At 69.7% G+C, this 109,379-nt stretch carries 119 protein-coding genes and 2 tRNA genes (1 of these 121 running past the window's edge); 63 read left to right on the top strand and 58 right to left on the bottom strand.

Features of this window, described 5'->3' with window-relative positions:
- From BUE16_RS08910 to BUE16_RS08885, 5 genes are all read right to left on the bottom strand, one after another.
- On the bottom strand, positions 1-123 hold the beginning of the coding sequence (locus tag BUE16_RS08910; protein WP_073308733.1) for a DUF5783 family protein. Its footprint begins 213 nt before the window's first position; 123 of the gene's 336 nt are visible here — the first part of the coding sequence; its start codon is at positions 121-123; its stop codon lies off the left edge, out of view.
- 799 nt (positions 124-922) lie between these two features.
- On the bottom strand, positions 923-1,549 hold the full coding sequence (locus BUE16_RS08900) for an RAD55 family ATPase (protein ID WP_073308729.1): 627 nt from the start codon (positions 1,547-1,549) through the stop codon (positions 923-925).
- A gap of 207 nt (positions 1,550-1,756) precedes the next feature.
- Positions 1,757-2,227 (bottom strand): hypothetical protein, encoded by a 471-nt coding sequence (locus BUE16_RS08895; protein WP_073308726.1) that lies wholly within the window; start codon positions 2,225-2,227, stop codon positions 1,757-1,759.
- The gene (locus tag BUE16_RS08890) at positions 2,227-2,922 is read right to left on the bottom strand and encodes an RAD55 family ATPase (protein WP_073308724.1); all 696 of its coding nucleotides are present in this window, start codon (positions 2,920-2,922) and stop codon (positions 2,227-2,229) included. The genes BUE16_RS08895 and BUE16_RS08890 overlap by 1 nt, the downstream gene beginning before the upstream one ends.
- A gap of 192 nt (positions 2,923-3,114) precedes the next feature.
- Positions 3,115-3,567: a chemotaxis protein CheW gene (locus tag BUE16_RS08885; RefSeq protein ID WP_073308722.1), complete on the bottom strand. Its 453-nt coding sequence runs from the start codon at positions 3,565-3,567 to the stop codon at positions 3,115-3,117.
- A gap of 140 nt (positions 3,568-3,707) precedes the next feature.
- On the opposite strand from BUE16_RS08885, the gene cheB reads away from it, so the two are divergent.
- The 5 genes from cheB to BUE16_RS08860 are packed head-to-tail and all read left to right on the top strand — an operon-like array spanning position 3,708 to position 10,030.
- On the top strand, positions 3,708-4,820 hold the full coding sequence (gene cheB, locus BUE16_RS08880; RefSeq protein WP_073308720.1) for a chemotaxis-specific protein-glutamate methyltransferase CheB: 1,113 nt from the start codon (positions 3,708-3,710) through the stop codon (positions 4,818-4,820).
- Entirely contained in the window at positions 4,817-7,072 is a 2,256-nt protein-coding gene (locus BUE16_RS08875) for a chemotaxis protein CheA (protein ID WP_073308718.1), read from the top strand. The genes cheB and BUE16_RS08875 overlap by 4 nt, the downstream gene beginning before the upstream one ends.
- A complete protein-coding gene (locus BUE16_RS08870) occupies positions 7,069-7,896 on the top strand; it encodes a CheR family methyltransferase (protein ID WP_073308716.1) in 828 nt (275 codons plus the stop codon). The genes BUE16_RS08875 and BUE16_RS08870 overlap by 4 nt, the downstream gene beginning before the upstream one ends.
- Positions 7,896-9,122, top strand: a complete 1,227-nt coding sequence (locus BUE16_RS08865; protein WP_073308714.1) for a HEAT repeat domain-containing protein — start codon at positions 7,896-7,898, stop codon at positions 9,120-9,122. Before BUE16_RS08870 ends, BUE16_RS08865 begins: the two co-directional genes overlap by 1 nt.
- Positions 9,119-10,030, top strand: coding sequence for a CheF family chemotaxis protein (locus tag BUE16_RS08860; protein ID WP_268762488.1), 912 nt, complete (start codon positions 9,119-9,121; stop codon positions 10,028-10,030). The genes BUE16_RS08865 and BUE16_RS08860 overlap by 4 nt, the downstream gene beginning before the upstream one ends.
- Positions 10,031-10,069: 39 nt before the next feature.
- Here the strand turns inward: BUE16_RS08860 and BUE16_RS08855 are convergent, their stop codons facing one another.
- The 3 genes from BUE16_RS08855 to BUE16_RS08845 form a co-directional block, all read right to left on the bottom strand.
- Positions 10,070-10,936, bottom strand: a complete 867-nt coding sequence (locus BUE16_RS08855) for a CheF family chemotaxis protein (protein WP_073308712.1) — start codon at positions 10,934-10,936, stop codon at positions 10,070-10,072.
- Between the two features lie 119 nt (positions 10,937-11,055).
- Positions 11,056-12,261, bottom strand: a complete 1,206-nt coding sequence (locus BUE16_RS08850; protein ID WP_073308710.1) for a cation:proton antiporter — start codon at positions 12,259-12,261, stop codon at positions 11,056-11,058.
- Positions 12,261-12,812: a cation:proton antiporter regulatory subunit gene (locus BUE16_RS08845; protein ID WP_073308708.1), complete on the bottom strand. Its 552-nt coding sequence runs from the start codon at positions 12,810-12,812 to the stop codon at positions 12,261-12,263. The genes BUE16_RS08850 and BUE16_RS08845 overlap by 1 nt, the downstream gene beginning before the upstream one ends.
- Positions 12,813-12,954: 142 nt before the next feature.
- Between BUE16_RS08845 and hisA the strand changes: the two genes are divergently transcribed.
- Both hisA and hisB read left to right on the top strand, forming a co-directional pair.
- Positions 12,955-13,677: a 1-(5-phosphoribosyl)-5-[(5-phosphoribosylamino)methylideneamino]imidazole-4-carboxamide isomerase gene (gene hisA / locus BUE16_RS08840; RefSeq protein WP_073308706.1), complete on the top strand. Its 723-nt coding sequence runs from the start codon at positions 12,955-12,957 to the stop codon at positions 13,675-13,677.
- A gap of 300 nt (positions 13,678-13,977) precedes the next feature.
- Positions 13,978-14,568, top strand: coding sequence for an imidazoleglycerol-phosphate dehydratase HisB (gene hisB / locus BUE16_RS08835; RefSeq protein WP_073308704.1), 591 nt, complete (start codon positions 13,978-13,980; stop codon positions 14,566-14,568).
- A 51-nt stretch (positions 14,569-14,619) separates the two neighbouring features.
- Here hisB and BUE16_RS08830 read toward each other — a convergent pair whose 3' ends face one another.
- Complete coding sequence (locus BUE16_RS08830; RefSeq protein ID WP_073308702.1) at positions 14,620-15,261, bottom strand: hypothetical protein; 642 nt, start codon at positions 15,259-15,261, stop codon at positions 14,620-14,622.
- A gap of 476 nt (positions 15,262-15,737) precedes the next feature.
- Here BUE16_RS08830 and BUE16_RS08825 point away from each other — a divergent pair, with 476 nt between their 5' ends.
- The 4 genes from BUE16_RS08825 (at position 15,738) to BUE16_RS08810 (ending at position 19,601) form a co-directional block, all read left to right on the top strand.
- Positions 15,738-16,238 carry an amino acid-binding protein gene (locus tag BUE16_RS08825; RefSeq protein ID WP_073308700.1) on the top strand — a complete coding sequence of 167 codons (501 nt, stop codon included), beginning with the start codon at positions 15,738-15,740 and terminating at the stop codon, positions 16,236-16,238.
- A gap of 76 nt (positions 16,239-16,314) precedes the next feature.
- Positions 16,315-16,806 carry a hypothetical protein gene (locus BUE16_RS08820; RefSeq protein WP_073308698.1) on the top strand — a complete coding sequence of 164 codons (492 nt, stop codon included), beginning with the start codon at positions 16,315-16,317 and terminating at the stop codon, positions 16,804-16,806.
- Positions 16,807-16,836: 30 nt separating this feature from the next.
- The gene (locus BUE16_RS08815; protein ID WP_073308696.1) at positions 16,837-17,469 is read left to right on the top strand and encodes an IMPACT family protein; all 633 of its coding nucleotides are present in this window, start codon (positions 16,837-16,839) and stop codon (positions 17,467-17,469) included.
- 83 nt (positions 17,470-17,552) lie between these two features.
- The gene (locus BUE16_RS08810) at positions 17,553-19,601 is read left to right on the top strand and encodes a S9 family peptidase (RefSeq protein WP_073308694.1); all 2,049 of its coding nucleotides are present in this window, start codon (positions 17,553-17,555) and stop codon (positions 19,599-19,601) included.
- 270 nt (positions 19,602-19,871) lie between these two features.
- Here BUE16_RS08810 and BUE16_RS08805 read toward each other — a convergent pair whose 3' ends face one another.
- The 3 genes from BUE16_RS08805 to mdh form a co-directional block, all read right to left on the bottom strand.
- Positions 19,872-20,075, bottom strand: coding sequence for a DUF7569 family protein (locus tag BUE16_RS08805; RefSeq protein ID WP_073308692.1), 204 nt, complete (start codon positions 20,073-20,075; stop codon positions 19,872-19,874).
- A gap of 189 nt (positions 20,076-20,264) precedes the next feature.
- Positions 20,265-21,149 (bottom strand): NAD-dependent epimerase/dehydratase family protein, encoded by an 885-nt coding sequence (locus BUE16_RS08800; RefSeq protein ID WP_073308691.1) that lies wholly within the window; start codon positions 21,147-21,149, stop codon positions 20,265-20,267.
- A gap of 87 nt (positions 21,150-21,236) precedes the next feature.
- The gene (gene mdh, locus BUE16_RS08795) at positions 21,237-22,151 is read right to left on the bottom strand and encodes a malate dehydrogenase (protein WP_073308690.1); all 915 of its coding nucleotides are present in this window, start codon (positions 22,149-22,151) and stop codon (positions 21,237-21,239) included.
- A 188-nt stretch (positions 22,152-22,339) separates the two neighbouring features.
- On the opposite strand from mdh, the gene upp reads away from it, so the two are divergent.
- Positions 22,340-23,017, top strand: coding sequence for a uracil phosphoribosyltransferase (gene upp / locus BUE16_RS08790; RefSeq protein WP_073308689.1), 678 nt, complete (start codon positions 22,340-22,342; stop codon positions 23,015-23,017).
- Between the two features lie 177 nt (positions 23,018-23,194).
- Here upp and BUE16_RS08785 read toward each other — a convergent pair whose 3' ends face one another.
- Positions 23,195-24,928 (bottom strand): excinuclease ABC subunit C, encoded by a 1,734-nt coding sequence (locus BUE16_RS08785; protein WP_073308688.1) that lies wholly within the window; start codon positions 24,926-24,928, stop codon positions 23,195-23,197.
- Between the two features lie 138 nt (positions 24,929-25,066).
- Between BUE16_RS08785 and BUE16_RS08780 the strand changes: the two genes are divergently transcribed.
- Together BUE16_RS08780 and BUE16_RS08775 are read left to right on the top strand one after the other, a co-directional pair.
- Complete coding sequence (locus BUE16_RS08780) at positions 25,067-26,839, top strand: methyl-accepting chemotaxis protein (RefSeq protein WP_073308687.1); 1,773 nt, start codon at positions 25,067-25,069, stop codon at positions 26,837-26,839.
- A gap of 110 nt (positions 26,840-26,949) precedes the next feature.
- Positions 26,950-27,201, top strand: a complete 252-nt coding sequence (locus BUE16_RS08775; protein WP_073308686.1) for a hypothetical protein — start codon at positions 26,950-26,952, stop codon at positions 27,199-27,201.
- Positions 27,202-27,286: 85 nt separating this feature from the next.
- Here the strand turns inward: BUE16_RS08775 and BUE16_RS16935 are convergent, their stop codons facing one another.
- Positions 27,287-27,439, bottom strand: a complete 153-nt coding sequence (locus BUE16_RS16935) for a DUF7556 family protein (protein WP_200778412.1) — start codon at positions 27,437-27,439, stop codon at positions 27,287-27,289.
- 174 nt (positions 27,440-27,613) lie between these two features.
- Here BUE16_RS16935 and BUE16_RS08770 point away from each other — a divergent pair, with 174 nt between their 5' ends.
- From BUE16_RS08770 to BUE16_RS08760, 3 genes are read left to right on the top strand one after another with little or no spacing between them, the layout of a single operon-like run.
- Positions 27,614-28,468 (top strand): CBS domain-containing protein, encoded by an 855-nt coding sequence (locus tag BUE16_RS08770; protein ID WP_073308685.1) that lies wholly within the window; start codon positions 27,614-27,616, stop codon positions 28,466-28,468.
- Position 28,469: 1 nt separating this feature from the next.
- Entirely contained in the window at positions 28,470-30,320 is a 1,851-nt protein-coding gene (glyS, locus tag BUE16_RS08765; RefSeq protein WP_073308683.1) for a glycine--tRNA ligase, read from the top strand.
- Positions 30,321-30,327: 7 nt separating this feature from the next.
- The gene (locus BUE16_RS08760; protein ID WP_073308681.1) at positions 30,328-30,960 is read left to right on the top strand and encodes a dolichol kinase; all 633 of its coding nucleotides are present in this window, start codon (positions 30,328-30,330) and stop codon (positions 30,958-30,960) included.
- 81 nt (positions 30,961-31,041) lie between these two features.
- Here BUE16_RS08760 and BUE16_RS08755 read toward each other — a convergent pair whose 3' ends face one another.
- Positions 31,042-31,221 (bottom strand): hypothetical protein, encoded by a 180-nt coding sequence (locus tag BUE16_RS08755; protein WP_073308679.1) that lies wholly within the window; start codon positions 31,219-31,221, stop codon positions 31,042-31,044.
- 51 nt (positions 31,222-31,272) lie between these two features.
- Here BUE16_RS08755 and BUE16_RS08750 point away from each other — a divergent pair, with 51 nt between their 5' ends.
- The 3 genes from BUE16_RS08750 (at position 31,273) to BUE16_RS08740 (ending at position 32,404) form a co-directional block, all read left to right on the top strand.
- Positions 31,273-31,596, top strand: coding sequence for a hypothetical protein (locus BUE16_RS08750; protein WP_073308677.1), 324 nt, complete (start codon positions 31,273-31,275; stop codon positions 31,594-31,596).
- A 99-nt stretch (positions 31,597-31,695) separates the two neighbouring features.
- On the top strand, positions 31,696-32,100 hold the full coding sequence (locus BUE16_RS08745) for a polyketide cyclase (protein ID WP_073308675.1): 405 nt from the start codon (positions 31,696-31,698) through the stop codon (positions 32,098-32,100).
- A 79-nt stretch (positions 32,101-32,179) separates the two neighbouring features.
- Complete coding sequence (locus tag BUE16_RS08740) at positions 32,180-32,404, top strand: hypothetical protein (protein WP_073308673.1); 225 nt, start codon at positions 32,180-32,182, stop codon at positions 32,402-32,404.
- 3 nt (positions 32,405-32,407) lie between these two features.
- Here the strand turns inward: BUE16_RS08740 and BUE16_RS08735 are convergent, their stop codons facing one another.
- On the bottom strand, positions 32,408-33,733 hold the full coding sequence (locus BUE16_RS08735) for a CobW family GTP-binding protein (protein WP_073308671.1): 1,326 nt from the start codon (positions 33,731-33,733) through the stop codon (positions 32,408-32,410).
- Positions 33,734-33,886: 153 nt separating this feature from the next.
- Here BUE16_RS08735 and BUE16_RS08730 point away from each other — a divergent pair, with 153 nt between their 5' ends.
- The 3 genes from BUE16_RS08730 to BUE16_RS08720 all read left to right on the top strand — a co-directional run bounded on the left by BUE16_RS08730 (position 33,887) and on the right by BUE16_RS08720 (position 37,288).
- Entirely contained in the window at positions 33,887-34,210 is a 324-nt protein-coding gene (locus BUE16_RS08730; RefSeq protein WP_073308669.1) for a hypothetical protein, read from the top strand.
- 22 nt (positions 34,211-34,232) lie between these two features.
- Positions 34,233-35,216 (top strand): ArsA family ATPase, encoded by a 984-nt coding sequence (locus BUE16_RS08725; RefSeq protein ID WP_073308667.1) that lies wholly within the window; start codon positions 34,233-34,235, stop codon positions 35,214-35,216.
- A gap of 221 nt (positions 35,217-35,437) precedes the next feature.
- Positions 35,438-37,288, top strand: coding sequence for a carbon starvation CstA family protein (locus BUE16_RS08720; RefSeq protein ID WP_073308665.1), 1,851 nt, complete (start codon positions 35,438-35,440; stop codon positions 37,286-37,288).
- A 472-nt stretch (positions 37,289-37,760) separates the two neighbouring features.
- On the opposite strand, the gene flaJ is transcribed toward BUE16_RS08720, so the two are convergent.
- From flaJ to BUE16_RS08660, 12 genes are all read right to left on the bottom strand, one after another.
- Positions 37,761-39,509 (bottom strand): archaellar assembly protein FlaJ, encoded by a 1,749-nt coding sequence (flaJ, locus tag BUE16_RS08715; RefSeq protein WP_073308663.1) that lies wholly within the window; start codon positions 39,507-39,509, stop codon positions 37,761-37,763.
- Between the two features lie 9 nt (positions 39,510-39,518).
- Positions 39,519-41,186, bottom strand: coding sequence for a type II/IV secretion system ATPase subunit (locus BUE16_RS08710; RefSeq protein ID WP_073308661.1), 1,668 nt, complete (start codon positions 41,184-41,186; stop codon positions 39,519-39,521).
- 264 nt (positions 41,187-41,450) lie between these two features.
- Complete coding sequence (locus BUE16_RS08705) at positions 41,451-42,209, bottom strand: ATPase domain-containing protein (protein WP_073308659.1); 759 nt, start codon at positions 42,207-42,209, stop codon at positions 41,451-41,453.
- 72 nt (positions 42,210-42,281) lie between these two features.
- A complete protein-coding gene (locus BUE16_RS08700; protein WP_073308657.1) occupies positions 42,282-42,734 on the bottom strand; it encodes a flagellar protein G in 453 nt (150 codons plus the stop codon).
- Positions 42,735-43,169, bottom strand: a complete 435-nt coding sequence (locus tag BUE16_RS08695; RefSeq protein ID WP_073308655.1) for a hypothetical protein — start codon at positions 43,167-43,169, stop codon at positions 42,735-42,737.
- A complete protein-coding gene (locus BUE16_RS08690; protein WP_073308653.1) occupies positions 43,153-44,616 on the bottom strand; it encodes a FlaD/FlaE family flagellar protein in 1,464 nt (487 codons plus the stop codon). Before BUE16_RS08690 ends, BUE16_RS08695 begins: the two co-directional genes overlap by 17 nt.
- Positions 44,617-44,785: 169 nt before the next feature.
- A complete protein-coding gene (locus tag BUE16_RS08685) occupies positions 44,786-45,331 on the bottom strand; it encodes a chemotaxis protein CheD (RefSeq protein WP_073308651.1) in 546 nt (181 codons plus the stop codon).
- Between the two features lie 7 nt (positions 45,332-45,338).
- On the bottom strand, positions 45,339-46,538 hold the full coding sequence (locus tag BUE16_RS08680) for a chemotaxis protein CheC (RefSeq protein ID WP_073308649.1): 1,200 nt from the start codon (positions 46,536-46,538) through the stop codon (positions 45,339-45,341).
- Between the two features lie 2 nt (positions 46,539-46,540).
- Positions 46,541-46,903, bottom strand: coding sequence for a chemotaxis protein CheY (gene cheY, locus BUE16_RS08675; RefSeq protein WP_073308647.1), 363 nt, complete (start codon positions 46,901-46,903; stop codon positions 46,541-46,543).
- 102 nt (positions 46,904-47,005) lie between these two features.
- Positions 47,006-48,010: a DUF7500 family protein gene (locus tag BUE16_RS08670; protein ID WP_073308645.1), complete on the bottom strand. Its 1,005-nt coding sequence runs from the start codon at positions 48,008-48,010 to the stop codon at positions 47,006-47,008.
- Between the two features lie 56 nt (positions 48,011-48,066).
- The gene (locus BUE16_RS08665) at positions 48,067-48,666 is read right to left on the bottom strand and encodes an archaellin/type IV pilin N-terminal domain-containing protein (protein WP_073308643.1); all 600 of its coding nucleotides are present in this window, start codon (positions 48,664-48,666) and stop codon (positions 48,067-48,069) included.
- Positions 48,667-48,668: 2 nt separating this feature from the next.
- Positions 48,669-49,262 carry an archaellin/type IV pilin N-terminal domain-containing protein gene (locus BUE16_RS08660; protein ID WP_073308641.1) on the bottom strand — a complete coding sequence of 198 codons (594 nt, stop codon included), beginning with the start codon at positions 49,260-49,262 and terminating at the stop codon, positions 48,669-48,671.
- Positions 49,263-49,475: 213 nt separating this feature from the next.
- Here BUE16_RS08660 and BUE16_RS08655 point away from each other — a divergent pair, with 213 nt between their 5' ends.
- Entirely contained in the window at positions 49,476-49,817 is a 342-nt protein-coding gene (locus BUE16_RS08655; RefSeq protein ID WP_073308632.1) for a winged helix-turn-helix domain-containing protein, read from the top strand.
- A gap of 60 nt (positions 49,818-49,877) precedes the next feature.
- Here BUE16_RS08655 and BUE16_RS08650 read toward each other — a convergent pair whose 3' ends face one another.
- The gene (locus BUE16_RS08650; RefSeq protein WP_073308630.1) at positions 49,878-50,609 is read right to left on the bottom strand and encodes an RAD55 family ATPase; all 732 of its coding nucleotides are present in this window, start codon (positions 50,607-50,609) and stop codon (positions 49,878-49,880) included.
- Positions 50,610-50,840: 231 nt separating this feature from the next.
- Between BUE16_RS08650 and BUE16_RS08645 the strand changes: the two genes are divergently transcribed.
- Positions 50,841-51,419, top strand: coding sequence for a HalX domain-containing protein (locus tag BUE16_RS08645; protein ID WP_073308628.1), 579 nt, complete (start codon positions 50,841-50,843; stop codon positions 51,417-51,419).
- A gap of 32 nt (positions 51,420-51,451) precedes the next feature.
- Here the strand turns inward: BUE16_RS08645 and BUE16_RS08640 are convergent, their stop codons facing one another.
- The 3 genes from BUE16_RS08640 to BUE16_RS08630 form a co-directional block, all read right to left on the bottom strand.
- Positions 51,452-52,912, bottom strand: coding sequence for a single-stranded-DNA-specific exonuclease RecJ (locus tag BUE16_RS08640; protein ID WP_073308626.1), 1,461 nt, complete (start codon positions 52,910-52,912; stop codon positions 51,452-51,454).
- 76 nt (positions 52,913-52,988) lie between these two features.
- A complete protein-coding gene (gene engB / locus BUE16_RS08635; protein ID WP_073308624.1) occupies positions 52,989-53,621 on the bottom strand; it encodes a GTP-binding protein EngB in 633 nt (210 codons plus the stop codon).
- 73 nt (positions 53,622-53,694) lie between these two features.
- A complete protein-coding gene (locus BUE16_RS08630) occupies positions 53,695-54,456 on the bottom strand; it encodes a YIP1 family protein (protein ID WP_073308622.1) in 762 nt (253 codons plus the stop codon).
- A 161-nt stretch (positions 54,457-54,617) separates the two neighbouring features.
- Here BUE16_RS08630 and BUE16_RS08625 point away from each other — a divergent pair, with 161 nt between their 5' ends.
- The 4 genes from BUE16_RS08625 to BUE16_RS08610 all read left to right on the top strand — a co-directional run bounded on the left by BUE16_RS08625 (position 54,618) and on the right by BUE16_RS08610 (position 58,061).
- On the top strand, positions 54,618-55,340 hold the full coding sequence (locus tag BUE16_RS08625; protein ID WP_073309077.1) for a 5-formyltetrahydrofolate cyclo-ligase: 723 nt from the start codon (positions 54,618-54,620) through the stop codon (positions 55,338-55,340).
- A 72-nt stretch (positions 55,341-55,412) separates the two neighbouring features.
- Positions 55,413-56,741 (top strand): TIGR00341 family protein, encoded by a 1,329-nt coding sequence (locus tag BUE16_RS08620; RefSeq protein ID WP_200778407.1) that lies wholly within the window; start codon positions 55,413-55,415, stop codon positions 56,739-56,741.
- A 59-nt stretch (positions 56,742-56,800) separates the two neighbouring features.
- Positions 56,801-57,589, top strand: a complete 789-nt coding sequence (locus BUE16_RS08615) for an SIMPL domain-containing protein (protein WP_234972371.1) — start codon at positions 56,801-56,803, stop codon at positions 57,587-57,589.
- Positions 57,590-57,665: 76 nt separating this feature from the next.
- On the top strand, positions 57,666-58,061 hold the full coding sequence (locus BUE16_RS08610; protein WP_079991577.1) for an SHOCT domain-containing protein: 396 nt from the start codon (positions 57,666-57,668) through the stop codon (positions 58,059-58,061).
- 16 nt (positions 58,062-58,077) lie between these two features.
- Here BUE16_RS08610 and BUE16_RS08605 read toward each other — a convergent pair whose 3' ends face one another.
- On the bottom strand, positions 58,078-59,100 hold the full coding sequence (locus tag BUE16_RS08605; RefSeq protein WP_073308620.1) for an NOG1 family protein: 1,023 nt from the start codon (positions 59,098-59,100) through the stop codon (positions 58,078-58,080).
- Between the two features lie 324 nt (positions 59,101-59,424).
- On the opposite strand from BUE16_RS08605, the gene BUE16_RS08600 reads away from it, so the two are divergent.
- The 8 genes from BUE16_RS08600 (at position 59,425) to BUE16_RS08565 (ending at position 65,137) form a co-directional block, all read left to right on the top strand.
- On the top strand, positions 59,425-60,654 hold the full coding sequence (locus BUE16_RS08600; RefSeq protein ID WP_073308618.1) for a translation initiation factor IF-2 subunit gamma: 1,230 nt from the start codon (positions 59,425-59,427) through the stop codon (positions 60,652-60,654).
- Between the two features lie 14 nt (positions 60,655-60,668).
- Complete coding sequence (locus tag BUE16_RS08595; protein WP_073308616.1) at positions 60,669-61,079, top strand: PIN domain-containing protein; 411 nt, start codon at positions 60,669-60,671, stop codon at positions 61,077-61,079.
- Between the two features lies 1 nt (position 61,080).
- Complete coding sequence (locus tag BUE16_RS08590; protein ID WP_073308614.1) at positions 61,081-61,659, top strand: DNA-directed RNA polymerase; 579 nt, start codon at positions 61,081-61,083, stop codon at positions 61,657-61,659.
- Complete coding sequence (spt4, locus tag BUE16_RS08585; protein ID WP_073308612.1) at positions 61,659-61,856, top strand: transcription elongation factor subunit Spt4; 198 nt, start codon at positions 61,659-61,661, stop codon at positions 61,854-61,856. Before BUE16_RS08590 ends, spt4 begins: the two co-directional genes overlap by 1 nt.
- Positions 61,857-61,889: 33 nt before the next feature.
- A complete protein-coding gene (locus BUE16_RS08580; RefSeq protein WP_073309069.1) occupies positions 61,890-62,420 on the top strand; it encodes a GTP-dependent dephospho-CoA kinase family protein in 531 nt (176 codons plus the stop codon).
- Positions 62,421-62,553: 133 nt separating this feature from the next.
- A complete protein-coding gene (locus BUE16_RS08575) occupies positions 62,554-62,862 on the top strand; it encodes a 30S ribosomal protein S24e (RefSeq protein WP_073308610.1) in 309 nt (102 codons plus the stop codon).
- A 6-nt stretch (positions 62,863-62,868) separates the two neighbouring features.
- Positions 62,869-64,554: a bifunctional N(6)-L-threonylcarbamoyladenine synthase/serine/threonine protein kinase gene (locus BUE16_RS08570; RefSeq protein ID WP_073308608.1), complete on the top strand. Its 1,686-nt coding sequence runs from the start codon at positions 62,869-62,871 to the stop codon at positions 64,552-64,554.
- 307 nt (positions 64,555-64,861) lie between these two features.
- Positions 64,862-65,137, top strand: a complete 276-nt coding sequence (locus BUE16_RS08565) for a DUF5808 domain-containing protein (RefSeq protein ID WP_073308606.1) — start codon at positions 64,862-64,864, stop codon at positions 65,135-65,137.
- Positions 65,138-65,149: 12 nt separating this feature from the next.
- Here BUE16_RS08565 and BUE16_RS08560 read toward each other — a convergent pair whose 3' ends face one another.
- Entirely contained in the window at positions 65,150-65,569 is a 420-nt protein-coding gene (locus BUE16_RS08560; RefSeq protein WP_073308604.1) for a hypothetical protein, read from the bottom strand.
- A 75-nt stretch (positions 65,570-65,644) separates the two neighbouring features.
- Between BUE16_RS08560 and BUE16_RS08555 the strand changes: the two genes are divergently transcribed.
- Positions 65,645-65,884, top strand: a complete 240-nt coding sequence (locus tag BUE16_RS08555; RefSeq protein WP_073308602.1) for a hypothetical protein — start codon at positions 65,645-65,647, stop codon at positions 65,882-65,884.
- A complete protein-coding gene (gene corA / locus BUE16_RS08550) occupies positions 65,881-66,903 on the top strand; it encodes a magnesium/cobalt transporter CorA (protein WP_073308600.1) in 1,023 nt (340 codons plus the stop codon). Before BUE16_RS08555 ends, corA begins: the two co-directional genes overlap by 4 nt.
- A 45-nt stretch (positions 66,904-66,948) precedes the next feature.
- On the opposite strand, the gene BUE16_RS08545 is transcribed toward corA, so the two are convergent.
- The 4 genes from BUE16_RS08545 to BUE16_RS08530 all read right to left on the bottom strand — a co-directional run bounded on the left by BUE16_RS08545 (position 66,949) and on the right by BUE16_RS08530 (position 72,183).
- Positions 66,949-68,319: a PQQ-dependent sugar dehydrogenase gene (locus BUE16_RS08545; RefSeq protein WP_073308598.1), complete on the bottom strand. Its 1,371-nt coding sequence runs from the start codon at positions 68,317-68,319 to the stop codon at positions 66,949-66,951.
- A 63-nt stretch (positions 68,320-68,382) separates the two neighbouring features.
- Entirely contained in the window at positions 68,383-68,805 is a 423-nt protein-coding gene (locus BUE16_RS08540; protein WP_073308596.1) for a hypothetical protein, read from the bottom strand.
- 122 nt (positions 68,806-68,927) lie between these two features.
- Positions 68,928-70,208: an MBL fold metallo-hydrolase gene (locus tag BUE16_RS08535; RefSeq protein ID WP_073308594.1), complete on the bottom strand. Its 1,281-nt coding sequence runs from the start codon at positions 70,206-70,208 to the stop codon at positions 68,928-68,930.
- Between the two features lie 280 nt (positions 70,209-70,488).
- Complete coding sequence (locus tag BUE16_RS08530; protein WP_073308592.1) at positions 70,489-72,183, bottom strand: aldehyde ferredoxin oxidoreductase family protein; 1,695 nt, start codon at positions 72,181-72,183, stop codon at positions 70,489-70,491.
- Between the two features lie 200 nt (positions 72,184-72,383).
- Here BUE16_RS08530 and glmM point away from each other — a divergent pair, with 200 nt between their 5' ends.
- Both glmM and BUE16_RS08520 read left to right on the top strand, forming a co-directional pair.
- Complete coding sequence (glmM, locus tag BUE16_RS08525) at positions 72,384-73,760, top strand: phosphoglucosamine mutase (RefSeq protein ID WP_073309067.1); 1,377 nt, start codon at positions 72,384-72,386, stop codon at positions 73,758-73,760.
- Between the two features lie 67 nt (positions 73,761-73,827).
- Positions 73,828-74,352: a GNAT family N-acetyltransferase gene (locus BUE16_RS08520; protein ID WP_073308590.1), complete on the top strand. Its 525-nt coding sequence runs from the start codon at positions 73,828-73,830 to the stop codon at positions 74,350-74,352.
- A 21-nt stretch (positions 74,353-74,373) separates the two neighbouring features.
- Here BUE16_RS08520 and BUE16_RS08515 read toward each other — a convergent pair whose 3' ends face one another.
- The 5 genes from BUE16_RS08515 to BUE16_RS08495 all read right to left on the bottom strand — a co-directional run bounded on the left by BUE16_RS08515 (position 74,374) and on the right by BUE16_RS08495 (position 79,174).
- Entirely contained in the window at positions 74,374-75,603 is a 1,230-nt protein-coding gene (locus BUE16_RS08515; RefSeq protein ID WP_143165400.1) for a DUF7118 family protein, read from the bottom strand.
- Between the two features lie 3 nt (positions 75,604-75,606).
- Complete coding sequence (gene hisI / locus BUE16_RS08510; protein ID WP_073308588.1) at positions 75,607-75,999, bottom strand: phosphoribosyl-AMP cyclohydrolase; 393 nt, start codon at positions 75,997-75,999, stop codon at positions 75,607-75,609.
- Between the two features lie 112 nt (positions 76,000-76,111).
- Positions 76,112-77,233, bottom strand: a complete 1,122-nt coding sequence (locus tag BUE16_RS08505) for an A24 family peptidase (protein WP_073308586.1) — start codon at positions 77,231-77,233, stop codon at positions 76,112-76,114.
- A gap of 148 nt (positions 77,234-77,381) precedes the next feature.
- On the bottom strand, positions 77,382-77,771 hold the full coding sequence (gene fer / locus BUE16_RS08500) for a ferredoxin Fer (RefSeq protein WP_073308584.1): 390 nt from the start codon (positions 77,769-77,771) through the stop codon (positions 77,382-77,384).
- Positions 77,772-77,974: 203 nt separating this feature from the next.
- Positions 77,975-79,174 (bottom strand): inorganic phosphate transporter, encoded by a 1,200-nt coding sequence (locus tag BUE16_RS08495; RefSeq protein WP_073308582.1) that lies wholly within the window; start codon positions 79,172-79,174, stop codon positions 77,975-77,977.
- 135 nt (positions 79,175-79,309) lie between these two features.
- On the opposite strand from BUE16_RS08495, the gene htpX reads away from it, so the two are divergent.
- The 4 genes from htpX to radA all read left to right on the top strand — a co-directional run bounded on the left by htpX (position 79,310) and on the right by radA (position 82,839).
- Positions 79,310-80,188, top strand: a complete 879-nt coding sequence (htpX, locus tag BUE16_RS08490) for a zinc metalloprotease HtpX (protein ID WP_073308580.1) — start codon at positions 79,310-79,312, stop codon at positions 80,186-80,188.
- A 74-nt stretch (positions 80,189-80,262) separates the two neighbouring features.
- Positions 80,263-80,841, top strand: a complete 579-nt coding sequence (locus BUE16_RS08485) for an LURP-one-related/scramblase family protein (RefSeq protein ID WP_073308578.1) — start codon at positions 80,263-80,265, stop codon at positions 80,839-80,841.
- Positions 80,842-80,928: 87 nt separating this feature from the next.
- The gene (pspAB, locus tag BUE16_RS08480) at positions 80,929-81,609 is read left to right on the top strand and encodes a PspA-associated protein PspAB (protein ID WP_073308576.1); all 681 of its coding nucleotides are present in this window, start codon (positions 80,929-80,931) and stop codon (positions 81,607-81,609) included.
- A gap of 198 nt (positions 81,610-81,807) precedes the next feature.
- Complete coding sequence (gene radA, locus BUE16_RS08475; RefSeq protein WP_073308575.1) at positions 81,808-82,839, top strand: DNA repair and recombination protein RadA; 1,032 nt, start codon at positions 81,808-81,810, stop codon at positions 82,837-82,839.
- An 84-nt stretch (positions 82,840-82,923) separates the two neighbouring features.
- On the opposite strand, the gene sufU is transcribed toward radA, so the two are convergent.
- The 4 genes from sufU to BUE16_RS08455 form a co-directional block, all read right to left on the bottom strand.
- Positions 82,924-83,346 (bottom strand): Fe-S cluster assembly sulfur transfer protein SufU, encoded by a 423-nt coding sequence (gene sufU / locus BUE16_RS08470; RefSeq protein ID WP_073309063.1) that lies wholly within the window; start codon positions 83,344-83,346, stop codon positions 82,924-82,926.
- A 316-nt stretch (positions 83,347-83,662) separates the two neighbouring features.
- On the bottom strand, positions 83,663-84,946 hold the full coding sequence (locus BUE16_RS08465; RefSeq protein ID WP_073308573.1) for an aminotransferase class V-fold PLP-dependent enzyme: 1,284 nt from the start codon (positions 84,944-84,946) through the stop codon (positions 83,663-83,665).
- A gap of 164 nt (positions 84,947-85,110) precedes the next feature.
- Positions 85,111-85,473 (bottom strand): DUF424 domain-containing protein, encoded by a 363-nt coding sequence (locus BUE16_RS08460; RefSeq protein ID WP_079991576.1) that lies wholly within the window; start codon positions 85,471-85,473, stop codon positions 85,111-85,113.
- Positions 85,474-86,304, bottom strand: coding sequence for a tetratricopeptide repeat protein (locus BUE16_RS08455; protein ID WP_079991575.1), 831 nt, complete (start codon positions 86,302-86,304; stop codon positions 85,474-85,476).
- A 96-nt stretch (positions 86,305-86,400) separates the two neighbouring features.
- On the opposite strand from BUE16_RS08455, the gene thpR reads away from it, so the two are divergent.
- Together thpR and BUE16_RS08445 are read left to right on the top strand one after the other, a co-directional pair.
- Positions 86,401-86,961: an RNA 2',3'-cyclic phosphodiesterase gene (thpR, locus tag BUE16_RS08450; RefSeq protein WP_073308571.1), complete on the top strand. Its 561-nt coding sequence runs from the start codon at positions 86,401-86,403 to the stop codon at positions 86,959-86,961.
- A 73-nt stretch (positions 86,962-87,034) separates the two neighbouring features.
- A complete protein-coding gene (locus tag BUE16_RS08445) occupies positions 87,035-87,886 on the top strand; it encodes a formate/nitrite transporter family protein (protein ID WP_321166971.1) in 852 nt (283 codons plus the stop codon).
- Positions 87,887-87,925: 39 nt separating this feature from the next.
- Here BUE16_RS08445 and BUE16_RS08440 read toward each other — a convergent pair whose 3' ends face one another.
- From BUE16_RS08440 to BUE16_RS08430, 3 genes are all read right to left on the bottom strand, one after another.
- Positions 87,926-89,215 carry an adenosylhomocysteinase gene (locus BUE16_RS08440; RefSeq protein WP_073308568.1) on the bottom strand — a complete coding sequence of 430 codons (1,290 nt, stop codon included), beginning with the start codon at positions 89,213-89,215 and terminating at the stop codon, positions 87,926-87,928.
- A gap of 495 nt (positions 89,216-89,710) precedes the next feature.
- Positions 89,711-91,012, bottom strand: a complete 1,302-nt coding sequence (locus tag BUE16_RS08435; RefSeq protein WP_073308566.1) for an amidohydrolase — start codon at positions 91,010-91,012, stop codon at positions 89,711-89,713.
- Between the two features lie 95 nt (positions 91,013-91,107).
- Complete coding sequence (locus BUE16_RS08430) at positions 91,108-92,142, bottom strand: nucleoside recognition protein (RefSeq protein WP_073308564.1); 1,035 nt, start codon at positions 92,140-92,142, stop codon at positions 91,108-91,110.
- A gap of 178 nt (positions 92,143-92,320) precedes the next feature.
- Here BUE16_RS08430 and BUE16_RS08425 point away from each other — a divergent pair, with 178 nt between their 5' ends.
- The 7 genes from BUE16_RS08425 to ftsY all read left to right on the top strand — a co-directional run bounded on the left by BUE16_RS08425 (position 92,321) and on the right by ftsY (position 95,990).
- Entirely contained in the window at positions 92,321-92,809 is a 489-nt protein-coding gene (locus BUE16_RS08425) for a hypothetical protein (RefSeq protein ID WP_073308562.1), read from the top strand.
- A 157-nt stretch (positions 92,810-92,966) separates the two neighbouring features.
- On the top strand, positions 92,967-93,119 hold the full coding sequence (locus BUE16_RS08420) for a 50S ribosomal protein L39e (protein WP_073308560.1): 153 nt from the start codon (positions 92,967-92,969) through the stop codon (positions 93,117-93,119).
- On the top strand, positions 93,120-93,395 hold the full coding sequence (locus tag BUE16_RS08415) for a 50S ribosomal protein L31e (protein ID WP_073308558.1): 276 nt from the start codon (positions 93,120-93,122) through the stop codon (positions 93,393-93,395).
- Between the two features lie 3 nt (positions 93,396-93,398).
- Positions 93,399-94,064 (top strand): translation initiation factor IF-6, encoded by a 666-nt coding sequence (locus tag BUE16_RS08410; RefSeq protein WP_073308556.1) that lies wholly within the window; start codon positions 93,399-93,401, stop codon positions 94,062-94,064.
- Between the two features lie 130 nt (positions 94,065-94,194).
- On the top strand, positions 94,195-94,371 hold the full coding sequence (gene rpl18a, locus BUE16_RS08405) for a 50S ribosomal protein L18Ae (protein ID WP_073308555.1): 177 nt from the start codon (positions 94,195-94,197) through the stop codon (positions 94,369-94,371).
- Entirely contained in the window at positions 94,368-94,853 is a 486-nt protein-coding gene (pfdA, locus tag BUE16_RS08400) for a prefoldin subunit alpha (RefSeq protein ID WP_073308553.1), read from the top strand. Before rpl18a ends, pfdA begins: the two co-directional genes overlap by 4 nt.
- Before the next feature lie 3 nt (positions 94,854-94,856).
- Complete coding sequence (gene ftsY / locus BUE16_RS08395; RefSeq protein ID WP_073308551.1) at positions 94,857-95,990, top strand: signal recognition particle-docking protein FtsY; 1,134 nt, start codon at positions 94,857-94,859, stop codon at positions 95,988-95,990.
- Positions 95,991-96,080: 90 nt separating this feature from the next.
- Here the strand turns inward: ftsY and BUE16_RS08390 are convergent, their stop codons facing one another.
- Positions 96,081-97,052 (bottom strand): THUMP domain-containing protein, encoded by a 972-nt coding sequence (locus tag BUE16_RS08390; protein WP_079991587.1) that lies wholly within the window; start codon positions 97,050-97,052, stop codon positions 96,081-96,083.
- A 177-nt stretch (positions 97,053-97,229) separates the two neighbouring features.
- On the opposite strand from BUE16_RS08390, the gene BUE16_RS08385 reads away from it, so the two are divergent.
- Genes BUE16_RS08385 through BUE16_RS08375 form a run of 3 tightly spaced genes read left to right on the top strand, consistent with a single transcriptional unit; the run spans position 97,230 to position 99,140 of the window.
- Positions 97,230-97,790 (top strand): TATA-box-binding protein, encoded by a 561-nt coding sequence (locus BUE16_RS08385; RefSeq protein ID WP_073308546.1) that lies wholly within the window; start codon positions 97,230-97,232, stop codon positions 97,788-97,790.
- A gap of 1 nt (position 97,791) precedes the next feature.
- Positions 97,792-98,145, top strand: a complete 354-nt coding sequence (locus BUE16_RS08380) for a DUF7473 family protein (protein ID WP_073308544.1) — start codon at positions 97,792-97,794, stop codon at positions 98,143-98,145.
- Positions 98,142-99,140, top strand: a complete 999-nt coding sequence (locus BUE16_RS08375; protein WP_073308542.1) for a CPBP family intramembrane glutamic endopeptidase — start codon at positions 98,142-98,144, stop codon at positions 99,138-99,140. The genes BUE16_RS08380 and BUE16_RS08375 overlap by 4 nt, the downstream gene beginning before the upstream one ends.
- A gap of 111 nt (positions 99,141-99,251) precedes the next feature.
- On the opposite strand, the gene hisG is transcribed toward BUE16_RS08375, so the two are convergent.
- Entirely contained in the window at positions 99,252-100,103 is an 852-nt protein-coding gene (hisG, locus tag BUE16_RS08370) for an ATP phosphoribosyltransferase (protein WP_073308541.1), read from the bottom strand.
- A gap of 88 nt (positions 100,104-100,191) precedes the next feature.
- Here hisG and BUE16_RS08365 point away from each other — a divergent pair, with 88 nt between their 5' ends.
- Positions 100,192-101,373 carry a peptidase gene (locus BUE16_RS08365; RefSeq protein WP_234972370.1) on the top strand — a complete coding sequence of 394 codons (1,182 nt, stop codon included), beginning with the start codon at positions 100,192-100,194 and terminating at the stop codon, positions 101,371-101,373.
- 66 nt (positions 101,374-101,439) lie between these two features.
- On the opposite strand, the gene BUE16_RS08360 is transcribed toward BUE16_RS08365, so the two are convergent.
- Positions 101,440-101,871: a LysE family transporter gene (locus BUE16_RS08360; RefSeq protein ID WP_234972369.1), complete on the bottom strand. Its 432-nt coding sequence runs from the start codon at positions 101,869-101,871 to the stop codon at positions 101,440-101,442.
- Positions 101,872-102,411: 540 nt separating this feature from the next.
- Between BUE16_RS08360 and BUE16_RS08355 the strand changes: the two genes are divergently transcribed.
- Positions 102,412-103,800, top strand: a complete 1,389-nt coding sequence (locus BUE16_RS08355) for a signal recognition particle protein Srp54 (RefSeq protein ID WP_073308539.1) — start codon at positions 102,412-102,414, stop codon at positions 103,798-103,800.
- A gap of 93 nt (positions 103,801-103,893) precedes the next feature.
- Entirely contained in the window at positions 103,894-104,508 is a 615-nt protein-coding gene (locus BUE16_RS08350) for an MFS transporter (protein ID WP_073308537.1), read from the top strand.
- A gap of 51 nt (positions 104,509-104,559) precedes the next feature.
- Here BUE16_RS08350 and surE read toward each other — a convergent pair whose 3' ends face one another.
- Complete coding sequence (surE, locus tag BUE16_RS08345; RefSeq protein WP_073308535.1) at positions 104,560-105,501, bottom strand: 5'/3'-nucleotidase SurE; 942 nt, start codon at positions 105,499-105,501, stop codon at positions 104,560-104,562.
- A 120-nt stretch (positions 105,502-105,621) separates the two neighbouring features.
- Between surE and BUE16_RS08340 the strand changes: the two genes are divergently transcribed.
- Together BUE16_RS08340 and BUE16_RS08335 are read left to right on the top strand one after the other, a co-directional pair.
- The gene (locus BUE16_RS08340; protein WP_073308533.1) at positions 105,622-106,215 is read left to right on the top strand and encodes a magnesium transporter; all 594 of its coding nucleotides are present in this window, start codon (positions 105,622-105,624) and stop codon (positions 106,213-106,215) included.
- Positions 106,216-106,773 carry a magnesium transporter gene (locus BUE16_RS08335; protein ID WP_073308531.1) on the top strand — a complete coding sequence of 186 codons (558 nt, stop codon included), beginning with the start codon at positions 106,216-106,218 and terminating at the stop codon, positions 106,771-106,773.
- A 2-nt stretch (positions 106,774-106,775) separates the two neighbouring features.
- On the opposite strand, the gene BUE16_RS08330 is transcribed toward BUE16_RS08335, so the two are convergent.
- Positions 106,776-107,198 carry an RNA-binding domain-containing protein gene (locus BUE16_RS08330; protein WP_073308529.1) on the bottom strand — a complete coding sequence of 141 codons (423 nt, stop codon included), beginning with the start codon at positions 107,196-107,198 and terminating at the stop codon, positions 106,776-106,778.
- Positions 107,195-107,797 (bottom strand): AAA family ATPase, encoded by a 603-nt coding sequence (locus BUE16_RS08325; RefSeq protein WP_073308527.1) that lies wholly within the window; start codon positions 107,795-107,797, stop codon positions 107,195-107,197. Before BUE16_RS08325 ends, BUE16_RS08330 begins: the two co-directional genes overlap by 4 nt.
- A gap of 129 nt (positions 107,798-107,926) precedes the next feature.
- Here BUE16_RS08325 and BUE16_RS08320 point away from each other — a divergent pair.
- Positions 107,927-108,032: transfer RNA gene (locus tag BUE16_RS08320), tRNA-Arg, on the top strand.
- Between the two features lie 144 nt (positions 108,033-108,176).
- Here the strand turns inward: BUE16_RS08320 and BUE16_RS08315 are convergent.
- Together BUE16_RS08315 and BUE16_RS08310 are read right to left on the bottom strand one after the other, a co-directional pair.
- The gene (locus tag BUE16_RS08315; protein ID WP_073308525.1) at positions 108,177-109,046 is read right to left on the bottom strand and encodes a hypothetical protein; all 870 of its coding nucleotides are present in this window, start codon (positions 109,044-109,046) and stop codon (positions 108,177-108,179) included.
- 84 nt (positions 109,047-109,130) lie between these two features.
- Positions 109,131-109,206: transfer RNA gene (locus tag BUE16_RS08310), tRNA-Cys, on the bottom strand.
- Positions 109,207-109,379: the final 173 nt, after the last annotated feature.

Genomic DNA, 109,379 nt, shown 5'->3' with positions numbered 1-109,379 from the left:
GTGTATCAGCTCCGAGTCGAACTGGTCGTTCATCGTCTCGAACGCGTTCTTGTACGCCCGCTGAAGCTCCGGGAAGTAGTTCGCGTACTTGTCTTCGAACTGCTCGGGGTCGAACTCGGCCATTATCGGACGATTAGCGGGCGGAGGTGTAAGCCCGACGGTCGGTCGCTGTAAATCGAATAACGCGATATGGAATTGATGGAGCCGTCGCCCCACAACCTCGGAGGATGGCTTTGATGTGTGCCTTCTGTTCATATGAAGGACCTGTGAAACAGGAGCTGTCTTGCGGTTCCGTAATTTTATCACTCAGAAAACTTTTCTGAGCGACATACTCCGCGACTGCAGCCTAATCGCCGGACGAAAAACTATCCATTCACAGACCACGTGAAAATAAGGCACGCATCAAAATCCAAACTCCGAAACTCTGGTCGCCCCACTCGTCGGAGCACAGCCTGGCTTTTTATTGGCCTGTCGGCGGAGCGACCCGTGAAGACAGCCAACGCCGGGGGTGAGTCGTAGTGGAGTGCAGGGAACTGATCGTCGGTGGACTCCGTGGGTGTGTCCTCGCTGCTGGCTGTCTCGGACTCGGCGCGAAGCCGATTTCCATCTCGATATTCGATCGAACGGAGCGCTCACAGCAACTTGCGGTCACGGTGACGAACACACAGACTGGGAACACGCAACTGTCGGAGCAGCTCGAGATGGGCTCCGACACGGGCGAACACCTGGGGCTCGATCGATGACGCGGCGTCGCGTACGCCGCCGTATTCAACGTTGTGGGTGGTGAGCGTGTAGAGATCGGACTCAGCCCTCCGACGAGTGCCGTCGAAATCGACATCGAAGCGGGTGAGAGATAACGTATCAGGCGACGGTGTCGTAGGTACTGCGCAGAGAAACTGCGGTAGTCCCCGAACTGCCTCGGTCAGAACGTCGTCCACGCCGTCGCCGCCTGCGTGCGGTTGCGGACGCGGAGCTCGCGGGCGCCGTCCTCCTCGCGGGTGTTGACTACGGTGTCGAACGGCTCGTACATCGTGTGGAGCGTCTGCTCGTCGTGCATGGTGGAGTTGATCACGGCGATCGTCGTCCATCCCTCACTTTGCGCCTGCCGGGTGAGCACCCGCACGAACTGGTAGACATCTTGGGGGTCGAGGTACATCAGCAGCTCCGACAGCGAGTTGATGCCGACGGCGACGGTTGCGTCCGTGTCGCGGAACGCCTCGTACAAGTCGGTGAACTTCATCCCGATGTCGGTGATGTTCTTCGGTGAGGAGGCATACCTGACGAGTTCGTCGTCGAGGAGATCGCCGCCCCGCTGCTTGGAGACGCAGTCGACGACTCCCACGGACTCCGGGGCGACGCCGGCCGCGTCGGCGTAGTCCGCGCGCACCTGCTCGGCAGGGTCGCCGGTGGTGATGAGGACGCCGCGCTCGCCAGCCTCCGCCAGCAGACGGAGCATGAGCGCGTACTTGCCAGTCATGGGCGGACCGGCGATGAGGAGACTCTCGCCTCCGCCACCGCCGTCGAGTGACAGCGGTGCGTCCTCCAGCATACGCGTGAGGATGCGTCGGGCAGCTAAAACCTTTGTCCAAACCGACGGGAACGGGAGCTCGGATCGGTAGAGGCTCACAGGTCGTCACCGTCGCTGGCGGCTGCGGAGGCGCCGACTGCGGTCGGCGAAGCGTCCGCTGATCCGACAGCGTCGCAGTCGGTCGGGCGGTGGCGCCGAGCCGGTGCCGGCGGTGTCGCCGACACCACGCTACGGTCCCCCGTCGGTGTCGTCGTTCCCGGGCCCCGATCCGAGCAGCGACGGGAAGCCGGGCGCGCCGAAGCCGGTACCGCCCTCGAGCAGTCCCGCGCGTTCGAGCGCCGCCGGGAGCTCGACTGCCGTGATCGGCCGGTCGATCGGCGAACCGGAGACGATATCGTCGCCGTCGTCGAGCCCGGCGGCGCCTGCCGGGGCCGCCCCCTCGACGAGTTGGTCCCAGACGGCGTCGCCGTCCGTCGCGTCGCTGTCGGCGTGAACGACCGCTGCCTCGTGTTTCCCCTCCTGGTAGGCGAGGTCGATGATGCTGCGGTCGTAGGAGGTGTCGAGCGCCGCTCTGAGGCGGTCGAACTCGTCACGGTTCTCGTAGCCGAACGCGGCGGCGACGCCGAGCGCGTACGCCCGTCGGATCGCCTCGGTGCCGGAGATGTCCTCCCAGTCGGTCCCCAGTCGGTCGGCGTACATCAGTGGGTGGCCGCCGGACCGTCGCCGACGACGAGCCCGTCGTCGGTGAAGGCGAGCGCTTGGATGTCGGTGTCCACGTCGGCGCCGCGCATCTTCACGACCTGGAGCCCGCGGCGCATCCCGTCGTCTTCCATGTAGTTGTGGAAGAAGACGACGCCGTGGGCCAGGAAGTGCTCGTCCGCATACGCCGAGGGGTCGGTCATTTCGGAGATGAGGTACGTGGTCGCGCCGGTGCGCTTGAGCGCCGAGAGAAACCGCATCGTCGTGTTGTCGGTGTCGTCGAGGAGATACCGAAGCAGCATCGTCGAATCGATGACGACCCGGTCGATGTCCCGCGACTCGATGAACGAACTGATCCGGTTGGTGACGCTGTTGACATCGCGTCGGTCGCCCGGCATCCCGAAGAACCGTTTCCCCTCCGAAGAGAAGGCGTCGAGGAAGGTGACGGATCCGGAGTCGAGCGCCTCGGCGAACCCGAACTCGTAGGCTTCCATGTCCCGTTCGAGGTCCGCACGGCTCTCGTGCATGCTGATAAACAGGCAGCGGTCACCCGTCGCGGCCCCTTCCGCGATGAACTGTGCCGAGAACGTCGTCTTCCCGCTTCCCGGCGGGCCGCAGACGACGTAGAGCCGTTCGCTGGGGAGCCCCCCGTCGACGAGGTCGTCGAACCCCGAAACGCCGCTCGAAACGCGCATACCACACTACGGCACGAGGGGTCTGATAAGAACTGCTTCCCGATACTCAGCAATGATATCGCCGGGGCGCGCAGTACCGGTTGCGTCGATCGGGGGCGAGCGCACCGGTCTGGAGTCGCTCGGAAGCCGAGGTCCGGTTCGCCCGGGCTACCTTGTCTCCAGCCGTGAGTCACTCCGTTTTCCGGACGCGAGTCACTCGGTTCGCGGCTCGACCCAGACGACGAACCGATCGTCGCCTTTCACGATCCCCCGGACGGAGTCGTCGCCGGCGGTCGTCGCCTCGTCGACCTGGTCGGCGGCCACGTCGCGCACCTGGAACACCTCGTCGACGACCCAGCCGACGGTGCCGCCGTCGTCAACTTCCTCGGGATCGAAGACGATGATCCGCTCGCGAGCGCCGGTGCCGGTGACGCCCAACAGCGTCTTGGGGTCGATGATCGTCGTCGTCTTGCCGCGCAGGTCCATCACGCCCTCGACGTGTCGCGGCGAGTTCGGGATCGCCGTGAGGTCGCCCGCGTCGACGATTTCGTCGATGTAGGCGATGTCGAGACAGTACGTCTCGTCGCCGAGTCCGAACTCCAGCACCTGCGTCGTCTCCTCGGCGACGACGGTCTCCCCGTCGGCCGCGCGCTGACTGCTTGCCATACATCCGATCCCAGGATCCGCTCGCTTAACCGTAGCGCACGAGCTATCAGCCATGAAATTCGGGACGGTGAGTTCAATAACGGCGTATCGGTAAGCAAGGACATGATTCGAGACGCCGCACGGCCGGCTGGGGGTGCGCCGTGAGCGCGCGGGTGCCGCGGACGGTCGTGGTTGACGATTCGCGGTTCATGCGGGGACTCATCGCGGACATCCTGGAGTCCGGCGGCGTGGAGGTCGTCGGCGAGGCCGGGGACGGCCGCGAGGCGCTGTCGGTCGTCGCCGAGGTCGACCCCGACGTGGTGACGATGGACGTGGAGATGCCCGAGATGAACGGGATCGAAGCCGTCGAGCGGCTGATGGCCGAGAACCCCACGCCGACGCTGATGCTATCGGCGTACACCGCCGAGGGCGCCGAGGAGACGTTCGCGGCGCTGGACGCCGGCGCGGTCGACTTCTTCGCCAAGCCCGGCGGCGAGGTGTCGATGGGCGTCTCCCGGATGGAAGAGCAGCTCGTGGAGACCGTCCGGTCGGTCGCCGGGGCCGACCTCTCAACGGCGGGGCGTCGCCGCCGGAGCGACGCGGCCGCAGCGGCCGCGAGCGCCGGCGGCGCGACGCCGGCGTCGACGAGCGCGTCGGACCCGGCGAGCCCCTCCGGGGGCGCGACCGGGGCCGACATCGAGCCGAACACGACGCTCATCATCGGCTCCTCGACCGGCGGACCGGACGCGGTCGAGCGGGTCGTCTCCGCGCTCCCCGGCGAGGCCGACCTCCGCGGCGTCGTCGTCCAGCACATGCCCGAGGCGTTCACCGGGCGGTTCGCGACCCGCCTCGACGACGCCTGCGAGCTGTCGGTGCGGGAGGCCGAGGACGGAATGCGCCTGGGACGCGGCGAACTCGCGGTCGCGAAGGGCGGTCACCACCTGGAGATCACGAACGCGCGAAACGGCCGCCTCCGGCTGACGGTGATCGACGAGGAGCGCGGGGAGGGCGTGCGCCCGTCGGTGAACGTCACGATGCGGTCGGCCGCCGACGTGGTCGACGACCCGCTGATCGGCGTGATCCTCACCGGGATGGGGGGCGACGGGAGCGACGGCGTGCAGGCGCTCTCGCGGATCGGCGCCCGCGTGCTCGCGCAAGACGAGGAGTCCTGCGTGGTGTACGGGATGCCGAAGCGCGCCGCCGCGACCGGCGCGGTCGACTCGGTGCTCCCGCTGGGCGACATCGCCGCGGGCATCACGGGTGAGCATTCATGAGCGAGGCGCACATCCGCGCGTTCGTCCGCGAGTCCGAGGAGGGGATCACGGAGCTGAACAACTCCCTGCTCGCGCTGGAGTCGGACCCGGACGACCCGGAGGCGATGGACGCCATCTTCCGGACCGCCCACACCCTGAAGGGGAACGCCGCGGCGATGGGGTTCGGCGACTTCTCCGGGCTCGCGCACGCGATGGAGGACCTGCTCGATGAGGTCCGCGGCGGCGACATAGCCGTCTCGGGCGACCTGATGGACCGCCTGTTCGAGGCGGTCGACCTGCTCGACGCGATGCTCGGGGAGATAGACGACTCGGGCGACACGAGCATCGACCCGACCGGCGTCGAGGAGGACCTCCGGACGATGGCGGAGGAGGGCGTCGACTCGCTCGACACCGACGGCGTCTCAGGGACAGACGACGGGACGGACGCGAGCACCGGGACGGACTCGGCCGACGAAGGCCCCGACGCGAACGCGGAAGCCGATACTGCCACCGGCGGCGACACCGGGAGTGACGACGGCACGGAGCCCGTCGATCCGGCCCTCGACCACGGCCTCGCTCCCGGCGACGACGAGGGCGTCTACCGCGCTCGCGTCGACCTCGGCGACGCCGACATGCCCGGCATCGACGCGATGTTCGTGCTGGAGGCCGTCGAGGACGGCTTCGCTGGGATGGCCTGTGACCCCGACCGCGACGCGATCGAGGAGGGCGAGTTCGATGGCACCTTCGACCTGTACGTCGTCGCCGACGCCGGCGCAACGGTCGACGCCGGCGTCGGTGCGGTGAGCCAAGTCGACGCGGTCGACGTGGCCGCGGTCGAACCGGCGCCCGGCGACGACGCGAGCGGGACGATCGACGGCGCGGTCGACGCGGCCGACGCTTCGGAGGGCGGAGACAACGCGGGCGGCGACGCGGCCTCGGACGCCGCAGGAGACGACGATGACGGCGAACGCGACGACTCGTCCGGTTCCGCCGGGGGCGGCGGGTCCACCTCGTCCTCGTCGGACAACATCTCATCAGTCCGAGTCGACGTGGAGCAGTTGGACGACCTGTACGGGCTGGTCGAACAGCTCGTGACCAGTCGGATCAAGCTCCGCCGCGAGATGGAGGAGGCAGACATCGACTCCGACAACCTCGACGAACTGGACAAGATCTCGACGAGCCTCCAAGACACGGTGATGGACATGCGGCTCATCCCGCTGTCGGCGGTCGTCGACACGTTCCCGCGGCTCGTGCGCGACCTCGCGCGCGACCAAGAGAAGGACGTGAACTTCGACATCGACGGCCGCGACATCGAGTTGGACCGCACGATCCTCACCGAGATCCGCGACCCGCTGGTCCACATCCTCCGCAACGCCGTCGACCACGGCATCGAGCCGCCCGCGGAGCGCGAGGCGGCCGGGAAGGACCCGACCGGCACGATCGAGCTCCGGGCCGACCGCGAGCGCGACCACGTCACCATCGTCGTCGAGGACGACGGCGGCGGGATCGAGGCCGACGCCCTGCGCGAGAAGGCCGTCGAGAAGGGCGTCAAATCACGCGGGGAGGTAGAGGCGATGTCCGACGCGGAGGCGCGCGAACTCGTCTTCCACCCCGGCTTCTCCACCAACGACGAGGTGACGGACGTGTCCGGCCGCGGCGTCGGCATGGACGTGGTTCGGACGACGGTGAAAGATCTCGACGGGAGCGTCACGCTCGACTCGACGCCCGGCGAGGGGACGCGCTTCGAGATCAAACTCCCCGTCACGGTCGCCATCGTCCGCGTGATGTTCGTCGAGGTCGATGGCGTCGAGTACGGCGTCCCGATCAAGAACATCGCGGAGGTGAGCCGCGCCGACGGCGTCGACGTGGCCCACGGCGACGAGGTCGTCCGCCACGACGACGATATCTACCCGGTGATCCGACTGAGCGAGGTGCTCGGCACCACCGGGGCGGCCGGCGGTGGTGGAGTCGGAGGCGGCACCGGCGGCGCGCTCGCCGACGGCGGGGTCGACGACGCGGACGGTCGGAGCGCGGGCGCCGACGCGGTCGGCGCAGGCGACGCGAACGAGGGTGACGGCATGCTCCTGCGAATCCACGAGGAGAAGCGCCCCGTCGCGCTCCACTGCGACGACGTGCTCCACCAGGAGGAGGTCGTCGTGAAGCCGCTGGAGGGGATCCTCTCGGGGATCCCCGGTCTCTCCGGGACGGCCGTTCTCGGAGACGGCGACGTGGTGAGTATCCTCGACGTGGAGACGCTCGGGGGGCGGCGATGAGCCGCGCGCGCGGCGGCGACGCCGGCGACCTCCAGGGGGTCATCGACTTCGTCGAGGACCGCGTCCCGTTCGAGCCGGGGTACTACAACGAGGCGTACCTCGGGCGGCGGATCGCCGCGCGGATGCAGCGGCGCGACGCCGACGACCACGCCGAGTACCGCGCGATCCTCGAGGACGACGACGAGGAGCGCGAGGCGCTGCTGGACGCGCTCACAATCAACGTCACCGGCTTCTTCCGCGACCCCGACATGTGGGCGGACCTGCGCCCGGTGCTGCGGGATCTCGCCGAGGAGAACGGGCGCGCCGGCGTCGACGTGTGGAGCGCCCCCTGCGCGGACGGCCGCGAGCCGTACTCGCTGTCGATGCTCGCGGCCGACGACGACGAGGTCGACGAGCGCCGGCTCCGGATCACCGCCGTCGACATCAGCGAGGAGGCGCTCGACGCCGCCCGCGCGGGCGTCTACGAGACGACGCGAACGACGGATATCGAGGAGGAACTGTCGCCGCTGTCAGATCCGAAGACCTACGTCGAGCAGGAGGAGCGCGTCTTCCGCGTGCGCGAGTCGGTGCAGTCGCGGGTCACGTTCGAGCCGTACGACCTCATCCGCGACGGGCCGAAGGCCGACATGGACCTCGTCTTCTGTCGCAACCTCCTCATCTACATCGACAGCGAGTACAAGGGCCGGCTGTTCGAGACGCTGCGCGACTCGCTGCGGCGGGGCGGCTACCTCGTGCTCGGCAAGACCGAGACGGTGCCCCCGGAGCTGCGCGACGAGTTCGAGCCGGTGGCCAAACGCAGCCGCATCTACCGGTACACGGGATAATGTCACTGTACACGCTCGCCCGCGACGGGGACATGGAGCAGCTCACCGACACCGCGAAGAACAGCGACAGCGCCGCGGTGCGGCGCCGGGCCGCGGAGATGCTCGGCGACGTGGGTGACCCCGAGGACGACCGGACGGTCGACGTGCTCATCCACCTCGCGCGCGAAGACGAGGATGACGCCGTCCGGGCGTCGGCCATCGACGGGCTCGACGAACTCGGCGGGAACGGGCTCGAACGCCTCATCGCCAAGGAGACCGGCGTGGACCCGAACGCGGCCGACTGGGCGGCGATCCGGGCGTTCGCGAAGGTGCTCGACGGGGCGAGCATCCCGGAGTACCGGATGGCCGCGGCGAACGCGCTGGGGCGGATGGGCGACGAGGACGCCGTCGGTCCGCTGGCGAAGCGGCTCGACGATCCCGACGCCCGGGTTCGCGAGCGCGCCTGCCTCGCGCTCGGGCGCATCGGGAACCCGCGCGCCGTCGGCCGGCTGAAGCGGAAACTCGCCGACGACAATCCGGCGGTGAAGACCGCCGCCGCCGACGCGCTCGGGACCATCGCCAGCGGGGAGGCGCTCGCGGCGTTGCTCGACCTGCTGGACGACGAGAACGTCAGCCTGCGTCGGCTCGCGGCCTCGGCGCTGGGCAACGCGAGTTCGGCGAAGCCGGTGCCGGAGCTGGCCGGGGCGCTCGCCGACGAGCACGACACGGTGCGGCGGGCGGCGGTGTTCTCGATCATCGAGCTGCTCGCGAACGCGCCGACCAAGCAGAGCCACGCGGTCCGCGACGCCGTCGTCTCCGAACTCCAGGACGCCGACGACGAGACGGTGACCGGTCCGCTCGTGGAGATCCTCGAGGACGCGACGCAGGCGCGCCAGCGCCGCAACGCCGTCTGGTTCCTCGGGCGGGTGACGAGCGCGGAGCCCCCCGATCACGTGCTCGACGCGCTGGTCGACGCGCTCGACGACGACGACAAGATGACCGCACAGTTCGCGGCAACGAGCATCACCAACCTGGAGGGACTCGCCGTCGAGTCGACGCTCATCGACCTCGTGAAAGACGACGATGCGTCGGTCGACGCGCGCGCCAAAGCGGCGTACGCCCTCGGCGACGTGGGCGGCGACCGCGCAAAGGAGACGCTCGATGCGATCACCGACAGCGACGTGGACAAACAGATACGCAAGCGGGCGTTCGCGTCGCTGTCAAAACTCGGAGGTGTTAGACAGTGAGCGACAGCAGGCAGCAAGACGGCAGTGGTGGACAGCAGGCCGGCGGCGGCGAGGAGTACAAGGTCGCGGACGCCCGCGCCAAGTTCGCCCAGGCGATGAAGGGCGGCCGCAAGCTCAACGACGTGGGGTGGACCAACGGGCGGGTGATCCTCTCGAACAAGCGGGTCGTCCTCGTCGGCAACGGCGGCAAGCGGACGATCGCGCTGTCGTCGGTGGATGGGATCGGCGGCCGCTACGACGCCAACCAGGAGATCCAGCGCGTCTCGAACTACGTCAGCCTCCGCATCGGCGACGACGTGTTCCTCGTCGCCGCCGAGGAGCACGAGGAGTTCCGCACGGACCTGTACCGAGCGTTCCTCGACCGCAAGGTGATCACGGCGCGCCACCCCGCGATCAAGGGCGGGGTCGTGCAGGACACCGAGTGGGAGCAGGCGCGCGTGAAGGTGGAGGCCGACGGGATCTCCGTCGCCCAGCAAAGCGGCGCGTTCGTCCGGCTCGAGCTCGACGACATCGGTACCCTGGAGGAGACGGAGCGGACCGTGATGGACGAGAAGGCGCCGGTCATCGAGGCCGAACACACCGACGACGAGGAGACGAGCGTTCAGACGTACCTCTCGGGCGAGCCGTGGCTCGTCGCGGTGATCAAGTCGTATCTGGGGCAGGGCCACGACCGCAACCGCGGCGCCGTCGAACTGTCCGAGTCCGAGCGCGAGGTGCTGATGGCGCTGTACTCGGGCGTCTCCTCGTTCGAGGTGCCGAACTTCCTCGGCATGGACGTCGACCGGGTGGAGGAGATCTTCGAGCGCCTCATCGAGGTGGACGTGCTGGAGGAGGTGCGCACCCGCCGCGAGGTGGCGCTGGAGCCCCGCGGCCGCAACATCGCCAGCGAGGCGATGAACGAACAGTAGGCGTCGTGAGCGGTCGGCGCCGCACCGCGACCGCACCGCTCAGGTGTTCACGTTCTCGATCCGTTGCCCGACGACCACCCGACCCTTCGCGGTGAGCTTCGTCCCCTCGTCCGTGTCGACGAGCAGTCCCTCGTCGATGAGGCCGTTGAGCAGCATGGTGAGCCGCTGTGGCTCGATGTCGACCACCTTCGACAGCGAGACGCCCGGTCCCGCGGAGTACGCCGCGACGAGCACCTCCGTCTCCTCCTCGCCGAGTTCCACGTCGGCGAGCTCCTCCTGTACGTCGGCGTAACGGAGTCGGATGTAGCGACCGAGCACGTTTGTGAGTCGCCCGGACTCCAGTCCGACTTGCGAGGTGACGGCGGTACCGTCCTCGATGTGTCGAAACGAGATGACGGGGTGGTTGCCGTTGCCCAGGTCGCGGTCCGCGCGCTCGACGGAGACGACGTTTCGCAGGTCGACCGTGAACGGCTCGGGGCACCCCTCGAACGAGAGCGCGCCCTGCGTCACGTCGAGGCGGGCCCTGTGCGCCTCCGAGTCGACGACGCGCCCGCCGACCTTCGCCGGGTGGCGTGCGAGCGCCGGCGTCCCGTTGAGCAGTACCTTGAACAGCACTGTCGCGAAGCGGTCGATGTTGGTGTCGGTGCCCTCGATCGCGGCGACGCCGCGGCGGTCGTCCGTCCGGTAGGCGACGGTGACGGTGTCGTTAAAATAGCCCGCCATCTCGGGGGGAATCTGCCCGAGCTTCACGTCGAACACCGACGACAGCGGGATCGTCTCCTTGGAGCCGTCGGCCGCGAGCACGAGTCGCCGCTGACTCAGGATGATCCGGCCGGTCGGCGGCTCGCCCTCGACGCCGGGCGCGAAGAACCGACCGACGAAGTCGGCGACGACCGTCTCGCTCATACCAGTCGACAGCGAGGCGGTCAACTTGACCGTTTCGCACCGGTGTTCAGCGGTGAAAACGGGTGGAGCCCGCAGCACCCGGTGGGGGCCGGCTCGGACGCCGCCGAGGCGCCGACTACTCACCCGTCGGCGACGCCGAGCAGCCGTTCGATCCGGTCGGCCTCGCTCATCGCGAGCGTCCCCGCGAACGCCATCACAAGCACGTATCCGACCGCGAACGCGGGGATCACCCGGGCGATCGTCGGGTCCGGCGAGGTCGCCGCCAGCGCCGCGATGATGAGCGAGAACTCCCCGCGAGCCACCAGCGCGAGGCCGGTCCGCAGCGACCGCCGGGGCGAGAGGTCGTACAGCCGGCCGCCGACGGCGCCGCTGATCACCTTCGTCGGGCCCGACAGCGCCGCGGCCGCGAGGACGAACGCGGCGACGCCGGCGACGGCGACCGGGTCGGTGTTGAGTCCGACCCACGCGAAGAACACGACCGCGAAGGCGTCCCGCAGCGGAGCGATCCGGTCGGCGACGCGATCGTGCAGCGGGGTGGCGCCGACGCCGACGCCGACGAAGAAGCCCGCGACCGCCTCGCTGGCGCCGACCGCCAGCGCCAGCCCGGAGACGACGAGCGCGACCGCCAGCGTCCGGACGACCAGGTCCTCATCGCTGGTCCCGAGGTACGGCGCGAGCCGCGGCGCGAGCAGTTGGGCGGCGGCGGCGACCGCGATGAGAAAGCCGAGCGCGACGGCGATCCGCGGGAGCGCGTCGACGGGCGAGCCGCCGGCGACGAGCGCGACCGCCAACGCGAGGTAGACGGCGATGACGAGGTCCTCGGCGACGAGCGTTCCGAGCACCGGTTCGGCCTCCGGGTCGGCGATCCACCCCAGGTCGACCAGCGACTTGGTGATCACCGCCGACGAGGAGATGTAGACGATACCGCCGACGAGAAACGCGCCCAGGGGCCCGAGCCCGAACAGCAGGCCGAGCGCGACCCCGACGGGGAAGTTCACGAAGAGGTCGACGGCGGCGGCCGCCGAGAGCTTCCGCCGGGCGTCGATGAGCCGGTCGATGCTGAACTCCAGCCCGAGGAAGAACAGCAGGAGGACGACGCCCACCTCCGCGAGCGTGAGCACCTCCGCGGGCGCGATCGACGGGAGCCCGACCGCGCCGGCGACGTGCGGGCCAACGAGTACTCCGCCGAGGACGTACAGCGGCACCGTCGGGATCCCGACGCGCCGGCCGACCGCGGCGACGAGCGTCGCGGCCGCGATCAGGACGCCGAGCGCGAGCAGGCCGTGGAGGTCTCCCACCACGGCCGCGTCCGGTCCGACCGCCATCAGTCGCGGACGGTCCCGGCGCCGTCGTCGCCCCCGTCGTCGCGGTGACCCTCATCGCCGTCGCCGGCCGAGGCGATGAACGTCGCGTGGAAGGAATCGACCTCCTCGCGCGAGCCGATGACGACGACGGTGTCGCCGGCGTGCACGCCCGCCCCGGGATCGGGGTTGGGCGTCACCTCGTCGCCGTGTTCGACCGCGATGATCGACGCGCCGGTACGCTGGCGAACGTCCGCGGCCTCGATCGTCTCGCCCGCGAGTTCGGAGTCGTCGGGCACCTCGTACCACTCGATGAGCGCGTCGCCGCCGAGGACCGTGTCGATGTTCTCGGTGGCGATCGGCTGGAAGTACGCCCCCTCGAGCACCGTTCCCACGGTCCGCGCGAGACCGTCAGGCAGCTCGAACAGCTTCTCGGCGTCGCTGTCGGCGTCCGCCCGTCGGAACACCTCGCGCTTGCCGGTGTTGTGCGTGACGACGACGAGCCGCTCGTCGCCGTGGAGTTCGATCTCGTGTTTCTTCCCGACTCCCGGGAGGTCGGACTCGTAGACCGTCATGCGTGGGTGGTGTGGGCGGTCGGAGCATAAGTACGGCGACGGCGACGGGGTCGAACGCCGGCAACGGGAACGACACCGCCGACACCGGGCCGTCCAGATCGATCGCGAACCACTTACCCCGGATCCCGACCCACCACCGTCCATGAGCCACTTCCCGGAGTTCGAGGTCATCCCGGCCGTCGACATGCAGGAGGGCGAGGTCGTCCAGTTGGTGCAGGGCGAGCGCGGCACGGCCACCCGCTACGGCGACCCCGTCGAGGCGGCCCGACGCTGGATCGACGAGGGCGCCCGGACGCTCCACCTCGTCGACCTCGACGGCGCCTTCGAGGGCGAGCGCGTCAACGCCGCCGCCGTCGACGCCGTCCTCGACGCGGTGGACGTCCCCGTCCAGCTCGGCGGCGGGATCCGCACCGCCGACGACGCGCTCGATCTCCTCGGTCGCGGCGTCGACCGCGTCATCTTCGGCACCGCCGCCGTCGAGAACCCGGGCATCGTCGCGGAGATCTCCGAGGAACAGCCCGGAAGTGTGATGGTGAGCCTCGACGCGAAGGACGGGGAGGTCGTCGTCTCCGGGTGGACGGAGGGAACCGGCCTCGACCCGGCGGAGGCCGCCGGTCGTTACGAGGACCTCGGCGCGGGCGCGATCCTGTTCACCGACGTGGACGTGGAGGGACAACTGGAGGGGATCAACCGCGAGCAGGTCGAGCGCGTCGTCGACGCCGTCGACATCCCGGTCGTCGCCTCCGGCGGCGTGACGACGCTTGACGACGTGCGTGCGCTCCGCGAGGCCGGCGCCGCGGCGGTCGTCGTCGGCACCGCGCTGTACGAGGGGCGGTTCACCCTCGCCGAGGCGCAGTCGGTCTGAGGCCGGCGCCGAGCGACGCTCACGCGCACAGCCGCCGCGAGGCGTACGCGACCGCCAACCACCCCGAGCAGGAGTCCGCCCGCGGTCGCCGACGAGAGCGAAACCGAGCCGCCGGCGAACGCGAGGGCGGCCGGCAGTTCCCCCTTCATACGAGACACTGTCACGCTCGGATCGACTTGAAACCCGGTCGAACGGGCGTCGGACAGCCGGCGGACGAACACGCCGAGGAGAGGGATTCGCGCGGCCACCTCGACCGCCCGAGCCGGAACCGTCTTGCCCGGCGGCGCCGACGCCTCGGCCATGAGCGACCGCACGGTAGCCGTGAGTCGGGAGACGGCCGAGACTGATGTCGATCTCACGCTCGCGATCGACGGCGACGGCGACAGCGAGGTCGACACCGGCGTCGGCTTCTTCGACCACATGCTGACGGCGTTCGCCACGCACGGCCTGTTCGACCTGACGGTCCGCTGCGACGGCGACACGCACGTTGACGACCACCACACCGTCGAGGACGTGGGGATCGCGTTGGGCGAGGCGTTCGCGGAGGCGCTGGGCGACAAGCGCGGCATCCGCCGGTACGCCGACCGGCGCGTCCCGCTGGACGAGGCGGTCGCCGGGGTCGTCGTGGACGTGAGCGGCCGGCCCTACTTCGAGTTTGTCGGCGAGTTCTCCCAGGAGGAGGTCGGGGAGATGGCCAGCGACATGGCCCGGCACTTCGCGTACTCGCTGGCGATGAACGCCGGCCTGACGCTGCACGCCGAGGTCGAGCGCGGCGTCAACGCCCACCACGAGGTCGAGGCGCTGTTCAAGGCGCTCGCCCGGGCGCTCGACGACGCGACCCGCCTCGACGAGCGCCGCAGCGACACGCCCAGCACCAAGGGCGACCTCTGACGCGCCGGCTGGCCGCGGCCGCGGCTCGACCCGGCGCAGCTCACCCCTCCACTACCCCTTTATTAACTGGCCGTTCTCCTCGGCGAGGATCCCCCGCTCGATCGCGTAGTCGAAGATCTCGCGGACCTCCCGGTCCTCCAGGTCGTAGGCGCCAGCCGCGAACTCCGCCACCTCGGCGCGCTCGACGGGGAACTCGCGGTTGTTGAGGAACCGCATCACCGTCCGGAAGTTCGCCGGCTCCTCCCGCGGCGAGTCCGCCGCGGTCGGTTCCTCGGTCGCGTCGTCGTCGGCCGCGGTGACATCCGCCGCGGTGTCGCCTTCGGAGTCCGTCGCGCTCGGCTTGGGGTCGGGTCCCTCGGCGGTCGCCGCGCTCCCGGAGACATCGATCGCGATCCCCGAATCCTCGTCGGACTCGTCGGCGTGGTCGCCGTCGTCGACAGCGTCGGCGGACGGGTCCGCCGTCGGCGAGGAATGGCCGGCCGCGTCCGCGGCGAACGACGGGCCGGGAGCGGACGCCTCGCCGGAACCGAGGCGGTCGAGAAGCGGGGCCACCACGTCGTCGAGCGTCTCCCGACAGGAGTCACAGAGGACGACGCGCACCTGTTCGTCGAAGGAGGGGCCGAGTTCCGCGGGCAGGACCTCGTACGCGCCCGCCGCCGTCCCCCCGCAGAAGTCGCAGTCGAGTTCGCGCACGTCCGAAGATCGGGGGGGGGCGACATGGGCGTTGCGGGCGAGGTGCGAGCGCAGCGAGCACCTCGAAAGCGAACGGCGACCGGGGGGAGCCGTGAGCAGGGCGAGGTGCGAGCGCAGCGAGCACCTCGAAAGCGAACGGCGACCGGGGGGAGCCGTGAGCAGGGCGAGGTGCGAGCGCAGCGAGCACCTCGAAAGCGAACGGCGACCGGGGGGAGCCGTGAGCAGGGCGAGGTGCGAGCGCAGCGAGCACCTCGAAAGCGAACGGCGACCGGGGGGAGCCGTGAGCAGGGCGAGGTGCGAGCGCAGCGAGCACCTCGAAAGCGAACGGCGACCGGGGGGAGCCGTGAGCAGGGCGAGGTGCGAGCGCAGCGACCCGTGAGACGGGCGCGGTCAACCGGAGTGAGGCCGCGGCACGCGACGCATCGATCGGCCGACACCGAACAGTTATGCCCGTCGCTGGGCGACGATGGACAACGATGTTCGACGAGATCCTGGGGAAGTTCGAGGGATCGCCGGGGCAGCAGGCGGTGGTGAGGCTCCTGCTCGCGCGCGGCTTCTCCGTCAACGAGGAGGGCCGCGTCGTCTCCGGCGGCATCGAGATTCCCGACACCGGGATCGCCCGGGAGGCCGGCGTCGACCGCCGCGTCGTCGACGCGACGACGACGGCGATCCGCGAGGACGAGGAGCTCCGGCGGATCTTCGCCAACATCACCTCGGTGCCGAGCCTGATGGACCTGGCGCCGGTGCTCGGGCTCACCGTGCTCACTGTCGAGGTCGGCGACCCCGACGCCGCCGGCATCGTCGCCGAGATCACGGGGCTGCTCGCCGACGCCGGCCTCCCGCTGCGGCAGGTGCTCTCGGACGACCCGGAGTTCGCCGACGACCCGAAGCTGTACCTCATCACCGACGAGGAGCTACCCGGCGACCTGCTCGTGTCGATCCGCGAGCTGCCGTACGTCCGCAGCGTCGAGTTCTGATCCGCGGGGAGGCGGGCGCTGCGCCCCGCGACGGTCGAACCGACGGCGCTTTCAGCGCGACTCGCCCAGGGAGAGTATGGACGACCGACTCGCGAGCGTCCTGCGCGTGTTCGGCGTGCAGGCGGCGCTCGTTTCGGCGGCGATCCACCTGTTCGAGGGGCTTCCCCGACTGTTCGTCTACCTCCCGCGGCTGTCGTTTCGGGATCCCCGACCGTACCTGTTCGTTCCGTCGGCGCTGCTGGTGGTCGTGCTCGCGACGCTCGTCGTCCGCGGGTCCCACGACCGGCGCCTCTACTCGCTGAGCGCCGGGGTCCTGCTCACGTACTCCGTCGGGTACACCTGGTGGCACCTCACCGACCACGGCGGGCTCCTCCCGAGCCACGAGGTGACCGATCCGGTCGGCGAGGTGATCGCCCACCTGGCGGGCGACCCGATCGCGTTCGTTTCCTTCGCCGCGCAGGCCCTCGGCGCGGCCGCGTTCCTCGTGCTGTTCGTCGCCGACCCGCGGGCGTCCGGGGGCGATCCGAGCGATGGTGCGGCCCTGGCCGACCGCGCCGGCGAGGAGTAACCCTTTCACCCGCCGTCGACACGCACCGCCATGGCGACCCCCGATCCCTACCGCACCGTCGGCGAGCGCGCGTCCGCGGAGTTCACGGTGCAGGGGTCGCGGTTCATCGGTCACCTCGCGCCCGTCGACACCGTCGACGAGGCGGAGGCGTTCGTCGAGGAGGTGCGCACGGAGTACGACGACGCGACGCACAACGTCCCCACCTACCGCGTGCCCGCCGGCGACGGGGCGTCGAACTCGCCCGGCGGCGTGATGCTCAGGGAGTACTCGAGCGACGATGGCGAACCGACCGGCTCGGCGGGCAAGCCGGCGCTGAACGTCCTCGAACAGCAGGAGGTACGCAATGTCGTCGCCGTCGTCACGCGCTACTACGGGGGGACGAACCTCGGCGTCGGCGGCCTCGCCAGGGCCTACTCCCGCGCGGTGAAGGAAGGCCTCGACGCCGCGGGCGTCGTCGACGAGGAGCCCCACGAGCGGATCGCGCTCGCGGTCGCGTACGACGACTCCGGCACCGTACGCGGGATCCTCGAATCGACAGGCGTCGAGTTCGAGGCCGACTACGACGCCGAGGTATCCTTCGAGGCGCGCGTTCCCGTCGCCGACGCTCCCGACCTTCGCGACCGCCTCCGGTCGGCGATGAGCGGCCGCGTCGACATCGAGTGACCCGTGTCCCTCCTCGATCGACGGAACCGGTCACCTCGTTCCGGGTTCCGAACGTACTTTGCGCGCGACTCCGACGCCGCGATATGGACCACATTCAGGCGAGCGACTTCCACGACCTCGCCAAGCCGAGCGACCCGCGGGTCGCGCCGGACGGCGAACACGTCGCGTTCGTGCGGAGCGTGCCCGAGGACGACGACAGCTACGAGTCGACGGTGTACCTCGCCCCGACCGACGGCGACGGGGACGCCCGACGACTGACGCTGGAGGAGGGGACAGACGCCGAGCCGCGGTTCGCGCCGGATGGCGACCGCCTCGCGTTCACCTCGACGCGGGGGAAAGACGGCGACAGACAACAGCTGTGGCTGCTCCCGCTCGACGGCCCTGGCGGCGAGGCCGAGCAGATAACCGACGTGGTCGGCGGCGTCACCTCGATCGCGTGGAGCCCCGACGGGAGCCGGATCGCGTTCCTCCAGTCCGTCACCGAGGAGGACCGCGACGAGGAGCGCGACCTCGAGGTTCCTGAGGAGTACGAGCCCGAGGAGCCAGACCCGCAGGTCATCGACCGAACCGTCTACCGCACCGGTACGACGTACTTCGACGGGAAGCGCCTACAGGTGTACGTTCTCGACGTCGAGTCCGGCGGTCTCACACGCGTCACCGACGGCGACCACGACCACGCCGCGCCGACGTGGGGCGACGACGAGACGCTCTACTTTACCGCGCAGAAGGCCGGTGAGGACCCCGACGACAACTACGAGATCGACATCGTCGCCTACGACACCGAGTCGGACGAGACCGAGGACATCCACCGGACGACGGGGTGGGGCGCGTCGCTCGCGGTCACGGAGGACCACCGGATCGCCTACACCTACACCGAGGCCGAGCAGGCGAGCATTCAGCCGACGGAACTCCACGTGTACGACCGCGCGGCCGACGAGACGCACGACCTCACGGCCGACTTGGACCGGACGGTCGGGATGGGGGCCGCGCCGCAGTGGGGCCCCGACGAGGAGTGCGTGTACTTCGTCACGCCCGACGAGGGGGCGACGAGCCTCTGGTCGGCGTCCGGCGACGCGAGCGCGTCCCCCGAACGCGAGTACCGCGGCGGCGCTGTCAACGGCGGGCACGTCGCCGACGGCGTGACGGCGATCACGAAAAGCGAGTGGGACCACCCCGGCGACCTGTTCGTCCTCAACGGCAGCGAGGAGCGCCGGCTCGCCGATCTCAACGCCGAATACCTCGACTCCGTCGACGTGCGCGAGCCCGAGCCGCTCGCGTTCGAATCCGAGCAGGGACCCGTCGAGGGGTGGGTGCTGACGCCTCCCAATTTCAGCGAAGACGAGACCTATCCGCTCGCTGTAGAGGTCCACGGCGGCCCGCACGCGATGTGGACGACCAGCGGGACGATGTGGCACGAGTTCCAGACACTCGCGGCGCGCGGCTACGTCGTCTTCTGGTCGAATCCGCGCGGCTCGACCGGCTTCGGCGAGGAGTTCATGCAGGCCATCGAGCGCGACTGGGGCGACGTGACGCTCACCGACGTGCTGGCTGGGGTTGAGGCGGTCGCCGCGCGCGACTACGTCGACGAGACGAACGTGTTCCTCACCGGCGGCTCCTTCGGCGGGTACATGACCTCGTGGACCGTCGGGCAGACCGACTACTTCCGCGCGGCCGTCTCCCAGCGCGGCGTGTACGACTTCACCGGCTTCTACGGGTCGACCGACGGCGCGTACAAGCTGGTCGAAGGCGACTACGACGCGACGCCGTGGGAGGAGCCGGAGCTCCTCTGGGAGCACTCGCCGGTGGCGTACGCGCACGACGTGGACACGCCGACGCTCGTACTCCACTCCGATCAGGACTACCGGACGCCGGACAACACCGCGGAGCTGTACCACCGCATCCTGCGGAAAGCGGGCGTCGACACGCGGCTCGTGCGCTACCCGCGCGAGGGCCACGAGCTGTCGCGCTCGGGCGAGCCGGCGCACATCGTCGACCGCATCGAGCGCATCGTCCGCTGGTTCGACGGCTACTCCGAGCACCACGACGCGGAGCGCGCGCTCGACCGACCCGACGGCGACGGGCTGAGCGCGGGTGCAGACGAAGACGAGGAAGACGAGGACAACGGGGAGTAGCCCGAGTCGGCCGTCCACCGCGGACGAAGGTCCACGAGACGGGTTCGTTTTCACGCCGCCGGCCGCACCGCACCACTCGTGCATGGCCGACACGACCGACTGGGCTTGCTGCGACTGCGACGTGACTGTCCACGACCCGGTGTCCGTCCGCGAGGGGGTTCCGGCGCCGAGATGCCGTTTCGCGACTACGGATGGTACCGGAGTCTGGCCGCACACGTCGAAGAGGAGAGGCTCGCGGTCGGAGCGACCTGTTCGTTCGAACCGTGCGCGTCAGTCGACGATGATGTCGTTCTCCTCGTCGAGCGTCACGTCCGTATCGGACTGCATCTGCTGCTCGTAGCGGTCGATCCAGTCGGCGAAGCAGCCGGGGCACAGTCGCTGCTCGTCGACCGTCGATCGATCGACTGACAGGCGGATCGTCCGGGCGAGCGCGTCCTCCACCGACGATCCGCACGCGTCACAGGAGTCGGACATACCTTCGGCTGTGCGAGCCAACGATTTAGTCGTTGCCTCGATGTGTCGCCGGAGCGACGGCTGGCGTGGAGGCTGACAGGCGGCGCGGTCGAACCGTGACGGGGGCGCCGCACACCCGCGAACCCGCCACGGCCCTCGTCAGGTCACACGGGGACTGGTCTCGCTATCCGATATGAACTCTCGCGTCCGTTAGCTCCACAACTCGGGGTCGGAAACGTCCTCCTCGCGCGCGGTTCGCCACTCGTGTTCGGGGGTCCAGTCGAACAACTGGGCCGCCTTGGCCGTCGACAGCGCCGACCGCTCGCCGTCGAGGTCGCAGTCGGCGGGGAGCCGTCCGAAGTGCTCCTCGACGGCCTCGGCGGTCGGGCGACCCAGGTAGTTGGCGGCGGCGGCGGCGTGGACCGCCTCGTGGCCGGCGGGCGGGTCGTCGACCGCGCGGGCGACGAGGGCCGCCACGTCGCGCACGTCGACGTACGACCAGCAGTTGCCCGCGCCGTCGGCGAGGTCGTCGAGCCCGAGGCAGGTGTACTCCCCCGGGTACTGGATCCACGACGGGCGGACCGACGTGACGGGGACGCCGTCTCGACGGTGGACCATGTCGGCGACTTCCTCGGCGACGACTTTCCCCGTCCCGTAGGGGTCCTCGGGTCGCATCGGGTGGTCCTCGGTGATCGGGAGTTCGTCCGGAAGCGGCGTGTCCTCGGCGAACGCGAGCCCGTAGGCGCTCTCGCTCGACGCCTGAACGACGGTCGCGTCCGCGCGGCCGGCAGCGACGAGGACGTTGTACGCCCCGGCGACGTTGTCACCGAAGACGCGACTCCCCGCGTGGCGCGTCGGCGACGGATGCGAGCCCCAGTGGACGACCGCGTCCGGATCGATCTCGCCGACCAGGTCGAACGTCTCGCCGGCGTCGGTGAGGTCGACCGCGCGGAAGTCGACGTGCTGGCGCGGCGCTATCTCGTAGCCGGGGTGGTCGAGGTCGACGCAGACGACCGCGTGGTCGGCCGCGAGTCGATCGACGATCCAGCGCCCCGAGCGACCGAGGCCGCCGGTGACGATGACTGTGGAGTCCATACGATCGCGGTCGGACGGCGGCGTGAAAAACGAAGGTGGGTTTCGGGCGCGGTCGCGCGTCTGAAGCGGAGCCGGAACGCGGCCCGCCTACGCGATCTTGTCGTACTGCGTCGAGAGTTTCTCGGCCGCCTCGTCCATGAGGTCGGCCTCGTAGTCGTCAAGGTCCCACTCGACGACCTCTTCGAGGCCGTTCGAGCCGAGCTTCACGGGGACGCCGAAGGCGGTGTCCTCGTGGCCGAACTCGCCCTCCAGCGCGATGGACCCGGGGAGCACCTCACCGGTGTCGCGGATCACAGCCTCGACCATGTGGGCGACGCCGGTCGCCGGTCCCCACTCGGTCGCGCCCTTGCGGGAGATTACGTCCATCGCCGACTCCTGGAGGTCGCCGAGGATCTCCTCTTTCTCGTCGGCGGTGAACTCGGGGTCGGCGCCGTCGACGCGGACCTTCGAGAACACGGGCACCTGCGCGTCGCCGTGCTCGCCGAGGATCGTCGCCTCGACGTTTTTCACCGGCGCGTCGAACCGCTCGGAGAGCACGTAGCGGAACCGCGCGGAGTCGAGGCGACCGCCGAAGCCGAGCACCTTCTCGCGGGCGCGCTCGCCGCTCTCGTACAGGTGGCGGTTGAGCAGGTCGACCGGGTTCGACGTGGTGATCGACACGAAGTCGTCGTTGTACTCGCGCAGCGACTCGCCGATATCCTCCATGATCGGCGCGTTGTCGCCCGCCAGATCGATCCGGGTCTGGCCCTCCTTGCGCGGGATGCCGGCGGTGATGACGACCACATCCGAGCCTTCGGTGGCGGCGTAGTCGCCCTGCCGGATCCGGGTGTTGGAGTCGTACGCGACGCCGTGGTTGGTGTCGGCCGCCTGTCCGATCGTCGTCTCTTCCATGTCAGGGATGTCGACGAAGACGAGCTCGTCCGCGATGTCCCGAAGCGCGATGTTGTAGCCGGCCGCGGCGCCCACGGTTCCCGCCGCACCGATCACACTAACTTTCGTCATATCACGTACCTAGGCGAGTGAGTCGCCGGTAAACGTTTCGAAACCGACGATCTCGGGTGCTGAACGACGTAACTACGATCGACGATCGTCGACTTCGTTACCGGCCCGACGCCGGTCTCGCGGTGCACAGGTCAGTACGCGCGAGCCAACGGGATTATCACCGCCCGCACAGCTACCTTCGAGCAACGATGGCCATCGAGGAGCGAGGGGACGCACACCTCATCACGCACGCGCTGGCGAAGGACACGCTCTCCCGACTGCGCGACGTAGAGACCGAGCAGGTGGCGTTCCGCAAGGGGCTTGTGAAGCTCGGCCGCATCTGCGGCTACGAGATCATCGACGGCGCGATGGAAACCGAGTTCGTCTCGATCGAAACGCCGCTGGCCGAGACGACGGGCGAGCGCGTGAAGGGGCTCAACAACGTTGTCATCATCAACGTGCTGCGCGCCGCCACGCCGTTCGTCGAGGGGCTACTGAAGGCGTTCCCGCGCGCGAAGCAGGGCGTCATCTCCGCCGGCCGCAACGAGGAGGCCGGGATGGGCGACGACGGTACCTTCCCCATCGAGATCGACTACACGAAGCTCCCCGACATCACCGCCGAGGACACCGTCATCGTCGCCGACCCGATGCTCGCGACGGGATCGACGATGTGCGCCGTGCTCGATCACGTGCTCGCCGACAACCCCGAACCCGAAGACCTGTTCGTGCTCTCTGCCGTCTCCGCCCCGGAGGGGCTCACCCGCGTCGCTGAGGAGGCGCCGCAGGCCGATCTCCTCACCGTCGCTATCGATGACGAACTCAACGACGAGGGGTTCATTGTCCCCGGCCTCGGCGACGCCGGCGACCGCGCGTTCCGGACGCAGTAACCACGGCCCTGCGGAGCTCCCTCGCCGCGTGGGCGAACCTTCTTATCCGAAACCGGGACCATCCCGTCGCGTGACATAACGGCAGCCGGCGAGGGCCCGGGCGGGTGTGCGGTCCCCCTTCGCCGGTCGCGAGACGGTCGGACCACCTGTCAGCCACATCGGAGGGATCGGCCGCGCTTACAGCCGCGTCTTGAGCGCTCGCGCCGTCTTCTCGCCGACGCCAGGTACGTCCAGCAGATCGGACTCGCTGGCCGCGCGGACGTTCTCGACGGACCCGAACCGTCGGAGGAGTCGTCGACGGGTCTCGGAGCCGACGCCGGGGACCTCATCGAGGACCGTCGATACGTCGTCACGGAGCGTCTGGTGGTACTGCACCGCGAAGCGGTGCGCCTCGTCACGAACGCGCTGGAGCAGGTGGAGATGCGGCGCGTCGTCGTCCCAGCGGAGCACCCCGTCGGGAGTAATGATCAGTTCCTCCTCCTTGGCGAGCGCCACCGCCGGCACGTTCCAGCCAATCTCCGCGAGGGCGTCGTGTGCGGCCCCGAGTTGGCCGTCGCCGCCGTCGATGAGCAACAGGTTTGGGCCGGGGCGGTCGTCGCGCCCGTCAACGGCGCGCTCGGCGCGCCACTTCACCAACTCGCGCATGTTCGCGTAATCGTCGTTGCGGTCGGTGAGCTTCTTGCGACGGTAGTCCGCCGTCTCGGCGCTCCCGTCGACGAAGCAGACGTTCGAGCCGACGACGTGTTTGCCCTGCGCGTGGCTCACGTCGAACCCCTCGATGCGTTCGGGTCGAGCGATACCGAGGGCGTCCGCGAGCGCCGATAGCTCGTCGCGGCGGGTCGGACCGCTACGGGCGTTCTTCAGCGCGAGGTCGACGAGCTTCGCCTCCCGACCGGCACCGGAGACGCGGACGGCGACGCCCTCGGCCTCCAGCCACGCGAGCACGTCGCCGTCCGCCGGCCGTTCGGAGAGCAGTATCGCGTCTGGGAGCTCCCGCTCGGCGTAGTACTGCACCAGGAACGCCGACAAGACTTCCGCGACTCGGTCTTCGGTCTGCGGGGCGTCAAGCGAGTGGCGGGAGCGGTCGACGAGCTGGCCGCGCTCGCTGTGCAGGCGCGCGACCACCGCCGAGTCGCCCTCGACGGCCGCGCCGAGCACGTCGACGGCGCGCTCGTCGGAGCGGTCCGCGACGGCCTCCTCGCCCTCGCCGTGGAACGCCTCGACGGCGTCGAGGCGGTCGCGGAGATTCGCCGCGCGCTCGAACTCGCGCGCTTGGGCGGCCAAATCCATCTCCCGTCGCAGCGGGTCGGCGAGCGCCCCGGTTTCACCCTCGAAGAAGCGGACCGCAGACTCGACATCCTCGCGGTAGGATTCCTCGTCGATCTCGCCGGTGCAGGGGGCCGAGCACAGTCCCATCTCGTAGTCGAGGCAGGGACGCTCGCGCCCCTCGTACTTGTGGTCGGAGCAGCCGCGCAGCCCGTGCGTCTCGCGGATCGCCTTGATCACGGTGTCGACCCGGCCCTTGTCGGTGAACGGCCCGAAGACGGTCGCGGCCTCGTCCGGATCCCGCGTCGCCCCGATCCGCGGCACGGCGTGGTCGGTCAACTGGACCAGCGGGTACGACTTGTCGTCCTTGAGCCGGACGTTGAAGCGTGGGTTGAGCCGCTTGATCAGGTTCGCCTCCAGCAGAAGCGCCTGCGTCTCGGTGTCCGTGACCGCGAAGTCGATCGCGTCCGCGCGGTCGACCATCCGGGCGACCCGGGCCGACCGCGGGTCAGCGTACGACGGCACCCGGTCGCAGAGGTCGACCGCCTTCCCGACGTACAACACGGTGTCGCCGTCGAGGAACTGGTAGACTCCGGGATCGCGGGGGAGATCGGCCGCCCGCTTCCGAACGACGCTCGCGTCCATCGCGGGAGGATGAGGGCCCCGCGCGTTTGAGGGTGACGCGTCGAACGCGATACCGAACGAGGGTACGGGCAGTATCCAGCTATCGCTCGTGATTATCTGACAGCAATCGTTAAGCGTGATTCACGGTGCCGTAAAAACATGCCATTACTCGCCCGCCTCCGCGCGTGGGTCGCGGGGACGGAACGGAACGAGCCGCTGGCGGACGGCGGTGTCACCGTCCAATCGGGCGCCGCCCCGGCCGAGATGCCCGAGTCGGGCGCCACCGAAGACGACGACCTGAACGTCGACGACGATATGCTGCTCGACGGCGTCGGCGCCGCCGTGTTCATGCTGGACGCCGACGGCGAGATCGTCGCCTGGAACTCCGCGATCGAGGAGCTGACCGGCGCAACCGCCGAGGAGGCCGTCGGCCACGAACACGCCAGCGAGATGTTCTACCCGGACGGCCGGCGAGCACAGACGCTCGCGGACAAGGTGCTGGAGTACCCGAAATCCGTCCACGAGGAGTTCGACATCGAACTGAAAGACGAGTCGTCGTGGCTCTACTGTGACGAGAGCGTGATGACCGACCAACACGGCGACGACCGTCACATCTACTTCACCGCGATGCCGCTGTACGAGGAGGGCGAACTCGTCGCAGTCGTCGAGACCGTCCGCGATCGGACCGAGCAGGTCCGCCGACAGAAGGCGGTGGAAGGGCTCGTCGACGAGCTCGGTTCGACGATGGGGATGCTGATGGAAGGTGATCTCGACGCGCGGGCGTCGTTCGAGGACGAGGACGACTGCCTCGACGACCGGCTCCTGTCGGTCGTTGGCGATCTAAACCGGATGGCGGACGCATTCCAGGAGACTGCCGCCGGCGTCGACGAGGGGACCGTGCGGATAGAAGAGTCCGTCGAGGAGGCAGTCGACGCCGCCGAGGAGATCGCCGAGAACGTCGGCGAACAGAACGAGCTGCTCTCGGAGGGCGTCTCGGAGATGCAGACCTTCTCGGCGTCGATGGAGGAGGTCGCCGCGACCGCAGAGGAGGTCGACACAGCAGCCGAGCAGGCGCGCGACGCCGCGACCGACGGCCTCGACGCCAGCGAGGACGCCCGCGAGGCGACCGAGGAGGTGACCGACATCGGCGAGGAACTGGTCGATTCCGTCACCGATCTCGGCGACCGGATGGACGACATCGAGGCCGTCGTCGAGGTCATCTCCGACGTGGCCGAGCAGACGAACCTGCTGGCGCTCAACGCGAACATTGAGGCCGCGCGCGCGGGCAAGGACGGCGACGGGTTCGCCGTCGTCGCCGAGGAGGTGAAGACCCTCGCCGACGAGACCCGCCAGCACACCGAGCAGATCACCGGGAACATCGAGGAACTCCAGAGCCAGACCGACTCGACGGTCGTCGCCGCCGAGCAGAGTCACCAGCAGATCGACCACGCGGCCGACCAGATCGACGACGTGCTGGAGGCGTTCGAGGACATCGCCTCCTCCATCGATCAGGCGGCAGACGGCATCGCCGAGGTGTCGCGCGCGACCGACGATCAGGCGGCCACCGTCGAGGAGCTGACCGCCACCATCGAGGAAGTGCGGGAGCGCTCGACCGAGACCGAGCACGCCGCCGATCGGATCGTCGCCGCGACCGACGATCAGAGCGAGGCGATCGCCGAGCTCTCCCGGCGCGTCGCCGACCTCCGCGGCGAACACGCCGAGCGCACCGGGGTCCGCGGCGACGGCGGGCGGCCGGGTCGCTCCGGAAGCGAGGGACCGGAGTTCCGCACCGACGGCGGCATCACGATCGACGCGCCCGGGGACGACGGCCGCAGCGATGACGAGGAGGACGACGGCGTCACCATCGAGCCCAGCGAAGACGACGCGGAGGACGACGCCGACGACTACGGCGGCTTCGAGTTCGGGAACTGAGCCGAGCGCCGACGGCCCGGCGGGGACCGTCTACGACCGGAGCGGACCGCGTCGGCGGACGCCACCCGCGAACCCCACATCCTTTCTCGCGTGCGCTCGAACCGGGTGCCATGCGCCTCTGGCTCGTCTCCCGCGAGTACGACACCCGACAGACGGTGACGCTCAACTACGCGAGCGTTGACGGTCGCCGGTCGTACACCCGGCAGGCGTCGATCGAACTGCTCCAGCGCAAGCCAATCACCGCCGCCATCGACCGCGACGAGGACGACACCGACCGCGTCGACGACGACGAGCGCCGGGAGCGATACGCCGCCGAGGCCGAGCGGATGGCCGGCGACCACAACCCGGACGACGAGATCTGACGGCGCCGTCGCTCGAACCAGTCGAACCGCGATCAGCGGCGAACGTGCGCGGAAAACAGCACCGGAGCCTCCAGATCCCCCGGCTTCAACACCAGTTCTCGAGCACCGGGGCGTCGCCCTCGCCGACGGAGAGCCAGGCGTCGTCGCGTGCGAGGTCCGCGATGACGAACTCCGCGGAACTCTCGTCCACCGACGCCATCACCTCACCGGGCTCGCACCCCGTGTGCCTCGTTGTCATATGCATACTTCTCACATGCGAACTGATAAACTCGTCGGATTGTCACCGCGTGACAGGGGGTGACCCGAGGCCCGACGGGGACGGCTTCAGCTCCCGGTTCGTCGGGTGAGCGCTCGGGACAGCCGGCGGCACACCTTCGCATGATACAAGAGGCGTCGGGGCGCACTGCGGGGTATGAACGTAGCAGACGCGATGACGCCGCGGGCGGATCTCGTTACGGTATCGCTCCCTGGCGGTCGCGACGATGTCCTCACGTACCTGCAGGAGTACCGCTTCTCGTCGGTGCCCGTGATCAAAGGCGACGGCGACGGCGAAGTGTACCGCGGTCTCGTCTCGCGGGACGACCTCATCGAGCAGCCCGACGAGGACCAGCTCGCGCTGTTGATGCGCGACGTGCCGACGGTCACGCCCGAGACGAACCTCCGAGACGCCGCGCAGGTGATGGTCGGCGGCAGCCGGCGGCTCCCCGTCGTCGAGGCGCACGACGGCGACGCCCTGGCGGGGATCATCACCGTCACGGACATCGTCGATGCGATCGCCCGGGGCGAGGTCGACACTGACGCCGTCTGCGGCGACGTCGTCGGCGCCGACGTGAACACGGTGTACACCGGCACGCCGCTGACGGTCGCCGAGCGCCAACTGTTCTTCGCGAACGTTCCGTACGCGGTCGCGCTCGGCGACGACGGCGACATGGCCGGCATGCTGACCGAGGTCGACGTGCTCGAGGTCGCCCGCGTCGTCGAGGGCGAGGACGACACCGGCGACTCGATCGCCGACCAGGACGACGACTGGAAGTGGGAGGGCATCAAGGCCGTCGGCGCCGCGTACGTGCCGACTCGAAACGTCGAGATCCCCGCCGAGCCGGTCGAGGAGTTCATGACCGCGGACGTGAAGTCCGTCTCGCGCTCGCGCTCGGTCCGGGAGGCCGCCCAGGAGATGGTCACCGAGGACATCGAACAACTCCCGCTGTTGGGCGGCGGCGACCTCGTCGGCGTGGTGCGGGATGTCGACCTGCTGGAGGCGCTGTAGGATGGTCGCACAGGAGGACGTGATCGAACTGGCGAAGCGCCGGGGGTTCTTCTTCGGCGCGAACGGCGCCTACGGCGGCGTCGCCGGCTTCTACACCTACGGCCCGAACGGCGCGGCGGTGAAGGACAACCTCGAGTCCGCCTGGCGCGACCGCTTCACGGTGCGCCAGGGCAACATGGAGATCGAGGCGCCGACGATCATGCCCGAGGCCGTCTTCGAGGCGTCGGGCCACCTCGACGGCTTCGACGACATGCTCGTCGAGTGCCCCGAGTGCGGCGAGTCCCACCGCGCCGACCACCTCACCGAGGACAATACCGACATCGAGGAGGCCGAGTCGCTGCCGGTCCCGGAGGTCGAGGAACTCATCCGCGAGCACGACCTGCGCTGTCCGTCCTGCGACGCGGCGCTCTCGGGCGAGCCGGTCGAGGAGTTCAACCTCATGTTCGAGACGAGCATCGGCCCCGGCACGGGCCAGCCCGGCTACCTGCGCCCGGAGACGGCGCAGGGCATCTTTGTCGAGTTCCCCCGCCTGAAGGAGTACGCGCGCAACCGCCTTCCGTTCGGCGTCACCCAGATCGGTCCCGCCTACCGCAACGAGATCAGCCCACGAAAGGGCATCATCCGCGTTCGGGAGTTCACCCAGGCCGAGCTGGAGACGTTCATCGACCCCGAGGAGGACGAACCGCCGCTCCACGAGGTCGAGGACGTGGAGGTCACGCTGTACCCGGCCACCGAGCAGGAAGACGAAGAGGGCGAGGCGTACACCACGACCGTCGGCGAGGCCATCGAGAAGGGCGTCATTGGCTCCGACTGGGTCGGCTACTACCTCGGGGTCGCGCAGGGCTGGTACGAGCGTGTCGGCGTCGACATGGACCGGTTCCGCTTCCGTCAGCACCTCCCCGGCGAACTCGCCCATTACGCCGCGGACTGTTGGGACGCCGAATCAGAAGTGGGCGCGGCGGGAATCGCCGCGGGATCGAGCGGCGACGGCGAGGAGCCGCGAGACGGCGGCGACTGGATCGAGATCACCGGCTTCGCGTACCGCTCGGACTACGACCTCTCGAAGCACGCCGAGCACTCCGGCGAGTCGTTCACCGTGTTCAAGCAGTACGACGAGCCGAAGACGGTCGAGCGCGCGGCCGTCGATCCCGACATGGCGACGCTCGGCCCCGAGTTCGGCGGCGACGCCGGCGCGGTCGCAGACGCCCTGCAGACGCTCGCCGAGCGCGATCCCGACGCCTTCGACGCCAACGAGGTCGAGGTGGAGGTCGACGGCGACGAGATGACCGTCGACAGCGACGTGGCGAACTTTTCGGTCGAGACGGTGACCGAGAACGGGGAGCACATCACCCCACACGTCGTCGAGCCGTCGTTCGGTATCGACCGCATCGTCTACACGGTGATCGAGCACGCCTACCGGACCGACGAGGTCGACGACGAGGAGCGCACCTACCTCGCCTTGGACCCGGAGATGGCCGCGACCGACGCCGCCGTCTTCCCGCTCGTCTCCAACGACGACCGGCTGCTCGACCTCGCCGACGAGGTCACCGGCGACCTGCGCGCGGCGGGCCTTTCCGTCGAGTACGACGACTCCGGCTCGATCGGTCGGCGCTACCGCCGGCAGGACGAGGTCGGCACGCCGTTCTGTGTCACCGTCGACCGCGACGGCGTCGAGGGCGACGACCCCGACACCGTCACCGTCCGCGAGCGCGATTCCGCGCGGCAGGTCCGCGTGCCCGTGCGCGAGGTCGCCGACGAGCTCGACGCGCTCCTCGACCCCGAGGACGACCGCGCGTTCGACGCGCTGACGGCGGCGTACGACGAGATCGAGACGGGCGTGGAGACGGCCTGAGACGCCGATGGGGGAGCTGAAGCGGCGGGCGGTGCACGCCTCCGGGACCGGGTTTCCCGCGATCTACCTGCTCGGGCTGGTCACGTGGCGGCAGCTACAGGCGCTTCTCCTGCTCGCGACCGCCGGCGTGTTCCTGCTGGAGTTCCTCCGGCTCGTCGTCGACGTGGAGTGGGGGCCGCTTGACCGCGTGTACGACGAACTGACGCGGGAGTACGAGGCCGACAGCGTCGCCGGCTACGCGCTGTTCATGGTGGGCGCGACTGCCGCTGCGCTGGTGTTCGCGCCGCCGTACGGCCCCGCGATCGTCGCCTTCGAGCCGCCGCTGTCGGTGTCGGCGATCTTGATGCTCTCGATCGGCGACCCCGTCTCGGGGTACCTCGGAAGCAACGACGCGACGGCCGCGAAGGAGGTGGGCGTGCTCGCGGTGATGTTCCTCGTCTGTTTCGCGCTCGCGGTGCCGATCACCGTGCTCCACGCGGGAGCGGTCGTCGGCGTCGCCGCCGCGGCAGCGGGGGCGCTGGGCGCGACCGTCGCCGACGGCGTAAAGCCGGTGATCCGCGGCTACGTGGTCGACGACAACCTCACCATCCCGCCGACCGCGGGGGCGGCGATGACCGCGGTGTTCCTGCTGGCGGCCTGAGTCGACCTGCGGCGACACGAGGCGGCCGCCGGACGAACGCACGAACACGAGCGAGCGGAGCGGAACCGCCGGGCGGCCGCGCTACCGCAACACGATCAGGTACGTGGCCGCGAAAATAACGAGGCCGAGCCCGAGGACGTTTTCGAGCGTCAGCGCGGCGAGATCGAGGTACGACAGCCCCCACACGACGACCGACGCGAAGATCGACGAGAGGACGAGATTCATCGCGAGCAGCACTCGGGGGTCGCCGTCGCTTGCCATGCGTCGGCGTGCGGGAACCACCTACTTGGCTCTCGCGGTCATAGCGGAGGTATGCGCCTCCGGAACCGCAAAGGCGACCCCATCGACCCGGTCCCGTTTCTCGTCGTCGCGGGGATGGCGTTCATGATCCTCTTTTCGGCCGGACCGATCTACCTGATGGCACTGTTCGGCGTCGACGTGCCGGTCGCGCTCGCCGGGTCGGCCGCGGCGTTCGTTCCCACCGCCGCCCTCGCGTACCACCGCCTCGTTCGGTCGGCTCAACCGGACCTCCGCGGGGAGCTACCGGCGTCGTTGCGGTTCCGCCGGCTGTGGTACGCCGGAGTCGCCTTCGGGCTCCTCCTCGTGGCGTTGACGCTCCCGCTGGTCGACTGGTGAGCGGACCGACGCGAACGCCCCGCAGCAGCCGGCGAGCGGTCCGGGGATTCGGAGCCGGTTCCCCGCGGGCTTTTGTGCGGGGGGCGCCCACCCCGATGCATGCGCGAAGTCGAGGCCGAGCGGTTCGTCGCGGCGGCGCCCGACGCCCTCCGCCGGCGCCTCTCGCCGACGACGCTCGTCGAGTACGAGGGCAGCTTCCGTGCGCGGACCGCGCGCGAGGACGGCGACGCGACCGTCGTCACCGTCGCCGGCGGCGGCCTGGAGTTCGACCTCCGCGTGACCGAGACGGCCGACGGCTGGCGCTACGAGCAGGTCGGCGACGAAGGGCCGTTCGACGCCATGGACACCGAGGTGACCCTCGAGGCGTCCGACGAGGGGAGCCGGGTGCGGGCCGTCTCGCGCGTCTCGCTCGGGCTGCCGGTCCCGCTCGCCGACCGCGTCGCCGGATGGAAGCGCCGCGGCGAACTGCGCCGGCTACTCGACGCCGTCGCCGCGGACGCCTGAATCCGCGGGCGCGACGGTTGTGCGCCGCGTTCGGGACGCCGCGTCGCAGTTTATGCACGAGGTACCAACTGGCACACCCATGGGACTACTCGGCACGCTCACGGAGACGCTGAAGGCATCGACCGAGTCGCCGAACCGCGGCGGCGATCAGACGGCGGAGTCGGAGGGCGCGTACTGGTGTCACGACTGCGACGAGCGCCTGCTCGACCTCGACGTAACTGGGGAGGGACCGCCGTCGTGCCCGGAGTGCGGCGACGACATGGAGTTCGAGCGGTCGCCTGGATCGACCGGCTGCGCCTGCTGACCGCTACGACAGCGAGACGACGGTGTCGTCGCCGTCGGCGTTGCCGTCGGACGCGGTCGGGACCCACGCCGCGAGGCTCGCGTCGATCCCGTCCGCGAGTTCGTCTTCGGAGACCAGACAGGCGTCCAGCCGTTCGCGAACCGCGGGCTCGTCGAGGTCGACGCCGATGACGACGACCTCCGTGTGCCGGTCGCCCCACTCGTCGTCCCAGTCGGCGTCGCCGCGGCGGTTCGCGCGGTACAGTTCCCGGTCGGCCTCGTCCATGGCCGCCACCCACTGACCGACCGCCTCAACCCGAACCGAGGGGCCGGCCTGGCTGTAGTCCAACCGCTGATCGCTGCCGGCGACGTGGAGCGTCCCTTTCGATCGGACGACCGACGACGGGAGGTCCGCGAGAAACTCGGCGAGCCGCTCGGGGTGGAACGGTCGCCGCTCCCGGTAGACGAAGGAGGTGACGCCGTACACCTCGTCCGGGTGGGCGTGGTCGTGGTCGTCACCGCCGTGTGCGTGCCCGTCGCCGTCGACCGCGTGCCCGTCGCCGTCGGCGTGCCCGTCGCCGTCGACCGCGTGGCCGCCGTCCCCGTGCGTGTGGTCGTGCCCGTCGTCCCGGCGCTCGTACAGATCCACGTCGAGGATCCGATCCAGCGGCGCCGCCGAGTGCTCGGTCGGGACGACCGGCGCGCCGGGACGGAGCGCGCCCACCAGTTCCTCGGCCTCGGCGAGTTCGGCCCCGTCGCACAGGTCGGCCTTGTTGAGCAGGACCACGTCGGCATCCTCCGCCTGTTCGACGAGGAGGTCCGAGAGCGGGCGGGCGTCGTCGCCCTCGCGGTCCGCGTCCGCCAGCGATCCCCGTCGCGTCGGCGACCCCTCGCTCGCGAACGCGTCGAGGAACTGCGGAGTGTCGAGGACCGTGACGACCGCGTCCATCCGGTAGCGAGCGGCTGCGGGGCCGTTGGTGAACTGTCGGGCGACCGGGCCGGGCTCGCTGATGCCCGACGGCTCGACGACGAGGTGGTCGAACTCCTTGCCGTCGGCGAGCTGGACGACGGCGCGTTCGAGGTCGTCGCGCAGCTCACAACAGATACAGCCGTTCGACAGCTCGGCGACGCCGACCGCCGGGAGGTCCTCCGACGAGAGCAGATCGTAGTCGACGTTCACCGACCCCACGTCGTTGACGAGAACGGCGACATCGCGGTCGCCGGCGTTCGAGAGGATGTGGTTCAAGAGCGTCGTCTTACCGGCGCCGAGGCTCCCCGAGAGGACCGTCACCGGGACGGCGTCGGAGCCGTTCGGTCCGGGACCGCCGCCGAGTCCGCGTCCGGGTGTCATCGGCGTACGATCCGGGAGTGTGGTACTTGTGCGCGTTGGTCGCGGACGGCAGTCGGCCGCGAACGGAGTGTGTGAGTCGCGGGCGATCGAGGAGTGCGATCCGCGGACGCGATCGCGACACCCTTAACCACGCCAGCGTTCCACAAGCGGCTAATGAGCGACGGCACGGACGACGGCGAGGCAGCCCTCGCGGACCGGATCGACCGGTACCTCGACGCGTTGCGCGAGTGGGGAGCCGGGCTGTACCACGGACTGTTGACTCACCCAGCGTACGAAAAGATCGAGAAAGAAGCCGAGGACCTGGAGGACTCGTTCATGCTGGCGTGCTTCCCCGACGCCTTCGGTATCCCCTCGCCGGTGTCCTACTACACTGCCGAGCTGCTCCCGTACCTCGACGACGAGTTCGAGGCGTGGGAGCGGCGGATGTGGGACCGCGGGTCGATGCTCGAACGCAAGGGGCAGCAGTACCACTTCTGACGATGACCGGAGGCAACTAGCGATGGAGAAGTTCGTGTTCTTCGGCGGGAAAGGCGGCGTCGGCAAGACGACGATGTCGGCGGCGTACGCGGTCAAGTGCGCCGCGACCGGCCTCGACACGCTCGTCGTCTCGACGGACCCGGCGCACTCGACATCGGACGTGTTCGACCAGCGATTGGGTGACGAACCGCAGGCGGTGGAGGGTCGCGACGGGCTGTGGGCGATGGAGATCGACCCGGACGAGGAGGTCGAACACCACCTCATGGAGACGAAGCGGGCCCTCGGCGACCAGGTGAGCGCGGCGCTCGTCAACGAGATCGACCGCCAGATCGAGATGGCTCACCAGACGCCCGGCGCCTACGAGGCGGCGCTTTTCGACCGCTTCGTCGACGTGATGCGATCGAGCGAGAACTTCGACCGCGTCGTCTTCGACACCTCGCCGACGGGCGGAACCCTCCGGCTGCTCGGGCTTCCCGACTTCCTCGAGGGGTGGATCGACCGGCTGCGTCGCAAGCGCGAGAAGTCGATCGACCTGTTCGAGAAGGCCGCAATCGGGAACAACGAGCCGCGCCGCGTGATGGACGGCGACCCGATCCTCGCGCGGCTGCAGGAGCGCAAGGAGTTCTTCGAGTACGCCGGCGAGACGCTGCGCGAGCACGCGGCCTTCTTCCTCGTCGTCAACCCGGACGAACTCTCCGTCCGGGAGACGCGCCGCGCGGCCGAGGGGCTCTCCGAGCGCGGTCTTCCCGTCCGCGGGCTCGCGGTGAACCGCCTCACGCCGTCGCCCGACGACGACGAGAACGGTCGCGGCGCGCGCTACCTTCGGGACCGGGTCGCGACCGAGCGCGCGCACCTTCGGACGCTCCGCGAAGAGTTCGATCAGCCCGTCGTCGCCGAGATCGAAACCCGCGTCGAGGAGGTGAAGGGCGACTTCCTCACGGAGGTCGCCAACGAACTCGACATCGGCGCCGACGCGCCGGCGACACCGTCGGAAGCGTCGAGGTAGCTGCGTCGCGACAGCGGCGCGCGAGCGCGGGCGAGGCGGTCGGGGGGAACCACAAAGTATTCAACGAATACCTGCTGACAAAATCCAGTTCAAAAAGGTAGGGAAACAATAGAGAACGCGCGTTCAGGGCCTCAGGTCGCCCGTCGTGAGCGGGTGGGCGCATCGGCGAAAGTTAATGTTTTTATGTTCTTTCCACACACGGCTGTGACGAGGTAACAAGCATGGTGGCTGCAATGTGGCTGGTGATCGGGGTACTCGTGCTGTTCAGCGCGGGCTACCTCGGATACTCGCGGTACCTCGCTCAGTTCGTCGAACTGGACGAGGAGCGCGAGACGCCGGCACACAAGTACGAAGACGGACAGGAGTACGTTCCGGCCAAGAAGCCGGTACTCTTAGGGCATCACTATTCGAGCATCGCTGGCGGCGCGCCCATCGTGGGCCCCATCACTGCGGGCGTCGTGTGGGGCTGGGTGCCCGCGCTATTGTGGATCGCTATCGGCAACCCGCTGATGGGTTCGGTGCACGACTTCGTCTCGCTGTCGGCGAGCCTCCGGCACGAGGGGAAGTCGATCGGGTACATCATCGGCGAGTACGTGGGCGAGCGTGGCAAGAACATGCTGTTGTGGTTCGCGTTCCTCACGATCATCCTCGTCGTCGCGGTGTTCGCGCTCGTCGTGGGGATCGTGTTCAACGCGTACCCGGAGGCGGCGACCGCGAGCCTGATCTACATCGCACTCGCGGTGCTGTTCGGGGTGTACCTGTACCAGCTGAACCTCTCGTTCATTCCGGGGACCGTCGCGTTCGTCGCCCTGATGTTCGTGGGCGTGTACGTGGGCACGATGTTCCCGGTCGCGCTGTTCGAGCCGGCCTCGCGCGCGCCGGCCGAGACGATCGTTCTGCTCGGCAGCGGCGGCTCGTGGCTCCCCGGCGCGGGGACGCTCGGCGCCAACACGGCGGCGTGGATCCCGGTCATCCTCGTGTACGGAGCGCTCGCGAGCGCGCTCCCGGTGTGGGTGCTGCTGCAGCCGCGTGACTACCTGTCGTCGTTCCTGCTGTACTCCGGCGTCGGCGGGGCGCTCCTGGCGATCATCGTCGGCACTGTCGGCGGCGCGCTCGGCATCTCGGCGGTGACACCGAGCCAGCCGCTCGTCACGAATCTCGAACCGTTCTACGGGTTCATCGGCCGCTCGGGCGCACCGCTGTTCCCGCTGCTGTTCATCACCATCGCGTGCGGGACGATCTCCGGGTTCCACTCGCTGGTCTCCTCGGGGACGACAGCGAAGCAGCTGAACAAAGAGACCGACGCGCGCGCTATCGGCTACGGCGGGATGCTCGGCGAGGGGCTGCTCGCCACCGTCGCGCTGATCACGGTCGCGCTCGTCGCGCCCGAGGTCGGCGGCGGCATCGGCCTCGCGCTGCCGACGTTCGCGACCGGCGGCGGCATCATCCTGACGAGCTTCGGCATCCCGACCTCCTTCGGTGGGCCGTTCATGGCGCTGGTCCTCGTGAGCTTCCTGCTCACGTCGACCGACACCGCCGTCCGGCTGGGTCGGTACATGATGGAGGAGATCGTCGGCACGCCCGAGTCGTCGGTCGAGTCGTTCGCGGCCGACCGCTACGGCAACGCCGTCGTACAGGCGCTTCCGGCGTACGTCCTCATCACGAGCGGGTCGTGGCTGACGCTGTGGCAGCTGTTCGGCGGAGCGAACCAGCTGCTCGCGGCGCTTGCGCTGCTCACCGCGACGGTGTGGCTGGCCAACTGGAGCGACTCGAAGCAGCTCATCTCCACGGGCGGCCCGATGGTGGTCATGGTGACCATCACGGTGCTCGGCCTGCTGTGGCTCGCGCTCCACGACAACGTCTACGCGAAGTTCCTCAACGACGCGTGGATGGCCGAAGCGGGCGCCTTCGCGATGCTCTCGGCGGTCGTCCAGATCGCCCTCGCGTTCACCCTCATCTACCTGGCGCTGTCGCTGGTGAAGATGGGATACGAGAACATCCAAGACGCTCGCAGCGGTACCGGCGGCGCGGTCGCCACGGACGGCGGTCAGGGATCACAGCGCGATTCCTGAGTTCGGCGGCATCCGTTCGGAAGTCGGCCGAACCGACGACCGGTCGGCCGACCGTCGCGGCGTCGGACTCCGTTTTTTGCACGCGCTCGGACGACGAGCGGCGGCACCGCAGCGTCCGCGGTGCGGCCCCGCGTCTCGACGGGCGGTCGCGACCGCGTGGGGCGTTCTGACAGGCCCCATCGACCGCGTGTGAACAGTACCGCCGAGAATGTCGCTCGGGCGCCCCGAACCGGGATGTTCGAATTCGGGGTCTGCACGTCGAACGCCAGGCCCCTCCCCACGGCTTCGCCGCGACCAGACGGCGGTCGACTCCCGCATCTCCGCGACCGCGGCTAAACGACGACTCCGCAACGGAGGGAGATACCGGTTTGGCGTAGCGTATCAGCGGCGAGAGCGACGGCGATCGCCGGGGTGGCAAGGACGCGGCCACGGGCGGCCGTCGAGTGCGACCGTGTCCGCGGGCGACCCGAACTCAGATCGTGAGGATCGCGCTGACGAGGTGCTTCGTGAAGATGGCCACGCCCGACCCGAGCCACGTCATGAGCACAAAGTGCAGGTAGGCGTTCGCCTTGTTGCCGCCGTCGATCGTGCGGATCATCACCGACGAGAGCACGGCGTTGAACAGGATGACGAGCAGGAGGAGGAACTCGATCAGCGCGATGTCGTACACCCCGGCGTAGATGACCTTGCCGACGCCACCGGCGTTGGTGATGTTGAACTGCTGGGACAGGTCCGCGAGGATGTTGACGACCTGGAGGCCGATGAAGAACGCGAACGCCGACGCGGAGGTGATCCCGTACAGCAGCCCGATCATCGTCACCGTCGCTTGCCGGCGCTGCTCGCGGAGCTGCATGACGGTGTTCATGTTCTGGGAGATGAGCTCGCCGAGCAGCTTCGGCCGACCGCCCATCGAGCGCCCCTCGAGGTACATGTCGGAGAACTTCTGGATGAGGTACGACCGCGTGTCGGTCGCGAAGGTGTACCACGCCTGCTCGGAGCTGATCCTGATGTTGAGCCGCCGGTACAGCCGGACGATTGCGGGGGTGAGCGCGCCGAAGTCCTTCTTATGGAGCGTCGCCAGCACGTCGCCGGTCGTCGACTGCTTCGCGGACTCCGCGGCGCCGAGCGCGCGGACGAACGAGGGGAACTCCTTGTCGCGCTCCTCAATGTTGCGCTCCTCGAACCGGAGCATCACCCCGGTGATGGCCATCGGTGAGATGGGGACGCAGATGTACATCGCGAGCGGAATGTCCTCCAGGAAAAAGAGCAGGCCGCGCAGCCCCGGGCCGACCCCGAAGAGCCCGGCGCCGACGAATATCACGAGCCCGGTAGTGCCGGCGACGCCGACGGCGAAACTGCCCCACAGCCGGAAGTCCGAGGGCGCCCCCTCCTCGGAGTGGAACCAGACGGGGTCGTGGGGGGCCATCGCCCGGATGACGACGTAGAAGCCCAACTGGACCAGCATGAACAGGACGATGACTGCCGAGACGGTGAGCGTCGGGTTGTCGCCGGTGAGGATCGGGAGCACGATGGCGAACACGAGCGCGAACGTCATCGAGAGGATCATCGACATGTAGAGGTCCTTCATGACCTCCAGGTTCGCCAGCGCCCCCTCGTACACCGTGATGTAGTTCTGGATGACCGCGTCCTGCTCGGACAGCAGGAAGTCGTCGAGCGTCTGGCCGGCGCCGATGGTGTAGCCGAGCCGGTCGAAGAAGTCCGAGAACACGTCGGACGGAACCTCCTTCGCTCGTCGACGCAGCGCGTCGTCGAGCGACTGGTTCCACGTGTCGACGAGGTGGACGACCCGGCCGAGCTCGTCGGCGGCGGCGCCGTACTCCTCCTCGACCGCGAGCGTCCGGAACACTTCCATGCGGTCGATGTTCGTCGTCGACAAGACGGTCATGTGCGTCATCACCAGGTGGAGTTGGTTCTCGATGGCGACCTGCCGGCCGTTGAGGTACAGTTTCGGGTAGAAGACGGCCGCGACAAACACCAGAATCCCGAGCGCCGGGATCGGAAGACGGACCGTCAGCGGCAGCGGCAGCAGGAACGCGCCGACAATCGTGAGCAAGAAGAACGCCGTCGACGGCCCGAGGATGTAGCCGACGTACGTCCGCTTGGACATGTCCAGCGCGTCGTACGACGCCACCAGATCGGCGGCAAGCTCCGCTGCGGAGTCGGGGAAGAAGTCGGACGCGGACGCGCTGTTCGCACTCATGGAGGCGGGTCAGGTCGTGCGGTGCATGTCGAATGGAAGCCCGTCGACGCCGTCGCGCTGGAAGGAGGTGATCGCCTCGTTCACCTCGTGATAGCCGAGGATACCCTCCTGGATCATCCGCTCGATGAGCTCCGCGCGGAAGCTCAGGTCGTCGTAGATGTCGCGGGTGTCGGCGTAGCCCAGCAGCGTCGCGATCTGCTCTTCGAGCACGTAAGAGTTGTTGCGCCCGCGAAAGACGATCTCGTCTTCGACGGGGTCCCAGTCGAACACCTGTCGGGTGACGACGCCGTCCATCTCCTTGGAGTACCCCTCGATCTCCTGGACGGAGGTGACCCGACGCAGGACCTTATCGCCCTGCTTGACACGGTTCTGGAACAGCGCCACGTCGGCCACGTCCATGAACGTCTCCGGGACGTTGATCGGCTCGGAGGTGAACCGCTGGATCATGGAGACGATGTCGGAGGCGTGGAACGTCAGCATCACCGGGTGCCCGGTCTGGGCCGCCTGGAAGGCCATGCGGCCCTCGGCGCCACGAACCTCCCCCACAATGATGTAGTCGGGGCGCGAGCGCAGCGCCGCCGCGACGAGATCGAACATGTCCACGTCGTTGGAGTCGCCACCGTCGCCCTCGCGGGTCAGGAGCTGCTGCCACGTGCTGTGCGGGGGGACGACCTCCGCGGTGTCCTCCGCGGTGTAGATCTTCGAGTCCCGCGGGATGTACGAGAGGATAGCGTTGAGCGTCGTCGTCTTCCCGGACGCCGTCTCGCCGACGACGAAGACGGTCTGCTCGTTCTCCAGGCACAGCCAGAGATACGCCGCCAGTTCGGGGCTGAGCGTCCCCCACTTCGTGATCTGGTTGATCGAGAGGGGCGTCTCCTCGCCCTGACGGATCGTGAGCGAGGAGCCCTTGATCGACACGTCATCGGAGTAGATGATGTTGATACGCGAGCCGTCCGGCAGCGTCGAGTCGATGATCGGGTTGGAGTCGGAGACGGGGTCGCCCATCCGCTCGCCCATGTTGCGCAGCCAGTTGTCGAACTCCGTCGGCGTCCCGAAGTCGACGGTCGTCTCCAGCATGCCGAAGACGCCGTGGTCGACGTGGCACTCCTTCGGGCCGATGACGTGGATGTCCTCATTCTCCGGGTCGCGCATGACCGGCTCCAGCGGGCCGAAGCCGACGATGTCGCGGTTGAGCCGGTAGCGGATGTTGTCGTACGTCTGCTTCGACACCTCCACGCGCCCGAAGTTCTTGATCGACGAGAGGACGTTTCGCTGTCCCTGCTCTTCGGTGACGGCGGTGACCTCCTCCAACAGCTCCTCGATCAGGTCGTCGTATCCCGACTCGCCTTCCGGCGCGGGCTTGTGGCCGCTCTGGCGCAGCAGCTTCGATTTCACCGTGTCGAGCACGTCTTCCTCGGCGCCCGACAGCGTCGGTTCGACGGTGTAGTACTTCGTGTCCTGCCCGAAGTCACCGTACACGTGACAGAAGATGGGACCGCCGACGGGGTACAGCACGTTCGGGCGGCGGGCCTCGTGCTCCCCCTCGATCTCGTCGACGAACATCGGGAACTCGCCGGTGATCTGTTTGAACTTCTGTAGGTGCTCGCGCAGGTGCGGCCGCTTCATGGCCAGCTGCTTCAGCTCGCTCGAGGGATTCGCCTGTCCTTGGTCTGTCATCGAATACACCTCCGTGCCGGCGACGGCCGGCGTCCGTCGTCGGACGTGACGGCACCGCGCCCCCGGCTCCCGACGAGGGTGAAGCTCATTACGACGACACACCCGCGAACGAGGCTTAAACCCTACCCGCGAGCTATCACCACCGATAACACCGCGCGGTGTATGCAAACGCCCAAGAACTCGTCCGCTGGCGGCGACGGCCACTCGGGCGACAGCCGCTCGCACGACGACCGGTCAGGCAGCAGCCATCCGGACAGCGCTCCCTCAGGCGACGCTGCGTGACTCGATGACGATCCCGGTTCCCGAGCGCACCGAGAAGCCGATCGAGTCGCCGACCTGGCTCCCCATCCCGGCGAAGCGCTTCACCGCGATGTTCCGGCGCACGTCGGAGCCGACCTCGACCATCTGCAGTTCGAAGAACACGTCGGCGATGGAGCGGAAGGGACCGATCGCGTCGTCGCCGACCGCGGAGGGGTCGACGGTGAGCACGATCACCTTGCCGCTGGAGATCATGTCGCGGAAGAAGGAGATGATCTCGAGGGCGGCCTGCCGCTCGTCGTTGTTGCGGACGAGCGCCTCAAAGGTGGGGTCGTTGCGGAGGATGGAGTCGAACGTGTCGAGGATGATCACGTCGGAGTTCCACATCGTCTCCGCCTCCATCAGGAGCTTGAGCAGCTCCTTGCGCTCGGCGTCGGTGTCGGAGAAGTTCCCACCGGAGTCGAAGTCCGCCGCGAGAAAGAGGAGCTCCTCGTTGAGCAGGGGCTTGGTCACGTCGTACCCCAGCGAGTACATCTGGTCGATGAACCCGGAGACGGTCAACTCGGTCGACAGCAGCGTGACGGACGCGCCCTCGTCGACGAGGCCGTACGCGAACCGCTGGGACAGCGCGGACTTCCCGGCGCCGTAGTCCCCCTCCATGAGGACGATGGAGCCGCGGGGGATCCCCCCGCCGAGTTCCTTGTTCAGTTGGTCGCGCTCGGGCAAGCCGATCGACAGCAGCGTGTTCTGTTGTGCTCGTGACATTGTGAGGGGTGGATCGTAAGGGGTGACTTGTGAGGGGTGGGTGGTCGTGAGGGGCGTGCGGTGTGGTGGGGCTCAGGTTCTGAATCGGAACACTTCCTCGTCCCCGCGGACGACCAGCTTCAGCCGGTGGTCGCCGGCGGGGAGGTCGGGGGCGGCGAACTCCAGTTTGACCACGTCGCCGCGGTGCCAGGTGTCGCCGCCGTCGACGACCGAGACGGTGAGGTCGGTCTGGTACTCGCCGTCGAGGAGGACGTCGAACGTCCCGGACTCCGCTGGGAGATCCGATACACCCGTGTTGCGGACGTGGATCGTGACGTTCTCGTCGCCTGAGCGGTTGTACACGGGCGCGCCCGGATCAGAGACGATCTCCGCGTCGGCGCGGATCTCGGCGGACACGTCGAGCGACTTCGCCGAGATGGCGTCGCTGACGCGGTCGACCTCGCTGGTGAGCGTCCCCGCGACCGACGCCGCGATGACGATGGCCGCGATGAACAGGATCAGTTCGGCGGCGCTCCCGCCCGCCACTCAGATCACCTCCACCGCGCTCGCGTCGCGGACCCCGTGGTCGACGACGACCTGGACCCGGTCGGGCGCCGTCGACAGCGACACCTCGAAGTGGGCGGTCTCGCCGGGGAGCCACACGTCGGTCCCGCCGTCGCCAGCGACGGTGACCGACGGCGCCGTCAGGTTGTTGTCGGCGAACAGGCCCGCATCGCTCACGTCGACGGCCGTGGTGCCGTCGTTGGTGGCGTTCACGATGAGGGTGTCCGTCGAGTCGTTGTACGTCGCGTTCGTCACGGTGACTCCGGTGTTCGCCTGCGCGAGCGCGCGGTCGGCGGCGTCGTGGCGCGCGTCGCTCACCCGCTCGAAGCCGTTGGCCGCGGCGGGATAGACGATGCCGATCGCGAGGAACACGCCGAGGAAGACGACCCCTGCGGAGGCGCTAACGCTGAAGCCCATGCATGCCCCCCGAGAGCTGCGGCCACCGGTCGATGACGACCGATTCGGCCGTGGCGTCGGTCAACTGCATGATGTACTTGAGCGAGCGCGTATGGTGGTCCAACTCGAGGTGGTCGGTGCCGGGGCGGTCCATCAGGTTCCGGTCGATGTCGCCGAAGCCCGAGAGGAACCCCTTGAGCTGGTCCGCGACTCCCTCGTCGATCCACTCGACGCGCTCGTAGTAGTTGATCGCCCGCACCGCGTCCGTCGTGGTGGACTCTTCGACGAGGAACTCCAGCCACTCCATCACCATCAGGTCGCCCACGTAGTCGCCCGGCAGGCTCGTGAGATACGGCTTCGACGGCTCGTCGGAGAGGTCGTCCTCCTCGACGAACTCGAAGCCGCCGTTCTCGTCGACCCCCTCGCCGCGTCGACTCGGGTCCGTCGGCCCGGCCGTCGAGTCCGGCGTCGGTTCGGGCTCCGGTTCGGGTTCGCTCCCCATCCCGAGGTCACCGGACTCGTCGTGACCGTTCGACTTCGGCTCGGCGTCGAGGGCGTCGAGCGGATCGCTCGCTCCGTCGTCTGCCGGCTCCCCCTCACCCTCGTCCCAGTCGGCGTCGCCCGACTCGTACTCGTCTTTCAGTTCGCTGAAACTCTTTCCGCCGCCGTTGTCGGTCGCCATGGTATCTGAATCGGTGTCATCCGCGTCGTCGTCCCCGAAGCCGTCGAGGTCGTCGTCGAAGCCGTCCTCCTCGTCCATCTCCTCCATGTCGCCGAAGTCGTCGTCGAGGTCGTCGCCCTCGTCCATCTCGCCGAGGTCGTCCATCCCGTCGTCGGCGAGGTCCTCGTCGAAGAACCCCTCGGCGTCGGCGCTGGCGAGGTCCTCGTCGAGGTCGTCCTCGCTTTCTTCTTGCTCGTCGCCGGCGTCGTCGAACAGCCCGAAGCCCCCCTCGCCGCCGAAGTCGCCGCCCCCCTGCACGTCGTCGACGAAGGGGTTGATCCCCCGCGTCACCATCTCGTAGATGTCGAGGAGGCTGCGGACGTCTTCCCCCATGTCCTCGACCTTGCCGGAGATCTCCTCGTTCTCCGATCGGACCGTGTTGACGGTCGATGAGAGGCTCGCGACTTCGTTCTCCAGGTCGTCGACCCGCTTTTCGAGCTCGGCGACGCCGTCGTCGCCGCCGCCCTCCTCTCCGCCGAAGGGGTCGTCGTCGTCCCAGTCGTCCATGCCGCCGAGGTCGCCGAGGTCGTCGTCGCCGCCGTCGCCGCCATCGCCGCCGAAGGCGCCGTCGTCGCCGCCGAGCAGATCGTCGCCGTCGCCGTCGTCGACGTCCCCGGGCCCGTCGTCGCCGTCGCGGAAGCGATCGAGCAGGCTGGCTCCCAGGAGTCCGAACGAGACGAGGAGTGTCGCGTCGGCCCCTGGGATCCCGCCGACCCCTGCTCCCGGTAGCGCGGTGAGGAGACCCATTACACCTGAACACCTCCGAACGAAACTTAAACCCATCCCGCGGATTATCGTCTCCGATAACGATTGTCAGCGAGCCTCGTCCCCGATCTCGGACGGCGACCGCTCGCCGGCGCGAGGGCGAACCGCACACCGGTGCAATCGAACCGAATCGGTGCGTCGCAGATCGGCCCTATACCACGATCGTGTCGCCGCCGGCGTACGAGACGTGCAGACACCCCGTGGCCGTATCGAACCGGAGGGACCGCCCGCGGTCGCCGCCGGTGTCGGTGTCGACGACGGGGATCCCGCGGTCGCGCAGCGCGGCCTCCGCGGCGGCGACGTTGCGGTCGCCGACCGAGCCGTCCGAGCCGCCGGCGTTGAACTCGATCATCTTGGCGGCGCCGGCGATCTTCGCGCGGAGCCCGTCCGGATCGGCGCCGGCGTCTGCCATCGCGGCGACGGTCGCGTCGATACCGTCGACGACGAACTTCTCGGGCGCGCCCGGACGCCCCTCGGCGGCCGGGAGCATCGCGTGTAACAGTCCACCGACGCCGGCGGTCGGATCGTGGAGCGCGATGCCGAGACAGGAGCCGAGCCCGCTGGTGACCAACACGGCGCCGTCGGCCGCCACCGCCGCGTCCGAGAGCGCGACCTTCCGCCGCGGGGCAGACCGGTCGGGGTCGGGGGCCTGCTGCGCGGGCGGCGCACCCGCGTTCGACGAGTCGGTTGGGCTCACGAGCGGCTCACCGGAGCGATCCGCCGTCGGTCGCCGCGGGTTCGATGCGGTCCAGCGCCGCGGCCAGTTCGCGCTGGTCGGGGAGGGCGTAGATGTCGCATCGGACGTTGCCGTCGGGGGTGCGGACCGTCGAGTCGATGATGAACGCGTGGTCCTGCGTCTGCCCGAGCCGGCTCACGAGCGGGCTCATCACCGCCGAGCCCATGTCGTGGACGAACTGCGGCGGGGTGTGCTCGATGCTCGTGTCGAGCACGTTCGCCCAGCCGTCGATGAACCCCGATGTCATGATGTTGCCGAGTTCCCGCAGCGCGCCCTTCTCCATGTCGCCGATCCCCGGCTCGGTCTCCGTGGGGATCATCCCGCCGGCGACCTCCTCGGCGGACGCCTCGTCGAAGAGGATGGCGAGGTAGCCGCTCGGGTCGCCGTGCAGTTCGAACACCGTCCCCGCGACGGTCTCGGTGCCCAGTTCGGCGGGCACGTCCTGTACCGGCACGAACCGGAGCCGCGAGACATCCACGTCCGTCTCCGTACCGGTCATCATGGTGATGTTGTCGGCGGCGGCGGCGGCACCCTGCTCGGTCATCCGGTTGAACGTCGGCAGCTTGTTCACCGGGACCGCGTCGCCGGTATCGCCGACGGGGCCGTCGTGGCCGAGCATCTCCGTGAAGCCGGCGTACTCGGGAAGCATGTAGATCGTGAACTCGAGGTCCTCGTCCATCGAGGAGACCTGCGACTCGAACATGAACACGCCCTGTCGGTCGTCGTCGAAGGTGCCGTCGGGGAGGATGTCCGTCCCCGACGCGCGGACGTACGCCGGCGGCGTCATGTCGATTGCGACGCCGAGGTGGTCGGCCCAGCCGTCGATGAATCCCGAGGTCATGATGTTACCCGCCTCGGTGACGCCGCTTCGAACGAGTTCTCCGTCGCCACCGCCGGGCAGTAATCGTTCGACCAGACTCTCGGCGGCCTCCAGCTCGAACGCCATCACGGTCTGCCCGGCGATCCCCCCGCGTAGTCCGATCTCGACGCCCACGAACTCCCGTCCGGCGAACGCTTCCCGGAGGTCGCCGGCGGCCATCAGCGTCACGTCGGTCACGTCGACGTAGACGTTCGCGCCGGCGAGCTGCCCGAGCGCGTCGGCCGCCCGATCCGCTCCCTGACTCGCGAGATCGGAGAACTCCCCCAGCGACTGGATGTCGACGTACATCCCTACGCGGGGACGACGTCGTTGATAGCTTCGAGCACGTTCGGCTTCTGGAACGGTTTCGTGATGTACCCCTCGGCGCCCGCCTTGATCGCGGCCTTCATCTTCTCCTCCTGCCCGACGCTGGTGCACATGATGACGCTCGCGTCGGGGTGCTCCTCCGTGATCTCGGTGGTCGCCTCGATCCCGTTGCGGATCGGCATGACGATGTCCATCATCACGATGTCGGGGGCGTGTTCGCCGTAGAGGTCGACCGCCTCCACGCCGTTCTCGGCCTCGCCGATGATCTCGAACTCGCCCTCGAGGATCTCCCGCAGGAGGTTCCGCATGAACTCCGAGTCGTCCGCGATCAGCACGCTGGTCGGCATATAGGCGATATCGCCTCGGCGGCGATAATAAACGCATTCCCGTGCCTATCAGCAGTGAAAACTGCGGCGGATGGATGCTCGAGCCGCGGTCGGCCGGACCGCTCACTCCAGTCGGAGTCCGCCGACCTCGTCGAGCGCCGCCAACACGTCATCGACGGAGTCGTCGCGGGAGACGCCCAGCCCCGCCAGCGCCGACCGGACGGCGTCGGGCGGGAGCCGCGGCGCGGTGTCCATTCCGGCCAGAAGGATACCGAGCGCGTCCTCCGGAGCCGTGTCGCCGCCGGCGGCGTCCGCGAACCAGGTGACGAGCGTCTCGAACGTCTCGCCCACGTCGTCGGAGGCCATCCGGTGGCGCGCCGTCCGGCCGTCGAGCGACAGCGTCGCGTCGAATCCGTAGGCGAACTCGGTGTCCGCGAGCGAGGCGGCGAGCCACTCTCCGACGGCGCCGGCGTCGAGATCGGCTGGCGAGGCGGTCGATCTCTCCCGAGGCGCGCCCCGGCGGGCGTGGGAGGTCGGCCGATCCGGCGACCCCGAGGTGTCGGGTGAAGCGGACCGACCGGCGTCCGTCCGTCGCTCCGCTGCGGTCGGGTCACCCGGGAGTCCGTCGGCGGCTCCGGAGGCTCCAGCGGATCCGCTCGCGGGTTCGCTCGTCGAGTCTGCCGAGGCGTCGGGAGAGGCGGCCGAGCCAGTGGGTTCGGCGGCCGAGCCAGCGGGTCCGCCCGCGCGGCCGTCGACAGGGTCCCGCGGACCGCCAGTCGGACTGTCCGACCGCTCGGCGGGCGGCGACGATCCCGACGACGACATCGACGCCGGCGTCGCATCGGCCGCACCGGGACCAGCTTCGGGGTCGAGCCCCTCGCGGACAGCATCGGCAGTCGACGCGGCGTCGGGGGAGGTCGACACGTCCGCGGCGGCGCCGTCAGCGTCGGCATCGGCGCCGGATGACGGCTCGTCCGCTCGGTCCCCCTTGCGGGGCTGCTGCGGCTGACGGCGGCCGGGCGAGACGACGTACCGGTCGTCGCCCAGTTCGCGGACGTACTCGCTCTTGGAGATGTCGAGGTCGTCCGGGTCGACGCCGGGGTTCCCGCGCGGCGCGTCGTCGCTCATGGCTCGGTGTTCTATCGCGTGCGGTAAAAAGTGTAGTCGCGTTCAGCGCGGCCGGCTTACAGCTCGACGCCCTGCGTCTGCCCGAGTGACTCGGGCACGGTGAAGCGGATCGTCGTGGTCGCGCCGGCCATCGTGTTGATCTTGATCGTCACTTCGTCGCCCTCGGTGAGGAGGCTCGGATCCTCGCTCCCCGCCGAGAGGTCGAAGTTGATGCTGAAGCGGTCGTCCGGGTCGTTGAGCACCGTGGGCGAGCCCTCGGCGTTCTTCACGACCGACGTGGTGAACTCGTCGTCGACCTGGGTGGAAGCGTTCTCGTGATTGATGATGAACGTCCCGTCCGGGCCGATCCAGGTGATCGTCGCGTTCTCCAGGTCGATCTCGCCGGCGCCGGGCGCCTGCGTCACCGTCACGTTCACCGCGGTGATCGTGCTGTTCGACTGGTCGACCGTCCCGGTCGTGACGACCTCCTGCAGGCGATTACTGACCTGCTTGGTCGACTGTTGGCCCGTTTCCTGCGACTTGCTCTGGAGGAAGCCCGCGGTGTTGATCAGGACGCCCGCGGCGATCGCCGCCACCAGCACCATCGCGATGAACACGATGAGCGTCCCGATACCGACCTGCCCGCGCTCTTCCTCGTCCGTGACGAACTCGAACATGATTACAGTTCGACTGCCTGCTTCTGCCCCAGCGACTCGGGCACCGTGAAGCGGATGGTCGTCGTCGCGCCCGACATCGTGTTGATCTTGATCGTGACCTCCGAGCCCTCGGTGAGCTTGGCCGGCGCGTTCGACGCCGTCAGGTCGAACTCGACGTTGAAGCGGTCGTCGGCGTCGTTGAGCACGGTCTTGGACGAGTCGGTGTTCTTCACCGCGTAGGTGTTGAACACCCAGCCCCCCTCGTTCGCACTGGAGTGGGTCAGCGTCTCCGTGCCGTCCGGACCGATCCAGTTGATCGTCGCGTTCGAGAGGTCGATCTCGCCGGCACCGGGCGCCTGCGTCACCGTCACGTTCACCTTCTTGATGGTACTGGTTCCGGTGTCCACCGTCCCGACCGTGACGACCTCCTGGAGGCGGTTACTGACCTGCTTTGCCGACTGTTGACCCGTTTCCTGCGACTTGCTCTGGAGGAAGCCCGCGGTGTTGATCAGGACACCCGCGGCGATCGCCGCCACCAGCACCATCGCGATGAACACGATGAGCGTCCCGATACCAACCTGCCCGCGCTCTTCCTCGTCCGTGATGAATTCGAACATTGTGGTTCTCTCGGTCCCGTCCCTACCGCGGGCCGGGCTGTGGCAAGGACGAATCGGATTCAATTATTAAATCTACGGCGTCAATTATCACTTCAGATATCCGTATTGGGAGCTATCGAGACCGATATCGAGGATCGGTTGGCCGGCAATTCGGGCGGAGAGACGGGGGTAGAGGCGGTACGCTTATTGCAGTCTCTCTCAGTATTGAGAGTCATGTCCGCGGACGACGAGGATATCATCGAGGTGCTGGGGAACAAGTACAACCCCGAAATCCTCGACGCGGCGGGCGAGCCGAAGTCGGCACAGGAGCTGTCGGACCAGTTGGACGTGCCGATCGCCACCTGTTATCGCCGCATCAACGAGTTGGAGAACACCGAGCTGTTGGAACTGCACGATCGGCCACTCTCCGACGAACACCGGCGAATAAAGGTGTACCGGCGCTGCGTCGACGGCGTGAACGTGACGTTCCGCGACGGGTTGACCGTCGAGTTGGAGGAGCGCTCGGAGGTCAAGAACAAGCTCGACGACGTGTGGCGGACGATGACCGACGGCTGATCGGAAGCCGAACCGCGATCGCGGGCGGCCTCGCCGGGGTCGAACACGGCGGTTTCGCGCTCAGAACCCGGCGTCAGGGCCGTCACGGCCCATCATCGAGAAGCCGCCCGCGCGCTCGTACACCTTGATCCCGCCGTCGTCGATCTCCATCGGGAAGATGTCGGTGTCGATGTCCTGTTTCCGCATCTTCGCCACCCAGACGTAGCGATTGACTCCCGAGTCGGTCGGCGTCTGGATGAAGTAGATGTTGCCGTCGGTGAGGAAGTTCTCGAGGCCGATCTCCGTCTCGGGGAACACCGCCCCCTGCTCGTTGATGAGCAGCGAGGTCAAGCCGTTCTGCTTGAGGATGTCCGAGAACTTGAGGAGGTACGTCCGCTTTTCTTTCTCATCCTCGAAGAACAGCGAGAACATCGTCAGCGAGTCGAGCACCAGCCGATCGTAGGAGGCGTTCGCGAAGTCCTCGAGCAGCGTGTCCAGCGCCGACGAGAAGTCCCCCTCGCGCAGCATGTGCTGTTTGTCGTACACCTTGATCGAGCCGTCGTCGACGAGGTCGCCCCAGCGGTCGAAGCCGATCGACTCGGCCGCCTGGCGGATGTCCTCTTCGTTCTCCTCGAAGGAGATGTAGATTCCGTGCTCGTCGTGGTCGATGACGCCGTCGTAGAGGTACTGGATCCCGAAGAGGGACTTTCCCGTCCCGGGGTTTCCGCTCACGAGCACCGTCGCGTTCTCGACGAGGCCGCCGTTGAGGATGGAGTCGAGGCCGTCGATTCCGGTCGGGACAGTGGCTACCATATGCGTATTCGCCGTCCCCACTAATCAAAACGGTTCCGCCGTGCGTCCGTCCCCTCAACCACCGGCCCGAGTGACCCCCGATCGTGCGAGCGTACTACACGACACAACCCCATCATATTCTGCGTTAATATCTTCACGCGGCCGGATCGTGTGCGATAGCTTTAAGCAGAAACACGTCTGGTTGACGAACATGACTGACGGCGGGGTCGAGCATGTGGGGGTTCGGTCGCGGTGACACGGCGCGTGCTCATCGTCGAGGACGAACCCGAGGTAGCCGATCTGTACCGCGGCTATCTCGCGGGTACCCACGACGTCACGGTGGCAAACACGGGCACAGAAGCGCTCGAACTCGTTGATTCGACTACTGATGCCGTGCTGCTCGATCGTCGGCTGTCGGACACCTCCGGGTCGGAGGTCCTCGCGGAGATCCGCGAGCGCGGCCTCGACTGTCGGGTGGCGATGGTGACCGCCGTCGAGCCCGACGTCGACATCGTCGAGATGGGGTTCGACCTGTATCTCGTGAAGCCGGCCACCCGTGACGACATCCAGTCCGCTGTCGAGCGGCTGGGAACGCGCGCACAGTACGACGACACGCTCCAGCAAACGGCGTCGCTCGTCACGAAACGCGCCGTCCTCGAGTCCGAGCGCACCCGGTCTGACATCCGGTCGTCTCCGGAGTACGAGGAGTTACTCTCCCATATCGAATCGCTCCAGTCGGAGATGGACGACCTCGCGAGCGCGTTTTCGCCGGACGACTACCGGATGCTGTTCCGCGATCTCGGGAAGTCGTCCGCCTCCGAGTCCACCTGACTGCCCTCCGTAGCCGCTGCGCCTCGGGGTCGCTACTCTTCGCCCAGTTGTTCGCCGACGAGTTCGTCGACCGCCGCGAGAAACGCGTCGCGTTCCTCGGCGGGGATCGTCGCCCCGGCGGCAACATCGTGGCCGCCGCCGTCGCCCCCGACCGCGCGGCTGGCCTCGCGCATCACCGCCGAGAGGTCGAGCCCCTCGCGGACGAGGAAGCCGCTCCCCCTGGCCGAGACCTTCGTCTCCCCGTCGCCCTTGTCGGCGAAGGCGACGATCGGCTTGCGGGCGGAGACGCCGTCGGCGCCGACGGCCATCCCCGCGACGATGCCGACGATCGTCTCTCGGATCCGGGTGCCGGCGTCGAACCACTGGACGTTGTCTTCGCGCTCGACCCCCTCGTTCGTCACCCACTGGAGTCCCTCCGAGAGGTTTCGGCGGTGGGTTCGCAGCAAGGTCCGGGCGCGATCGAGCGCCTCGTCGCGGTCGCCGAGGCAGACCGCGAGCCCCACGTCGGCGCGCTCGTAGCGCGCCGTCGCGTTGAGCAGCGTGGAGAACTCGCTCACGTCGCGCAGCTCCGTGCCCGGTTCCTCGTCGGCGAGGACGTAGGTGGTGCCGACGAGCGAGTCGACGCGCTCGCTCGGGACGCCCGAGGAGACGGCGCGGCGGATGAGCGCGCTGGCGACCGTCCGCCGCTCGTCGGCGTCGAGGTCGACCCAGCGGCGCCACTCGCCGTCGGCGTCCTTCATCGGCACGTCGAGCTCCGAGAGGAACTCGATCGCGCCGGCCTGGTCGTTCGAGATGCCCGGGATGCGCGCCTCGCTGGCGTACTCCAGGAGTTTGGGCAGCGGGCGGGTCTGGCGACCGTACAGCGCGAGGTCGGTCACTTCCTCCAGCGCGCCGGCGTCGACCGCGTCGGAGACGAGGCCCTCGTTGGCGCCCGAGAGGCCGCCGTCGCCGTCTTGCATGTCGCCGACCGCGCCCACGACCGCAAGCGCGGCCAGATCGCGGTTGTCCGTCGTCGTCGCGTCGCCGAGCGCGCGCGAGAGCAGGTACGAGGCGCCCGCCCCGGAGAGTTCGCTCGCCCCGTCGAGCCCTTCGAGAAGGGGGTTCAGGTGGTACCTCGTTTCCACCTCGGCGGGCTGGTGGTGGTCGGCGATGACAGGGACGAACTCGCCGGCCTCCTCGTGGGGGGCGATCACGTCGAGTTGGCCGCTGCCGAAGTCGGTGAAGCAGACCACGTCGTAGTCGGTCGCGGCGATGGAGGCGACCGCGTCGGCGTCGAGCTGCTTGAAGAACGCCGTCTCGAAGTCGAAGCCCGCGCGCTCGAACGCCGCCGTCGCGACCGCGGCGCTGGTGAGTCCGTCGGCGTCGATGTGCGAGCACAGGAGGAACTCGCCGGCCTCGCGCAGCCGGTCGGCACACGCCTCGGCGCGCTCGCGGAGTTCGGGGACCGGGAACGCCGCGTCGTCGTGATCGGTGTTCGCGTCCGCGCTCGCCATTGCTGTACGAGAGTGTGGCGTTCTGCGGCATAAACGCTCGTACTCGATCGGGATCGGTGGGCGGGGACCGATCGGGTTATTTTACGAACTGCAGCAGGTCGTCGCGCTTGGCCTCGCGGAAGTGTCCCCGAAGCGCTTCCTTCAGCGGCTCGATGGACCCCTTCTTGGCGGTGATCGGCGCGATCGTTCCGCCCTCGCCCGACCACTGCTGCCACGGCGGGTACAGCCCCAGCCGGTCGCACAGCTCGTCCAGGCGCTCGTCGCGGTCGTCCACCTTGTCCATCTTGTTCACCGCGACCACCGGCGCCACGTCCACGTCCTGCAGGAACCCGAACAGCTCCACGTCGTGGGGGATCTCGTCCGCGTCGCTGTGGCGGTCGATGATGTCGATCACGGCCTTCCCGTCGACGACGAGCACGCCCGCGACGATCGAGTCAGCGTTCTCTTCGACGTAGCGGACCACGTCCGTCTTGATCGCCTCGCGTTTCTCCTCCTCGACGCCGGTCATGAACCCGAAGCCCGGCAGGTCGGTGAACATGAACGACTGAGGCGCCCAGTCGAAGTGGTTCGGCCTGCGAGTGACGCCCGGCTTCTTGCCCGTGGACACATCGTGGCCGGTCAGCTCGCGCATCAGCGTCGACTTACCGACGTTCGACCGGCCGACGAGCACCACCTCGGCGTCCCGGTTCGGCCGCCCCTCAAAGGTCATGTGCGTGGGTGGGCCGCCGCGGCGGATAAGCAGCGCGGGTCCGCAGGCACGAACGCCGTCGGTCCGAAGACCGTCACCCGACCGAGAGAAGCGCCCAGAGGGACACGACGAGGGAGACGCCGGCGACGAGCCCGACGACCAACAACGCGCGGCGAGGTGGGAGGTCGCGGACGCGCCGCAGGCCGTGGTACTCGATCCACGCGCCCCAACCGATCGCGGCGGTCCGAACGCCGATCGCGAGCGGGACGCTCGCCTCGAACGCCCACCCGATCGTCCGTATCGTCGCCTCGGCGGTCGGCGTCCCGGGGGCGACCCCGGAGCCGGCCGCGGTCCAGGCGAGGACGAGCGCGAGCAGGAGCGTCCCGAGCACGCGCGAGACGCGCCCCCACGCTGCGACCGTCATCGGGCCGGCCGGCGACTCGCCGTCCGAGCGGGTGACAGCGTGAAAGACCCCGCCGACGAGGAGCCACCCGAGCATCGGGGCGAAGAACTGCCCCGGGAGTTCGCCGCCGACGGCACGCCAGACGAGCCGATCGGTCGGGACTCGCGCCGGTTCGTCGCAGGTCTCCGGCGTGGCGAACGTGACGGGCTCCCCGTCGACGGTCAGGTTCACCGTGGACTCGTCGTCGCAGGCTGACGCCGGGGGACGTTCGGGGTTCTCCACCGTCGCCTCGTCCGGGATCGCGTGGGCGACCCCGGCGCCGATGACGACGACCGACAGCGCCGAGAGGAGGGCGAGCGCGGCGACCAGACCGAGCGCGCGCTCGACGGAGTACGACCCGGGATCGCGATCGAACGACTCGTCGGGGCGCACCAGCGGACCTCCGAGGACCATGAACGGGGATACTCACGATGTGGAATAAAAGCGCTGCTAGGACCGATATGGACCCCTCTATAGCCGGCGTCGGGTGGCTCGCACCGCCCGCCCCGAAGGCCGCCCACGACGGCTCGATGACGTGGATGACGCTGAAACACCGTCGGGTCCACGCCCCGAACGTGAACAAACAGCCCCTCCGCGAGCGCGTCTGGGACGCGCTGGAGGCGTCCGGCGAGGCGCGCTTTCCGTTCCCGCCGCACGGCCGGATCCCGAACTTCGCGGACGCCGACGCGGCGTGCGAGCGGCTGACGAACACGCCGGAGTGGGAGGCGGCGGAGACGCTGAAGGCGAACCCCGACGCGCCGCAGCTCCCGGTCCGCCGCGCTGCGCTCCGCGCGGGCAAGACCGTCTACGTGGCCGCTCCCCGGCTGCGCGAGGAACAGCCGTTCCTCCGCCTGGCACCCGGGGAGGTGCCGGACATCGACGACGCGACCACCGTCTCCGGCGCCTCGACGCACGGCGTCCCCGTCGGGCCCGACGAGGTGCCCCACGTCGACCTGATCGTCTCCGGGAGCGTCGCGGTCACAGAGGCCGGCGGTCGCGTCGGGAAGGGCGAGGGGTTCGCGGACCTGGAGTTCGCCGTGCTGGCGGAGTTGGGCGCCGTCGACGACGCGACCGCGGTGGCGACGACCGTCCACGGAATGCAGGTCGTCGACGAGGCCGTCGACCTCGACGCCCACGACGTGCCGCTAGACCTGATCTGCACCCCCGGTCGAACGATCCGGACGGTGGACGCCCGCGGCGGCGACCCGCCCGCGCGACCCGACGGCGTCGATTGGGGCGCCCTTCCCGACGAGAAACTGGAGTCGATCCCGGTGTTGCGTCGGTTGCATCCAGAGTGATCGGCGCCGGGGCGCCGATCCCGAGCGTCCCCTTCCCGTCGGCTATAACTGTCCCCTCCGTGAGGTGCCGCCGTGCGACTCGTTCAGGTGATGGTGCCGGCGGGCAAGCGGGAGACCGTCCTCTCGACGCTCGACGAGGAGGGGATCGACTACGTCCTCTCCGACGAGACCAGCGGTCGCGAGTACACCGCCGTCGTCTCGTTTCCCCTCCCCACGGAGGCCGTCGAGCCGGTGCTGTCGAAGCTGCGGGAGGCCGGACTCGAACGCGACGCGTACACGGTCGTTCTGGACGCTGAGACCGTCGTTTCGAAGCGGTTCGAGGAGTTAGAGGAGCGGTACGCGGAGGACGAGGATGGGAACGGCAACCGGATCGCGCGCGAGGAGTTGGAGGCCCGGGCGACGGAGATGTCGCCGCGCCTCGGCGCGTTCGTGACGATGACGGTGATCAGCGCCGTCGTCGCGACCGCGGGGCTACTGCTCGACTCGGCCGCGGTCGTCGTCGGCTCGATGGTGATCGCGCCGCTGATCGGCCCGGCGATGGCCGCCAGCGTCGGCACCGTGCTCGACGACGACGACCTGTTCGCTCGGGGCGTGAAACTGCAGGCGATCGGGGCGGTGCTCGCGGTGGCGAGCGCGGCGGTGTTCGCGGCGCTGCTCAGGTACGGGCGGGTCGTCCCGTTCGGCGTCGAGGAGGTGTTCTCGATCGCGGAGGTGCGCGAGCGGCTCGCGCCGGACGTGCTCTCGCTGCCGATCGCGCTCGGGTCGGGCGTCGCGGGCGCGCTGTCGCTGGCCTCGGGCGTCTCCTCGGCGCTCGTCGGCGTCATGATCGCGGCGGCGCTGGTGCCGCCGACGGCCGTCGTCGGCATCGGGATCGCGTGGGGACGACCGGGGACCGTCGCCGGCGCGGCCCTGCTGGTCGTCGTCAACTTCGCCGCGATCAACTTCGCCGCGATCGCGACGCTGTGGTTCAAGGGGTACCGGCCGGAGTCGTTCTGGCGCCTCGACGAGGCGCGCGCGACGACCGTCCGCCGGATCGGGGTGCTGGGCGTCGCCATCCTGCTCTCGACGGCCGTCCTCGGTGGGGTCACGGTCGCCTCCTATCAGAGCGCACAGTTCGAGACGGCCGCCCACGAGGAGGCCGACGCGCTGCTCGACGGCGACGCACGCGTGCTCGACGTGGCGGTGACGTACGGCGGCTTCCCCTTCCGACAGCCGACCGCGGTGACGGTGACGGTCGGGTATCCGCCGGGGACGGCGCCGCCGCAGATCGGCGACGCGCTCGCGACACGGTTGGCGGACGACGCCCGCGCGCCGCTCGGCATCGGCGCGGCGACCGCCGTCGACGTGTCGGTTCGGTACATCCCCGTCGAACAGGCGCGCACCGGCGGGACAACAGCGTGACACAAACGCGCATTTGTGTGTACGATAGCGTAACGGTTCACGCGAGCGTCCGCCCGGGTGTGAACAGAACCAGCACCCTCCCCGCGCTGTTCGTCGCCGCGATGCTCGTGCTCGCCGGCTGCGCCGGCGCGACGAGCACCGACCCGACGGACGCGGCGGGACCGACGAGCGCAGCGGGCACCGCGAACGGCGCCGGATCGGCGACCGGCGGGACCGAAGGCGGCGTGGCCGCCACGAACACCGTTACCAGCGCCGGCACCGCGACGGTGAGCGCCTCGCCGGACCTCGCCGTGATCGGCGTCGCCGTCGAAGCGACCGCCGAGAGCGCGACTGCCGCGCGGTCGCAGGTCGCCTCGCAGGTCGAGCAGCTCCGGACCGCGCTGACCGACGCAGGCTACGAGGTCCGGACGGTCGCCTTCCGGATCGCCCCCGAGTACGACTACTCGGGCGACACGCGCGAGCTCGTCGGCTACCGCGCGCACCACGCGCTGGAGTTCGAGACGACGCCCGACGACGCCGGCAGCGCCGTCGACCTCGCCGTCGACAACGGGGCGACCAGCGTCGACGCCGTCCAGTTCACGCTGAGCGACGAGAAGCGCGCGCAACTGCGCGAGGAGGCGCTCGCGGCCGCTGTGAGCGACGCCCGCGCGACCGCCGAGACGGTCGCCGGCACCGCCGACCGCTCGATCGGCACCGAGCTGTCGATCCGGGTCGGCGCCGCCAGCGTTCGGCCGTACGACTCGCGAGTCGCCTACGAGACGACCGCCGGCGCGAGCGCGTCCACGTCGTTCGAGCCGGGGCCGGTGACGGTCTCGGCGTCGGTGACGGTGACCTACGAGTTGGAGTAACCCGGGTGCGTTCCCCCGGCCGTTCCGACGGGGACCGCCCGGAACCGCCAAGTGATCCGCCGAGCGACACGTCACCGTGACCGACTCCGATCCGAGCCTCGTCACCGGCGCGATGCTCGGGACGTTCCTGGCGTTCGGCGTCGATACGATCGTGGTCGTCGCCGCGCTGTGGTACGTGGGCCGCCTCCCCGCGACGGTCACCGGCGGTGCCGCCGCCGCCGTGCTCGGGGTCTTCCTGCTGTGGATCGTCGGACGCTGGGTCCGCCTGCGTCGACGGAACGTGGCGGACGAGGCAGACGCCGCCGTCGACGGTTCCGAGACCGATCCGGTGGAGCGGCTCAAGCGCCGCTACGCGGACGGGGAGGTCTCCGACGAGGAGTTCGAGGGTCGCCTCGACCGCCTGCTCGACGCCGACGCTCGGGGCGACGCCGCGTCGAACGGCGAGCGGGAACCGGAGTTCAAGTCGAAGTAGGGGTCGTTCGACCGGGTCAGTGCTCGCTGCGCGAGGGCAGGTCCGGCTCGAAGCCGACCGCCTCGACGGCCATGTCGAGAACCGCGTCGACGTTCTCGTCCTCGGTGACGCTCATGTACGCGTCGGCCTCCACGTCCGTCGAGCGATCGCTCTTGTTGCAGACGGTCAGAACGGGCGCGTCGAACCGCTCCTCGACCTCCGCGAGCAGTTCCAGTTGCGCGTCGAGCGGGTAGCCGCAGTCGCCGGAGGCGTCGAGGACGAACACCACGGCGTCGGCGAGGTGGGTGAGCGCGGAGACGGCCTGCCGCTCGATGCCGTTGCGGTCCTCCTCGGGGCGGTCGAGGATGCCGGGCGTGTCGATGATCTGGTAGCGGATGCGGTCGCGCTCGAAGTGGCCGATCTGGACCGCCTTGGTGGTGAACGGGTACGACGCGATCTCGTTGGAGGCGCGGGTGACGTGGTTGACGAACGACGACTTGCCGACGTTGGGATAGCCGGCGACGACGATCGCGGGTTCGTCGGGGCGGATGTCGGGGAGGGTCTTCAGCGCGTCGCGGGCCTCGCCCACCGTCAGCAGGTCGTCCTCGACCTCCTCGACGATGTCGGCCATGCGGGCGAACGCCTGCTTGCGGTGCTTTCTGGCGGTTTCGACGCCCGACTTCCGCATCTTCGTCTGGTACTCCGAGCGGATCTCCTCGATCTGGCGGGAGGCCCAGTTGATCTCCGAGAGCGCCTGTCGGAGCTCGTCCACACCCCCGGGACTCTCCGAGTCCCGGTGTACTTCGGATCCTGACGGATCCGAACCGTCCACGACGGCGTCGGCGAGTTCGTAGTAGAACGGCTCGACCTCGAACTCGAAGTCGGGCCAGGAGGTGGAGACGTTCGCGAGGTTGTCCGAGAGGATATTGGCGGCGGTGATCAGCATCGACTCTTGGGCGTCCCACCCGTCCTTCGCGCGGCCGGTGCGCGAGGCGCGGGAGAACGCCTTGTCGATGAGTTCCTCCGCCCGCGGTGTCGTGGGGAGGTCTTCGAATGTCATGGTCAGTTGTCCGTCCGTTGACGACGACGGCGTATAAGCCCGTTCGTTCGGTTCTCGGGGCGTCTCGTGTGTGTTTCACGGTGTCGCGGTCGGCGCCGGACGGCGGCGAGAGTGCGTGCGTCCGCTCGGCCGCGGCGGCGCGATCGGGACGGGGATCTACATCGGGACGGGGATCTACACGGGCGATGCCGCGGTTCCACCCGAAACGGCGCCCGCGCGGTGGCCCTGAAACAGAACGACACGCACGCGACGCCGCCATCGCCGTAACAGCACCTTTATCAGGCGCACGAAGCGAAGTTCCAACGAGATTACTCTCGGAGGCCCATGGTGACGGAGCAAACACAACCGGAGGTGAACATCGGACTCGTCGGTCACGTCGACCACGGAAAGACGACGCTAGTGCAAGCGTTGTCGGGCGACTGGACCGACCAGCACAGCGAGGAGATGAAGCGCGGGATCTCCATCCGTCTGGGCTACGCCGACGCGACGCTGCGTCGGTGCCCGGACTGTGCCGAGCCCGAGTGTTACACCGTCGAGGAGACGTGCCCGGAGCACGGCGTCGACACCGAGATCCTGCGGACGGTCTCGTTCGTCGACGCCCCGGGCCACGAGACGCTGATGGCGACGATGCTTTCGGGTGCATCGATCATGGACGGCGCGGTGCTCGTCGTGAGCGCCACCGAGGACGTGCCGCAGGCGCAGACCGAAGAGCACCTGATGGCGCTGGACATCATCGGCATCGAGAACATCGTCATCGCCCAGAACAAGATCGACCTCGTCGACGACGAGCGCGCTCGCGAGAACTACGAGCAGATCGGGGAGTTCGTGGAGGGCACCGTCGCCGAGGACGCGCCGATCGTCCCCGTCAGCGCCCAACAAGAGGTCAACGTCGACCTCGTCATCGCGGCGCTGGAGGATCGCATCCCCACGCCCGAACGCGACGAGACGCTCCCGGCGAAGATGTACACCGCGCGGTCGTTCGACATCAACCGCCCCGGCACGAAGGCTACGGACCTGCTGGGCGGCGTCGTCGGCGGGTCGCTGGCGCAGGGAACCTTGGAGGTCGACGACGAGATCGAACTCCGGCCGGGCCGCGAGGTCGAAGAAGGCGGCTCCTCAGAGTACCACGCGATCGAGACCTCGGTGCGCTCGCTGCAGGCGGGCGGCCAGTCGCAAGAGGAGGTCGGCCCGGGCGGGCTGCTCGGCGTCGGGACGGGACTAGATCCCAGCCTGACGAAAGGCGACGCGCTCGCCGGCCAGGTCGCCGGCGAGCCCGGCACGCTCCCGCCGACGCGCAACGCCTTCGAGATGGAGGTCGAACTGCTCGACCGCGTCGTCGGGGAGGGAGAGGTCGAAGAGATCTCCACCGGCGAGCCGCTGATGCTCACCGTCGGCACGGCCACCACGGTCGGCGCGGTGACCAGCGCGCGGACGGGCGAGTGCGAGGTGAACCTCAAGCGACCCGTCTGCGCCGAGGCGGGCGCGAAGATCGCGATCAACCGCCGGATGGGCGCGCGCTGGCGCCTCATCGGCGTCGGAACCCTCACGGAGTAACGGAGCCGGTGACGATGGTCGTCCTCGACACGAACGCGCTCATGATGCCGGTCGAGTGCGGCGTTCGCGTGTTCGAGGAGCTCGACCGCCTGGTCGACGACCCCGACCCCGTCACCCCGGAACCGGTCGTCGCCGAACTGGAGACGCTCGCGGCGGGCGCCGGCGAGGAGGCCACCGCCGCCGCCGTCGGCCGCGACCTCGCCGAACGGTGTCGGGTCCTCGCGACGACGGAGCAGTACGCCGACGACGCGGTCGTCGAACTCGCCTCGGGCGGTGCCGGACGCGGTTCCGGCGTCGGCGCGGACGAGCGGTTCGACGGCTATGTCGTCACGAACGACCGCCCCCTGCGCGAGCGCCTCCTCGCTCGGGGCGTACGCGTAATCGGTTTAAGGGGCGCGAACACACTCGCGATAACAGAACCATAGCATGTACAAACGGGTACGACTCAAGGACACGGTCGAGGTTCCGCCGGAGCACTTGGCGGACGTAAGCCGCGACCGCGTCCGCAAGCTCTTGCAGGACAAGTTGGAGGGACGGATGGACGAGGACGTCGGCAGCGTTGTCAGCGTCATCGAGGTCCAAGACATCGGCGACGGCGCCGTCCTCCCGAACAGACCGGGCGTCTACTACCAGGCGGAGTTCGACGCCGTGACCTTCGATCCGGACATGCAGGAGGTCGTCGACGGGAACGTCGTGGAGGTCGTCGAGTTCGGCGCCTTCGTCGGCATCGGCCCCGTGGACGGCCTGCTGCACGTCTCGCAGATCTCCGACGAGTACCTCGCGTACGACGGCGAGAACCAGCAGCTCGCCTCGACGGAGTCCGACCGGACGCTCGGCGTCGACGACTCGGTTCGCATCCGCGTCGTCACGAAGTCCATCGACGAGCGCAACCCGCGCGACTCGAAGATCGGCCTCACCGCCAAACAGCCCGGGCTCGGCAAGCACGAGTGGCTGGAGGCGGACGTTCGACGCCGCGCCGAGGGGGCGCCCGCGGAGGGTAACTGATGGCGGAGGACCGCCTCGCCTGCCGCGAGTGCCACTTCGTCAACGGCCCCGACGCCCAGACGTGCGAGAACTGCGGCTCCTCCTCGCTGACGGAGGACTGGGCCGGCTACGTCATCATCCCCCACCCCGAGGAGTCCGAGATCGCCCCCGAGATGAACGTGAGCGAACCGGGCAGCTACGCGCTGAAGGTCCGGTAACGCGCACCCGACTCACACCGTCCCCGAATGACGCTGCTCTCGCTGCCCGACGACCTCCGCGGCACGTTCAAAGCGCCCCTCGGTCCCGTCTACACCGACACCGAGCGACTGCTCTCCGATGCCGGCGACCCGATCGTCGCCGTCGGCGACGTGGTCACCTACCACCTCCGCGTCGCCGGTCGCGACCCCAACGTGGCCGTGATCGACGGCAAGACGAAGCGTGAGGCCGTCGGCGAGGAGATCGCCGCGGTCCTCGACGGCGACGCCCCCCGGATCGAGGTCGAGAACGCGCCGGCGACGCTCTCCGAGGGGCTGTTCTCGGCGCTCGTCGACGCGCTGGCCCGCGACGAGCCGACCGTGATCCACGTGACCGGCGAGGAGGACCTCGCCACGGTACCCGCCGTCGTCGCCGCGCCCGAGGGCGCGAGCGTCGTCTACGGCCAACCGGACGAGGGGATGGTGCTCGTGGACGTGACCGCGGCCTCGAAGCGGGAGGCGCGCGACCTGCTCGAACGGATGGACGGCGACGCGGACGCGGCGCTCGACCTGCTGGCACGGCGGTGACGAGCCGCCCACCGGATCCGCGCGTTCCGCGGGGGAATCGACTGAACAGCGGGCTGGACGCCGGACGCGCACGGGCGCACGCCGCTTCGAAGTCCTTTTCCCGGTGCCGGGTGCATTGACTGACAACTGAACCATGGACATCGACATCATCTCGGAGGACGAGAACCCCATGCTCCACCGGACGGACGTCCGGTTCGAGGTGCGCCACGACGAAGCCACCCCCGCCCGCCTGCAGGTCCGCGACTCGCTGGCCGCCAAACTCGACAAGGGCTCCGACGAGGTCGTCATCCAGGAGCTGGACACGAAGTTCGGCATGCGCAAGACCGTCGGCTACGCGAAGGTGTACGAGACAGCCGAGCACGCCACCGACGTGGAGCAGGACTACGTCCTCGAGCGGAACGCCATCGCCGGCGACGAGGACGCCGAGGCCGAGGAAGCCTAACGCCGGATGCGCGTCCTCGGCGTCGAGGGCACGGCCTGGTGCGCCAGCGCCGCGGTGTTCGACGCCGAGGCCGACTCCGTGTGTATCGAATCCGATCCGTACGAGCCCGACAGCGGCGGCATTCATCCGCGCGAGGCCGCCGAGCACATGGGCGATTCGATCCCGCGGGTGATCGAGGCGGCGCTGGAGCACGCCCGCGAGGAGTACGGTGAAGACGGCAACGACGGCGATGGGCCGCCGGTCGACGCCGTCGCCTTCTCCCGAGGGCCGGGACTCGGTCCCTGCCTGCGCATCGTCGCGACCGCGGCGCGGGCGCTCGCGCGGACGCTCGGCGTGCCGCTGGTCGGTGTCAACCACATGCTCGCGCACCTGGAGATCGGCCGCCACCGCGCCGGGTTCGACTCGCCCGTCTGTCTGAACGCCTCGGGCGCGAACGCCCACCTGCTGGGCTTTCACGACGGGCGCTACCGCGTGCTCGGCGAGACGATGGACACCGGCGTCGGCAACGCGCTCGACAAGTTCACGCGCCACGTCGGCTGGAGCCACCCCGGTGGCCCGAAGATCGAGCAGCACGCGAGGGACGGCGAGTTCGTCGACCTCCCGTACGTCGTGAAGGGGATGGACTTCTCGTTCTCGGGGATCATGTCGGCGGCGAAGGCCGCATACGACGACGGCGTGCCCGTGGAAGACGTGTGCTTCTCGCTGCAGGAGCACGTGTTCGCCATGCTGACCGAGGTGGCCGAGCGGGCGCTGTCGCTCACCGGCACCGACGAGCTGGTGCTCGGCGGCGGCGTCGCACAGAACGCGCGCCTCCGGGAGATGCTCGAATCGATGTGCGCCGAGCGCGGCGCCGACTTCCACGCGCCCGAGCCGCGGTTCCTCCGCGACAACGCCGGCATGATCGCGGTGCTCGGCGCGAAGATGGCCGCCGCCGGCGATACCGTCGCCGTCGAGGACTCTGCCATCGACCCGGACTTCCGCCCGGATCAGGTGCCGGTGACGTGGCGCTCGGGTGAATCGGTCGCGCGCGTGCCGAGCGCTGCCGGCGGGAGCGACGAAGGCCGGGGCAGCGACGAAGACGGCGACGCCGGCGGCGCCGACCTCCGCGGCGCGGAGGCGACCGTTGAGGTCCGCGGGGCCGAGGTGGTGAAGCGACGGCTCCCGAAGGGGTATCGCCACCCCGAACTTGACGCGACGCTGCGGCGCGACCGAACCGTCGCCGAGGCGCGGCTGCTCGCGGCCGCCCGCGAGGCGGGCGTGCCGACGCCGCTCGTGCACGACGTGGACGTGCCTGGGGCGACGCTCGCGATGCAGTTCGTCGGCGAGTGCGATCTGGCTGCGGCGCTGACGCCCGACCGCGCACGGACGGTCGGCGAACACCTCGCGCGACTCCACGACGCGGGGATCGTCCACGGCGACCCGACGACGCGCAACGTCAGGGTCGGCGGCGAGGACGAGCGGCGCGCGCGCGCAGACGGCCGGCTCTTCTGCATCGACTTCGGCCTCGGCTTCAGCTCCGACCACGTCGAGGACTACGCGATGGACCTGCACGTGTTCGAACAGTCGATCGAGGGAACGGCGAGCGACCCGGAATCGCTCGTGGCGGCTGTCGAGGACGGCTACCGCGCGGTCGGCGACCCGGCGGTGCTGGAGCGGCTCCGCGGCGTCGAGGGGCGCGGTCGCTACCAGTAGCGTCGCCACCGGGGTGCACAGACAGTGACGGTGACCGTGGGGGCGAACAGGCGGCCGTGTTCGAGACGGGGCGGCCGACCGACGACGCTCGGTCGGCCGCTCGGTCGCGCGCCGTCGGGCCGCACGCGCTCACGGCTGACGCCGTTCGCATCAAGGCCGCCGTTCGGTCGGCCTCGCACCCGCTTGCCGGCGCGCGTCGATTGTCAATGCATCGGGATGACTGGGTCGCTATCCCGGATAAACGTTCGCCGCCGAACTGTCGGTCGCGAGCCAAAACGATTTATCCGTCCCGGTCGTTGTCGGAGTCATGGTAGACAAACCCCAGACCGGGGAGCTCTTCGGGATCCCGTACAACTTCGAGCGGCCGAGCGTCGGCCGCCTGCTGTCCTCGTACTGGAAGCCCGGGAAGGGCATGCTGGTGGAGAAGCCGTTCGGCATCGGCTACACGCTCAACCTCGCCAACTGGCGCTCGTGGCTCGTGCTCGTCGTCGCCGGCGCGCTGCTGTACCAAGAGCGCGCGAGTCGCGACGCCGAGCCCGACGAAGAGACCGAACCGGTCGATGTCGTCGTCGACGACGACTGAACGGCGCGAGGCTCACTCAGTCCACTGCTCGGACTCCGCGCGGTCTCGCCAGGCGCGCTGCTGTGCGCGCTCGGTGACGTGGTCGACGCCGTCGGCGATATCCTCGCGGACAACCGATTCGAACGCGTCCAGTTCGTTCAGGAGGTTGCGTCGGTACGCCGTCACGATCTCGTACGTCCAGCGGTCCTCGACGACGCCCGCTGGGAGGAGCCGGTCACGGATCTCGTCGGCATACTCGTCGTGGCCGGCCGCGCGGAGGTGTTCCTCCGCCTTCGCGAACCGATCCATCGCGTGGCCGGTGCGGTGGTGACACCCGAGCAGGTCGGCGTACGCCCGCTGGGCGTGCTCGATTCCGAGTTGGATGGCGTGGAGCGCCGCGCGCTCGTCGGCGGTGAGATCGGGGACGGACGGGGTCGGTTCGTCGACGGACATATCTCGTAATACGGTACCAAGAGATAAGGGCGTTAGCCCCGAACCGTTAGGCTTGCCGGCGTCGAGACGCGTCGCATGGACAGACAGTTCCTCGCGTCGGCGGCGGTGACGGTGCTATCGCTGGCCGGCTACGTGATCGGAACCGTCGAGCCGTACCCCGGCCGCGAGGCGAGCCTCATGGGTCTGCTGGTCGGCGTGACGCTCGCGACGGTGACGTACGGCCACGCGCGTGCGACCGCGGAGTCGGACGCCGGTCGAGAGCGTGGCGACCGAGACCGTGATGGCAAGTCGAACAGCGGAGGAGGGGTGCGGTGATCCGCGCGATGTCGTACACGGACGGCGAGGCCGCGACCTTCGAAGCGGTGACGGCCGCCGCGGAGGCGCCCGGAACGACCTGGGTCTGGGTCGATTCACCGGACGGCGGTGCGGCGCTCGACCGCGACGATCGGACGGCGACGGGAGCCGTCCCGGAACCGACCGGCGACATCGCGACGGTGACCGAACGGTTCGGCATCCACCCGCTGCACGTCGAGGACGTGCTCGGCGACGCCCGCCCGAAGTCGGAGCTGCTAGAGGAGTACGCGTTCCTGCTGGTGAAGGCCGCGCGGTTCCGCGTCGGCGAGACGACGTTCCTCGAGGAGATCCGGACGGACCCCGTCGGCGTGTTCGTCGGCGACGACTGGCTCGTGACGGTGACCGTCGACGGCGACGCGGCCGTCGAGGCGGTGTGGAACCGCCTCGCGGATGCCGACAGGCGGGCGCTGGCGCGCGGGCCGGACTTCGCCGGGTACCTCGTCGTCGACCGCGTCGTCGACGGCTACTTCCGATTGCTCGAGGAACTGGAGGACGACATCGAGACCGTCGAGGAGCGCGTCATCGAGGCGCCCGACCCCGACACGCTCGCGGTGATCAACGACCTCCGACGGGAACTGCTGTCGGTTCGGCGGGTCGTGTGGCCGACGCGCGACGCGGTGAACGCCCTCTCGCGCGGCGACGCCGACCAGGTCGCGGACGGGAGCGAGAAGTACTACCGCGACGTGTACGACCACCTCGTGCAGCTCGTCGAACTGACCGAGACGTACCGCGACCTCACCGCGGGCGCGCGCGACATCTACCTCAACACGCTCTCGCAATCGACGAACGAGGTGATGCGCCGGCTCACGGTCGTCGCGACGATCTTGCTCCCGCTGACGTTCGTCGCCGGCGTGTTCGGGATGAACTTCGAGTCGATGCCGGAGTTGGGCTGGCCGTACGCCTACCACGCGACGATGCTCGGCATGGCCGGCATCGCGCTCGTGCTCGTCGCGTACTTCCGGCGGGAGGGCTGGCTGTGATCCGTCCGGGTCCGACGGAGCGACCGGTCGGCCGACGCGCCTGCCTCACCCCTCGACGATCCGCCGCACTGACCCGCCGCCGTCCCCGACCGTACAGACGTACAGCGCACCGTCGGGACCCTCGCCGAAGGAGAGCAGGCCGCCGGCGAGCCCCGCCGTCGGTACCGCGCGGGTCGGCCACCGGCCCGACTCCCGCGGGTCGGCCAAGAACAGGTCGCCGCCGGGGCGGTAGTCCCCGAACACGTAGGTCCCCGCGAGGTCGGCGACGGCGTCGCCGCGGTAGACGTGGCCGCCGATGACCGAGATCCCGGTCACCGCGGTGTCACCGGAGTGGGGGTACTCGATCACCGGGTCGAGCAGGCGGTCACCGTCCGGCGTCTCCGTCGGCGCCTCGGCGGCGTCGAACGGGTGGAACCCCTCGCGGACGTTCCAGCCGTAGTTTCCGCCGGCTTCGACGCGGTTCACCTCCTCGTAGCGGTTCTGCCCCACGTCGGCGACGAGGAAGTCGCCCGTCTCCCGGTCGAAGCTGAAGCGCCAGGGGTTGCGGAACCCCCACGCGTACTGTTCCGGGAGTCCCGTCGCCCCGACGAGCGGGTTGCCGTCGGGAACGCCGTAGGGATCGCCGTCGCTGCCGAGCGGGTCGATGCGGAGGACGCTCCCGAGGAGGTTCTCGGTCACGTCTTGTCCGTTGCCGCCGCTGACGGCGTCGTACCAGTCCTCGACGTGGCCGACGCCCCGATCGCCGCCGGCGCCGCCGTCGCCGACGCCGACGTACAGCAGTCCGTCGGGGCCGAACGCGACCGATCCGGCGTTGTGGTTCGACTGCGGCTCGGCGATCGCGAGGAGGACGCGCTCGCTGCTCGCGGCGGCCGCGTCGGGCGTCGCCCGGAACTCCGAGAGCACGAACGCGTGGCTGTAGTCGCTCGGCATGTCGTCGCAGAGCGGGCCGCTGTACCTGACGTACACGCGGTCCTCCTCGGGGAAGTCGGGATGGAACGCGAGCCCGAGCAGGCCCATCTCGCCGCCCGCGCCGGCCAACCGGTCGGCCACGTCGAGGAATGTCGACCGGTCCCCGCCGTTGACGACCGTCACCGTCCCGCGCTGGTCGACGACGTACAGCCGGCCGTCGACCCCGGCGGGCGCTTCCACCCCCAGCGGCGCGGTGAAGCCGTCCGCGACGAGTTCGGTCGCGAGTGTGTCCGGGCCGGAGCCGGTATCGCCGTCGTCGCTCTGGGCGGTTCCGTCGCTCTGGGTTCCGTCGGCGTCCGTCGAACGGGTCGCGTTCCGCGGCGCGTCGTCGCCGCTCGGGGCGCTCACACAGCCCGCCAGGGCGGTCGCCGCGAGCGTGCTCGCGACCCCCGTTCGGCGGAGGAAGGCCCGGCGATCGAACGACGGGTCCCGTTCGGATCCGTCCATACCCGTCGCGACGGGCCGCCGAAGGGAATAGTCGTCGCCGGTTCCGGTGGGACGCGTCCGCCGCTACCTGAACCGCCACGTCGCCGCGGCCCCGGTCACCCACGCGACCGCGAAGAAGGCCGCGAGCAGTCGAACCGTCGCGATCGCCGCGCCGCCGGCCGCGACGGCGGCCGCGAACACCGCCGCGTCGACGCCCAACCCGGCGCCGACGATCCGTCGGAACCAGACGGTCGGGCGCTCGACGCGGTCGATCAGCGCCGCGTTGAGCCAGACGCCGACGATCGCGCCCGGCGCGACGAGCATGAACACCGGATACAGCGCGCGCGACCCGACCACTCCGAGGGCGACAGCCAGCGCGAGCGCGGCGACCGCGAGCGCCGATGCGGTCAGCGCACTGGAAACCGCGGCGTGCCCCTGGCGGGAGAGGCGACGGTCGCGACGCTCGATGACCGACTCGGGGTCGCCCGGTCCCGGATCGCGAGCCACGGGTACCCGAACGGTCCGTACGACATTGGGGATTGTGCCAAACCAGTAGTGTAGTCGCCGTGTGCGGCGACAGCGGCGCGGCGACGGCGCAACGAGCGCGGGGACCACAGCGCGGCGCGGCGTCAGACGGTCACGCGCTCGCCCAGCTCCGGCGCGCTCGCGTCGTAGCCGTCGCCTCGGAGCTCCTCCGCGAACGCCGGACAGCGGTCGCCGTGGTTGACGAGGACGGTCGCGCCGCGGTAGTCGTCGAGGAACGAGCGGAGCCCGTCGCGGTCGGCGTGCGCCGAGAAGTCGAACAGATCGACGCGGGCGGCGACGGGGACGACGCCGCCGTCGAGTTCGCAATTACCGCGTTCGAGCAGTCGCCGGCCGTTCGTCCCCTCGACCTGGTACCCCGTGAGACACACCCGGTTCGTCGGGTCCGAGCGCAGCATCGAGAGGTAGCGCAGCACCGGCCCCCCAGAGAGCATCCCGGAGGTGGTGACGACCGCCTCGTTGTCGGCGGCGATGCGTTCCCGCTGACCGTCTCGTCCCGTGACGTATCTGGCTCCGGACTTCGCCCGGCGCAGGGCGTCGGCGTTGCGGACGTACCCGGGGTGCCGCCGGACGATGTCGGTGACGCGCTGGCCCATCCCGTCGAGGTACGGCCGGATCTCGGTGTCCTCAAGCACCGTCAGCACCTCCTGCGTGCGCCCGATGGCGAAGGCGGGGATCAGTGCGGTGGCGCCCTCGTATCGGGTGGTCCGGACCGTCTCGACGAACCGCTCCTCCACCCGACTGCGGTCCTCGTGGGTCACGTCGGAGTAGGTGCTCTCGCAGATCACGACATCGGCGTCGGGCCGCGCGGTCGACCCGGACAGCAGTCGCGTGTCGTCGGTGTGGAAGTCCGCGGTGTACAGCAGTCGCGTGTCGCCGTCGTCGGACTCCGCCCGACTGCCCGGGGGACTGCGTCCCCCGCTGTCGACGAGGACGTGCGCGCTGCCGGGGATGTGGCCGGCGTCGAAGAAGGTGACCTCGTAGTCGGTGCCGCCCGCCTCGACGACGAACGGCTCGCCGTAGCCGTGGCGCTCCTCGACCTCGCCGAGGCGCTGGACGTGGCTCTCGGTGAAGGTGCATTCGTAGCCGCGCAGCTTCAGGGAGTCCTCGGCGAGCACCCGCGCCAGCTCCGCCGTCGGCGGCGTCCAGTGGATTGGCGGCCGGCGGTCGCCCCGCAGCAGCGCCGGCACCTGCCCGACGTGGTCGAGGTGGCCGTGGCTGACGACGACCGCGTCCGGTTCGGGACGGCCGACGGGATACTGCGGCGGCTCCCCGGTCAGTGTCCCGTAGTCGAGGAGGAGCGCGTCGTCGACGAGCACCGCCGAGCGGCCCACCTCGCGGGCGCCGCCGAGGAACTGAATCTCCATCGGCGGTGGGGAGGGGTTCGACGGGGTTGGGTCCGTCGGTTCGGCCGGCCGTCCGCCGGGTCGGCCGTCCGCCGGGACGACGGGACGCGCCGGGCCGGCGTCAGACCACCTGCACTGCGACCAGCGCGGCGGCCCCCAGCGCCAGCACCAACAGCACGCCGACCGAGAGCGTCGACATCCGCTTTGCGTTCATACCGGATCCGGCGGGAAGCAGGCCAATAACCGTTCGGCCCCGACTATCAGCGCTGAAACGGGACGGTGCGACTCCCTCGACCGTGACTCAGTCGTCTGCGGCCGCTGAACCGGATCCGGCATCGGCCTCGCCCAGCCCCGGGACCACGCCGTCCGCGCGCCACCCCCGGACCTCGTAGTACTCGTCGAGCGCGTCATCGAACCCCTCGATGTCGTACGGGAGCGCGTCGTCCGCGCGGTCGAAGCCGCGGCGGTTGTTGAACGCCCGCTCCAGTTCGACGACGCGCGCGCCCACGTCGAGCAGGTCGTCGTAGTCGGCGTCGAGCAGGGTCGCGAGGCGGTCATCGTCGACGAAGTCCCGGCTGAACTTGCAGACGACGCCCGAGTCGAGGACAGCGTTGTGGTCCTCCGCGTCGGCGACCAGCGGCGCCTTCCCGTCGAGCCCGCGCTTGTCGACGGCCCGCTCCTTGTCGACGAGGGGGTACTCCTTCGAGTAGAAGCTCGCGTACATGTGGTCGGCGCCACGGTTCGACGTGGCGAACGACAGGCCCTGCCCGTTGAGCGTGCGACCGTCGTGGGCGGCGAACTCCAGCCCCTTCACCGACCAGTCCTCGACGCTGAGTTCGGGGGCGACGCGGTGGACGCCCTCCGCGAGCAGGTCGCCGACCTCGCCCTCGCGATGGGCGGCCTTCCGGAGCAGGTCGCGGGCGCGCTCGGGGTTCGCGAGGTCGCCCTCGCTCGCGAGATAGGCGGCCATCGTGTCGCCCGCGGAGATGGTGTCGACGCCGAGGCGGTCGCACAGCTCGTTGGCCTTCATCACCTCGACCACGTCGTCGACGAGCTGGTTCGACCCCCACGCCATCACTGTCTCGAACTCCGGCCCCTCCGTCTCGACGCCGGCGGCCTCGTCGCGGGTAGGGAGCTTGCAGGCGAACGCGCACTGCGAGCAGGTCCCCTTCTTGTACTTTTTCGACTCGACGGCGTCGCCGCCGATGGCCTCGACGCCGTCGAACGACTGCTTCGAGAAGTAGGCCGTCGGCAGCGCCTCCACCTCGTTGGCCAACTCGGTGACGCTGGTGGTGCCCTGGCGCTTCATGATGTGGTCGGCGGTGGCGGCCTCGCGGTGGATGTCCGTCTGGATCGGGTCGACCGCCACGTCGGTCTCGCTGTCGCCGTCGAAGGTGAGCACCTTCACGTTCTTGCTGCCGAGTACCGCGCCGAGGCCGGTGCGGCCGAACGCGCGCGTCTCGCTGGTCATCACGCACGCGTATCGCACGAGGTGCTCGCCCGCCGGACCGATGCACGCGAGGTGCTCGGCCTCCAGCCCGTGCGCGTCGTCGGCCCACTTGGTCACCTCGGGAACCTCCGCGCCCGCGAGTTTGGGGACCTCCTCGAACTCCACGCCCCCTTCACGGACGTGGACCGCAAGCGGCGCGTCGCTCGCGCCGTGCAGTTCGACGGCGGCGTAGCCTGTCCCGGTGAAGTTGCGCGAGAGGAAGCCGCCGGCGTTCGAGGACGCGAGCCCGTCCGTCAGCGGCGAGACACTCGTCATGTTCATCCGACCGGTGAAGCTCATCCGAGAGTGCTGGAGCGGGCCGGTCGCGAGGTAGACGCGGTTCTCCGGGCCGAGCGGGTCGGCGTCGAACGGGACGCGGTCGAACGCCAACTTCGTCGCGACGCCGCGGCCGCCGACGAACTCGCTCAGCACGTCGTCGATACTCTCCTCGGTGGTCTCGCGGGCGTCGAGGTCGACAGACAGCAGCGGACCGGTCGCGTGGATCATGCCCATGGGTTTCCCGTCGAAGCTGGTAAATCCCGATGCCGGTCCGCCCGTCGCAGATCTCAGGGGTCCGCCCGCCGCGGATCTCGGGAATCCGCCCGCCGCCGATCGCGGAGGTCGCCGTTCGTGCGGCTGATCGCGGCGAGAGCCCCACGCGACGGTTCGGAACCACTATCCCGCCGGCCGTCGGACCCACGAACCGAATGAAGGTCTTCGGATCGAGCGGCACCCGCGGGGTCGTGGGCGCGGAGTTCACCCCGGAGTTCGTCTCGCGCGTGGCCGCGGCCGCAGCGGCGACGTGGGACGCCGGGCGCGTCGCCCTCGGCCGCGACACCCGCACCTCGGGACGGACGTTCGCCGACGCCGCCGCCGCCGGCATCACCGCCGCCGGCGTCGACGTGGATCGGCTCGGCATCGTGCCGACGCCGAGCCTCGTCCGCTACTGCGAGGTCGAAGCGGTTCCCGGCGTGATGATCACCGCGTCGCACAACCCCCCGGAGTTCAACGGCGTGAAGCTCGTCGGCGCCGACGGGATCGAGCTCCCGGTGAACCGCTTGGAGCTCGTCGAGGAGCGCCTCCTCGCGGAGGAGACGACGAGCGTGTCGTGGGACCGCATGGGCGACTCCCGGCGCGTGGCCGACGCCAACGACGACTACATCGCGGAGATGCTCGATGCGGTCGACCGCGACGCCGTCGCCGACGCCGACCTCACGGTCGCGCTCGACCCCGGCCACGGCGCCGGCGCGCTCACCTCCCCGACGTTCTTCCGCGAACTGGGCTGCGACGTGGTGACGGTTAACGCCCAGCCGGACGGCCACTTCCCCGGTCGCGACCCCGAGCCCGTCGAGGCGAACCTGGACGACCTCGGGCGGCTCGTGCGCGCGGCGGACGCCGACGTGGGGGTCGCCCACGACGGCGACGCCGACCGGGCCATCTTCTTCGATGAGACCGGCTCGTACGTCGAGGGCGACGCCTCGTTGGCCGCGCTGGCCGCTCGCGACCTGGGCGAGGGCGACACCACCGTCGCCGCCGTCAACGTCTCCCAGCGCCTCGTCGACGTGTGCGACGCCGCGGGCGCGAACCTCGAGCTCACGCCCATCGGCTCGACGAACATCATCACCCGGATCAAGGAGCTGTGGCGCGAGGGCGAGTCCGTGCCCGTCGCCGGCGAGGGCAACGGGGGAGTCTTCTTTCCCGACTACCGCCTCGTGCGCGACGGCGCGTTCATCGCCGCGAAGTTCCTCGAACTGCTGGCCGAACGCGACGCCGCCGTCAGCGAGGTCGTCGCCCCCTACGAGGACTACACGAACGTCCGCGAGAACCTCTCGTACGACTCCGACGCCCAGTTGGAGGCGATGCTTTCGGCCGCCGAGGCGTACGCCGCGGCCGCCGACGCAGAGCCCGACACCAAGGACGGCTACCGGCTCGACTACGGCGACGCGTGGGTGCTCGTGCGTCCCTCCGGGACGGAGCCGAAGGTGCGCGTGTACGCCGAGTCCGCCGACCCCGAGCGCGCCGCTGCGCTCGCGCGGGAGGTGCGCGAGGCGTTGGAGGCGGCGAAGGCCGACGCCGCGGCGTAGCCGGCCGACCGTCTCTGGACTGCACACCCCCCGAACCCTTTCCTCCTGCCGACCCCGACCCCCGCGCATGGACATCGAGGTGCGCCCCGCCGCCTCCCCGACGGAGTTCCGCGCGGCGCTGGTCGTCAACCGCGCCGCCTGGCGCGACGCGTACGCCGGCATCCTCCCGGACGAGCGGCTGGACGCGATGACCATCCCCGACGGCGTCGAGCTACAGGAGCGGTACGACCGCGCGACGGCCGACGGCCGTTCGCTCCTCGTCGCCGTCGACAGGGAACCGGGCGCAGTCGTCGGCTTCGCCGACGCGCTGTGGACCGACGACCGCAAGGCGTTCTGCGAACGCGACGACGCGGAACTCCGGGCAATCTACGTCGACCCCGACGCGCAGGGGAGCGGCGTCGGCACGGCGCTGCTGGAGGCCGTGATCGAGCGAGCCCCCTCCGAGTTCGACCGGCTGGTCCTGGAGACGTTCACGGAGAACCGCGCCGCCCGCGCGTTCTACGAGGCGCGCGGGTTCGAGCGGGTCGGCGCGTCGGCGTTCGAGGTGGACGGGAAGTCGTACCCGACGGCGGTGTACGCACGGTCGGTGTGACCGATCGCGAGTCGGGTCGGGTTAGCGTTCCGGGCCGTCGAGCGCGTCCGCGAGCGTCTTGCGTCGCCTGCGGGCCTCGGCCAGCTCCGCGGCCGCCTCGCCAGACGCGACGCGCTCGGCCTCCGCGTCCGACAGCTCCGCCGCGGCCTCGGCGGCGCGACGGAGCCGTTCGTACTCCGGGTGATCGGCCGCCTCGCGCAGTTCCCGCGCGCGGGCGACCACGTCCTCGGGCGCGAACTTGGCGACGGCGGAGACGAGTTCCTCCCGCTTGAATCGCAGCGTCTCGGCGGCCGGCGGCGGCCAGTCGACCGTCAGCGGCGCCGCGGACAGCCGTTCCAAGTACGTGCGGTGGGGTCGAACCTGGGCGGTGAACGTCCCCGGGTCGTCGACGTAGTGGTCGAGCTTCGACGCCGAGTAGTCCGCGTACTCTAAGAGGTCGGGGAGCGGTGCTCCGTCGGCCGGCGACGCGTTGAGGAAGGCCAGCAGCTCGGGCGGTGGCGCAGCGTAGCCGACGAACGGCGTTTCGGCGGCCTCCGCGACGAACGCCAGCACGTCGCAAGCGGGTTCTTCCCGCCGGAACTCGGCGAACGCGTCGCGGACGGCGTCGTTGTAGGCGGCGATCGGATCGCGAAGCTCCTCGGTCGGCGCGGTGAGGTCCGCCTCGCCCAACTCGACCAGTCGCTCCAGGTCGGTGATCCGCTCCTCCAACGCGTCGAGGCGCCGCTGGGCGTCACGCTCGGCGTCGTGAAGCGCGGCCTCGGCGTCCTCGCGTTCGGCCAGCCGGTCGGCGAGGTCGCGCGCGGGCGCCAGCGCCTCTCGTGCGCGCTCGAAGTCGGACTCGGAGAGCCGCCGGCCGTCGACGGCCTCGTTGGCCCGTTCGAACGCGTCGTATCCCGGCACGTCCTCGCCGAGGTCGTCGACGGCGGCCGCGAACTCGCCCTGGAACTCGACGTACGCCTGGAAGTCGCCGGTGCCGGTCGCTGAGTCGACGTAGCGGTCCAGCAGGCGGTCGGCACGCTCGACGGCGTCGCGGACGGTCGCGAGCGTCGACTCGCCGTGCTCCTCGACGGCGGCGGTCGCGTCGTCGCGGCGGCGACGGGCCTCGCGGAGGTCGGCCGCGATCGCGTCGGCGTCGCGGTCGGCGTCCGGCAGCGGGTCGGGGGCGTCAGCGGCGGTGCCCGACGCGCCGGACGCACCGGACTCGCCGGCCGCGCCGGTCCTGTCGTGGTCGCTGGCGGTGTCGCGCGCCATCCGTCACTCGTACACCGCGTCCGGGTCGAACACGCGCTCGCCGACGTGCTCGCCGTCGACGGTCCGGTAGAAGCACGAGCGATGCCCGGTGTGGCAGGCGCCGCCGGTCTGGTCGACGAGATACAGCAGGGTGTCGGCGTCGCAGTCGACGCGCACCTCCCGTACCTCCTGGGTGTGGCCGCTCGTGGCGCCCTTCTCCCAGAGCTCGTCGCGCGAGCGCGAGTAGTAGTGCGCCCGACCCGTCTCTCGCGTGCGCGCGAGGGCCTCCTCGGTCACGTACGCGAGCATCAACACCTCGCCGGAGTCGGCGTCCTGTGCGACGGCGGGGACGAGGCCGTCGTCGCCGAAGTCGACCGCGACGCCGTCGCCCGCGCCGTCGGGCTGCGAGTCACTCATCGCTCGTGAGGTCGGCGCTGTCGCGGATAGGTCTTGTGCGTGTTCCCGGCGCAGCGAGGTCGCCCGCAGCGGCCCCTGGCGAGGCATACCGGCCGATCGGGCCGCGCGCGATTCACGCCACCCCGATCGCCCCGAGCGCGACCGTCAGCACGTCCCCGTACGTCAGCGCGAGCACGAGGCCGCCGAACAGGGGGACGAGGAACGGGAGCCCCGGCGACACCCACAGCGCGTCCTCGCGAGCGACGCGCTCCAGTCCCTCGCGCAGCGTCTCGGGCGTCGTGCCGTAGGCGCTCCCCTCGATGTCGTCGAGGAAGCGCTCGGCGGCCCACAGGTCGTCGTCGGTGCCGGCGTCTCCGTCGTCGGTGCCGGCGTCTCCGTCGTCGGTGCCGGCGGCGGCGGGCCCGATCTCGGGGTCGGACGAGCTCTCGTCCGCCTCGGGGAACTCGAAGCCCCCGTCGGAGCCGGTCCCGCCGTCCGTCCGCGGGCCGTCGTGGACCGCGCCGTCGGTCGGCGGATACGTCTCGCCGACGGAGGCGGGATCGCGGCGAGTCGCCGGGTCCGCCCGGACGGCCGCGAGGGTGATGCCGCGCCAGCGGAGGTACATCCGGAGCGCGTCGAGGTCGAGCCCGCGTTCGGGGCGCAGGCCGTCGACGCGGATGAGTTGGCCGTGCACCTCCGGAAGGTCCTCGACGGCGGTCCAGCGGCCGACGAGCATCGCCGGCGAGAGCCGCCTGGCGGCGACGTTCGAGGCGAACAGGAGGGCGACGTAGCCGGCGCCGAACAGCACCGCGTTCGTCAGCGCGGACATCGCCGCGACGCCGAGCGCCGAGGGGTGGGCGGGGAAGCCGACAGTGTGGAGCCACGTCACGTCGGGCAGGATCCACAGCGGAACGACGTACTCCGGCGTCGTCGGGAACGCGACCGCGAGCACGACGAGCGCCTTCATGTCGGCGCCGCCGAAGGCGGCCATCCGGTAGGCGAGCACCGAGAAGGGCACGAGGAAGAACAGCGAGAAGCCAGCGCGGACGAGGAACAATCGCCCCGCGTAGTCGGCGAACGGGTACGCGCCCGCCGCCTCGACGACGAACGCGAGCGCGCCGACCGCGAGCAGCGGATACCAGAGCCCGCTCGCGACGCGGCGGGTGCGAATGTCGCGGTAGGCGGCCCACGCGAGCCCCGGGATCAAGAGCAGGCGGAGGAGGTCGGCCGCGGTCGCGACGCCGAGTACGCGCATGCGGAGTCGGACGCCGCCCGGGAGTTAGGCGTTGCCCTCGGCGTCTCGGTCGTGAGAACGGGACGCGCTGCAGTGGGGATGGCTGACGCGAGGCTAGAACGACGATAAACGGAGAACGCTGAGGTGTGAGACCGCGCTCGGACGGCAGTTAGATGACGCGGTTCTGGAGGTAGTCGAGGTGCTTCGCGTTGTACACGATCTTGACCTCGTCGGCCGCCGGCGACCCGATGCAGGTCAGGCGGACGTTCTTTTCTTCGACCTCCTCGTCCGAGAGGATCTGCTGCATGTCCATGTCGATCTCGCCCTCCCTCACGATGGCCGCGCAGTTGGCACAGGCGCCCGCGCGGCACGAGAAGGGCCAGTCGAAGCCTTGGGCCTCAGCCGCCTCGAGGATGTACTCGCCCTCGTTGACCTCGAGGGAACCGTAGTCTTCGTCGTCGAGGCCCGCGTCGGCCGCGTTGTCGAAGAGGTCGTCGTCGTCCATCTCCCATCCGTTGTCGTCCAGCACTTCGTAGTTGAGGTATTCGACCGTGGGCATTTCGTCTCGGGTTTGGCCGGCCGCACCATTAGTTGTTGCTATCTCGTGAAGCAGATCGACGCCGAGGAGGCTTTAGGCACGCCAAAACAACCGAATTGCGGTCGAAGGTACGGTCGGAGCGAAGGAACTGCGGTCGGTTCGGAAGACGAGTTGGGCACGCACGGACGCGGGGGCGAATCGAGACCCGTGGCAGCGAGAGCCGGCTACAGCGGGACGAACGCGAACAGCGCGTAGGAAGACACGAACGAGATGGTGGGCGTGAAGATCCAGAAGGAGACGACTCGACCGGTCGTCCCGGGGTCGAACAGGTCCTCCGCGAGCAGGTCGTCGCCCCGCTCCTCGCCCATCCGTGGGACGCCGTCGTCGGGGTCGGGGCGGTCGGCTGCGAGCGCGTTCACCGACACCTCCGGGCGCTGGGGTTCGTCCCGCGGCTCCTCGCCGCCGAGGGCGCCACCGACGGCGCCGCCGACCGCGTCGCCGATGGTCGTCGTTCGCGTCGCGCGACCCCAGCCGAGCCCGACGATCGACATCGTCGCCGAGACGGCCAGCGACGCCGGGATCCCGATCGCCGAGAGGAACGTGATGAGGCTCGCCGAGACGACCTCGACGATGAGCGCCGCCAGCAGCGGGAGGTCGGTGAGGTCGTTGCCGACGGTGTCGAGCGTCCGGCGGGCGATGGTGAACGCGCCGACGGCGATGGCCCCGCCCGCGAGCAGCACGCCCTGGCTCGCCGTCAGCGATCCGTTGCCGACCAGCGGCGCGACGGCGTTGGCCGCGTTCGAGGCGCCCGCCGAGAACGCCATGTAGCAGGCGATGGCGAGCACCGCCGCCGTGCCGACGACCTCACGGCCGCTCGCGGCGGGCGCGATCCGCGGGCGGACCCCGTCGAACTCGACGACGGCCCCCGCCGATCGGTCGATGGCGAAGGCGGCGTCGAGATACGGGTAGAGGTAGCGCCCGACCATGGCGCAGATCCAGAAGGCGACGACGGGCGACACGAGCCACCAGCCGACGATCCGGAGCATCACGTCGGTGTTGAGCGTCCCCGTGGCCGCCCCCAGCCCCGCGATGGCGCCGACGGCGGTCATCGACGTGGAGGCGGGAACGCCGAACGTGTTGGAGATGAGTAGCGCGAGCCCGACGAAGAAGAGGACGCCGACGCTGGCCGGGAGCGTGAACGCCGTCGACGGGACGATCTCGCCGCCCATCGTCTCGATCACCTCGCGGCCGACCGTCCACCCGCCCGCGAGCGCGAACACCGACATGAGCGCCGCCGCGCCGGTCTTCGAGAGGATGTTGCTCCCCACGGCCGGGCCGAACGAGACCCCCGTCGAGGATCCGCCGATGTTGAAGCCGACGAACACCGCAACCACCAGTCCAATCAGGAGAAGTGCCTCGACCACACCCGTACTCGCTGCCGTTGGGTTATAAATTCGTCCGCCTGCGGTCGCCGACGGCCGGCGCCGCGTTCCGTTCCCCCTCTCACTCCGACCGCGACCCGCGACAGCGTTTAAGCCGTGCATCCGATACTACGAGGTATGGAATGGAAGACAGACTGGGGCCTCCGGGGCCGGATGGTCCTGACGGGGTTCCTCCTGTTCGCCCTCTACATCGTGTTCATCGCGGTGTTGTCGCGGTACGTGGGGCTGTTCGCGATGGTCGCGATCATGGGGCTGTTCTCACTGGGGCAGTTCTTTTTCAGCGACAAGCTCGCGCTGTACTCGATGGGCGCCAACGAGGTGTCCGAACAGGAGTACCCGGAGCTCCACCGGAAGATCACCCGCCTCTCCCAGCAGGCCGACCTGCCGAAGCCGACGGTCGCGGTTGCGGACACGCGGGTCCCGAACGCCTTCGCCGCCGGGCGCTCGCAGAAGAACTCGACCGTCTGCGTGACGACGGGGCTGCTGCGAACGCTCGATGACGAGGAGCTGGAGGGCGTGCTCGCCCACGAACTGGCGCACGTCAAGAACCGCGACGTGATGGTGATGACCATCGCGTCGTTCCTCTCGACGCTGGCGTTCATCGTCGTGCGCTGGGGCTGGCTGTTCGGCGGCGGCGACAACCGCGGCGGTGGCAACCAGGCCCCGGTGCTGGTCGCGATCGTCGTCTCGCTGGCCGTGTGGGTGCTCTCGTTCCTGCTCATCCGCCTGCTGTCGCGCTACCGCGAGTTCGCGGCCGACCGCGGCGGCGCGGCGATCACGGGGAAGCCGGGCGCGCTCGCCTCGGCGCTGGTGACCATCGACAGCGGCATGGATCGCGTCCCGAAGGAGGACCTGCGCGACACCGCGGAGATGAACGCCTTCTTCGTCATCCCGATCAAGTCCGGGGTCGTCGGACGGCTGTTCTCGACGCATCCCAGCACCGAGAAGCGCGTCGAACGTCTCCAGGAACTGGAGCGGCAGTTCGAAACGGCCTGAGTCGGCACTGAGGGCGGGGTTCGCTCCGGTTCGGGGAGCGAACGTTAAAATAGAGACACGAGGAATCGGCGTCCATGAGCGAGCGCACCTCCGACATCGCCGGCGTCGAACTGACGGACGACTCCTACACCGTGGTCCAGGGCCTCGTCCGCAACACCTACCGCGCGGAGGACGCCGCGGGCAACGTCGTCCTCCGGGGAACACAGAAGCTGTTCAAGCTGAAAGAGGAGTTCCCGTTCGTCGACGCCGACGGAACAGACGTGTTCACCGTGAGCGCCGCCGGGATGCTGGACATCGCCGGCAACTACGTCCTCACGGACTCCCAGACGGGCGAGGACGTGGTCGTCCTCGACAACGACTTCTCGCTCCTGCGGGACGGGTGGACGATCCGCGACGCGGAGACGGGGACAGCGCTGGCGGAGATCGCCTCCCGCGGCGCGGCCGTCACCGTCGCCCGAAACGTCCTGCCGTTCGGCCACTGGATCCCCCACCGGTACGAGATCACCGACGCCGACGGGACCCACGTCGGCCGGATCGACGGGCGGTTCTCGCTGAAGGACACCTATGACATCACCATCGACGACGCCACCGGCGTGCCGAAGGAGCCGGTCGTCGCCGCGGCGATGGTGATCGACGCGATCCAAGGGAACTGAGGCGGCGACGCGGCGTCGGTCGACGACCGCGTCCCGAAGCGGCGACGGCTTGAACACGGCTCGTCCCCTCGTATCGACGGACGACCGATGGGCATTTTCGACACACTCAGATCGGTGCTCGGATCGCGCGCGGAGGCCGACGCCGTCAGCGACGCCGACCCCGAGGACCTGTTCGGGATGAGCACCGCGTACGTGACGATGGAGGCGGACTTGGGGTTCGCCTCCGTCGGCGAGGCGGCGCTGTGCTTCTCCTCGGTCGACTCCACCGACTTCGCCGAGACCGTCGACGCCGTGGAGGCGATCCTCGACGCGGGCGCCGAGGAGACCGGAACGACGTTCCGCCGCCACGAGGACGACCACGGCTACCACTGGGTCATCCTCGCCGACGACGACCCAGAGGACCTGGTCACCTCCGTCCACTTCGCCGCCGACGAGTTCGTCGAGCGCGGCTACGGCTCTCGCCTGCTCGCTGCGCTGTTCGGCTTCGCGGACGAGCGCGGGCGAGGCGGGAGCGGAGCGAGCGCCTCGGGGACGCGAACGGGGAGCGGCGCGACCCGTGAGCGCGGCCCCGACCGTCGCGCCTACTGGGTCTACTCGTTCCGTCGAGGCGCGTACTACCCGTTCGTACCCGAGTCGACCAGCGAGCGCGACTCCAAACTGGAGTTCAAACTCGAATCGGTGCTCGACGGCGAACTCGACCTCGAATCCGACAAGGAGTACTGGTACCCCCTGTGGCCGAACAGCCCGAACGGCCACCCCTGGGAGTGACGGTCGGGCAGACGAAGGTGCCCGAGTAGCGCCGTCTCACTCGATCGTACCACCGGTCCCACCCGAGCTTCGCGACTGCTCCATCCCTTCTGAACCTTCCGACACCGATCGTGAGTGACCCGCTCGCGTACCGCGATTTCACTTTCGATCTACTGTTAACGAGGGTTTATGTGGGGTCCAGCGCAAGAACCGAGCACGATGGCAGAAGACGATCTCCAGGAACTCCCCGGCGTCGGCCCCGCGACCGCAGACAAGCTCGTCGACGCGGGCTTCGACAGCTACCAGAGCATCGCGGTCGCGAGCCCCGCCGAGCTGGGCAACACGGCCGACATCGGCGACTCGACGGCCAACGACATCATCCAGGGTGCCCGCGAGGCCGCCGACGTGGGCGGCTTCGAGTCCGGCGCGCAGGTGCTGGAACGACGCGAGCAGATCGGCAAGCTCTCCTGGCAGATCGAGGAGGCTGACGACCTGCTCGGCGGCGGGCTCGAGACGCAGTCGATCACCGAGGTGTATGGCGAGTTCGGCGCCGGGAAGTCGCAGGTGACCCACCAGATGTCCGTCAACGTCCAGCTCGACTCCGAGGACGGCGGCCTGGGCGGCGCCGCGATCTTCGTCGACTCCGAGGACACGTTCCGTCCCGAGCGGATCGACGACATGGTCCGCGGACTCGACGACGAGATCCTCGAACGCGAGTTCGAGCGCCGCGAGATCGAGGGGTCGCCCGACGACGACGACGACCTCCGCACGCTCGTCGAGGACTTCCTCGACCACATCCACGTCGCGAAGGCGTTCAACTCCAACCACCAGATCCTGCTGGCCGAGAAGGCGAAGGAGCTCGCCAGCGAGGCCGAGGACACCGACTGGCCGGTGCGGCTGCTCACCGTCGACTCGCTGACCGCGCACTTCCGCGCGGAGTACGTGGGCCGCGGCGAACTCGCCGAACGCCAGCAGAAGCTCAACAAGCACCTCCACGACCTGATGCGCATCGGCGACCTCTACAACTGCGTCGTGCTCGTCACGAACCAAGTCGCCTCCAACCCCGACTCCTATTTCGGCGACCCGACCCAGCCGATCGGTGGCAACATCCTCGGCCACACCTCCACGTTCCGTATCTACCTCCGCAAGTCGAAGGGCGACAAGCGGATCGTGCGGCTCGTCGACGCGCCGAACCTCGCCGACGGCGAGGCGATCATGCGCGTGCAGGACGGCGGCCTCAAGCCCGAGTAGACCGCCGTCGTTCGGCGCTCAAGAGGAAGGACTGCGACCGGTCGACCGAACGCCGCGAGAGAGCGCGACGGTAATCGCGACGCGTCAGTCCTCGGTCTTCGTCACGTCGAGGTCGTCGATTTCTCCTTCGTGTAGCTTCGCGCCGTCTTGCGCGACCTGACGGGCGAGCACGGCACACTTGATCCGCATCGGGGAGATGTCGACGCCGAGCATCTCGGTGATGTCGTCGGTGTCCATCGCCTCCAGTTCCTCGAGGGTCATGCCCTGCAGGCGCTCGGAGAGCATCGACGCCGACGCCTGCGAGATCGCGCACCCGTCGCCGGAGAACGCGACGTAGTCGATCGTCTCGCCGTCGTCTTCGAGGCGTACATCGACGGTGATCGTGTCGCCACAGGAGGGGTTCTCGCCGGTGTGGGAGAACGTGACGTCGTCGAGTTCGCCGTAGTTGCGAGGGTTCTTGTAGTGGTCCAGGATCTGCTGGCGATACATGTCGGAGCCGCCGCCGATACCCATTGTTATCGTCTGTTGGCGAGTGCAGCGGTTAAGCGTTCTGGGGACGCCGTCGGACGCGCGGCAGCGGGCGGCAGCGAGCGATCCGCGGTTCCGAAAAGAAGACGCGAGTTCGAAAACTTGTACTGAGTTTAATTATGTTTCTGCGGGAAACGGGGATAGAATTAATTCGAAGCGGCGGACAAATCGGAGTGAGGTGCGTTCGGCGGGCCGGTTCCGATCGTGATGACATTCACCACTGGCCGCGTGCCGCCGGCGCACCGACTTCCCTTCGAGCGGGCGTGAGCAACGACCCGATATCCGAGACGACCAGTTACGCGAACAGTTGGCGCGCGTCGTCGACCGCCTCGACCAGTTCGTCGATCTCCTCGCGCGTGTTGTAGACGTAGAAGGATGCGCGGGCGCTGGCCGCGATATCGAGCTTGTCGTGCAGCGGCTGGGTGCAGTGATCGCCGGCCCGGACGGCGACGCCGTGGTCGTTGAGGATGCTGGAGAGGTCGTGGGCGTGGACGCCGTCGACGTTGAACGCGACGAGGCCCGCGCGGTCGTCGCCCGGCGGCCCGTAGATGTTCACGTCGTCGTACTCCGTGAGGCGATCGTAGGCGTACTCCGCGAGCAGTTGCTCGTGGGCGTGGACGTTCTCCATCCCCAGGTCTTCGAGGTAGTCGATGGCCGCATGGAGCGCGATCCCCTGCGCGATGACGGGCGTGCCAGCCTCGAACTTCCACGGGAGGTCTTCCCACTCGCTGTCCTCGTAGGTGACCGTCCGGATCATCTCGCCGCCGTAGAGGTACGGCTGCATCTCCTCGAGGAGGTGCTGTTTGCCGTAGAGGACGCCGATACCGGTCGGTCCACACATCTTGTGCCCCGAGAAGGCGAAGAAGTCCGCGTCGATGGCCTGCACGTCGACAGGCATGTGCGGCACCGACTGCGCGCCGTCGACGAAGACGAGACCGTCGTGGTCGTGGACCAGGTCCGCGAGTTCGGCCACGGGGTTCACCGTGCCGAGGGTGTTGGAGACGTGGACGACGTTCGCCATCGCGGTGTCGTCGTCGACGAGGTCGCGCGCGTGGTCCATGTCGAGGCGCCCGTCGTCGTCGACGCGGATGAAGCGCACGTCGGCGCCGGTTTTCTTGCCGATCTGTTGCCACGTGACCAGCGACGCGTGGTGTTCCATCTCGGTGAGGACGACGTTGTCCTCGGGGCCGAGTTCGTTCAGGCCCCACGCGTAGGCGACCAGGTTTTCCGCTTCGGTGGTGTTCTTCGTGAAGACGACTTCCTCCCTCCCTTCGGCGCCGATGAACTCCGCGACGCGGTCGTGCGCGTGTTCGTAGGCGGTGCTCGCCTCCTGGCTCAATTGGTGGATGCCGCGGTGGACGTTGGAGTTGTACGAGCGGTAGTAGTCGGCGATGGTGTCGACCACCTGGTCGGGCGTGTGGCTCGTCGCCGCGTTGTCGAGATACACGAGCGGCTTCGTGTCGCCTTCCCCCTCGCCGGGGGCCGTCACGTCGCCCCCCACCTTCCGCTGGAGGATGGGGAAGTCGGCGCGGACGGCCTCAACGTCGAGCGGGTATGGTTCCTGCTCAGGCGCTTCCATTACCGATCATGAGGGGTCGGAGGGGTAACATCCCTTCGGTCACGCGGGGTCGTGGTAACCGAATTCGGGCACGATCAGGTGGGTGCGACGCGGGGTCCGGGTGCCAGTGGTCGGAGTTCACGCCATCGCCCCTGCCGGACGGGTCGCGAGCGTGCGCGCGTCGCCTAGAGCCAGAGTAACTGGGCGTGGAGCGTCTCACCGACTTCGAGGACGCGGTCGGCGTCGATGACGCCGGCGTCCACGGCGACCCCGACGCAGCCCTCGCCAACGAGGTTCGCGGTGTCGGCGTCGTACAGCCCCTCGACGACCGCGTCGGCGTCGGCCGGTTCGGCGTCCTCGCCGCCGTAGAACGACTCCGTCACCTCGATCGAGACGGGGCCGTCCTCGAACGTCTCGCCGAGGACGGCCGCGTCGCACACCGCGACGAGGGTTCCTTCGGGCGTCTCGCGCCGCGTGAGCAGGTAGTCGGCGCCCGCGTCGGGGACGGTCGTTCGTGCCGCCTCGTCGTTCCCCGACTCCTCGGGCATCTACAGCCCTCCGAGGTCGAGGTCGTCACCGCCCACGCGACCGCCGCCCATGTCGCCCGCGCCGCCCGTGCCGGCGTCTCCGTCGGCGTGCTCGCGGACCATCTCCTGTTCGGCCTCCTTGCGGATCTCTTCGGCGCGCTCGGCGGCCTCCTCGGCCTCGTCCTCGCGACCGAGTTCGTCGAGCGCGCGCGCCTTCTCCTCCAGCACCTCGGCGTTGCGCATCCCCAGCCGGATCGCGTTGTCGAAGGCGGTGACGGCGTCCTCCAGCAGGCCACGCTCGACGAGGAAGAAGCCCCGGTTGTACCATGCCTGCGGGAAGCGTGGGTCGATCTCGACGGCCTTCTCGGCGTGCTCCAGCGCCTGCTCGGTGCGCCCGGACTCGTGGAGCGCGTACGCCAGGTTCGTCTCGGCGCTGGCGGCGTGCTCGGAGTCGTCGTCGATGCGGAGCGCCTCCTGGTACGCGCCGATCGCCTCGTCCCACTCCTCCAACTCGGCGTGGGCGACGCCCTTGTTCGTCCACGACTCCTGCTCCTCGAGAGAGTCATCGTCGGCGAACTGGGCGGCGCGCTCGAACGTCTCGGTCGCCTCCTCGAACCGATTGATCTCCATGTAGGAGAGCCCGACTTCCAGCAGGCTCTCCACGTCGACGCGGTCCTTCGGGATGTTGCGCTCGTCCAGCAGGTCGGCGATCACCCGCGTGTCGACGGGGTCGACCTGCGAGGGGTCGGCGGTCAGCGCCTCCGGGTCGAGCGTGAACTCCTCGTAGTCCTCGTCGAGGCCTTGCCCCTCGGAGAACTTGTGCGGTTGGCGTTCGGGCTCGTCGTCGCTCATTGGCCGTGTATCGACCGCGTGGACGGATGTATGTTGCGCGTGCGGGTCGTGGGGACCTGCCCCGCCCTTTTTTCGTCGAGACGCAAACGCACTCACATGCCGCGTCTGTTCGTCTCCGTCGACCTCCCCGAGCGCCTCACAGGGGCGTTCGCGGACGTACAAGAACTGCTTCGGGGGACCGAAAGCCTCCGGTTCACCGACCCCGCGCAGGCACACTGCACGCTGAAGTTCCTCGGCGACGCCGACGAGTCCCGCGTCGGCGACGTGGTCGAGGCTCTGGAGTCGGCGGTGGACTCGGCCGCCGTCGACCCCTTCGAGTCCGAGGTCGGCGGCCTCGGCGTCTTCCCGTCGACCGACTACATCAGCGTGGTCTGGGTCGGCATCCGGGAGAGATACGGCGCCGACGAACTGACGCGGCTCGCGGAGGCCGTCGAGCGCGAGACCGTCAACCGAGGGTTCGACGAGGCCGACCACACGTTCACGCCGCATTTCACCCTCGCGCGCATGGACGACGCCCGCGGGAAACGGGAGGTACTCGACTACCTCGACGAGGATCCGACGGTGGGGCGGTTTGAGGTGGACGAGATCCGGCTCACAGAATCGACGCTGACCGAGGAGGGGCCGGAGTACGAGACGCGGGCGCGGGTGTCGCTGTAGCGGCCGCGGCCCGTACGCCCGGATACGGGTCCACGCGCGGACATTAATCCGTACGGACGCCGAACCGTGGGGCGTGTCAGAGGAGACGCAAGTCCCCGACGACGAGGCCGGGTCCACCCGCGGAACGCGCAGCGAGGGCGACGACCAGGCCTCGAACGTCACCGTCATCGAGCGGCTGATGCAGTCGGCCACCGACGAGATGGAGCGTCCGGCGCCGGCGCTGTTCCTCTCGGCCATCTCCGCCGGGCTCGACATCGGTTTCGGGCCGCTGTTGGTCGCGGTCGTGACGACGCTGACGGTGGCTGGGGGCGACCCGGTGGTCCACCGCCTGTACGTCGGCGCGGCGTACTCGGTGGGGTTCGTGTTCGTCGTCCTCGGCGGCTCGGAGCTGTTCACCGAACACACGTCCCTCGCCGTCGTCCCCGTACTCGACGACCGCGCCGACCTCGGCGACCTCGGGCGGCTCTGGTCGCTCGTGTACGCCGGCAACGTCGTCGGCGGGGTTGCCTTCGCCGCCTTCGTCGTCTGGTTCGCGCCCGCCTACGACCTCGCGAGCACGGCGTCGTTCGCCGAACTCGCCGAGCCCTTCCTCGACCAGCCGACGGCGGTCCTGTTCGCGGGCGCCGTGCTCACCGGGTGGCTGATGGGACTGCTCGCGTGGCTCGTCGCCGCCGCCGACTCCACCATCGCCCGCGTCGTGTTCGTCGTGCTCGTCACCGGGGCCATCGGCTTCGCGCACCTCCCGCACTCGATCGCCGGCAACGTCGAGGTGCTGGCGGCGACGCTGGTCGACCCGGCTATCGGGGTCCCCGAGTACCTCCGGTTCATGGCGCTCGCGACCCTCGGGAACGCCGTCGGCGGCGCGGTCTTCGTCGCCCTGCTCAAGTACGGCTTCGTCCTCGGCACCGTCGAGGGCGAGCCGTGACCGTACGCGGGAGCAGTGGCTCCATCTCGTTCCGCGTGCTCAGGTCCCGTGTTGCCACGAGCCCATGTACTCGCGCTGCTCGTCGCTGAGGTCGTCGAACTCGACGCCCTCGGCCGCGAGCTTCACCTCAGCGACCTCGCGGTCGAGCTCGTCGGGCACCTCGTGGACGCCGGCGTTGTACGCCTCGCCGTTCTCGACGAGCTCACGCACGCAGACGGCCTGCACGCCGAAGCTCTGGTCCATCACCTCGACCGGGTGGCCGAGCGCGATGGGCGCCGCGAGGTTGACGAGCCGTCCCTCCGCGAGGACGTTCAGCCGGCGGCCGTCGGCCATCTCGTAGGCCTCGACGCCGTCGCGAGCCTCGTAGCGGTCGACCGCGAGGTCGTCGAGTTCGTCGAGGTTGATCTCCACGTCGAAGTGGCCCGCGTTCGCGAGGAGGACGCCGTCGCTCATCCGCTCGAAGTGCTCGGCAGTGATCACGTCGCGGTTGCCCGTCGTCGTGATGAACACGTCGCCCTCCTTGGCGGCTTCTTCCATTGGCAGCACGTCGTATCCCTCCATGTGGGCTTCGAGGGCCTTCCGGGAGTCGACCTCGCAGACGATGACGTTCGCGTTCTGGCCGGCGGCCTTCTTCGCGACGCCCTTGCCGCAGTAGCCGAAGCCGGCGACGACGACGTCCTTGCCGGCAAACGAGAGGTTCGTCGTCATGGCGATCGTCGCGAGCGAGGACTCGCCGGTGCCGTGGACGTTGTCGAACAGCCGCTTCATCGGCGTATCGTTCACCGCGAAGACGGGGTAGTGGAGTTCGCCGTCGGCGTCCATCGCGCGCAGGCGGTGGACGCCGGTGGTGGTCTCCTCGGCGCCGCCGACGATGGAGTCGATGAGTTCGGGGTAGTCCTCGTGGATGGCCGCGACCATGTCCATCCCGTCGTCCACCGTGATCGTCGGCTCGTGGGCGATGACCGACTCGATGGCGGCGTAGTAGTCCTCGTCCCCGACGCCGCGGACGGCGTAGGAGGTGATGCGCTCGTGAGCGTCCAGTGCCGCACTCACGTCGTCGTGCGTCGAGAGGGGGTTGCAGCCCGTGATAGCAACCTCCGCGCCGCCCTCGGCGAGCAGTTCGACGAGGTTCGCGGTCTTCGCCTCCACGTGCATCGCCATCCCGATGGTCTGGCCTGCGAACGGTTGCTCGGCGGAGAACTCCTCGCGGAGGTGGTTCAGGATGGGCATGTGCTGGAGCGCCCAGTCCATCTTGCGACGGCCCTCCTCGCGGGCCGATTCGGGGTCGTCGAGGTGGTCCGTGACGGGTGCGTACGACTGTGTACTCATTATGGTTCGTCGTTGTCTGCGCGGGGTATAATCCCGCCGGATGCGGGTTGATTCGATCGGTTGTTGGGGTCGCGAAGGGTGGCTGGATAGAGTGTTGCGAACGAGCAGTGCTCGAAAGCCCCCGCGGGTGTGCGCTCGGGGGACTCGCTGCGCTCCTCGCGCTCGCTCCACGTCGTTCCGCTCACGCTGCGGTGCTTGCGTCGTCCGCCTTCCCGCACACCCGCGGCCCCTTTCAGTCCCACCCAACTGCACAGCACCGCACCGTCGCCACGCTCTCCCCAACCGATTCGCTCCCTCACTTCGTTCGGTCGCTCACCTCTCGCGCACGTCCGGCGGGCACTACCCGGGGCCTCCGGCCCCGTGAGGTCACACTCGCTTCGCTCACGGCTCACTCCGTTCGCCGCTCGCTGTCGCGGTCTCACTACGCTCGACCGCGCACCGCTCGCGTGATCGGAGGCCCGCCGGCACCCGCCACCGCAGGTACGTCGCTGTGACTTACTCCTCAGCGCGTTCGACGAGCGCCTCGGCGTGCTCCTGAGCCCGCTCGCGCACGTCGGCCTCGTCGAACGCGAGCACCTCGCCGTCGCGCATCAGCACCTCGCCGTCGCAGACCGTGTGGCGCACGTCGCTGCCGCGGGCGGCGTACGCGAGGTGCGAGACGAGGTCGTGCTCGGGCGTCAGGTGGGCGGCGTCGAGGTCGACGACCGCGAGGTCGGCGTTCGCGCCCGCCTCGATCCGACCGGAGTCGAACCCGAGCGCGCGGGCGCCGCCCTCCGTCGCGACCCGGACGGCGGTCTCGGCGTCGACGGCCGCGGCGTCGTCGGCCGCGAGCTTCCCGATCATCGCGGCGTCGCGGATCTCGTCGAAGAGGTCGAGGTCGTTGTTCGAGGCGGCGCCGTCGGTCCCGAGCGCGACGGTCACGCCCGCGTCGAGCAGCTCCTGCACCGGCGCCATCCCGGACGCGAGCTTCATGTTCGAGGCCGGGCAGTGGGCGACGGCGGTGCCGCGCTCGGCGAGCGTCTCGATCTCCGCGGCGTCGAGGTGGACGCCGTGGGCGACCCACGTGTCCTCGGCGAGGAGGCCGAGGTCGTCGGCGTACTCGGTCGGTCGAACGCCCGCCTCGGCGTCGATCTCGTCGAGGTACGTCTCGGTCTCGTTCAGGTGGAAGTGCAGCGGGATGCCGGCCTCTCGGGCCTTCGGGACGAACTCCTCGAAGAACTCGGTCCCGACGGTGTGGGGCGCGTGGGGCATCACCGCCGTCCGGACCCGGCCGTCGGCGGCGCCGTCGTACTCCTCGGCGACCGCCAGCGACTCGGCGAAGTCGTCTCGGGCAGCCTCGGCGTCCTTGCCGACGGTGACGACGCCGTGGCCGACGCGGGCGCGGACGCCCGCCTCGCGGACCGCCTCGACGACCTCGCCGACGTGGAAGTACATGTCCGCGAACGCGGTCGTCCCGCTGCGGATCAGTTCGACAGCCGCCAGCCGGGTGCCGACGCCCACGTCCTCGGGCGTCAGCGCCGCCTCCGCGGGCCAGATGTCCTCCTGGAGCCAGTCTTCGAGGGTCTTGTCGTCGGCGTAGCCGCGCAGGAGCGTCATCGTCGCGTGGCCGTGGGCGTTCACGAGCCCCGGCATCACGAGCGAGTCGGTCGCGTCGAGCGTCCCGTCTGCGTCGCCCGCGAGGCCGGGCCCGATCTCGAGGATCTCCCCCGCGTCGGCGTCGATCAGCACGTCGGCCTCGATCACGTCGAACTCGGGCGTGAGCACGCGCCCATCCGTGACGGCGAGTGTGTCGGTCATGGGCGTGGGTGGCGTTCGGCGGCTACTCAATCCGTCGGGTTCGCCGCGCGACCGGCCCGGCGGGGTCCGGCGCCTCCGCGGCGGTCACGGCCCGCTCACGCGAGGAACACGACCAGCGCGACCGAGATGAACAGTACCTTCAGCGCCGTGTTCACCGCGATCACCTTCGAGCCGAACTCCGGCCCCCAGACGCCGTACTGGAACGGGATCGACCGCTTGAACGTCGAGAACGCGAACGAGACGATCCCGCCGACGAGCATCCCCGCGACCGCCTGCTCGGGTGTCAGCGTCGTGCCGATCAGGGGGGCGAACGCGGCCGCGCCCGCGGTCGTGTCGAAGACGAAGATCACGATGGCGGGGACGACGGCCGCGGGGAGCCCCGCCACGTCGGCCAGCGGCCCCGCCACCGCCGAGAGCGCCCGGAGGTCGACGCGGGCGACCAGCACCGTGACGAGCACGTACACCAGCGCGAGCCGCGGGACGATCCGGGTCAGCTTCGACCGCGTCGACTCGGCAGCCGCCGTGAGTTTGTCGCGGAGCCCCGCCCCGTCGTCGGTGTCGCCCGGCGTGGCGTCCGCCGCGCCGCCGTCCGGCGCCGCGGCGTCCGCGTCCGGCGGGTCGAGTTCGCCCGTCTCGCCGCGCAACAGCAGCGCCCCCGCCAGCACGCCCGTCAGGGTGATCCCAAGCGCGATGGCGCCGCGCGTCCCGACGTACAGCACGCCGGTCTCGCGGCCGAGGATCGGGATGACGACCGGGACGTAGAACGTGAACAGGTGCTGGACGAAGCCGAAGAACGTGTTGATGACGACGGCGACCATCGTCGCGCGGTCCGAGAGCCGGCCGGACTCGCGGAAGTCCGCCAGCATGCCGTACCCCGCGGTCGTCGACGCCGCGGTCGTGACGATGGCCGTGCCGGCCTCGTCGGGGAGGTTCGCGGGGCCGGTGAGGTACCGCGAGAAGCCGGCCACCCGCTCGACGAGGCCGAACTCGACGGCGACGTTCGCGAGGAAGACGCCGACGGCGATGAGGACCGCGATGCGTGCGACCCGGCCCAGCGCCTCCACGACGAGTGGCAGGATCCCCGCGATAGCGGGGACGGAGACGAACGCGCCGACGCCGGCCGGAGTCATTACCGGAAGGCGGGGACGAACCCACAAGCCGGTTTCGCCGCGGCGACCGCGAACGTGGACACGACGGCGACCGGGTCGGGGACGGGCAACGAGACGGGTCGGCGAGCCGCAGAATCGCGGTCCTGCGCCGGCGGAACCGGCGTCGCCTTTATGACACCTGACGGGGTAGCCCGAGCGAATGCGCGGACGGGGCCAGACGCGGACGACGCTTCGGTACCGGGTGAGCGAGCCGGCGCTGGCGGGGCTCACCGCCGGGGCCGTCGTGGTGCCGGCGCCGCTGTTCGCCGCCGCGGTCGCTGTCGACGGCTGGACCGCGGGGCTCGTCGGTCTGGCCGCCGCCGTCGGAGTGGCGCTCCACGCCGGGCTGGCGGCCGCACGCGACGACGACGGCGCGCTCTCGGCGGCCGACGAGCCGCTGCGCCGCGCCGCCTTCGCCGGCGGCGGGGCGTTCCTCGCGGGGGCGCTCCCGGCGCTCGTCGTGCTCTCGAACCTCGGCGTCGGCTACCTCCTCGCCGTCGGCGTCGTCGCCGTCGAACTGGCCATCATCGCGTCGCTTCGGGTCCGGCTCGTCGGCCGCGACGTGCTGGAGGCGGCCGTCCGTGTCGCCCTCGGCGGGGCGCTCGCGGCGGCCATCGGTGCCGGAGTCGGGTCGCTCGCGGGACTGTGATCGGTCGCCGTTTCGGCCGTCGCGACCGGTGGCGCATCGGTCGTCGCGTCGGGCGCCACGACGGGCGTCGCGTCGCGGAGCCGTCCCCCGGCGTCACCGGCGAAGCGCTCCCGGATGGACAGGGTTTTCCCTACTGACGGAGAATCTGCCGGATACCATGACCAAGAAATCCAAGGCGAAAAAGAAGCGCCTTGCCAAGCTGGAGCGGCAGAACAGCCGCGTTCCGGCGTGGGTGATGATGAAGACCGATATGGAAGTGACCCGCAACCCGAAGCGACGCCACTGGCGGCGCTCGGACACCGACGAGTAAATGAGCGCCAACGACTTCGAGGAGCGCGTCGTCACGGTCCCGCTCCGCGAGGCGAAGCAGGCGCCATCTCAGGAGCGCGGCGACAAGGCGATGTCGCTCATCCGCGCGCACCTGGCGAAGCACTTCTCGGTCGACGAGGGCGACGTCCGTCTCGACCCCGCGGTCAACGAGACCGTCTGGGCGCGCGGGCGTCAGAAGCCGCCGAGCACGGTGCGCCTGCGCGCGGCCCGCTTCGACGAGGACGGCGACATCGTCGTCGAGGCGGAGCCGGCCTGAGGCGTGCTTCGCGTTTCGTTCGCCGGGTCGTCGTACGTCGGAGTCTACGCGCACGCTGCCAGCGACTGCCTCGTGGTGCGGCCCGACGTGGAAGACGACCTCGCCGACCAACTCGAAGCTGAGTTCGGCGTCGACGTGCTCCGCACGACCGTCGGCGGCTCCGGCACGGTCGGCGCGCTCACCGCGGGCAACGAGAACGGGACGCTCGTCTCCCGACAGGCGACCGACCGCGAGATCGACGCGATCCGCGAGGCGACCGACGACCCCGTCGAGCGCCTCCCCGGGAAGCTCAACGCCGCGGGCAACGTCGTCCTCGCGAACGACTACGGCGCGTACGTCCACCCGGAGCTGTCCGACGAGGCGGTCGCCGTCGTCGGGGACGTGCTCGACGTGCCGGTGAAGCGGGGGTCGCTCGGCGGCGTCAACACCGTCGGCACCGCCGCGGTCGCCAACAACACCGGCGTCCTCTGTCACCCGCACAGCGAGGAGCCGGAGTTGGAGGCGCTGGAGGAGCACCTCGACGCGTACGCCGATCTCGGTACCGTCAACTACGGCGCGCCGCTGGTCGGCTCGGGGCTGCTCGCCAACGACGACGGGTACGCCGTCGGCGGAGACACGACCGGCCCCGAGCTGGGTCGGATCGACGACACGCTCGGGTTCATCGAGTAGGGCGAGCCGCCCCTCGAAGAAGCGAGGCTCCGGACGACGAACCGTTCCGACGGTCGCCGCCGCGGGCGTCGGCCCGGCTCGGTCCCCGAGTCGGAAGGTACTTCCCGCTCCCGAGCGGTTTTTCGGGCACATGAGCCAGTTCACTGTTAGCGGTCAGTTCAAGACCCGAGACGGGATGCAGGCGTTCACCCGTTCGATCGACGCGGTCAACGAGAACGTCGCGCGCGAGCACGTCCTCTCGAAGTTCGGCGCCGAGCACAACCTGAACCGCACCCAGATCGAGATCGGCGAGGTGGTCGCCGAATGAGTCTCGGTGGTGGCGGCGGTCCGGGTCAGCAGCAGATGCAGCAGATCTCCCAAGAGATCCAGGCGATCGAAGCGGAGATCGAGGAGCTCGAAGACGAGATCGACGACCTCCGACAGGAGCAGAGCGACGTCGACGAGGCGATCGAGGCCATCGGCCAGATCGAGACCGGCTCGACGGTGCAGGTGCCGCTGGGCGGGGGCGCGTACGTCCGCGCCGAGGTGCAGGACCTCGACGAGATCGTCGTAAGCCTCGGCGGCGACTACGCCGCCGAGCTGGAGGAAGGCGACGCCGTCGAGGCGCTGGAGCGCCGCAAGGAGACCCTCGACGAGCAGATCGACACCGTCAGCGAGGAGAAGGCAGACCTCGAGGCCGAGAGTCAGCAGCTCGAACAGCAGGCCCAGCAGATGCAACAGCAGATGCAGCAACAGCAGATGCAGCAGATGCAGCAGATGTCCGACGAGGGCGGCGACGGGGACGAGTAAGGGATGTTCGACGGCCTGAAGGACAAGCTCTCCTCGTTCAGAGAGGACGTCGTCGAGGACACCTCGACTGGTCAGTCGGACGCTACCGCGTCCGACGACGCCGCCGGGGAGGTCGAAAAGAAGGCCGAGGAAGCCGACGCCGAGGCGACTCCCGAGACCGGCGAATCCGAGCAGACGGGCGCGCCGGCGGCCGAAGAGTCGGCGGCGGCCGAACCCGACGGGAAGCCGGCGGCCGACGACTCCTCGGGACCGGGCCGGCTCAAGCGCGCGGCGGCGTTCGCGACCGGGAAGGTCATCATCGAGGAAGAAGACCTCGAAGAGCCCCTTCAGGACCTGGAACTCGCGCTGTTGTCCAGCGACGTGGAGATGAGCGTCGCCGACCGCATCCTCGAAACCGTCCGCGAGAAGATGCTCGGCGAGACGCGCGCGCAGGTGCAGACGACAGACCAGCTCGTCACGGAGGCGCTCCACGACGCGCTGCTGGACGTGATCAGCGTCGGGCAGTTCGACCTCGAGCAGCGGATCGCCGAGGCGGACAAGCCCGTCACCGTCGTGTTCACCGGCGTCAACGGCGTCGGGAAGACCACGAGCATCGCGAAGCTCTCCGAGTGGCTCGGTGAGCGCGGCTACTCGTCGGTGCTCGCGAACGGCGACACCTACCGCGCCGGAGCAAACGAGCAGATCCGCGAGCACGCAGAGGCGCTCGACCGGAAGCTCATCGCCCACGAGCAGGGCGGCGACCCCGCCGCCGTCATCTACGACGGCGTCGAGTACGCCGAGGCCAACGACGTCGACGTGGTCCTTGGCGACACCGCCGGTCGCCTCCACACGAGCAACGACCTGATGGCCCAACTGGAGAAGATCGACCGCGTCGTCGACCCTGACCTCACCCTTTTCGTCGATGAGGCGGTCGCCGGGCAGGACGCGGTCAAGCGCGCCCAGGAGTTCGACGACGCGGCCGCGATCGACGGCTCCGTCCTCACGAAGGCCGACGCCGACTCCTCGGGCGGCGCCGCGATCTCCATCGCGTACGTGACGGGCAAGCCGATCCTCTTTCTCGGCGTCGGGCAGGGGTACGACGACCTCCGACGGTTCGACCCCGAGGAACTGGTCGACGAGCTGCTCGGCGAGACGTAGCTGGGCTTCGTTTTTCAGCCGGTCTCGGTTCGCGAGACAGCAGCCGCCATGGTCGCCGGGAGATGTCGTCACCGGCGGGAGCCGCTCGCGCTACGCCCGTTCCAGCACGTGCACGTGTCGCACGAGGCTCCGGTGGACCCGTCGCTCGAAGGAGTCGGTGACGCGCCAGCCGGCGTCGACGGCCGCCTCGTGCCACGACCGATCCGCGACGAGCACCCCTCGCGGGGCGACCCGTGCGGCCTCCGCGAGCGCGTCGCCCACGAGGTCGTCGAGGCTGTGGCGCGCGATCTTCGACTGCCGGCCGTAGGGCGCGTCGAACACCACCCCGTCGACCGCGTCAGTTCGGAGCGCGAGGTCGGTGGCGTCGCCGCGGATCACCACGCGGTCAACGCCCGAGCCGCCGAGGTAGTGCGCGAGGTTCTCGCGGGCGCCGTGGGCCATCTTCGCTTGCGCGTCGTTGCCGACCACGTCGCTACCGACGAGGCCGGCCTCGATGAGCACGCCGCCGGTCCCGCACATCGGGTCGAGGACGCGGGCGCCCGGACCGGCCCCCGCGAGGTTGGCGTACGCGCGGGCGTCCATCGGCGCCATGCTCCCCGGCTGGAAGAAAGGGCGATCGGTCGGGCGGCGCGCCGAGAAGTCGCGGACCGACTCGGCGACGACCCAACCGACGAGGCAGGCGCCGTCGGCGAACAGCACGCGGAGGGTGTGGTCGGGGTCGTCCAGGTCAACCGCGAAGCCGCGCGCGACGAGCGCGCTCCCGCACTCGCGCTCGACCTCGCTCGTCGAGACGGCGGCGCTGTCGCGGAGGACGCGCGCGCGGACGGCGACCGTCCCCTCCCGCTCGATGCTCGCCGCCTCGACGATTGCGCGGGCGCTTCGCGGGTCGGCGTCTGTCCGCCCGAGCAGGTCGAGCGCGCGCCTGGTGTACGCCAGCCCGGCCAGTCGGTCGGGGTCGACCGCGTCGGCGACGGCCAGTCCCGGGGCGACCCGCTCGACCCCGGCGGCGGCGACGCCCGCCTCCAGCGCCGCGAACCGGTCTTCATCGCCGACGAACTCCAAGCCGTACACGCGGGAGACTGCGGGGGCGCGGCGCTTGAACGCACGGGTTCGTCCGCGCGGCGTCGCCGCCCGAGCGCAGCCCGAGCACCGCCCGGAGCCGGCGGCAACCCACGGCGTGAATCCGCATCGGGCGGGGCGGTACTACTTTATTCGTTTAAACAGTCGGATCACGTGAGAATGGCTGACCCCACGGAGTCGATTAACATCGAGAACGTCGTCGCGTCGACGGGGATCGATCAGGAGTTGGACCTCCAGACGGTCGCCATGGACCTCGAAGGGGCGGATTACGATCCCGAGCAGTTCCCCGGGCTCGTCTACCGCACGGCCGACCCGAAGAGCGCCGCGCTCATCTTCCGTTCCGGCAAGATCGTCTGCACGGGCGCCAAGAGCACCGATGCCGTCCACGAGGCGCTCCACATGGTGTTCGACGAGCTGCGGGCCCTGGATATCCCGATCGACGAGGACCCCGAGATCACCGTCCAGAACATCGTCACCTCCGCGGACCTGGGCGCGGATCTGAACCTGAACGCGATCGCGATCGGGCTCGGCCTGGAGAACATCGAGTACGAGCCCGAGCAGTTCCCCGGGCTCGTCTACCGCATCGACGACCCCGACGTGGTGGCGCTGCTGTTCGGCTCCGGCAAGCTGGTCATCACCGGCGGGACGAAGCCGTCGGACGCCGAGGCCGCCGTTGGCGTGATCTCCGACCGGCTCTCGGAACTGGGACTGCTCGGCTAGCGTGCTGCTGCAGTCGTCTCCCCTCGGAATCCTCGGCGGCGTCCTCCTCATCGCGGTGCTGTCGACGCTGCTCGCGAACACGGCGGCGTACTTCGTGCTCGGTGGCGAGGCCGAACTCCGACAGGCCGTTCCACCCGGCGTCGCGATGGCGCTGGTCGGGCTGTCGGCGGCCGTGCTTCCGCCGGCCGCGGTGATCGCGATCGCGCTCGTCGTCGACTACGCCGTGGTGTACCTGGCGTACGGGCTGAATCGCCGCGGCACCGCGATGATCACCGCGATGCACTACGCGCTCACGATCCTCGCGGCGTACGGGATCAACAGCCTGCTCGCGATCTACCAGACTGCGCCCGGATGAACCGAGTCTTCGACGCCGCCCGGGCCGGCCGGGCGGCCGTCCGGTCGACCGTCTGGAACGACGCCGAGCGTCGCCCGCGCGCGCCGGTCCGGCTCGGCGTCGCCCTCCTCGCGATCGCCGTCGCGCTCGTCGGCGGCGGCGGCGCCGCGGGCATCCTCGGGCTGTCCGCTCCGATATCGACCGTCCTCCCGATGCTCGCGGTGGCCGGGGCGACGCTGGCGGCCGCCCGATACGTCGACCGCCGCGCGCTCGCGGACCTGGGGCTGCGCAGGGAGACCGGCTGGCTCGCGGACCTCGTCGCCGGCCTCGCGCTCGGGGTCGGCCTCCAGACCGCGATCGCTGGGGTCGGCCTCGCGGCCGGCTGGTTCCGCGTCGCCGGCACCCTCGTGGGGACGGCTGCCGGCTTCGGCGCCGTGCTCCTCGTGTTCCTCGTCGTGGGGGTCTACGAGGAACTCGTCTCGCGCGGCCTCCTGCTGGTCAACGTCGCCGAGGGCCTCCGGTTCGCGGGCGAGCGCATCGCCGTCGGGGGCGCACTGGCCGTCTCCGCGGGCGTCTTCGGCCTGCTCCACGCTGGCAACCCCGGCGCCTCGCTCGCCTCGACGCTCGGCGTCACGTTCGCGGGCGCGTTCCTCGGTGTCGGCTTCGTGCTCACCGGGCGCCTGTCGTTTCCGGTGGGCGTCCACGTCTCCTGGAACGCCGCGCAGGGGCTGCTGTATGGCTTCTCCGTCAGCGGCCTCGGCGTCGGCACCGCCGTCGTCGACCTCGAACCGACCGGCCCGGCGCTCGTGACCGGCGGGTCGTTCGGCCCCGAGGCCGGGCTGCTCGGGGTGGGCGCGATCGCTCTCGGCACGGTCGCGACGGTCGCGTGGGTTCGGGTCCGGGAGGGACTTCCCGCGCGACCGTTCGACCCGCGGATCGCGGTGCCGGAGCTTCGCTGGCGCGGCGGCGGCGACACCAACGACGACGACAACGGCGACGACAGCAACGAACGGTGAGACGCGAGCGGAGAGCGGCGAGCGGCGAACGGCGAACCGGAGAGCCGGGGTACCAGGGAACCAGGGTACCAGGGAAGCGAGTCCACAGCGCGCAATCCCGCGGTCGGCCCCTCACTCCACGAGCCGCTCGATCTCGGTGACGAGGATGTCGCTGGCGCCGACGCGCTTCAGGTCGTCGATGACCTTGAACACTGCGCGCTCGTCAACGACGGCGTGGACGGCGACGTGCTCGGTGTCGCCGTCGGCCACGTCCATCACCGTCGGCCCGCCCAGTCCGGGGAGCACCTCCTTCACGTCCGCGAGCGCGTCGCGCGGGGCGTTCATCATCAGGTAGCGCTTGTCCTCGGCTGCGATCACGGACTCGAAGGCGGTGGCGACCTGCTGGACCTTCCCGTCGTCAGCCACGTCCGGACGGGCGAACAGCCGGACCGACGACGCGAGCACCTCGTCGACGACCGCGAGGCGGTTCACCTGGAGGGTGGTCCCGGTGGAGGTGATGTCGACGATCGCGTCGGCCATGTCGACGTGCGGGGTGAGTTCGGTCGCGCCCGTCACCTCGACGACCTCGCAGTCGATCCCCTCGCGGTCGAAGTACTCGCGCGTGATCCGGGGGAACTCGGTGGCGACAGTCAGCCCCGCCACGTCGGCGGGTTCGTTGATGTCGCCGTCCTCGGGCGCCGCGAGCACGAGGCGACAGCGACCGTACGCCAGATCGAGCAGGTCGACGAGGTCGTGCCCCGACTCGCGAGCCTGATCGAGCCCGGTGATCCCCACGTCCGCGGCGCCGTCGGCGACGTACTCGGGGATGTCGGCCGCGCGCGCGAACAGCACGGACACGTCCGGGTCGACCGTGTCGGCGTACAGCTGCCGGTCGGCGGTGTTCTCGATGTGGAGGCCGGCGCGTTCGAGCAGCTCGATCGTGGGCTCGTGCAGGCGGCCCTTGTTGGGCACGGCGATGCGCATAGGCGAGGGGACGGCACCGCCGTCCTTGAGTCCGTCGGGGAGCGGTGCCCGAGACACCGGGGGGGCGCGCGACGGTCGATACCCTTTCGTGGAACCGCCGACACCGACGGACGTGATCGCCCTCCAGTCCGCCCCGACTCCGATCCCAGACCTCGCGCCGCCGCTGGTGTTCTGGGCGCTGTCGTGCGTGCTCGCGCTGGTCGTCGGCGCGGGCGGCAGCGCCGTCGCCCGCCGGCTCTCGAACCCGGTCCGGAAGTACCGCCTGCTGTACGTCGGCGCCGTGCTCCCGCTCGGCGTGCTCGCGTACGGTCTCCTCTCGATCCTCGATCTGGGCGCGGCCGTTCGCGCCGTCCTCGTCGGGGCCTCGACCGGAATTCGGCCGGTCGACGTGTTCCTCGCGGAGTTCCTGACGATGGGGGCCGCCGGCACCGTCGCGCTCGCCGCGTACGCGCCGACGATACCCGGCGTCCGTGCCGCACGCGGCATCGACCTCGGAACCGGCCGAGCGGTCGCCCGGATGGCGCGGTGGCTGCTGGGCGTGAGCGCCGTGTTCGCGCTCGCGTTCACGCCGTTTCGGGTCGGAGTCGACGCCGGCGCCTCGGCGGTCGCCGTCGCGGTCGGACTCGTCGCGCTCGTGGTCGTGATGCTCGCCGCGTCGCCGTGGGTGGTCGGCGCGCTCCGGTCGACGCGAGCCCCGACCGGCGACGACGCCGCCCGGGTCGACCGCCTCCGGGACCGCGCCGGGCTCGGAGCGGACCTCGTCGGCGACGTTCGCGTGCTCGACACCGACGACGAGGGGACCGCGAACGCGTACGTCCGCGGGGTCGGGCCGACCCGACGGCTGTTCGTGACGAGCACGTTCCTCGACGCCTTCGACGACGAGACCGGCGCCGCGCTGCTCGCGGTGCAGGCGGGCCGCGTCCGCTCGCGGGCGCTCGCCCGCCGGATCGGTGCAGTCGTCGCCGCCGCGGTGTCCCTGCTCGCCGCGTTCGGACCCGGGGCGGCGACCGGCCCGCTCGTGGCCGTCGCCGGCGGCGCGCTCGTCGGGGGGCTGTGGTACGCCCGTCGCGGCGTCCTCGCCGCGGACGACCTCGCGGCCGAGCGGGTCGGCGCCGACGCCGTCGCCGACGCGTTCGAGCGCTACGCCGAGGCGCACGCGATGGAGCCGTCGCGGCGGCGGGTCCCGAACCCGCTGTCGGCGACCGTGGCGCTGGGCGACCGGATCGACCGCCTCCGCGGACGCGACGGCGGCGGGGCGGCAGCCGAATAGCTGGGCCGCCTGCGCAGCCGGTGTCCGGTCCGCGTCGCCGAGCGACGCGTCCCAGCCGCCGGCCGATCACGCCACCCGCGCGATCAGCGCCGCGGCCAGCGCGACCAACGCCGCCGCCGACCCCAGCCGGATCGCCCCGGCGACCCGTCCGGTCGCCACCGCGTCGATCCGGCCCGCGAGCGCGCCGACGGCCGCGAGGTACGCGACCGTCAACAGGGCGTACACCGCGCCGGGGGCGGCCATCGTCGCCGGCTGTCCCCCGCCGGCGAACCCCGGGAGGAAGGCGAGAAAGAACAACGCGACCTTCGGGTTCGCGACGCTGGTGACCAGCCCCCGGCGGAAGCCCGCGAGCGTGACGAGCGTCGCCGCCGCCGGAACCGCGCGGTAGATCGCCGCCAGCCCCAGCGCCGCGGCGGTCGCGTGGACGAGGACGCCGACGGCGACCCCGCACGCGACGCCGACGCCCGCCGCGCGTGAGGCGAACCTGCGGGTGAGCACGACGAGGGTGTCCTACCCGGGGACGAGGATCAGCGCACCCGCGGCGGCGACGTAGGCGGCGAGCGTGGCGGCGTCGAGCCCGAACACGCGTCGTGATTCGCGAGACGGCGTGAAGTGGGTTCGGTACGAATCCGACGACCGTGTGGCGTGCGGCGAGGGCGCGCTCGTCGCGCCCGTTCGCGCGAGGGGCAAGCGAGGAACGAACGGAGCGAGTGACGAGCGAGTCGGCTGGAGAGGCGGGGGCGCGGGGCGGGGCGGTCGCAGCGGGTGGGCGGGTGGGACTGAAAGGGGCCGTGGCTGTGCGAGAAGGCGCGGACCGTCAAGCACCGCGGGCGAACGACCGGAGGGAGCGAGCCGAGGAGCGCAGCGGCCGCACCGAGCGCACAGCCACGGGGGCTTTCGAGGACGGCGACTCCGACGCAGTGCGGGCACTCACACGAACCCATACGAACCCACACGCCCACGAATTCACGATTTCACGGACACGGATCGAGGACAGGGAAGCCTTTACCGCACGGACCGACTACCACGACCAACAAGATGGTACTCGACGATCTGGGGAGTTCCCTCCGGAGCACGATGGACTCGCTCCGCGGGAAGTCCCGTATCGACGAGGACGACGTGCAGGAAGTCGTCAAGCAGATCCAGCGATCGCTGCTGTCGGCTGACGTGGACGTGGACCTCGTCATGGAGCTGTCGGACAGCATCAAGACCCGTGCGCTGGAGGAGGACCCCCCCGGCGGCACGACCGCCCGCGATCACGTCCTCAAGATCGTCTACGAGGAGATGGTCGGCCTCATCGGGGAGTCGACCGAGATCCCGCTGGAGGAGCAGACGATCGTGCTCGCGGGCCTCCAGGGCTCGGGGAAGACCACCACCGCCGCCAAGATGGCGTGGTGGTTCTCGAAGAAGGGGCTGCGCCCGGCGGTCATCCAGACCGACACCTTCCGCCCCGGCGCCTACGACCAGGCCAAGCAGATGGCCGAGAACGCCGAGGTGGAGTTCTACGGCGACCCCGACGGCGACGACCCGGTGCAGATCGCCCGCGACGGGTTGGAGGCGACCGCCGACGCCGACGTTCGCATCGTCGACACGGCCGGCCGCCACGCGCTGGAGGACGACCTCATCGACGAGATCGAACAGATCGACGACGCGGTTGATCCGGACCGCTCGCTGCTCGTGCTCGACGCCGCGATCGGGCAGGGCGCCAAAGAGCAGGCCCGCCAGTTCGAGGAGTCGATCGGCATCGACGGCGTCGTCATCACGAAGCTCGACGGGACCGCGAAGGGCGGCGGAGCGCTGACGGCCGTCAACGAGACCGGCTCCTCTATCGCGTTCCTCGGCGCTGGCGAGACGGTACAGGACATCGAGCGCTTCGAGCCGAACGGCTTCATCTCGCGGCTGCTGGGAATGGGCGACCTCAAGCAGCTCTCCGAGCGCGTCGAGCGCGCGATGGAGGAGACCCAAGCGGAAGACGACTGGGACCCCGAGGACATGATGGAGGGGGAGTTCACCCTCAAAGACATGCGCAACCAGATGAAGGCGATGGACCGCATGGGCCCACTCGATCAGGTGCTCGACATGATCCCCGGCATGGGCGGCGGGATCATGGACCAGCTCCCGGACGACGCGATGGACGTGACCCAAGAGCGCATGCGGAGCTTCGAGATCGCGATGGACTCGATGACCGAGGAGGAGCTGGAGAACCCCGCGGTCATCAAGAGCGACCGGCTGGAGCGGATCGCCCGCGGCTCGGGCGTCCCCGAGGAGCGTATCGAGGAGCTGCTCGAACAGCACAGCATGATGAAGCGGACGATGGACCAGTTCGGCAACATGGGCGACGGCGACATGCAGCGGATGATGAAGAAGCTGCAACAGCAGGGCGGCGGCGGTGGCGGCGGCATGGGCGGGATGGGGCCGTTCGGGTGACGCCGCGGCCCTCGTTCGACCCGCCGTAGCTGGCGGCGGCCGCCCGGCCGCTTCCGCGCGGCTTTTGCCCGCGAGCCCCCTCGACCGGATCGGATGGCTACCGGCGTCGGGACGCGGCTGCGCGCGCTCGCGGAGTACGACGTGCTCGCGCTCACGGCGCTGATCTGGTTTCTCGCGAAGTTCCTCCGGTACGCGCTCCCCCCGCTGTTTCCGACGTTTCAGGCCGGGTTCGGCGTCTCGACGGCCGCGCTCGGAGCCGCGTTCACCGCGATGTTGACCGTCTACGCTGCGATGCAGTTCCCCAGCGGCGCGCTCGCCGACCGTGTCGGCGTCCGGTGGGTAATCGTCGCCGGCGCGGGCGTCACGGGGATCGGCGCGCTCGTGCTCGCGGTTCCGGTCCCGGAACCGCTCGCGCTTGGCGTCGTCGTCCTCGGAATGCTGCTCGTCGGCCTCGGAACCGGCGTCCACAAGACCGTGGCCGTCCGGCTCCTCTCGCGGCTGTACCCCGAACGGACCGGTAGGACGCTGGGCGTCCTCGACACGCTCGGCGCCTTCGGCGGCGTCGCCGCGCCCGCCGCCGTCGTCGCGGTGAGCGGCGCCGCGATCGCCGGCGTCGCCGCCCCGTGGCTCGACTGGCACTCGCTGTTCCTCGCGGGCGCGCTGGTCGCGGCGCTGGCGCTCACGGGCGTCGTGGCTGTCGTGGAGTGACTGTCGTCGGTTCGGGAACTGCCCGCACGACGGGCAGCGATCGCGAGCCGATCAGTCGTCGTCCGCGACCGCTTCGCGTTCGGTCCGCCACGCGCGGTTCACCGCGGCGATGAGGTCGTCCAGCCGCTCGGAGTGGACCGCCGTCTGGGGCACGCGAAGCGGGGAGACGCTCGCGTCGCCGTCGACGACCGCCGCGCGGTCGGACCAGGCGGGGTAGGAGTCGCCGACCTGCTCCAGCGTCGGGTGCCGACCCGGCTGATCGAGGCGCGCCCAGAAGTCGGACTCGAGCCGCCAGTCGCCGTCGTGGGTCTCTCGCTCCTCGGCGGAGGCCTCGCGCACGTCGACGCCGTAGTCGGCGAGCGGTTCGGTGAGCCGGAGGTCGCAGCCGTCGGCGTCGACGGGGGCGTTCACCGAGAGCAGGTCGGCGTCCGCCAGATCCGCTCGGGAGTCGCCGCCTGCGACGTGATCTCCGCCGCCGTCGCCGACGCCGGCGCCACCCCCGCCGGCCACGTCATCGCCTCCGCGGTCGAGCACGCGCTCGGCGAGCAGGCGGGTGAGCCGTGCGGGCGTCTCGAAGGTGAACTCCGCGGGCGGGAAGAACTTCTCGCGGTGGTACGCGGAGACGGCGACCGCGGGGACGCCGAGGTACGCCGCCTCGACGGCCGCGCCGACGGTGCCCGAGTGGCCCATGATGTACTCGCCGCAGTTCGGTCCGTGGTTGCAGCCGGAAACGACCAGATCGAACTCCGTCTCCAGCGCCCGGAGCGCGTAGGCGACGCAGTCAGCGGGCGTGCCGTGAACCGCGTGGCCCCACTCGTGGTCGTTGACGTCGACGGCGCGGGAACGCGCGCGCCCCACCCCGGACTGGTTTTCCGCCGGCGCGACGACGGTCACGTCGGCGACGGCCCGCAGCTCCTCGTACAGCGCCGCGAGGCCGGCGGCGTCGACTCCGTCGTCGTTCGTCAACAGCACCCGCGCCTGCGAGTCGGTCATTGGCGGGACGAGGCGGTTCACGACCAAGTGCGCGTCGGTCCCGACGGAGGAGCGCCGCGGCGTCGACGCCCCCGGTTGCGGGCACCCGATTTTTGTCGACCCGGCGCGTCGACCTAGTCGATGGAACTGCGTGAAACCGCCGAGGAAGCGTACCGCGAGGCGTTGCCCGCCCTCGGGGCCAGCCTCGTCGGCGGGCTGCTCGCGGGGGTCGTCCTCGGCGGGATGCGCGCGGAGCTGCGCGCCGTCGAGGGACTGCTCGTGCTCGTCCCCGCGCTGCTTGCGACCCGCGGGAACGTGTACGGGAGCTTCGGTGCCCGGCTCTCCACGGGCCTCCACCAGGGGCTCGTCGAGCCGCGGGTGCGCGCCGGCGACGAGCGGGTCCGCCGCGCCGCCACCGCTGCACTCGCGAACGGCCTGCTCGCCTCGACGGTCGCGGCGGTGCTCGCGTTTTTCGTGCTCACGCTGCTCGGCGCGCCCGTGGCGTCGCTGCCGGTGTTGGTCGGGGTGGCGCTGATCGCCGGACTACTGTCCGGGATCGCGCTCACCGCCGTCGTCCTGGTCGTCGTCTTCGCGGGCTACCGCCGCGGGCGCAACCCCGACACGCTCGTCGGCCCGCTCGTCACCACCACCGGGGACGTGTTCGGCATGCTGTTCCTCCTCGTCGCGGTGCGCGCGACGCTTTCGATCGCCGGCTTCCTCGGGGGTGGCGGGTAGGTGGCGACCGACTGGACCGTCCGAGCGATCACCCGCGCGATGCTGCCCGTGTTGCTCGCGCTCACGGTCGTCGAGCTGGGGTCGGGGCTCGTCCTCGGGGCGTTCGAAGAGCGGCTACTCCGGGCGCCGTCGCTGCTCGTGCTCGTCCCCGTCACCATCGGCACCGCCGGCAACCTCGGCTCGATCCTCGCGGCGCGCCTCTCGACGGCGTTCCACCTCGGGACGCTCTCGTTCGACCCCACGGACGACGAGCTCGCGGGCAACGCCGTCGCCACGGTCGCGCTCGCGGTGACGCTCTTTCCGGTCATCGGGCTCGGCGCGTGGACGCTGGCGTCGCTCGTCGGCGAGACGACGCTCGGGCCGGGAACGGTGCTCGTCGTCGCGCTATCGGCCGGCGTCACGCTCGCCGTTCTCGCGGTGGCGGTGACGCTCGTGGCGACGTATGCGGCCTACCGACTCTCGCTCGACCCCGACGACGTGGTCATCCCCGTCGTCACCAACGTCTGTGACGTGCTCGGGGTGCTGGTACTGTTCGGGGCGGTCTTGGTGTTCACGTAGCGTCAACGACGGTCGGGGTCGACGGGCGCGCCGTCCTCCGTCGGCGGCGCGAGGTGGTCGATGTACTCCTCGACCGACGGGGAGCGGACGGTCACCGCGACGTCGATGTCGCCCAACTCGTCGGGGTCGCCGACGGCGAAGTTGACGACGCCCTGGAAGGCGGCCTGCTTCTTCAGGCTGAACGTGAAGCCGTCGTCGGTGCGGTTGCGATCGAACTCCCGGCGCGCGGTGTCGAGGATCTCCTGCTCGTGGAGCTTGTCGGAGAAGTCGTCGAGCGAGTGGGTCTCGGCGACGAGGAGGCCCGGCTCGGAGACGAACTCGACGGCGGGGAACAGCGCCTCGACGGCGTCGCGGACGCGGTCGGTCACCTCGGTATCGCGCACCGGCGCCTCGATCCGAGCGTCGACGCTGTAGACGGTCGTCACTTTCCCACCTCCGCAGCGTCGTCATCGGCAGCATCCTCGGCTGCGGCGGCGACGTTCCCGCGGAGCACCGCGCGGACGCGGTCGCGGAACGCCGCGAGCGTGTCGGTGTTGTCGATCGACACGTCGGCGGCGTCGATGACCTCGCCCATGCCGAAGCCGAGTTCGCGCTCCTCCCGCTGTTTCAGGGCCTCGGTGTCGACATCGGAGTCGTCGCGCCCGCGGTCACCTAACCGCTCGGCGCGTACCTCGAACGGCGCGGTGATGGCGACGAGCGTAAAGTCGTTGCTGAAGCGCTCGCGGAAGCGCGCCAGCTCGACGGGGGCGCGCAGTCCGTCGACGAGCACGGCGTCCGCGTCGGCCGCGCCGGCGGCCTCCTCGATCAGCGGAATCGAGCGCTCGGCGATCGCCGCGGGACCGTTCTCCTCGCGCAGCGCGCGAGCGATCTCACCGTGGTGTTCGGCGGGGTCGAGCCCGCGGTCGCGACACTCCGCGCGGATGACGTCTCCCATCGTGACGACGGGGACGCCCTCCTCTTGGGCGACCGCGGCGGCCTCGCCTTTTCCACTGCCCGGCAGGCCGACCGTTCCGATGACTCGCATCACCGTCCGTTGGCCGGTGGCGGGATTAAAGCCTGCGAGACGGGCGACGACGGTCACGGTCGCCGCACGGGCAACACGGTCGCGCGGGACCGCGCCGCTTTTGCCGTCGCCGCGTGTGCGTCCATCCGTGGGCGCGTAGCTCAGTCCGGATTCAGAGCGTCGGACTTCTAACCGCGTCGGGACCCCGGCGAGGGAAGTCATCCGACGGTCGCGGGTTCAAATCCCGTCGCGCCCGTAGTGGTCGAGCGGTAGCGAGATCCAGACGGCGACAGACCGTGATGTGAACCCAAGAGCGAACCGAACGACATGAGCAGAGCGAGCCGAGTGCGGTCGCGACAGAACAGCGTTCACCGGACTGCGCGGAGGAGCGGTGTCGCGTTCAGTACCGCGACGGCATGTACGCCAGTCCCAGTAGGACGAACGCGGACAGGCCGCTGAGGATCGTGACGCCCCACAGGCCGTTCGTCATCGTTGTCTGGCTCGCGGTCGTTTCCTGGTAGCGATCGTACGTCTCGAACTCCTGGGTGAGCACCATCGTCGAGTTGTCGGGGAAGTACGCGAAGTACGTCGTCGAACCGACACTCACGTTCGCTTTGTTGGCGACCGAGATCTCGGTGGTGCGGAGCGCGAAGTACTCGAGCGTGGCCGCCTCCGGTGTCACGGAGACGAGCGTCGCGGTGTTGTTCTCGACGTTGTCGAGTTCGTCACCGACCGCGTACTCGCGCGTCTCGGGCTCGGGGAAGTACTCGTTCGCCGGGATCAACGTCCGGTTTCCGTCGTCGCGTTCGACGACATACTCCTCCCCGTCAACGGTCGTCGTCTCGTTTTCGACATCGGAGTCGTTCTGAAGTATCGCACTCCGGTCGATGTTCTCCACCAGCGTCACCGTGTTAGACGCGTTGTCCGTTTGGACCGTCCACGACTGGCCCTCGTAGGTGATGTCGGAGCCGTTCGCCCACTCGACGGTGTAGCGCGCGGAGTCGTTCGTGTACTCCAGCGTGCCCGAGCGAACGAGATGGGCCTGGCCGCCGCCGCCGTGGCCACCGCCGCCACCGCCCTTGATCTCGGCGGAGATGCCGGACACGGTGAACTCTTGCCCGTCGACAGTGAACGTGTCTCCCTGACTCAGTTCGTGTTCGGGGTTCTCGAAGGAGAGCTGCGGCGCGCTCGCTGTCGCGATGAGCGAGAACGAGGCCGTCCCCACGACGAGGAAGAACGCGACGTAAATAGCCGCGGCGCGTCGTTGCATACGTGAGCCACGGGTCGCCCGGAGTTTAACCGTTTTCTTTCGGCGAACACAGCGACGGCTACCAGGTTTCCGGCGAGCGCGAGAAGCCAAGGGCCGGATTTGAACCGGCGTGGTTCTCCTCTGCAGGGAGATGCGTATGGCCGGACTCTGCCACCTTGGCGCGTCTGAACGGAGACGTGTGATGCGTTTAAGCCTAGCGGATCCCCACGTCGTAGCAGTAATCGTCGGGGTATGCGCGTGACGGAGCCGTCGCTGTCTGTGTGTCTGTGTATATGAAAAAAGCCCGCTGGCGTGGTGCCAGCGGGCTTGAGTGTGTGTGTGTGGATGAGTGGT

This window comes from Halobaculum gomorrense (assembly GCF_900129775.1).
Classification (GTDB): Archaea; Halobacteriota; Halobacteria; order Halobacteriales; family Haloferacaceae; genus Halobaculum; species Halobaculum gomorrense.
The sequence above is the reverse complement of the archived record's forward strand: the minus strand, read 5'-3'. Positions and strand labels throughout refer to the sequence as shown.

Excerpts from the sequence above, each read along its gene's own strand:
- engB (WP_073308624.1), bottom strand. The coding sequence starts at position 53,621 with ATGACCTTTGAGGGGCGGCCGAACCGGGACGCCGAGGTGGTGCTCGTC.
- BUE16_RS08590 (WP_073308614.1), top strand. The coding sequence starts at position 61,081 with ATGTACAAACGGGTACGACTCAAGGACACGGTCGAGGTTCCGCCGGAG.
- BUE16_RS08775 (WP_073308686.1), top strand. The coding sequence starts at position 26,950 with ATGCGCCTCTGGCTCGTCTCCCGCGAGTACGACACCCGACAGACGGTG.
- hisI (WP_073308588.1), bottom strand. The coding sequence starts at position 75,999 with ATGAGTGACTCGCAGCCCGACGGCGCGGGCGACGGCGTCGCGGTCGAC.
- BUE16_RS08680 (WP_073308649.1), bottom strand. The coding sequence starts at position 46,538 with ATGTACGTCGACATCCAGTCGCTGGGGGAGTTCTCCGATCTCGCGAGT.
- BUE16_RS08425 (WP_073308562.1), top strand. The coding sequence starts at position 92,321 with ATGCGCGGACGGGGCCAGACGCGGACGACGCTTCGGTACCGGGTGAGC.
- ftsY (WP_073308551.1), top strand. The coding sequence starts at position 94,857 with ATGTTCGACGGCCTGAAGGACAAGCTCTCCTCGTTCAGAGAGGACGTC.
- hisA (WP_073308706.1), top strand. The coding sequence starts at position 12,955 with ATGAGCCACTTCCCGGAGTTCGAGGTCATCCCGGCCGTCGACATGCAG.
- BUE16_RS08420 (WP_073308560.1), top strand. The coding sequence starts at position 92,967 with ATGACCAAGAAATCCAAGGCGAAAAAGAAGCGCCTTGCCAAGCTGGAG.
- BUE16_RS08665 (WP_073308643.1), bottom strand. The coding sequence starts at position 48,666 with ATGTTCGAGTTCGTCACGGACGAGGAAGAGCGCGGGCAGGTCGGTATC.
- pfdA (WP_073308553.1), top strand. The coding sequence starts at position 94,368 with ATGAGTCTCGGTGGTGGCGGCGGTCCGGGTCAGCAGCAGATGCAGCAG.
- BUE16_RS08805 (WP_073308692.1), bottom strand. The coding sequence starts at position 20,075 with ATGTCCGACTCCTGTGACGCGTGCGGATCGTCGGTGGAGGACGCGCTC.
- BUE16_RS08725 (WP_073308667.1), top strand. The coding sequence starts at position 34,233 with ATGGAGAAGTTCGTGTTCTTCGGCGGGAAAGGCGGCGTCGGCAAGACG.
- BUE16_RS08670 (WP_073308645.1), bottom strand. The coding sequence starts at position 48,010 with ATGAGCGACGACGCGCCGCGCGGGAACCCCGGCGTCGACCCGGACGAC.
- BUE16_RS08785 (WP_073308688.1), bottom strand. The coding sequence starts at position 24,928 with ATGGACGCGAGCGTCGTTCGGAAGCGGGCGGCCGATCTCCCCCGCGAT.
- BUE16_RS08780 (WP_073308687.1), top strand. The coding sequence starts at position 25,067 with ATGCCATTACTCGCCCGCCTCCGCGCGTGGGTCGCGGGGACGGAACGG.
- BUE16_RS08820 (WP_073308698.1), top strand. The coding sequence starts at position 16,315 with ATGGACGACCGACTCGCGAGCGTCCTGCGCGTGTTCGGCGTGCAGGCG.
- BUE16_RS08430 (WP_073308564.1), bottom strand. The coding sequence starts at position 92,142 with ATGACTCCGGCCGGCGTCGGCGCGTTCGTCTCCGTCCCCGCTATCGCG.
- BUE16_RS08810 (WP_073308694.1), top strand. The coding sequence starts at position 17,553 with ATGGACCACATTCAGGCGAGCGACTTCCACGACCTCGCCAAGCCGAGC.
- BUE16_RS08350 (WP_073308537.1), top strand. The coding sequence starts at position 103,894 with ATGGCTACCGGCGTCGGGACGCGGCTGCGCGCGCTCGCGGAGTACGAC.
- thpR (WP_073308571.1), top strand. The coding sequence starts at position 86,401 with ATGCCGCGTCTGTTCGTCTCCGTCGACCTCCCCGAGCGCCTCACAGGG.
- BUE16_RS08655 (WP_073308632.1), top strand. The coding sequence starts at position 49,476 with ATGTCCGCGGACGACGAGGATATCATCGAGGTGCTGGGGAACAAGTAC.
- BUE16_RS08465 (WP_073308573.1), bottom strand. The coding sequence starts at position 84,946 with ATGGAAGCGCCTGAGCAGGAACCATACCCGCTCGACGTTGAGGCCGTC.
- BUE16_RS08870 (WP_073308716.1), top strand. The coding sequence starts at position 7,069 with ATGAGCCGCGCGCGCGGCGGCGACGCCGGCGACCTCCAGGGGGTCATC.
- htpX (WP_073308580.1), top strand. The coding sequence starts at position 79,310 with ATGGAATGGAAGACAGACTGGGGCCTCCGGGGCCGGATGGTCCTGACG.
- BUE16_RS08530 (WP_073308592.1), bottom strand. The coding sequence starts at position 72,183 with ATGATCCACGCGACCGGTCCGCTGCTGTCTGTCGACCTCGACGCCCGC.
- BUE16_RS08605 (WP_073308620.1), bottom strand. The coding sequence starts at position 59,100 with ATGACATTCGAAGACCTCCCCACGACACCGCGGGCGGAGGAACTCATC.
- cheY (WP_073308647.1), bottom strand. The coding sequence starts at position 46,903 with ATGCCGACCAGCGTGCTGATCGCGGACGACTCGGAGTTCATGCGGAAC.
- BUE16_RS08560 (WP_073308604.1), bottom strand. The coding sequence starts at position 65,569 with ATGTCCGTCGACGAACCGACCCCGTCCGTCCCCGATCTCACCGCCGAC.
- BUE16_RS08740 (WP_073308673.1), top strand. The coding sequence starts at position 32,180 with ATGGGACTACTCGGCACGCTCACGGAGACGCTGAAGGCATCGACCGAG.
- BUE16_RS08415 (WP_073308558.1), top strand. The coding sequence starts at position 93,120 with ATGAGCGCCAACGACTTCGAGGAGCGCGTCGTCACGGTCCCGCTCCGC.
- BUE16_RS08865 (WP_073308714.1), top strand. The coding sequence starts at position 7,896 with ATGTCACTGTACACGCTCGCCCGCGACGGGGACATGGAGCAGCTCACC.
- BUE16_RS08575 (WP_073308610.1), top strand. The coding sequence starts at position 62,554 with ATGGACATCGACATCATCTCGGAGGACGAGAACCCCATGCTCCACCGG.
- surE (WP_073308535.1), bottom strand. The coding sequence starts at position 105,501 with ATGACCGACTCGCAGGCGCGGGTGCTGTTGACGAACGACGACGGAGTC.
- BUE16_RS08690 (WP_073308653.1), bottom strand. The coding sequence starts at position 44,616 with ATGGGTCTCCTCACCGCGCTACCGGGAGCAGGGGTCGGCGGGATCCCA.
- BUE16_RS08745 (WP_073308675.1), top strand. The coding sequence starts at position 31,696 with ATGCGCGAAGTCGAGGCCGAGCGGTTCGTCGCGGCGGCGCCCGACGCC.
- fer (WP_073308584.1), bottom strand. The coding sequence starts at position 77,771 with ATGCCCACGGTCGAATACCTCAACTACGAAGTGCTGGACGACAACGGA.
- BUE16_RS08845 (WP_073308708.1), bottom strand. The coding sequence starts at position 12,812 with ATGACGGTCTACGAGTCCGACCTCCCGGGAGTCGGGAAGAAACACGAG.
- BUE16_RS08900 (WP_073308729.1), bottom strand. The coding sequence starts at position 1,549 with ATGCTGGAGGACGCACCGCTGTCACTCGACGGCGGTGGCGGAGGCGAG.
- BUE16_RS08375 (WP_073308542.1), top strand. The coding sequence starts at position 98,142 with ATGAACCGAGTCTTCGACGCCGCCCGGGCCGGCCGGGCGGCCGTCCGG.
- BUE16_RS08800 (WP_073308691.1), bottom strand. The coding sequence starts at position 21,149 with ATGGACTCCACAGTCATCGTCACCGGCGGCCTCGGTCGCTCGGGGCGC.
- BUE16_RS08875 (WP_073308718.1), top strand. The coding sequence starts at position 4,817 with ATGAGCGAGGCGCACATCCGCGCGTTCGTCCGCGAGTCCGAGGAGGGG.
- BUE16_RS08505 (WP_073308586.1), bottom strand. The coding sequence starts at position 77,233 with ATGCGCGTACTCGGCGTCGCGACCGCGGCCGACCTCCTCCGCCTGCTC.
- BUE16_RS08890 (WP_073308724.1), bottom strand. The coding sequence starts at position 2,922 with ATGCGCGTTTCGAGCGGCGTTTCGGGGTTCGACGACCTCGTCGACGGG.
- BUE16_RS08565 (WP_073308606.1), top strand. The coding sequence starts at position 64,862 with ATGGTAGACAAACCCCAGACCGGGGAGCTCTTCGGGATCCCGTACAAC.
- BUE16_RS08850 (WP_073308710.1), bottom strand. The coding sequence starts at position 12,261 with ATGGCGGTCGGACCGGACGCGGCCGTGGTGGGAGACCTCCACGGCCTG.
- glyS (WP_073308683.1), top strand. The coding sequence starts at position 28,470 with ATGGTCGCACAGGAGGACGTGATCGAACTGGCGAAGCGCCGGGGGTTC.
- BUE16_RS08735 (WP_073308671.1), bottom strand. The coding sequence starts at position 33,733 with ATGACACCCGGACGCGGACTCGGCGGCGGTCCCGGACCGAACGGCTCC.
- BUE16_RS08595 (WP_073308616.1), top strand. The coding sequence starts at position 60,669 with ATGGTCGTCCTCGACACGAACGCGCTCATGATGCCGGTCGAGTGCGGC.
- pspAB (WP_073308576.1), top strand. The coding sequence starts at position 80,929 with ATGGGCATTTTCGACACACTCAGATCGGTGCTCGGATCGCGCGCGGAG.
- BUE16_RS08895 (WP_073308726.1), bottom strand. The coding sequence starts at position 2,227 with ATGTACGCCGACCGACTGGGGACCGACTGGGAGGACATCTCCGGCACC.
- mdh (WP_073308690.1), bottom strand. The coding sequence starts at position 22,151 with ATGACGAAAGTTAGTGTGATCGGTGCGGCGGGAACCGTGGGCGCCGCG.
- hisG (WP_073308541.1), bottom strand. The coding sequence starts at position 100,103 with ATGCGCATCGCCGTGCCCAACAAGGGCCGCCTGCACGAGCCCACGATC.
- BUE16_RS08885 (WP_073308722.1), bottom strand. The coding sequence starts at position 3,567 with ATGGCAAGCAGTCAGCGCGCGGCCGACGGGGAGACCGTCGTCGCCGAG.
- BUE16_RS08440 (WP_073308568.1), bottom strand. The coding sequence starts at position 89,215 with ATGAGTACACAGTCGTACGCACCCGTCACGGACCACCTCGACGACCCC.
- BUE16_RS08705 (WP_073308659.1), bottom strand. The coding sequence starts at position 42,209 with ATGTCACGAGCACAACAGAACACGCTGCTGTCGATCGGCTTGCCCGAG.
- BUE16_RS08570 (WP_073308608.1), top strand. The coding sequence starts at position 62,869 with ATGCGCGTCCTCGGCGTCGAGGGCACGGCCTGGTGCGCCAGCGCCGCG.
- BUE16_RS08555 (WP_073308602.1), top strand. The coding sequence starts at position 65,645 with ATGGACAGACAGTTCCTCGCGTCGGCGGCGGTGACGGTGCTATCGCTG.
- glmM (WP_073309067.1), top strand. The coding sequence starts at position 72,384 with ATGAAGGTCTTCGGATCGAGCGGCACCCGCGGGGTCGTGGGCGCGGAG.
- BUE16_RS08545 (WP_073308598.1), bottom strand. The coding sequence starts at position 68,319 with ATGGACGGATCCGAACGGGACCCGTCGTTCGATCGCCGGGCCTTCCTC.
- BUE16_RS08760 (WP_073308681.1), top strand. The coding sequence starts at position 30,328 with ATGGGGGAGCTGAAGCGGCGGGCGGTGCACGCCTCCGGGACCGGGTTT.
- BUE16_RS16935 (WP_200778412.1), bottom strand. The coding sequence starts at position 27,439 with ATGACAACGAGGCACACGGGGTGCGAGCCCGGTGAGGTGATGGCGTCG.
- upp (WP_073308689.1), top strand. The coding sequence starts at position 22,340 with ATGGCCATCGAGGAGCGAGGGGACGCACACCTCATCACGCACGCGCTG.
- BUE16_RS08825 (WP_073308700.1), top strand. The coding sequence starts at position 15,738 with ATGTTCGACGAGATCCTGGGGAAGTTCGAGGGATCGCCGGGGCAGCAG.
- BUE16_RS08485 (WP_073308578.1), top strand. The coding sequence starts at position 80,263 with ATGAGCGAGCGCACCTCCGACATCGCCGGCGTCGAACTGACGGACGAC.
- BUE16_RS08770 (WP_073308685.1), top strand. The coding sequence starts at position 27,614 with ATGAACGTAGCAGACGCGATGACGCCGCGGGCGGATCTCGTTACGGTA.
- BUE16_RS08695 (WP_073308655.1), bottom strand. The coding sequence starts at position 43,169 with ATGGGCTTCAGCGTTAGCGCCTCCGCAGGGGTCGTCTTCCTCGGCGTG.
- BUE16_RS08460 (WP_079991576.1), bottom strand. The coding sequence starts at position 85,473 with ATGCCCGAGGAGTCGGGGAACGACGAGGCGGCACGAACGACCGTCCCC.
- BUE16_RS08600 (WP_073308618.1), top strand. The coding sequence starts at position 59,425 with ATGGTGACGGAGCAAACACAACCGGAGGTGAACATCGGACTCGTCGGT.
- BUE16_RS08340 (WP_073308533.1), top strand. The coding sequence starts at position 105,622 with ATGGAACTGCGTGAAACCGCCGAGGAAGCGTACCGCGAGGCGTTGCCC.
- BUE16_RS08660 (WP_073308641.1), bottom strand. The coding sequence starts at position 49,262 with ATGTTCGAATTCATCACGGACGAGGAAGAGCGCGGGCAGGTTGGTATC.
- BUE16_RS08720 (WP_073308665.1), top strand. The coding sequence starts at position 35,438 with ATGGTGGCTGCAATGTGGCTGGTGATCGGGGTACTCGTGCTGTTCAGC.
- BUE16_RS08855 (WP_073308712.1), bottom strand. The coding sequence starts at position 10,936 with ATGAGCGAGACGGTCGTCGCCGACTTCGTCGGTCGGTTCTTCGCGCCC.
- BUE16_RS08455 (WP_079991575.1), bottom strand. The coding sequence starts at position 86,304 with ATGAGCGACGACGAGCCCGAACGCCAACCGCACAAGTTCTCCGAGGGG.
- BUE16_RS08535 (WP_073308594.1), bottom strand. The coding sequence starts at position 70,208 with ATGGAGATTCAGTTCCTCGGCGGCGCCCGCGAGGTGGGCCGCTCGGCG.
- BUE16_RS08730 (WP_073308669.1), top strand. The coding sequence starts at position 33,887 with ATGAGCGACGGCACGGACGACGGCGAGGCAGCCCTCGCGGACCGGATC.
- BUE16_RS08435 (WP_073308566.1), bottom strand. The coding sequence starts at position 91,012 with ATGACCGACACACTCGCCGTCACGGATGGGCGCGTGCTCACGCCCGAG.
- BUE16_RS08385 (WP_073308546.1), top strand. The coding sequence starts at position 97,230 with ATGGCTGACCCCACGGAGTCGATTAACATCGAGAACGTCGTCGCGTCG.
- BUE16_RS08640 (WP_073308626.1), bottom strand. The coding sequence starts at position 52,912 with ATGGCGAGCGCGGACGCGAACACCGATCACGACGACGCGGCGTTCCCG.
- BUE16_RS08650 (WP_073308630.1), bottom strand. The coding sequence starts at position 50,609 with ATGGTAGCCACTGTCCCGACCGGAATCGACGGCCTCGACTCCATCCTC.
- BUE16_RS08315 (WP_073308525.1), bottom strand. The coding sequence starts at position 109,046 with ATGCAACGACGCGCCGCGGCTATTTACGTCGCGTTCTTCCTCGTCGTG.
- BUE16_RS08325 (WP_073308527.1), bottom strand. The coding sequence starts at position 107,797 with ATGCGAGTCATCGGAACGGTCGGCCTGCCGGGCAGTGGAAAAGGCGAG.
- BUE16_RS08630 (WP_073308622.1), bottom strand. The coding sequence starts at position 54,456 with ATGGTCCTCGGAGGTCCGCTGGTGCGCCCCGACGAGTCGTTCGATCGC.
- hisB (WP_073308704.1), top strand. The coding sequence starts at position 13,978 with ATGAGCGACCGCACGGTAGCCGTGAGTCGGGAGACGGCCGAGACTGAT.
- BUE16_RS08815 (WP_073308696.1), top strand. The coding sequence starts at position 16,837 with ATGGCGACCCCCGATCCCTACCGCACCGTCGGCGAGCGCGCGTCCGCG.
- radA (WP_073308575.1), top strand. The coding sequence starts at position 81,808 with ATGGCAGAAGACGATCTCCAGGAACTCCCCGGCGTCGGCCCCGCGACC.
- rpl18a (WP_073308555.1), top strand. The coding sequence starts at position 94,195 with ATGAGCCAGTTCACTGTTAGCGGTCAGTTCAAGACCCGAGACGGGATG.
- spt4 (WP_073308612.1), top strand. The coding sequence starts at position 61,659 with ATGGCGGAGGACCGCCTCGCCTGCCGCGAGTGCCACTTCGTCAACGGC.
- BUE16_RS08750 (WP_073308677.1), top strand. The coding sequence starts at position 31,273 with ATGCGCCTCCGGAACCGCAAAGGCGACCCCATCGACCCGGTCCCGTTT.
- BUE16_RS08520 (WP_073308590.1), top strand. The coding sequence starts at position 73,828 with ATGGACATCGAGGTGCGCCCCGCCGCCTCCCCGACGGAGTTCCGCGCG.
- BUE16_RS08755 (WP_073308679.1), bottom strand. The coding sequence starts at position 31,221 with ATGGCAAGCGACGGCGACCCCCGAGTGCTGCTCGCGATGAATCTCGTC.
- BUE16_RS08710 (WP_073308661.1), bottom strand. The coding sequence starts at position 41,186 with ATGACAGACCAAGGACAGGCGAATCCCTCGAGCGAGCTGAAGCAGCTG.
- flaJ (WP_073308663.1), bottom strand. The coding sequence starts at position 39,509 with ATGAGTGCGAACAGCGCGTCCGCGTCCGACTTCTTCCCCGACTCCGCA.
- BUE16_RS08515 (WP_143165400.1), bottom strand. The coding sequence starts at position 75,603 with ATGGCGCGCGACACCGCCAGCGACCACGACAGGACCGGCGCGGCCGGC.
- BUE16_RS08355 (WP_073308539.1), top strand. The coding sequence starts at position 102,412 with ATGGTACTCGACGATCTGGGGAGTTCCCTCCGGAGCACGATGGACTCG.